Source organism: Micromonospora sp. NBC_01412, assembly GCF_045040215.1.
Taxonomy (GTDB): Bacteria; Actinomycetota; Actinomycetes; order Mycobacteriales; family Micromonosporaceae; genus Micromonospora; species Micromonospora rubida.
Genome location: NZ_CP109528.1, coordinates 1,666,165 through 1,778,367, shown reverse-complemented (window position 1 = coordinate 1,778,367; position 112,203 = coordinate 1,666,165). Strand labels below are relative to the sequence as shown.

At 72.4% G+C, this 112,203-nt stretch carries 110 protein-coding genes, 1 tRNA gene and 4 pseudogenes (2 of these 115 cut by a window edge); 62 read left to right on the top strand and 53 right to left on the bottom strand.

Annotation, left to right across the window (positions count from 1 at the left end):
- The 3 genes from OG617_RS07895 to OG617_RS07885 all read right to left on the bottom strand — a co-directional run.
- Nucleotides 1–488 carry the 5' portion of a carbohydrate ABC transporter permease gene (locus OG617_RS07895; RefSeq protein ID WP_405100024.1) on the bottom strand. Its footprint begins 478 nt before the window's first position, so the window shows 488 of its 966 coding nt (coding positions 1–488); its start codon is at nt 486–488; its stop codon lies beyond the left edge, outside the window.
- A 1-nt stretch (nt 489) separates the two neighbouring features.
- Nucleotides 490–1,539: a carbohydrate ABC transporter permease gene (locus tag OG617_RS07890; RefSeq protein ID WP_396683165.1), complete on the bottom strand. Its 1,050-nt coding sequence runs from the start codon at nt 1,537–1,539 to the stop codon at nt 490–492.
- A gap of 70 nt (nt 1,540–1,609) precedes the next feature.
- Nucleotides 1,610–2,956, bottom strand: coding sequence for an ABC transporter substrate-binding protein (locus tag OG617_RS07885; RefSeq protein ID WP_405100022.1), 1,347 nt, complete (start codon nt 2,954–2,956; stop codon nt 1,610–1,612).
- A gap of 255 nt (nt 2,957–3,211) precedes the next feature.
- Between OG617_RS07885 and OG617_RS07880 the strand changes: the two genes are divergently transcribed.
- Entirely contained in the window at nt 3,212–3,985 is a 774-nt protein-coding gene (locus OG617_RS07880; protein ID WP_405100020.1) for a peptidoglycan DD-metalloendopeptidase family protein, read from the top strand.
- 64 nt (nt 3,986–4,049) lie between these two features.
- Here the strand turns inward: OG617_RS07880 and OG617_RS07875 are convergent, their stop codons facing one another.
- The 5 genes from OG617_RS07875 to OG617_RS07855 form a co-directional block, all read right to left on the bottom strand.
- Complete coding sequence (locus OG617_RS07875) at nt 4,050–4,541, bottom strand: TspO/MBR family protein (RefSeq protein ID WP_405100018.1); 492 nt, start codon at nt 4,539–4,541, stop codon at nt 4,050–4,052.
- A 170-nt stretch (nt 4,542–4,711) separates the two neighbouring features.
- Entirely contained in the window at nt 4,712–4,858 is a 147-nt protein-coding gene (locus tag OG617_RS07870) for a GPGG-motif small membrane protein (RefSeq protein ID WP_320067625.1), read from the bottom strand.
- Nucleotides 4,849–5,622 (bottom strand): metallophosphoesterase, encoded by a 774-nt coding sequence (locus OG617_RS07865; RefSeq protein ID WP_405100015.1) that lies wholly within the window; start codon nt 5,620–5,622, stop codon nt 4,849–4,851. Before OG617_RS07865 ends, OG617_RS07870 begins: the two co-directional genes overlap by 10 nt.
- 13 nt (nt 5,623–5,635) lie before the next feature.
- Complete coding sequence (locus tag OG617_RS07860) at nt 5,636–5,881, bottom strand: hypothetical protein (RefSeq protein WP_405103541.1); 246 nt, start codon at nt 5,879–5,881, stop codon at nt 5,636–5,638.
- Nucleotides 5,882–5,928: 47 nt separating this feature from the next.
- On the bottom strand, nt 5,929–6,570 hold the full coding sequence (locus tag OG617_RS07855) for a nucleotidyltransferase family protein (protein ID WP_405100013.1): 642 nt from the start codon (nt 6,568–6,570) through the stop codon (nt 5,929–5,931).
- A gap of 97 nt (nt 6,571–6,667) precedes the next feature.
- Here OG617_RS07855 and OG617_RS07850 point away from each other — a divergent pair, with 97 nt between their 5' ends.
- From OG617_RS07850 to OG617_RS07835, 4 genes are all read left to right on the top strand, one after another.
- Nucleotides 6,668–7,438 carry a dTMP kinase gene (locus OG617_RS07850; protein ID WP_405100011.1) on the top strand — a complete coding sequence of 257 codons (771 nt, stop codon included), beginning with the start codon at nt 6,668–6,670 and terminating at the stop codon, nt 7,436–7,438.
- A gap of 270 nt (nt 7,439–7,708) precedes the next feature.
- A complete protein-coding gene (locus OG617_RS07845; protein ID WP_405100009.1) occupies nt 7,709–8,623 on the top strand; it encodes a MurR/RpiR family transcriptional regulator in 915 nt (304 codons plus the stop codon).
- Entirely contained in the window at nt 8,620–9,573 is a 954-nt protein-coding gene (locus OG617_RS07840) for an N-acetylmuramic acid 6-phosphate etherase (RefSeq protein WP_405100007.1), read from the top strand. The genes OG617_RS07845 and OG617_RS07840 overlap by 4 nt, the downstream gene beginning before the upstream one ends.
- A 489-nt stretch (nt 9,574–10,062) precedes the next feature.
- Nucleotides 10,063–11,052, top strand: a complete 990-nt coding sequence (locus OG617_RS07835) for an RNA polymerase sigma factor RpoD/SigA (RefSeq protein ID WP_405103539.1) — start codon at nt 10,063–10,065, stop codon at nt 11,050–11,052.
- 74 nt (nt 11,053–11,126) lie between these two features.
- Here the strand turns inward: OG617_RS07835 and OG617_RS07830 are convergent, their stop codons facing one another.
- Nucleotides 11,127–12,116, bottom strand: coding sequence for an NlpC/P60 family protein (locus OG617_RS07830; RefSeq protein WP_405100004.1), 990 nt, complete (start codon nt 12,114–12,116; stop codon nt 11,127–11,129).
- Between the two features lie 536 nt (nt 12,117–12,652).
- On the opposite strand from OG617_RS07830, the gene OG617_RS07825 reads away from it, so the two are divergent.
- Nucleotides 12,653–13,138, top strand: coding sequence for a DUF6232 family protein (locus OG617_RS07825; RefSeq protein ID WP_405100002.1), 486 nt, complete (start codon nt 12,653–12,655; stop codon nt 13,136–13,138).
- Between the two features lie 113 nt (nt 13,139–13,251).
- On the opposite strand, the gene OG617_RS07820 is transcribed toward OG617_RS07825, so the two are convergent.
- A complete protein-coding gene (locus tag OG617_RS07820; protein WP_405100000.1) occupies nt 13,252–13,578 on the bottom strand; it encodes a DUF3817 domain-containing protein in 327 nt (108 codons plus the stop codon).
- A 50-nt stretch (nt 13,579–13,628) separates the two neighbouring features.
- Complete coding sequence (locus OG617_RS07815; RefSeq protein ID WP_405099998.1) at nt 13,629–14,081, bottom strand: hypothetical protein; 453 nt, start codon at nt 14,079–14,081, stop codon at nt 13,629–13,631.
- Between the two features lie 120 nt (nt 14,082–14,201).
- On the opposite strand from OG617_RS07815, the gene OG617_RS07810 reads away from it, so the two are divergent.
- The 3 genes from OG617_RS07810 (at nt 14,202) to OG617_RS07800 (ending at nt 15,468) form a co-directional block, all read left to right on the top strand.
- A complete protein-coding gene (locus tag OG617_RS07810) occupies nt 14,202–14,528 on the top strand; it encodes a DUF6158 family protein (RefSeq protein WP_405099996.1) in 327 nt (108 codons plus the stop codon).
- A complete protein-coding gene (locus OG617_RS07805) occupies nt 14,528–14,863 on the top strand; it encodes a hypothetical protein (protein WP_405099994.1) in 336 nt (111 codons plus the stop codon). The genes OG617_RS07810 and OG617_RS07805 overlap by 1 nt, the downstream gene beginning before the upstream one ends.
- Before the next feature lie 65 nt (nt 14,864–14,928).
- Nucleotides 14,929–15,468 (top strand): DUF1360 domain-containing protein, encoded by a 540-nt coding sequence (locus OG617_RS07800; protein WP_396683137.1) that lies wholly within the window; start codon nt 14,929–14,931, stop codon nt 15,466–15,468.
- A gap of 131 nt (nt 15,469–15,599) precedes the next feature.
- Here the strand turns inward: OG617_RS07800 and OG617_RS07795 are convergent, their stop codons facing one another.
- The 3 genes from OG617_RS07795 to OG617_RS07785 all read right to left on the bottom strand — a co-directional run bounded on the left by OG617_RS07795 (nt 15,600) and on the right by OG617_RS07785 (nt 17,538).
- Nucleotides 15,600–15,800 (bottom strand): hypothetical protein, encoded by a 201-nt coding sequence (locus OG617_RS07795; protein ID WP_405099992.1) that lies wholly within the window; start codon nt 15,798–15,800, stop codon nt 15,600–15,602.
- A gap of 110 nt (nt 15,801–15,910) precedes the next feature.
- Nucleotides 15,911–16,159, bottom strand: coding sequence for a hypothetical protein (locus OG617_RS07790; RefSeq protein WP_405103537.1), 249 nt, complete (start codon nt 16,157–16,159; stop codon nt 15,911–15,913).
- A 284-nt stretch (nt 16,160–16,443) separates the two neighbouring features.
- Nucleotides 16,444–17,538 carry a 3-deoxy-7-phosphoheptulonate synthase gene (locus tag OG617_RS07785; protein WP_405099990.1) on the bottom strand — a complete coding sequence of 365 codons (1,095 nt, stop codon included), beginning with the start codon at nt 17,536–17,538 and terminating at the stop codon, nt 16,444–16,446.
- A gap of 408 nt (nt 17,539–17,946) precedes the next feature.
- On the opposite strand from OG617_RS07785, the gene OG617_RS07780 reads away from it, so the two are divergent.
- The 9 genes from OG617_RS07780 to OG617_RS07740 all read left to right on the top strand — a co-directional run bounded on the left by OG617_RS07780 (nt 17,947) and on the right by OG617_RS07740 (nt 26,905).
- On the top strand, nt 17,947–18,162 hold the full coding sequence (locus tag OG617_RS07780) for a hypothetical protein (protein WP_405099988.1): 216 nt from the start codon (nt 17,947–17,949) through the stop codon (nt 18,160–18,162).
- 180 nt (nt 18,163–18,342) lie between these two features.
- The gene (locus OG617_RS07775) at nt 18,343–19,635 is read left to right on the top strand and encodes a M16 family metallopeptidase (RefSeq protein ID WP_405099986.1); all 1,293 of its coding nucleotides are present in this window, start codon (nt 18,343–18,345) and stop codon (nt 19,633–19,635) included.
- Between the two features lie 85 nt (nt 19,636–19,720).
- Nucleotides 19,721–21,067 carry a M16 family metallopeptidase gene (locus OG617_RS07770; RefSeq protein ID WP_405099984.1) on the top strand — a complete coding sequence of 449 codons (1,347 nt, stop codon included), beginning with the start codon at nt 19,721–19,723 and terminating at the stop codon, nt 21,065–21,067.
- 371 nt (nt 21,068–21,438) lie between these two features.
- Complete coding sequence (locus OG617_RS07765; RefSeq protein ID WP_405099982.1) at nt 21,439–22,464, top strand: aspartate-semialdehyde dehydrogenase; 1,026 nt, start codon at nt 21,439–21,441, stop codon at nt 22,462–22,464.
- Between the two features lie 97 nt (nt 22,465–22,561).
- On the top strand, nt 22,562–23,002 hold the full coding sequence (locus OG617_RS07760) for a PPOX class F420-dependent oxidoreductase (protein ID WP_396683123.1): 441 nt from the start codon (nt 22,562–22,564) through the stop codon (nt 23,000–23,002).
- Between the two features lie 81 nt (nt 23,003–23,083).
- Nucleotides 23,084–23,785 carry a TMEM175 family protein gene (locus OG617_RS07755; protein WP_405099980.1) on the top strand — a complete coding sequence of 234 codons (702 nt, stop codon included), beginning with the start codon at nt 23,084–23,086 and terminating at the stop codon, nt 23,783–23,785.
- Between the two features lie 101 nt (nt 23,786–23,886).
- Complete coding sequence (locus OG617_RS07750; protein ID WP_350884607.1) at nt 23,887–24,303, top strand: CBS domain-containing protein; 417 nt, start codon at nt 23,887–23,889, stop codon at nt 24,301–24,303.
- A 173-nt stretch (nt 24,304–24,476) separates the two neighbouring features.
- Complete coding sequence (locus OG617_RS07745; RefSeq protein WP_405099977.1) at nt 24,477–24,848, top strand: SCP2 sterol-binding domain-containing protein; 372 nt, start codon at nt 24,477–24,479, stop codon at nt 24,846–24,848.
- Nucleotides 24,848–26,905, top strand: a complete 2,058-nt coding sequence (locus tag OG617_RS07740) for a glycogen debranching N-terminal domain-containing protein (RefSeq protein WP_405099975.1) — start codon at nt 24,848–24,850, stop codon at nt 26,903–26,905. The genes OG617_RS07745 and OG617_RS07740 overlap by 1 nt, the downstream gene beginning before the upstream one ends.
- 107 nt (nt 26,906–27,012) lie before the next feature.
- On the opposite strand, the gene OG617_RS07735 is transcribed toward OG617_RS07740, so the two are convergent.
- Nucleotides 27,013–27,693 carry an alpha/beta hydrolase fold domain-containing protein gene (locus OG617_RS07735; RefSeq protein ID WP_405099973.1) on the bottom strand — a complete coding sequence of 227 codons (681 nt, stop codon included), beginning with the start codon at nt 27,691–27,693 and terminating at the stop codon, nt 27,013–27,015.
- Between the two features lie 191 nt (nt 27,694–27,884).
- Here OG617_RS07735 and OG617_RS07730 point away from each other — a divergent pair, with 191 nt between their 5' ends.
- The 3 genes from OG617_RS07730 to OG617_RS07720 all read left to right on the top strand — a co-directional run bounded on the left by OG617_RS07730 (nt 27,885) and on the right by OG617_RS07720 (nt 30,302).
- The gene (locus OG617_RS07730; protein ID WP_405099971.1) at nt 27,885–28,634 is read left to right on the top strand and encodes a lysophospholipid acyltransferase family protein; all 750 of its coding nucleotides are present in this window, start codon (nt 27,885–27,887) and stop codon (nt 28,632–28,634) included.
- A 91-nt stretch (nt 28,635–28,725) separates the two neighbouring features.
- Nucleotides 28,726–29,358, top strand: coding sequence for an isochorismatase family protein (locus tag OG617_RS07725; protein ID WP_405099969.1), 633 nt, complete (start codon nt 28,726–28,728; stop codon nt 29,356–29,358).
- Nucleotides 29,359–29,363: 5 nt separating this feature from the next.
- Nucleotides 29,364–30,302, top strand: coding sequence for a GlxA family transcriptional regulator (locus OG617_RS07720; protein ID WP_405099967.1), 939 nt, complete (start codon nt 29,364–29,366; stop codon nt 30,300–30,302).
- Nucleotides 30,303–30,312: 10 nt separating this feature from the next.
- Here OG617_RS07720 and OG617_RS07715 read toward each other — a convergent pair whose 3' ends face one another.
- Together OG617_RS07715 and OG617_RS07710 are read right to left on the bottom strand one after the other, a co-directional pair.
- Nucleotides 30,313–30,684: a hypothetical protein gene (locus OG617_RS07715; RefSeq protein WP_405099965.1), complete on the bottom strand. Its 372-nt coding sequence runs from the start codon at nt 30,682–30,684 to the stop codon at nt 30,313–30,315.
- Between the two features lie 67 nt (nt 30,685–30,751).
- A complete protein-coding gene (locus OG617_RS07710) occupies nt 30,752–31,084 on the bottom strand; it encodes a hypothetical protein (protein ID WP_405099963.1) in 333 nt (110 codons plus the stop codon).
- 312 nt (nt 31,085–31,396) lie between these two features.
- On the opposite strand from OG617_RS07710, the gene OG617_RS07705 reads away from it, so the two are divergent.
- Nucleotides 31,397–31,951, top strand: a complete 555-nt coding sequence (locus OG617_RS07705) for a GNAT family N-acetyltransferase (protein WP_405099961.1) — start codon at nt 31,397–31,399, stop codon at nt 31,949–31,951.
- A 24-nt stretch (nt 31,952–31,975) separates the two neighbouring features.
- Nucleotides 31,976–32,890: an MBL fold metallo-hydrolase gene (locus OG617_RS07700; RefSeq protein WP_405099959.1), complete on the top strand. Its 915-nt coding sequence runs from the start codon at nt 31,976–31,978 to the stop codon at nt 32,888–32,890.
- Here the strand turns inward: OG617_RS07700 and OG617_RS07695 are convergent.
- Complete coding sequence (locus tag OG617_RS07695) at nt 32,773–34,161, bottom strand: alpha/beta fold hydrolase (protein ID WP_405103535.1); 1,389 nt, start codon at nt 34,159–34,161, stop codon at nt 32,773–32,775. The genes OG617_RS07700 and OG617_RS07695 overlap by 118 nt on opposite strands.
- A gap of 342 nt (nt 34,162–34,503) precedes the next feature.
- On the opposite strand from OG617_RS07695, the gene OG617_RS07690 reads away from it, so the two are divergent.
- Both OG617_RS07690 and OG617_RS07685 read left to right on the top strand, forming a co-directional pair.
- Nucleotides 34,504–34,866 carry a hypothetical protein gene (locus OG617_RS07690; protein WP_405099957.1) on the top strand — a complete coding sequence of 121 codons (363 nt, stop codon included), beginning with the start codon at nt 34,504–34,506 and terminating at the stop codon, nt 34,864–34,866.
- A gap of 402 nt (nt 34,867–35,268) precedes the next feature.
- Nucleotides 35,269–36,063 (top strand): annotated as a pseudogene (locus OG617_RS07685) (transposase); the annotation flags it as partial.
- Between the two features lie 159 nt (nt 36,064–36,222).
- Here the strand turns inward: OG617_RS07685 and OG617_RS07680 are convergent.
- The 14 genes and pseudogenes from OG617_RS07680 to OG617_RS07615 form a co-directional block, all read right to left on the bottom strand.
- Nucleotides 36,223–37,080: a hypothetical protein gene (locus tag OG617_RS07680; RefSeq protein ID WP_405099955.1), complete on the bottom strand. Its 858-nt coding sequence runs from the start codon at nt 37,078–37,080 to the stop codon at nt 36,223–36,225.
- 388 nt (nt 37,081–37,468) lie between these two features.
- Nucleotides 37,469–38,709: pseudogene (locus OG617_RS07675) on the bottom strand (IS701 family transposase).
- Nucleotides 38,710–40,003: 1,294 nt separating this feature from the next.
- Nucleotides 40,004–40,516, bottom strand: a complete 513-nt coding sequence (locus OG617_RS07670; RefSeq protein WP_405099953.1) for a hypothetical protein — start codon at nt 40,514–40,516, stop codon at nt 40,004–40,006.
- A 146-nt stretch (nt 40,517–40,662) separates the two neighbouring features.
- Nucleotides 40,663–41,331 (bottom strand): hypothetical protein, encoded by a 669-nt coding sequence (locus OG617_RS07665; RefSeq protein ID WP_405099951.1) that lies wholly within the window; start codon nt 41,329–41,331, stop codon nt 40,663–40,665.
- Nucleotides 41,332–42,183: 852 nt separating this feature from the next.
- Nucleotides 42,184–42,432, bottom strand: coding sequence for a hypothetical protein (locus tag OG617_RS07660; protein ID WP_405099949.1), 249 nt, complete (start codon nt 42,430–42,432; stop codon nt 42,184–42,186).
- A 58-nt stretch (nt 42,433–42,490) separates the two neighbouring features.
- Nucleotides 42,491–42,760: a hypothetical protein gene (locus OG617_RS07655; protein WP_405099947.1), complete on the bottom strand. Its 270-nt coding sequence runs from the start codon at nt 42,758–42,760 to the stop codon at nt 42,491–42,493.
- A gap of 52 nt (nt 42,761–42,812) precedes the next feature.
- Entirely contained in the window at nt 42,813–43,577 is a 765-nt protein-coding gene (locus OG617_RS07650; protein ID WP_405099945.1) for a leucine-rich repeat domain-containing protein, read from the bottom strand.
- A 227-nt stretch (nt 43,578–43,804) separates the two neighbouring features.
- A pseudogene (locus OG617_RS07645) lies at nt 43,805–44,466 on the bottom strand (transposase).
- 526 nt (nt 44,467–44,992) lie between these two features.
- On the bottom strand, nt 44,993–45,736 hold the full coding sequence (locus OG617_RS07640; protein WP_405099943.1) for a hypothetical protein: 744 nt from the start codon (nt 45,734–45,736) through the stop codon (nt 44,993–44,995).
- Between the two features lie 93 nt (nt 45,737–45,829).
- Nucleotides 45,830–46,018 carry a hypothetical protein gene (locus OG617_RS07635; RefSeq protein ID WP_405099941.1) on the bottom strand — a complete coding sequence of 63 codons (189 nt, stop codon included), beginning with the start codon at nt 46,016–46,018 and terminating at the stop codon, nt 45,830–45,832.
- Between the two features lie 257 nt (nt 46,019–46,275).
- Nucleotides 46,276–47,853 (bottom strand): tyrosine-type recombinase/integrase, encoded by a 1,578-nt coding sequence (locus OG617_RS07630; protein WP_405099939.1) that lies wholly within the window; start codon nt 47,851–47,853, stop codon nt 46,276–46,278.
- Nucleotides 47,854–47,921: 68 nt separating this feature from the next.
- Nucleotides 47,922–47,994: transfer RNA gene (locus tag OG617_RS07625), tRNA-Arg, on the bottom strand.
- 125 nt (nt 47,995–48,119) lie between these two features.
- Nucleotides 48,120–49,175, bottom strand: coding sequence for an alpha/beta hydrolase (locus OG617_RS07620; protein ID WP_405099937.1), 1,056 nt, complete (start codon nt 49,173–49,175; stop codon nt 48,120–48,122).
- 96 nt (nt 49,176–49,271) lie between these two features.
- Nucleotides 49,272–49,703, bottom strand: coding sequence for an HPF/RaiA family ribosome-associated protein (locus OG617_RS07615; RefSeq protein WP_396683097.1), 432 nt, complete (start codon nt 49,701–49,703; stop codon nt 49,272–49,274).
- Nucleotides 49,704–50,124: 421 nt separating this feature from the next.
- On the opposite strand from OG617_RS07615, the gene ssb reads away from it, so the two are divergent.
- From ssb to OG617_RS07590, 5 genes are all read left to right on the top strand, one after another.
- Nucleotides 50,125–50,955, top strand: coding sequence for a single-stranded DNA-binding protein (ssb, locus tag OG617_RS07610; protein ID WP_405099935.1), 831 nt, complete (start codon nt 50,125–50,127; stop codon nt 50,953–50,955).
- Nucleotides 50,956–51,278: 323 nt separating this feature from the next.
- On the top strand, nt 51,279–51,425 hold the full coding sequence (locus OG617_RS07605) for a VOC family protein (RefSeq protein WP_405099933.1): 147 nt from the start codon (nt 51,279–51,281) through the stop codon (nt 51,423–51,425).
- A gap of 441 nt (nt 51,426–51,866) precedes the next feature.
- A complete protein-coding gene (locus tag OG617_RS07600; protein WP_405099931.1) occupies nt 51,867–52,886 on the top strand; it encodes a cobalamin biosynthesis protein in 1,020 nt (339 codons plus the stop codon).
- A complete protein-coding gene (locus OG617_RS07595) occupies nt 52,883–54,427 on the top strand; it encodes a cobyric acid synthase (RefSeq protein ID WP_405099929.1) in 1,545 nt (514 codons plus the stop codon). The genes OG617_RS07600 and OG617_RS07595 overlap by 4 nt, the downstream gene beginning before the upstream one ends.
- Before the next feature lie 122 nt (nt 54,428–54,549).
- A complete protein-coding gene (locus tag OG617_RS07590) occupies nt 54,550–55,611 on the top strand; it encodes a hypothetical protein (protein WP_405099927.1) in 1,062 nt (353 codons plus the stop codon).
- Nucleotides 55,612–55,635: 24 nt separating this feature from the next.
- On the opposite strand, the gene OG617_RS07585 is transcribed toward OG617_RS07590, so the two are convergent.
- Nucleotides 55,636–56,037, bottom strand: coding sequence for a rhodanese-like domain-containing protein (locus tag OG617_RS07585; RefSeq protein ID WP_396683252.1), 402 nt, complete (start codon nt 56,035–56,037; stop codon nt 55,636–55,638).
- On the opposite strand from OG617_RS07585, the pseudogene OG617_RS07580 reads away from it, so the two are divergent.
- The 4 genes and pseudogenes from OG617_RS07580 (at nt 55,972) to OG617_RS07565 (ending at nt 60,205) form a co-directional block, all read left to right on the top strand.
- Nucleotides 55,972–56,917: pseudogene (locus tag OG617_RS07580) on the top strand (hypothetical protein). The gene OG617_RS07585 and the pseudogene OG617_RS07580 overlap by 66 nt on opposite strands.
- Complete coding sequence (locus tag OG617_RS07575; RefSeq protein WP_405103533.1) at nt 56,859–58,211, top strand: dipeptidase; 1,353 nt, start codon at nt 56,859–56,861, stop codon at nt 58,209–58,211. Before OG617_RS07580 ends, OG617_RS07575 begins: the two are co-directional and overlap by 59 nt.
- A 77-nt stretch (nt 58,212–58,288) precedes the next feature.
- Entirely contained in the window at nt 58,289–58,495 is a 207-nt protein-coding gene (locus OG617_RS07570) for a hypothetical protein (protein WP_396683083.1), read from the top strand.
- Nucleotides 58,496–58,624: 129 nt separating this feature from the next.
- Complete coding sequence (locus OG617_RS07565) at nt 58,625–60,205, top strand: ATP-dependent DNA ligase (RefSeq protein WP_405099924.1); 1,581 nt, start codon at nt 58,625–58,627, stop codon at nt 60,203–60,205.
- A 66-nt stretch (nt 60,206–60,271) separates the two neighbouring features.
- Here OG617_RS07565 and OG617_RS07560 read toward each other — a convergent pair whose 3' ends face one another.
- The 3 genes from OG617_RS07560 to OG617_RS07550 all read right to left on the bottom strand — a co-directional run bounded on the left by OG617_RS07560 (nt 60,272) and on the right by OG617_RS07550 (nt 64,602).
- Nucleotides 60,272–61,192 carry a hypothetical protein gene (locus OG617_RS07560; protein ID WP_405099922.1) on the bottom strand — a complete coding sequence of 307 codons (921 nt, stop codon included), beginning with the start codon at nt 61,190–61,192 and terminating at the stop codon, nt 60,272–60,274.
- Nucleotides 61,193–61,399: 207 nt separating this feature from the next.
- Nucleotides 61,400–62,245 carry an SURF1 family protein gene (locus OG617_RS07555; RefSeq protein ID WP_405099920.1) on the bottom strand — a complete coding sequence of 282 codons (846 nt, stop codon included), beginning with the start codon at nt 62,243–62,245 and terminating at the stop codon, nt 61,400–61,402.
- 224 nt (nt 62,246–62,469) lie between these two features.
- The gene (locus OG617_RS07550; protein ID WP_405099918.1) at nt 62,470–64,602 is read right to left on the bottom strand and encodes a transglycosylase domain-containing protein; all 2,133 of its coding nucleotides are present in this window, start codon (nt 64,600–64,602) and stop codon (nt 62,470–62,472) included.
- Between the two features lie 133 nt (nt 64,603–64,735).
- Between OG617_RS07550 and cobC the strand changes: the two genes are divergently transcribed.
- The 3 genes from cobC to cobA are packed head-to-tail and all read left to right on the top strand — an operon-like array spanning nt 64,736 to nt 68,186.
- Nucleotides 64,736–65,818 carry an Rv2231c family pyridoxal phosphate-dependent protein CobC gene (gene cobC, locus OG617_RS07545; protein WP_405099916.1) on the top strand — a complete coding sequence of 361 codons (1,083 nt, stop codon included), beginning with the start codon at nt 64,736–64,738 and terminating at the stop codon, nt 65,816–65,818.
- A complete protein-coding gene (cobT, locus tag OG617_RS07540; protein ID WP_405103531.1) occupies nt 65,818–66,924 on the top strand; it encodes a nicotinate-nucleotide--dimethylbenzimidazole phosphoribosyltransferase in 1,107 nt (368 codons plus the stop codon). The genes cobC and cobT overlap by 1 nt, the downstream gene beginning before the upstream one ends.
- A complete protein-coding gene (cobA, locus tag OG617_RS07535) occupies nt 66,921–68,186 on the top strand; it encodes a uroporphyrinogen-III C-methyltransferase (protein WP_405099914.1) in 1,266 nt (421 codons plus the stop codon). The genes cobT and cobA overlap by 4 nt, the downstream gene beginning before the upstream one ends.
- Nucleotides 68,187–68,278: 92 nt before the next feature.
- Here the strand turns inward: cobA and OG617_RS07530 are convergent, their stop codons facing one another.
- From OG617_RS07530 to OG617_RS07510, 5 genes are all read right to left on the bottom strand, one after another.
- Entirely contained in the window at nt 68,279–68,833 is a 555-nt protein-coding gene (locus OG617_RS07530; RefSeq protein WP_405099912.1) for a M23 family metallopeptidase, read from the bottom strand.
- A 199-nt stretch (nt 68,834–69,032) separates the two neighbouring features.
- On the bottom strand, nt 69,033–71,639 hold the full coding sequence (gene otsB / locus OG617_RS07525) for a trehalose-phosphatase (protein ID WP_405099910.1): 2,607 nt from the start codon (nt 71,637–71,639) through the stop codon (nt 69,033–69,035).
- Nucleotides 71,636–73,036 carry a trehalose-6-phosphate synthase gene (locus tag OG617_RS07520; RefSeq protein ID WP_405099908.1) on the bottom strand — a complete coding sequence of 467 codons (1,401 nt, stop codon included), beginning with the start codon at nt 73,034–73,036 and terminating at the stop codon, nt 71,636–71,638. The genes otsB and OG617_RS07520 overlap by 4 nt, the downstream gene beginning before the upstream one ends.
- A 141-nt stretch (nt 73,037–73,177) precedes the next feature.
- Nucleotides 73,178–73,564, bottom strand: coding sequence for a hypothetical protein (locus OG617_RS07515; protein ID WP_405099906.1), 387 nt, complete (start codon nt 73,562–73,564; stop codon nt 73,178–73,180).
- On the bottom strand, nt 73,561–73,854 hold the full coding sequence (locus tag OG617_RS07510) for a hypothetical protein (RefSeq protein WP_405099904.1): 294 nt from the start codon (nt 73,852–73,854) through the stop codon (nt 73,561–73,563). Before OG617_RS07510 ends, OG617_RS07515 begins: the two co-directional genes overlap by 4 nt.
- 21 nt (nt 73,855–73,875) lie before the next feature.
- Between OG617_RS07510 and ettA the strand changes: the two genes are divergently transcribed.
- The 4 genes from ettA (at nt 73,876) to OG617_RS07490 (ending at nt 77,594) form a co-directional block, all read left to right on the top strand.
- On the top strand, nt 73,876–75,552 hold the full coding sequence (ettA, locus tag OG617_RS07505; protein WP_396683246.1) for an energy-dependent translational throttle protein EttA: 1,677 nt from the start codon (nt 73,876–73,878) through the stop codon (nt 75,550–75,552).
- Nucleotides 75,545–76,003 carry an acyl-CoA thioesterase gene (locus tag OG617_RS07500; RefSeq protein WP_396683065.1) on the top strand — a complete coding sequence of 153 codons (459 nt, stop codon included), beginning with the start codon at nt 75,545–75,547 and terminating at the stop codon, nt 76,001–76,003. The genes ettA and OG617_RS07500 overlap by 8 nt, the downstream gene beginning before the upstream one ends.
- On the top strand, nt 76,000–76,878 hold the full coding sequence (locus OG617_RS07495; protein WP_405099902.1) for a hypothetical protein: 879 nt from the start codon (nt 76,000–76,002) through the stop codon (nt 76,876–76,878). Before OG617_RS07500 ends, OG617_RS07495 begins: the two co-directional genes overlap by 4 nt.
- Nucleotides 76,879–77,009: 131 nt before the next feature.
- The gene (locus tag OG617_RS07490; protein ID WP_405099900.1) at nt 77,010–77,594 is read left to right on the top strand and encodes a YbjN domain-containing protein; all 585 of its coding nucleotides are present in this window, start codon (nt 77,010–77,012) and stop codon (nt 77,592–77,594) included.
- A gap of 243 nt (nt 77,595–77,837) precedes the next feature.
- Here the strand turns inward: OG617_RS07490 and OG617_RS07485 are convergent, their stop codons facing one another.
- From OG617_RS07485 to OG617_RS07470, 4 genes are all read right to left on the bottom strand, one after another.
- Nucleotides 77,838–78,260 carry a globin gene (locus tag OG617_RS07485; RefSeq protein ID WP_396683060.1) on the bottom strand — a complete coding sequence of 141 codons (423 nt, stop codon included), beginning with the start codon at nt 78,258–78,260 and terminating at the stop codon, nt 77,838–77,840.
- Between the two features lie 80 nt (nt 78,261–78,340).
- Nucleotides 78,341–79,711, bottom strand: a complete 1,371-nt coding sequence (locus tag OG617_RS07480; protein WP_405099897.1) for an MFS transporter — start codon at nt 79,709–79,711, stop codon at nt 78,341–78,343.
- Between the two features lie 258 nt (nt 79,712–79,969).
- A complete protein-coding gene (locus tag OG617_RS07475) occupies nt 79,970–81,019 on the bottom strand; it encodes a mechanosensitive ion channel family protein (protein WP_405103529.1) in 1,050 nt (349 codons plus the stop codon).
- A 172-nt stretch (nt 81,020–81,191) separates the two neighbouring features.
- The gene (locus tag OG617_RS07470; RefSeq protein ID WP_268926233.1) at nt 81,192–81,323 is read right to left on the bottom strand and encodes a hypothetical protein; all 132 of its coding nucleotides are present in this window, start codon (nt 81,321–81,323) and stop codon (nt 81,192–81,194) included.
- Here OG617_RS07470 and OG617_RS07465 point away from each other — a divergent pair.
- Entirely contained in the window at nt 81,313–81,855 is a 543-nt protein-coding gene (locus OG617_RS07465) for an HNH endonuclease (protein WP_405099895.1), read from the top strand. The two genes, OG617_RS07470 and OG617_RS07465, sit on opposite strands and share 11 nt — an antisense overlap.
- Nucleotides 81,856–81,903: 48 nt before the next feature.
- On the opposite strand, the gene OG617_RS07460 is transcribed toward OG617_RS07465, so the two are convergent.
- The 3 genes from OG617_RS07460 to OG617_RS07450 form a co-directional block, all read right to left on the bottom strand.
- Nucleotides 81,904–82,743, bottom strand: a complete 840-nt coding sequence (locus OG617_RS07460; protein ID WP_405099893.1) for a class F sortase — start codon at nt 82,741–82,743, stop codon at nt 81,904–81,906.
- A gap of 11 nt (nt 82,744–82,754) precedes the next feature.
- Entirely contained in the window at nt 82,755–83,279 is a 525-nt protein-coding gene (locus OG617_RS07455) for a hypothetical protein (RefSeq protein WP_405099891.1), read from the bottom strand.
- 143 nt (nt 83,280–83,422) lie between these two features.
- On the bottom strand, nt 83,423–83,875 hold the full coding sequence (locus OG617_RS07450; RefSeq protein ID WP_405099889.1) for an Lrp/AsnC family transcriptional regulator: 453 nt from the start codon (nt 83,873–83,875) through the stop codon (nt 83,423–83,425).
- A gap of 146 nt (nt 83,876–84,021) precedes the next feature.
- Here OG617_RS07450 and OG617_RS07445 point away from each other — a divergent pair, with 146 nt between their 5' ends.
- The 13 genes from OG617_RS07445 to OG617_RS07385 all read left to right on the top strand — a co-directional run bounded on the left by OG617_RS07445 (nt 84,022) and on the right by OG617_RS07385 (nt 95,799).
- On the top strand, nt 84,022–84,924 hold the full coding sequence (locus OG617_RS07445; protein WP_405099887.1) for a tryptophan 2,3-dioxygenase: 903 nt from the start codon (nt 84,022–84,024) through the stop codon (nt 84,922–84,924).
- A 14-nt stretch (nt 84,925–84,938) separates the two neighbouring features.
- A complete protein-coding gene (gene kynU, locus OG617_RS07440) occupies nt 84,939–86,240 on the top strand; it encodes a kynureninase (RefSeq protein WP_405099885.1) in 1,302 nt (433 codons plus the stop codon).
- Nucleotides 86,237–87,574, top strand: coding sequence for an FAD-dependent oxidoreductase (locus OG617_RS07435; RefSeq protein WP_405099883.1), 1,338 nt, complete (start codon nt 86,237–86,239; stop codon nt 87,572–87,574). Before kynU ends, OG617_RS07435 begins: the two co-directional genes overlap by 4 nt.
- A 23-nt stretch (nt 87,575–87,597) precedes the next feature.
- Nucleotides 87,598–89,079, top strand: coding sequence for a 2-hydroxymuconic semialdehyde dehydrogenase (locus OG617_RS07430; RefSeq protein ID WP_405103527.1), 1,482 nt, complete (start codon nt 87,598–87,600; stop codon nt 89,077–89,079).
- Between the two features lie 55 nt (nt 89,080–89,134).
- Entirely contained in the window at nt 89,135–89,929 is a 795-nt protein-coding gene (locus OG617_RS07425; protein WP_405099881.1) for a 2-keto-4-pentenoate hydratase, read from the top strand.
- Nucleotides 89,926–90,906, top strand: coding sequence for an acetaldehyde dehydrogenase (acetylating) (locus OG617_RS07420; RefSeq protein WP_405099879.1), 981 nt, complete (start codon nt 89,926–89,928; stop codon nt 90,904–90,906). Before OG617_RS07425 ends, OG617_RS07420 begins: the two co-directional genes overlap by 4 nt.
- Nucleotides 90,903–91,976 carry a 4-hydroxy-2-oxovalerate aldolase gene (gene dmpG / locus OG617_RS07415; protein WP_396685431.1) on the top strand — a complete coding sequence of 358 codons (1,074 nt, stop codon included), beginning with the start codon at nt 90,903–90,905 and terminating at the stop codon, nt 91,974–91,976. Before OG617_RS07420 ends, dmpG begins: the two co-directional genes overlap by 4 nt.
- Nucleotides 91,973–92,746 carry a 2-keto-4-pentenoate hydratase gene (locus tag OG617_RS07410; RefSeq protein ID WP_405099876.1) on the top strand — a complete coding sequence of 258 codons (774 nt, stop codon included), beginning with the start codon at nt 91,973–91,975 and terminating at the stop codon, nt 92,744–92,746. The genes dmpG and OG617_RS07410 overlap by 4 nt, the downstream gene beginning before the upstream one ends.
- Nucleotides 92,747–92,804: 58 nt before the next feature.
- Entirely contained in the window at nt 92,805–93,233 is a 429-nt protein-coding gene (locus tag OG617_RS07405; RefSeq protein ID WP_405099874.1) for a RidA family protein, read from the top strand.
- Nucleotides 93,230–93,754, top strand: coding sequence for a 3-hydroxyanthranilate 3,4-dioxygenase (locus tag OG617_RS07400; protein ID WP_405099872.1), 525 nt, complete (start codon nt 93,230–93,232; stop codon nt 93,752–93,754). The genes OG617_RS07405 and OG617_RS07400 overlap by 4 nt, the downstream gene beginning before the upstream one ends.
- Entirely contained in the window at nt 93,724–94,779 is a 1,056-nt protein-coding gene (locus tag OG617_RS07395) for an amidohydrolase family protein (RefSeq protein ID WP_405099870.1), read from the top strand. Before OG617_RS07400 ends, OG617_RS07395 begins: the two co-directional genes overlap by 31 nt.
- Nucleotides 94,780–95,120: 341 nt before the next feature.
- Nucleotides 95,121–95,405: a hypothetical protein gene (locus OG617_RS07390; RefSeq protein WP_350886269.1), complete on the top strand. Its 285-nt coding sequence runs from the start codon at nt 95,121–95,123 to the stop codon at nt 95,403–95,405.
- Nucleotides 95,392–95,799 (top strand): DUF5130 family protein, encoded by a 408-nt coding sequence (locus tag OG617_RS07385; protein ID WP_405099867.1) that lies wholly within the window; start codon nt 95,392–95,394, stop codon nt 95,797–95,799. The genes OG617_RS07390 and OG617_RS07385 overlap by 14 nt, the downstream gene beginning before the upstream one ends.
- Before the next feature lie 130 nt (nt 95,800–95,929).
- Here OG617_RS07385 and pepN read toward each other — a convergent pair whose 3' ends face one another.
- Nucleotides 95,930–98,482: an aminopeptidase N gene (gene pepN, locus OG617_RS07380; protein WP_405099865.1), complete on the bottom strand. Its 2,553-nt coding sequence runs from the start codon at nt 98,480–98,482 to the stop codon at nt 95,930–95,932.
- Nucleotides 98,483–98,703: 221 nt separating this feature from the next.
- Here pepN and OG617_RS07375 point away from each other — a divergent pair, with 221 nt between their 5' ends.
- The 4 genes from OG617_RS07375 to OG617_RS07360 all read left to right on the top strand — a co-directional run bounded on the left by OG617_RS07375 (nt 98,704) and on the right by OG617_RS07360 (nt 101,586).
- Nucleotides 98,704–99,330: a DsbA family protein gene (locus OG617_RS07375; RefSeq protein WP_405099863.1), complete on the top strand. Its 627-nt coding sequence runs from the start codon at nt 98,704–98,706 to the stop codon at nt 99,328–99,330.
- Nucleotides 99,331–99,472: 142 nt separating this feature from the next.
- Complete coding sequence (locus OG617_RS07370) at nt 99,473–99,769, top strand: hypothetical protein (protein WP_405099861.1); 297 nt, start codon at nt 99,473–99,475, stop codon at nt 99,767–99,769.
- Nucleotides 99,770–99,780: 11 nt separating this feature from the next.
- Nucleotides 99,781–100,980, top strand: coding sequence for a DUF1015 family protein (locus tag OG617_RS07365; protein WP_405099859.1), 1,200 nt, complete (start codon nt 99,781–99,783; stop codon nt 100,978–100,980).
- 138 nt (nt 100,981–101,118) lie between these two features.
- A complete protein-coding gene (locus OG617_RS07360) occupies nt 101,119–101,586 on the top strand; it encodes a ribose-5-phosphate isomerase (protein WP_405099857.1) in 468 nt (155 codons plus the stop codon).
- Nucleotides 101,587–101,607: 21 nt separating this feature from the next.
- On the opposite strand, the gene OG617_RS07355 is transcribed toward OG617_RS07360, so the two are convergent.
- Nucleotides 101,608–101,928: a hypothetical protein gene (locus tag OG617_RS07355; protein WP_405099855.1), complete on the bottom strand. Its 321-nt coding sequence runs from the start codon at nt 101,926–101,928 to the stop codon at nt 101,608–101,610.
- 77 nt (nt 101,929–102,005) lie between these two features.
- Nucleotides 102,006–103,238, bottom strand: coding sequence for a GNAT family N-acetyltransferase (locus OG617_RS07350; protein WP_405099853.1), 1,233 nt, complete (start codon nt 103,236–103,238; stop codon nt 102,006–102,008).
- A gap of 109 nt (nt 103,239–103,347) precedes the next feature.
- Here OG617_RS07350 and OG617_RS07345 point away from each other — a divergent pair, with 109 nt between their 5' ends.
- Both OG617_RS07345 and OG617_RS07340 read left to right on the top strand, forming a co-directional pair.
- Nucleotides 103,348–103,905 carry a hypothetical protein gene (locus tag OG617_RS07345; RefSeq protein WP_405099851.1) on the top strand — a complete coding sequence of 186 codons (558 nt, stop codon included), beginning with the start codon at nt 103,348–103,350 and terminating at the stop codon, nt 103,903–103,905.
- 289 nt (nt 103,906–104,194) lie between these two features.
- Complete coding sequence (locus tag OG617_RS07340; protein WP_405099849.1) at nt 104,195–106,075, top strand: propionyl-CoA synthetase; 1,881 nt, start codon at nt 104,195–104,197, stop codon at nt 106,073–106,075.
- A gap of 74 nt (nt 106,076–106,149) precedes the next feature.
- On the opposite strand, the gene OG617_RS07335 is transcribed toward OG617_RS07340, so the two are convergent.
- The gene (locus OG617_RS07335; RefSeq protein WP_405099847.1) at nt 106,150–108,933 is read right to left on the bottom strand and encodes an Hsp70 family protein; all 2,784 of its coding nucleotides are present in this window, start codon (nt 108,931–108,933) and stop codon (nt 106,150–106,152) included.
- Nucleotides 108,934–109,294: 361 nt separating this feature from the next.
- Entirely contained in the window at nt 109,295–109,798 is a 504-nt protein-coding gene (locus OG617_RS07330) for a Pycsar system effector family protein (protein WP_405099845.1), read from the bottom strand.
- Nucleotides 109,799–110,136: 338 nt separating this feature from the next.
- Here OG617_RS07330 and OG617_RS07325 point away from each other — a divergent pair, with 338 nt between their 5' ends.
- On the top strand, nt 110,137–112,203 hold the 5' end (the start) of the coding sequence (locus tag OG617_RS07325; RefSeq protein ID WP_405099843.1) for a hypothetical protein. It continues 2,496 nt past the right edge of the window; the window shows 2,067 of its 4,563 coding nt (coding positions 1–2,067); the start codon lies at nt 110,137–110,139; the stop codon falls past the right edge of the window.

Below are 112,203 nucleotides of genomic sequence, written 5' to 3'. Positions count from 1 at the left end.
ACACCGGTGGAGAAGAACTTCAGCAGCGGCACGATGGCCATCTGCAGCGGGACGATCTGCAACGCGAAGATCGCGATGTACATCCAGTCCCGGCCCTTGAAGTTGATCCACGCCAGTGCGTACGCGGCCAGGGACGCGAACGCGAGCGGGAACAACACCGACGGGATGGTGATCGCCAGCGAGTTGATGAAGTAGCTGGCGAGCTGTCCCGACGAGGACGAGCTGCCGAACAGCACGTCCTGGTAGTTCTCCAGGGTGAACTGCGGGTCGGTGAAGAACGTCCACCAGCCGTTGGACTTGATCTGGTCCTCGGGCCGGACGGAGGAGACGAGCAGGCCGAAGGTCGGGATCGTCCAGACCACCGCGATAACGACCGAGATCACCGTCGCGGTGCGGCTGTTCAGCCGCTTGCGGACCCGTCCGGAGGCCGTGGTGGGTTTTCCGGTGGCCTGGGCCCCGGCGGGAAGCGTGGGCGTCGTGGTGGTCATCTCAGCCCTCCCGCTGTTGACGCAGGTTGCGGATCTGGTAGATCACGAGCGGGATCACCAGGACGAAGAGGAAGACCGCCAGCGCCGAACCCTGCCCGTTCTGGCCGTATCGGAACGACTGGTTGTACATCTCGTTCGCGATGACGCTGGTGTCGTAGTTGCCGTTGGTCGCGGTCCGGACGATGTCGAAGACCTTGAGCGTGGCGATCGACAGCGTCACCACCACGACGATCATCGCCGGCCGGATGCTCGGCATGGTGATCTGCCAGAACATCTGCCACGGGCTGACCCCGTCCAGGCGGGCGGCCTCGACGATGTCGCCCGGGATGGCCTTGATCGCGGCGGAGAGCACCACCATGGCGAAGCCGGCCTGGATCCAGACCATGATGACGATCAGCAGCAGGGTGTTCAGCGGGGAATCGAGCAGCCATTGCTTCGGCTCGCCGCCGAGGCTCACCACGATCTGGTTGAGCAGACCGATCTGCTCCTGCCCCTCGCCGCGGAAGGCGTAGACGAACTTCCAGATGATCGCGGCGCCGACGAACGAGATCGCCATCGGCATGAAGATCAGCGACTTGGCCACCGACTCGAACCGGGCCTTGTCCACCATGATGGCGTAGAGCAGCCCGAACGCGGTGGCCACCAGCGGCACCAGCAGCACCCAGACGAGCGTGTTGATCAGCACCCGGACGATCGAGTCCTCGGAGAACATCCAGGTGTAGTTGCGCAGACCGACCCAGTTGTCGCTGCTGCCGTCCATGAACGACAGCAGCGTGGTGCGGATGGCCGGGACGACCAGGCCGATGAGGAGCAGCAGCACCGCAGGCAGCAGGAAGAAGAACGCGAACATGCCCTCGCGCTGCTTCGGGCGGCGGGGCAGCGTTGCCCCGCTCGCCGAGGCGGCGACCAGCTGTGCCTCGCGGCGTCGGGCGAACCAGGACGGCACGGCGTCGAGGAGCAGCAGCAGACCCCCGACGACCGCGACGAACGCGATCAGCCCGTACATCAGCATGAGGAGCTTCGGCTGCTCTTCGGCGAAGTCGAACTCCATCAACCCTCCTTCGGGGTTTCGACGCGGCCGGTGGGCCGGCCCTCTTCAACGGGCCGGCCCACCGCCGGGATCACTTCGGCCAGCTGCTTTCGATGCCCTTGAGCACCGTGGCGGTGTCCTTGCCGTTGATCCAGTCGACCATGCCCTTCCAGAAGGTCCCGGCGCCGACGGCGGCCGGCATCAGGTCCGAGCCGTCGAAGCGGAAGACGGTCTTCTGGTCCTGGAGGATCTGGACGGAGAGCTTGTCGACCGGGTTCGGCACGTTGGCCAGGTCGAGCTTGTTGTTCGCCGACACCCAGTCGCCGATCTTGGCGCGGCTGTTGGCGTACTCGCCGGAGGCCAGGTAGGTCTGCACCGCCTGGACCTCGGGGCGGTCGGCGAAGGCCGTGACGAACTCGCCGCCGCCGAGGACCGGCTTGCCCTTGGCGGGGTCGATCGCCGGGAAGTAGAACGCGAAGACGTCGCCGTCCTCGGCCACCTTGGTGCCCTTCGCCCACTGGTTGGCGTAGAAGGACGCCTGCCGGTGCAGGGCGCACTTGCCGGTGGCGATCGGGGTGCCCGCCTCCTGGAAGGAGGTGGTGGCGATGCTCTTCACGCCGCCGAAGCCGCCGTTGACGTACTTCTCGTTCTTGAGGATGGTGCCGGCCTTGTCGAGGGCCTCGGCGACCTTCGGGTCGTTGAACGGGATGCCGTGGGTGGTCCACTGGTCGTAGACCTCGGGGGTCTGCGTCCGCAGCATCATGTCTTCGATCCAGTCGGTGGCCGGCCAGCCGGTGGCGTCACCGGACTCGATGCCCGCGCACCACGGCTTGGTGCCGCTCGCCGCGATCTTGTCGCTGAGGGCCGTCAGCTCGTCCCACGTGTTGGGGACGGTCCAGCCCTTGTCCTTGAACGTCTTCGGCGAGTACCACACGAAGGACTTGACGTTCGAGCCGAGCGGGGCGCCGTAGAACTGGCTGTTCACGGTGCTGTACTTCAGCCAGTCAGCCGAGTAGTTCTGCTCGGCCATCGCCTTGGTGTCGGCGCCGGCCGGCTTGAGCTTGCCGGAGTCGACGAACCGCTTGATCAGGCCGGGCTGCGGGATGAAGGCCAGGTCGGGCGCGTTGCCGCCGTCGACCCGGATACCGAGCTGGGCCTCGAACTCGCCGCTGCCCTCGTGGTCGATCTCGATGCCGGTGCAGTCCTCGAACTGCTTCCAGGACTGGGCGAGGCGGTCGGCCTCGATGTCCCGGATCGACGAGTAGATCGTGACCTTCTTGCCGTCCTGACCCTGGTACTTCTCGTATGCCGCGCACTCCGCGGAGCCCGCGTTCTCGCTCTTCTTGTCGTTGCCGGTGCCGCAGGCAGTGACGCTGAGCGCCAGCCCCAGTACGCCGGCGACCGCGAGTGCCTGGCGTGGTCTGGCAGAGACCGCCATGCCGTTCTCCTTCCTTGCCGGCGCGGTCGTGCTCGACGCAGCGCCGGTCCGATGGGCGTCAACATATGCAAGCGCTTGCATTGGGGTGAGTCCAGTCCCGGCCGGACACGGACGAGTAACAATCCCGAAACCCGCTCACCCCTAGTGGGCGCGCTCCCACGCATAGGGGTCGTGGCTGCCGCGGGCTTTCGGAGAGTGGAGGTTTCTGTCACGCTGAGGCAGTCAATCGAAGCTTATGAACATCGGAGGTTCTGGATGCGTAAGCGGTGGTTCAGCCTCACGGCGGTCGGCCTGTTGGTGGCGGCGACCCTGGTGCCGGCGGCCCCGGCCATGGCCGCCCCGTCCTTCAAGGTGCCGTTCCCCTGCGGCCAGTCCTGGTCCGGCCAGACCCGGACCGGCCACAGCCCGGCCAACGCGGTCGACTTCAACCGCACCGACGACCTGGGCGATCAGGTGGTGGCCAGCGCCCCCGGCACCGTCGACCGGGTGACCGACCTCGGCGGCACCAGCTACGGCAAGTACGTCCGGATCGACCACGGCGGCGGGTACGCCACCTACTACGCCCACCTCAACGGCTTCAACGTGTCGGTCGGGCAGAGCGTCGGCTACGGCAAGGTGATCGGCTGGGTGGGCAGCACCGGGAATTCCACCGGGCCGCACCTGCACTACGAGCAGCGGCTCAACGGCAACGACATCCAGGTCAGGTTCAACGGCACGCTGGCGCTGTACTGGGGCACGAAGACCTACACCAGCAACAACAACTGCTCCTCGGGTGCCGGCTCCGGCACGGTGAACACCGCGGGCACCCCGCTGACGGTCCGCTCCGGCCCGGGCACCGGATACGGCTCGGTCGGAACCGTCGCCGACGGGACGAAGGTGACGATCCAGTGCCAGACCAGCGGCACCACGGTCACCGGCACGTACGGCACCAGCTCGATCTGGGACCGGATCGGCAGCGGCCGGTACATCGCCGACGCCTACGTCTACACGGGCTACGACGGCTACATCCCCAACGTCCCGCGCTGCTGAGGCGCGAGTCCGGGTGGCGACAGGGGCCCCTACCGACGCGAGGCGTCGGTAGGGGCCCCTACTCTCAGTTCAGCTGCCAGACCGACCAGTTCAGGGCAGCGGCGAAGGTGACCCAGGCCCAGTACGGCAGCAGCAGCGCCGCCGCCGGGCGGGAGAGTTTCGCGAAGAGCGCCACGGTCACCCCGATGGCCAGCCACATCAGCACGATCTCGGCGAAGGCGAGGCCGTACCGGCCGGCGCCGAAGAACAGCGGGGTCCAGATCGCGTTCAGCACGAGCTGGGCGGTCCAGGCCCACAGCGCCGGGCCGAAGCCGACCCGCCGCCAGACCACCCACCCCGCGATGGCGATCAGCGCGTACAGGAGGGTCCAGACCGGGGCGAACAGCCAGGACGGGGGCGCCCAGTCCGGCTGGTTCAGGTTCGCGTACTCCTCGGAGGTGCCCCGCACGCCGAGCCCGCCGACGGCGGCGGCCACCGTCACCGCCGCGCCGAAGCCGAGCAGCGCCCACCACCTCCGCGCCCCGGTCGACCGCCGGACGCTGTCCGAACCTGTCATGTCGAGGAGGTGCCCGGCGATCCGGGCAGACAAACCCCGCCCGCGCCGGCGCACCCGGCCCACGGACGGCACAACGCCGGGGTCGTCCTGGCCGGTGCTCCTGTCTGGGAGGACGGAGCTCCGGTCACGACGACCCCGGCGGGTCGGTGGTGGATACGCGAAACCAGGCGTCAATTACTGAAGATACTGACGCCACCCGGGCCGACCAACAGCCCAACCACGATGAGGACGACGCCCCACAGGATCTGCCGGCGGAAGAGCGCCAGAATGCCGGCGACCACGAGAACGACTGCGAGAATCCAGAGAATCAGCTCCATGGCTGCTGAATACCCGAGTGCCCGATCCGGGAAACCTCGCCGGCGTCGAGATGATCTCCGAGGTGGAAGATGCTGTACGCCTGCTTGATCACCGGGTGGGCGACGTTGCGGACCCGGACCCCGCCCGGGGTGGTGCCCCGCTCGCTGCCGGCGTGCGCGTGCCCGTGCAGCGCCAGCGCGGTCGGCGCCGAGTCGATGGCCTGCCCGAGCTGGTACGAGCCGAGGAACGGGTAGATCTCCAGCGGCTCGCCGGCCAGGGTGTCCGGCACGGGGGAGTAGTGGGTGAGCGCGACCAGCAGGTCGCAGTCCAGCCCCCGCAGCGCCACGCCCAGCGCCTCCGCGCTCTCCTTCGTGGTCCGGACGAACGACTTCATCTCCGGCTCGCCGAAGTCGCTGGCGCACCGGCCGGCGAAGCCGCCGCCGAAGCCCTTCACCCCGGCCACGCCGAGTCGCCCGCCGGCGAACTCCAGCACGATCCCCTCGCCCTCCAGCACCCGGATGCCCGCGTCCTGGAGCACCTTGACCACCTGCGGCACCCGGTCGTGCTGGTGGTCGTGGTTGCCGAGCACCGTCACCACCGGCACCCCCAGCCCGCCGAACTCCTCGGCCACGCAGCGCGCCTCGGCCTCGGTGCCGTGCCGGGTCAGGTCACCTGCGAGCAGCAGCACGTCGGCGCAGTCGGGCAGCTCGTTGAGGGCCGGTCGGAACCGGCCCACCACGTCCTGGTCCACGTGCACATCGCCCACGGCGGCGATCCGGATCACCTTTCGACCTCCCTCACGGCAACTGCTCGACTTCCGTGGGCGCCTGCGCGCGGATCACCCCGATGTCGCTGATGACCGGTACGTCCGGGAAACGTTCGGCCACCCGGCGCAGGATCTCCTCCCGCCGGTGCGGGCTCTCCACCTCGCCGTAGAGCACCAGGCCCCGCTCCCGGCGGACCACGGTGATTCCCTGCTCGGCGACGGCCGGGTCCTCGGCGAGCAGCCGCTGGATCTCGGCCTCCACGTACTCGTCGGGCATCCCGGCGGCGACGGCGGGCGTCCCGGCGGCGTGGTCGCGGTGCGCGCTCACACGATCTCCTTCTCCTCGGTGGCGCCGAACTGCGACACCACGTCCAGCCGGTCGAGCAGCACCAGGAACGCCTCGGCGTACGGCGAGTGCTGCGTCTCCTTCCGTACCCGTTCCCAGTCGATCTGTTCCCGCAGCGACCGGGCCAGCGGCAGCGCCCGGGCGAAGTCGCAGTAGTGCTGGGAGAAGCTGAGCAGCTTGTGCACCATGAGCTGGCTCGCCGAGAGCACCGGCATGTGGATCGCGTCCACCGGCCGGACGATCGTGTCGGCGAAGGTCTCCTCGGTCACCGGGGTCTCGATCGGCCGATGGATCAGGTCCACCATCCGGCCGCCGTCGTAGACCTTCACCAGCCAGTCCTCGGGCGGGCGCTCGGCGGTGAAGCCCGCCTCGACCAGGGCCTCCAGGGCCCGGTCGACGTCCTGCCCCCGGATCAGGAAGTCGACGTCGTGGTCGCTGGAGTGCCCGCCGTGGGCGTACACCGCGAAGCTGCCGCCGAGGGCGAACGGGATTTCGGACTGTTTGAGCACGGCGGCGACCTTTTTGAGCGTGTGCACCAGGGTCTCGTCCCCGCGCTCGGCCATCTGGCTCTCCCGTCGGTCGTGAGGTGGACAGGCGGATTCGAATTGCGTACCCGGCACAGAGGTCGCCCACACCTGAGCCCGGCCGGCGGGGTGGCAATGGGGTGCGGACGGGACAAATCACCGAGGTGGGCGCGGGTCGGATAGGCTGGGGAGGGTGGCCAGATCTCTGTGGGAGCGGCGCGGCAAGGCCCGACTGCGCGCCGTCGCCCTGATCGGCATCGACGGCTCGGGCAAGACCACTCAGGCCCACCACCTCGCCGAGGCGCTCACCGCCGCAGGGCGACCGGCGACATACCACCGCAACGCCGGCGGGCGTCGCTGGCTCGGCCGCCTCGCCCAACGGCTCGGCCGCCCGGACGCCGAGCGGCTGGTCGGCCGGCGCGGCCTGCTCGCCGTCGAGTCCCTGCTGCGCTGGCTCGCCATCGCGGCGGCGCTGCTGAGCTGCGTGGTCACCGGCCGCACGGCCGTGATGGACCGCTACTCCGCCTGCCAGTACGCCAGCATCCGGGCACACGGCGGGCAGCGCTGGGAGCGGCTGGCCCGCGCCGGGTACTGGATGTTCCCGCTGCCGCAGGTCACCTTCCTGCTCGCCGTCGACCCGGCCGAGGCGTACCGGCGGATCGAGCGGCGCGGTACCGACCACGAGACCATGAGCTGGCTGACCGCCGCCGACACCGCGTACCGGACGCTGCCCGAGTTCCCGACCTTCGTGGTGGTCGATGCCGGTCGCCCGCCGGAGGAGGTGTCCCGGCAGATCCGGGACCACCTGGCCGCCTGGCTGCCGGCCGAGCGGCCGGCAGCGGCTGGGCAGCCTGCGGTCGGTGACCCCGTGCCGGCCGGTGAGCCGGCTCCGGGCGGCCCGGTCCGGGGCGACACGGCAGACCGGGGCGCGGGGCGCCGGCTGGCGGCTCAGGCCCGCCCGTAGGCCGGAACGCTCGCACCGGGCCGCCGCCTCGACCGCTCGCGCCGCCTCCCCCGGACCGGAGGGGCCGGCGATCCGGGCCCGGCAGGCCGGGCCGTCCGGCCGGCGGGACGGTGGCCGCCTACCGGCACGGAGGCCGGACCCGCCGGGGGAATCGCCGGAAGCTGCGGAAATGACAGTGTTCGGCGCAACACTGATGAACGTCCAGAGTACTTTTTCCCGATACGCGGGGTGATGGTTGACGCTTACGCCTCATGAAAGTAAGTTTCATCCGTGGCGAAGAGTCCGAAGATTTCTGCGAGTCACGAGCCGGGTGGACTGATCGTCCACATCAGCGGCCTGCTCCCCTCGCTGTCGCCCGCCGAGCAGCGGGTGGCGCGGCTGGTGGTCGCCGACCCGGCGGACGCGGCCCGGCGCACCATCACCGACCTCGCCACCACCGCCGAGACATCCGAGGCGACCGTGATCCGGTTCTGCCGCTCGGTCGGCATGAACGGCTACCCGCAGCTGCGCATCCGGCTCGCCGCCGAGGCGGCCCGCCGGATCGAGCCCCCGGACGCCCGGGTGGTCGGCGGCGACATCCCGCCCGGTGCCGACCTGGCCCAGATCATCGCGACCATCGCGTTCAACGACGCGCGGGCCGTCGAGGAGACGGCCGAGCAACTCGACCCGGCCGTCTGCGAGCAGGTCGTCGAGGCGATCGTGGGCGCCGGCCGGATCGAGGTGTACGGCGCGGGCGCCAGCGGCTTCGTCGCCTCCGACTTTCAGCAGAAGCTGCACCGCATCGGCCGGACGGCGTTCTACTTCCCCGACGTGCACACCGCGCTCACCTCGGCGGCCCTGCTCGGCAAGGGCGACATCGCGGTGGGCATCTCGCACACCGGCACCACCGCCGACGTGATCGAGGTGCTGGAGCAGGCCCGGTCCAGGGGCGCGGCCACGGCCGCGCTGACCAACTTCCCCCGCTCGCCGATCACCGACGTCGCCGACTTCGTGCTCACCACGGCGGCCCGGGAGACCACCTACCGCTCCGGCGCGATGGCCAGCCGGCTGGCCCAGCTCACCGTGGTCGACTGCCTCTTCGTCGGCGTGGCCGCCCGCAACCGGACGCGGGCCCGCAAGGCGCTGGAGGTCACCGCCGAGGCGGTGCAGACCCATCGGGTCGGCTCCACCCGGAGGCGGGGATGACCGCCGGCCGGGTCGAGCCCGACGGGGTGGCCGCGGTCCCGGCCCGCCCGGTGGTCCGGGTGGGCGCGCCGACCGAGCGGCGTAACCCGCTCAGCGTCGACCTCGACCTGATGTCCACCCGGGACGTGCTCACCGTGATCAACGAGGCGGACCGCCGGGTGCCGGCCGCCGTCGCGGCGGTCCTCGACGAGATCGCCACCACCGTCGACCTCGCGGTCGCCGCGCTGCGCGGCGGGCACCGGGTGCACTACTTCGGCGCCGGCACCTCCGGCCGGCTCGGGGTGCTCGACGCCGCCGAGTTGGCTCCCACCTTCAACTCGCCCCGGCACTGGTTCTGCTCCCACCTCGCCGGCGGCCCCGACGCGATGTGGCGGGCCGTCGAGGACGCCGAGGACGACCACGGGGGCGGAGCGGCCGCGGCGGCGGACTGCGTCGGCGCCGGCGACCTGGTCGTCGGCCTGGCCGCCAGCGGGCGCACCCCGTACGTTCTCGGGGCGCTCGCCGCGTCCGGGGCGCAGGGGGCCTCGACCGTGCTGCTCTGCGCCAACCCGGAGGCGGAGGCCGCCTCGGCGGTCGACGTCTTCATCGGCGTGGACACCGGCCCCGAGGTGGTGACCGGGTCGACCCGGATGAAGGCGGGCACCGCGCAGAAGTTGGTGCTCAACACCTTCTCCACCGCCGTGATGGTGCGGCTGGGTCGGGTCTACTCGAATCTGATGATCGACATGGTGGCCACCAACGCCAAGCTGCGGGGCCGGATGATCTCGATCCTGGTGGAGGCCACCGGCTGCGCCGAGGAGGTCTGCCGGCTGGCCCTGCACGAGGCCGACGGTGACCTGAAGACCGCCCTCGTGTCGCTGGTCTCCGGGGCCGAGGTGTCCGCCGCCCGGGCCGCCCTGGACCGCTCCGCCCACCAGGTCCGCGGCGCCATCGCCCTGCTCGCCACCTGAGCGGCGGTTCCGTCACCGGGATGCCGCGTCGAGGTCCGTCACCGGGATGCCGCGTCGAGGACGCGCCCGGTGACAATGGTCACGACCCCGGCCGGAGTGGGACTTCGCACATGCCCCGGATTGTTCAACCGGGGTGAGGGTATTCCGTGTCCGTGAATGAACCGACCGATCCGTCGGCGCGTATCTGGCGGTGACCAGGATCGCAGCGCTCCGGTGACGCGGATCGCTGTGCGCCCGGGGCCGGCAGTGATGCCATGCCTGGGGGCGGCGGTGTCCGCCGATCCGCCGGCCTGTCCGTGGCGCCAACGGCGAGTCGCCCGACGGGTGCTGACAGCAAACGTGGACCGGGCTCTCAGCTACTACTCAGGCATTCGTGACACTTTCGACTCACGACATGGAATCCCAGGCCCGTCTTAACTGTTGTGCAGGTGTCAGGTCAGCACCGGTGGGCACAGCGGAAGTCACGGGGGAGGGCTGATGGACGTGGGGATGGCAAGGAACCGGGCAACCGGCGCGAGCGAGGGGACCGTGGACAACGTGGACAAGAACATCGGCATGCGAACCGACGAGGTGGCCGAGGAGCGCGACCTGGTCGGAGTCTACCTTCACGAGATCTCCCGGACGCCACTGCTGGACGCCGCCACGGAGGTCGACCTCTCCAAGGCGATCGAGGCCGGCCTCTACGCCGAGCACCTGCTCGACGAGGACCGCGTTCCCGCCGGTGTCGACCGGGACGACCTGGAGCGCGTGGTCGCCGAGGGGGAGCGGGCGAAGGACCTCTTCATCCGCGCCAACCTGCGACTGGTCGTCTCCATCGCCCGCCGCTACGTGCGTTCGGGCATGCCCATGCTCGACCTGATCCAGGAGGGCAACACCGGCGTGGTCCGGGCGGTCGAGAAGTTCGACTACGAGCGGGGCTTCAAGTTCTCCACCTATGCGACCTGGTGGATTCGCCAGGCGATCAGCCGGGCCATCGCCCAGCAGGAGCGCACGGTGCGGCTGCCGGTGCACCTGGTCGAGGACGTCAACCGGATGCGGAACGTGGTCCGGCAGCTCACCCGCGAGCTGGGCGGCGACCCGGAGCCGGAGCAGATCGCGGTGTCCCTCGGCGTGACCGTCGCGCGGGTCAACGAGCTGGTCCGCTGGTCGCAGGACACTGTGTCGCTGGACACCCCGATCGGCGACGACGGCGACACCAAACTCGGCGACCTGGTCGCCGACAGCGACGCCCCGTCGCCGGAGGACATCGTCCTCACCGGGCTGGAGCGGCAGCGCATCGAGGGTCTGCTCAACCACCTCGACGACCGGTCGGCCGGCATCATGCGGGCCCGCTACGGCCTGGAGGACGGGCGGGAGCACTCGCTGACCGAGGTCGCCTCGCGGTTCTCCCTCTCCCGGGAGCGGATCCGGCAGCTGGAGATCCAGGCCCTTGGCCGGCTGCGCGAACTCGCCCGGGCGGAGGGGTTGCAGGCCGCCTGACCTGGTAACAATGACGGCGAACGGCCGGCGTCCGACAGGGGGACGCCGGCCGTTCGCCGTTCGTGTCGGGGCCGTCAGCGGACCCGGCCGTACCCGTAGGGCTTCATCAGGTCGACGTCCCGCTTCTCCACGTTGCGCCCGAAGGTCGGCGCGTGGATCACCTGGCCCCCGCCGACGTAGAGGGACACGTGCCCGAGGCTGTTGTAGAAGACCAGGTCGCCCGGGCGCAGCTCGCTGCGGCTGATGTGGCTGACCACGCCCCACTGCATCTTCGTGTTGTGCGGCAGCGACTTGCCGGCCGCCCGCCAGGCGGCGGAGGTGAGGCCGGAGCAGTCGTACCCGTTCGGGCCGTCGGCGGCCCAGACGTAGGGCTTGCCGAGGGCGCCGTACGCGTACCGGACCGCGGTGCCCGCCCGGCCGGAGACGGCGGGCGCCTGCTCGGCGGAACTCTCGCCCGACTTCGACTTCGCCCTCGGCGCCGGTGGCTCGGTGGCCCGTCCGTACGCCTGACGACGCATCTCGTACAGCTCGGCCAGGTCCTTCTCGATCTTCTTCTTGCCGGCGGCGAGCTGCTTGGCCTGCGCGGCCTGCTTCGCCAGCGTCGCGTCGAGCCGGGCCTTCTGGTCGAGCAGCTTGCGCTGGCTCTCGGTGAAGCCGGAGATCCGCTGCTGGCGCTGCCGGGTGAGCTGGTCGAGGGTGTCCAGCCGGTCCAGCAGGTTGCTCGGGCCGCCCGCGCTCAGCAGCGCGTTGGCGGTGTCCAGCCGGCCCGTCTTGTACGCGGTGACGGCGATCTCGCCGACGTCCGCCCGGCTCTGCGCGGTCTGCGCCTCCAGCGGCCCGATCCGGGCCGTCAGCTTCGCCGCAGCGGCCTTGTTCGCCTTGATGTCCTCGGTGAGCTTGTTGTAGGACTCGACGACCCGTTCCAGCTCGGTCGAGGACTTCTCGATTCGCTGGGTCAGCTCGGCGGGCGACGGCTCGGCCTGAGCCGCCGACGCCGGGGCGATCAGCACGGCCGCAAGGCCGGCCGCCACCAGTGCGCGCAGCGAATTCCTGAGGGACGACAAGAGCGGAGGGCTCCTCTCCCACCAGTCGCCGGGCGTCGCGGACGCCACGGCGACGCCGGCCCGGGGCTGTCCGGGTGGACGGCCGTCGACCGGTCCGACCCGCACAACCTAACCCGGGACGGAAGTTACCCGCAGGTGAAGCAGGGGCGAAAGTGGCGAAACGGCCGGATGTGTCGCGAGATACAATCACGTTCGGTAGTGGAAGGGGAGGCTTTCCGGCACTACCGGCGGGGCCTGATGTGCCGAACGGGCGATCCATGGCTTTCGTCGTTCTGGGCGGATGCCGCCGGACGGGACGACTAATAGCCGGACAAGCCCGAATTGGTGGCCTCTTGCCGGCGCGGAGGGGGCCGCGGGCCCGCGCCCGGGTCCGGAGAATCGGGGCCTGGGCTGGCGCGATGCCCACAGAATGGAGCGGAGTCGGGAATCCCGTCAGGCGTCGACCGGCGCCGCGGGGACCGCTCCCGGCCCCTCAGCCGTGGGAGACAGCCGTGATCCGAGATGGCTCCGCTACCCGCCCGCGCCGGTCACCGAGGGTGACCTCCGCGCCCCCTGCCCTGCTCTACGCCCAGCCCGGGATCGTCGTCACGACGGACCGGTTCACCGTCGGCCACAGCAGCTTCGCGATCGCCGACCTGACCCACCTGCACACCGCCCGGGGCCCACACGACCGGCTCGCCGTCCGGGCGGTGGCGGTGACCGCCGTCATGATCGCCGGGGTGGGGCTGCTGCTCGGCTTCACCGGCGGCCTGCAACGGCTGACCGCCGGGGCGTACCTGGCCCTCGGGGCGGTGGCCCTGCTGCCCGTGCTGCTCGCGGCGGCCGGCGCCCGCTGGCGCCCGCCGCCGTACGAGCTGTGGGGCTGGCACCGGGGCGTCGAGGTGCTGCTGTTCAGCAGCGACGACCAGCGGCAGTTCGGGCAGGTCAGCCGCGCCGTGCACCGGGCCCGCGAGGGCATTCGGTACGGCGGCTGGGGCGCCGCGCCGGCCACCGCGGAGGAGTTCTGGCGCCCGGTCCGTTGACCTGGCCGGGTCAGCGGACCGCGACCTGGCCTGGCCTGGCCGGGTCAACGGACCGCGACCTGACCTGACCTGGCCTGGCCGGGTCAACGGACCGCGACCTGGCCGGGGCAGCGTCAGCCGGCGATCGGCTCCGGGGTGCGGGCGCGCTCGGGGGCCAGCCAGTGGCTCACCCGCCGCTCGGCGTAGAAGGACACGAAGGGCACCGTGCCGGCGAGCATCACCAGCAGCATCCGCTTCAGCGGCCAGTCCGCCCGGCGGGACAGGTCGAACGTCGCCGCCAGGTAAAGCATGTACAGCCAGCCGTGCGCGGTCCCGACGACCGCGACCACCGTCTTCTCGTCGAACCCGTACTTCAGCGGCATGCCGATCAGGACCAGCACGGCCAGCGCCACGCCCACGATCCAGGCGATCACGCGGTACCGGGTAAGGGCTCCGCCCACCTTCGTCCGTCCTTCCGAACCGGCCTCGGCCGGGTAGTCGCGAACCGGCGTCAGCCGGGAAAGTCACCGGGCCGGGCGCCCGGATTGGCGTTCAACCATGCCAGGTAGCGGTTGTACGCGGCCAGGTCGGCGTCCTCCGGGCCGCCGGCCGGCACCGCCGGCACCCGGGCGACCCGCACGGGTCGGCGTACCCCCGTCGGGATGCCGGACGACAGGGCCGCGCCGGCCGTGACGTCGCCGCCCGCCCGCTCCTCGCCGCCCGCCTCCCCGCCGCCCGCCGACGGCCCGTCGGCGGCGGAGCGCAGGGTGTGCCACAGCTCACGCCACCAGACGAAGACGACGAACGCGGCGAAGACCGGCCACTCGATGGCGTAACCCCAGCTGATGGAGTTGCCCTCGGCGGCCCGGGTGACCTGCCACCAGCCCAGCCCGAGAAAGCTGACGACCAGCACGACCATGGCCACGTGGCGGGCGATCCACGCCGGTGTCCAGAGCCGCTTCATGGGTTCGAGGGTACCGGGAGTCGGGACGCTCTCCGACGCGGCGTCGTAGTTCGGGGGTTTGGTGGTGGCCGGTGTGGGCATCCGTCTAGACGCCAGCCCAGACGAGACGAGGGGGCGACGATGACCGAATCAGTGCGGCAGACCGGCGGCCCGATGGAAGCCAGCCCGGAGCAGCGAATGCCCGAGTGGGACGGCGACCACGTCCACGACATGTCCACCGACGACGGGGCCGTCGACGACGAACTGGGGATCGACCCCACCGAACTCGCCGACGAGGACCTGATCCGAGAGATACACAGCCTGCACCGCACCCGGCTCGACACGCTGCGGCACGCGGCGGACTCGGCGCTCGCGAACCACCTGCGTCGCACGGCGGAACTGGAGACCGAGTATCTCGCCCGGCATCCGGGACGCGAGGTCGACCCGGCCCGGCTGCGGGACGAGTGATGGCGGCGCACGCGGAGCGCGGGATGTCCGCGCCACCCGAGGTGGTGTTCAACACGGCGACCGACCCGGACCGGGCCGCCGCGTGGCTGCCCCAGCCGCTGCGGTCCGACGGCCGCAGCCGCCCCGACGTCAGCGCCGGGCAGATGCGGGCCCGGTGGGCCAGCGCCTCCGCCCCCGGCTGGTCGGCCGAGATCCGGGTGGAGCCTGGGGACGCCGGGGGCGCCCAGGTCCAGCTCGACCTGACCGGTGCGTCCGGCCAGGCGGACCCGGGACTGGCCGAGGAGACCCTGGCCAACCTCGCCCGCGAGGTGGCCGAAAACCTGACCGCCGGTTGAGCCGGCCGCCGGACCCGCTGCCGGCGGACCGAGCGCCGCACGTGCCAGAGAACGAGGAGACCGGGTTGAGCGACAGCAGCCTGAATCAGAAGGTGGCGCGGCTGCGCCAGGCGTACGCGCCGCACGAGCACCGCCCACTCGGTGGCTACCTGGTGGCGATGGGCACCTACGCCGGGGTGACCGCGACGCTCGCCGCACTGGTCAGGGCGACCGGCCGGCCGGTGCCGGAGCGGCCCAGCCCGTCGGATGTGGTGCTGCTCTCCATCGCGACCCACAAGCTCAGCCGGCTGCTGTCCAAGGACGCGGTGACCAGCCCGCTGCGCGCCCCGTTCACCCGGTACGACCGTCCGAGCGGCTCCGGCGAGGTGATGGAGCAGGTCCGGGACTCGGGCAGCCCCACCCGGCACGCCATCGGGGAGCTGTTGAGCTGCCCGTTCTGCCTGGCGGTCTGGGTGGCCACCGGGCTCACCGGCGGCCTGGTGCTGGCCCCCCGGCTGACCCGGCTGGTGGCCACCGCGCTGACCGCGGTGGCGGCCTCCGACTTCCTCCAGATGGGCTACGCCGTCGCCCAGCAGGCCGCCGAGGGCGGTCACGACAAGGACTGACACGGTACGGGGAGAGGCCCGAGGCCGCCCCCCGTCCCCGTACGGCATCAGCGCGCTGCATGTCGCCCGGTCCGGGCAGCGCTGCATCCCGCCCGGTCCGGGGTCAGCGCTGCATGCCGTCCCGTCCGGGGTCAACGCTGCATGCCAGACCAGCCGTGCGGCGACTCCGTCTCGCGCTCCTCATCGTCCTCGTCGCCGGTGATGATGTCGGGGTCGACGGCGGTGAGGTCGTGCTCGTTGGCGAAGTCCGGTTCGGCTGGGGTGTCCGGGCCCTCCGGCGGCTGGCCGAGCGCCGGGACGTGCTCCTCCCGCTGCTCCTCGCGATCGGTCATCTCGCTGTCCTCTCCGTGGTCGGGGCGGGGTCGGTGCCGCGGTTCGGCCCGGGTGCCGGCGTCGTGCCGCCGCGCGGCCTGGCCTGCTCGCGCCGCCCGAACCCGAGGCGTTAGACGGCCGACCCGCCCAGCAGGTCGGCCGCCTCGTCCACCGCGTACTCGCCCTGGGGCAGCGCGGCTATCCGGGTGAGCAGCGCCGCAGGAAGCTCGGCGGCGACCGCCCGGCGGTAGATGTCCGCCTGGCTGATCCGCTCCTGGCCGAGGTAGATCTCGTCGAGCAGCTCGTCGAGCGGCCCGGTGTCCGGCTCCTCGGCGGTGTCCTCGTCCTCGTCCGGGTCGGTGTCGGTGTCGGCGAGCAGATCGGTGTCGGCGGCCAGCTCGGCGTCGTCCACGGCTGCGTCCGTCACAGGTGCGTCGTCGGTCACGCCGGTCGGCTACCCAAGCCAGAAACGGTCAAACGTCACCCACCCCACCCCACCCCCCACCCCCGTATGCGGTGATCAAGAGCTTTGCGTCAGGAATCGCGCTGGACCTGACACAAAGCTCTTGATCACCGGGGCGGGGCGGGGCGGGGTGGGGCGGGGCGGGGCGGGGGTGCGGGTGGGGGTGGGGTGGGCCGGGTGGGTGGGGGTGGGGGTGGGGGTTAGGCCGGGAGGGGTTGGGGGGACGTGGTGGTGCGGCGGGTGCGGACGGCGGTGGCCAGGGTGTCGAGGACCTCCTGGGTGGTGTCCCAGCCGAGGCAGGCGTCGGTGACGGAGCGGCCGTACTCCAGCTCGCGGGTGGGGTCGAGGTCCTGCCGGCCGGGGAGCAGGAAGCTCTCCAGCATGATGCCGACGATGCCTCGCTGGCCGGCGGCGAGCTGGTCCGCGACGTCGGCGGCGACCAGCGGTTGGCGGCGGTGGTCCTTGCCGCTGTTGGCGTGGCTCGCGTCGACCACCACCCGCTCCGGCAGGCCGGCCGCCCGGAGCAGGTCCAGCGCCCCGGCCACCGAGGCGGCGTCGTAGTTCGGGCCGTCGTTGCCGCCCCGCAGCACCAGGTGGCCGTCGGCGTTGCCCCGGGTGTGCATGATCGCCGGGGTGCCGGAGACGTCGATGCCGGGGAAGACGTGCGGGACGCCGGCAGCCCGGATGGCGTCCACGGCGGTGCCGACGCTGCCGTCGGGGCGGTTCTTCATGCCGATCGGCATGGACAGGCCGGAGGCGAGCTGCCGGTGCACCTGGCTCTCCACCGTGCGGGCGCCGATCGCACCCCAGGCCACCGTGTCGGCGATGTACTGCGGGGTGATCGGGTCGAGGAATTCGCAGCCCACCGGCAGGCCCAGCCGCAACACGTCCAGCAGCAGCGCGCGGGCGGTGCGCAGGCCGGTGTTCACGTCGCCCGAGCCGTCCAGCCCGGGGTCGTTGATGAGGCCCTTCCAGCCGACCGTCGAGCGCGGCTTCTCGAAGTACACGCGCATCACGATCAGCAGGTCGTCGGCGAGGCGGTCGGCGGCGGTCCGCAGTTTCGCCGCGTAGTCCAGCGCGGCGGCCGGGTCGTGCACCGAGCACGGGCCGACCACCACCAGCAGCCGGTCGTCGGCGCGGTCGAGCACCCGGCCGACCGCGCGCCGGCCGTCGAGCACGGCCTCGGTGAGCGTCGCGTCCAGGGGCAGGTGGTGGTGCAGCAGGGCAGGGGTGGTCAACGGCACGACGCGATCGATCCGTTGGTCGATGACGCGATGGTTGTCCGGGGTGCTCACGGTGGGGTTCCTTCCGCCGACCGTGCCCCGGGGCCGGCGCCCGAGGTCGAGCCGGCTGCTCGTACGCAAAAGGGCAGGAACCAATGTTCCTGCCCGGCCGGCTCGAAGAGAAGTGACGTCAGATCATGGTGAAGTCACCGGCTCCTCCAGCCGGCTGCCTAAACCATCGATACGAACGCGTCACGGCACCCAGGTTACCCGACGCGGTGGGAAAGGCTCATCCGGCCGTCGGTGAAGCCGAGCCTGACGTTCGTCATCATCGATTGACCCGTCGATGGCTGCGCCAGCGCACCACGCCGTATCCGGGAGATTCGAACAGGCCGTCGTGCGCTGCTGCGCGCCACCGTCGCGGCACTTCGCCGTGCGCGGCCCGTTCCGGTGAGCCGCGCACGGGGTACAGAGGCCGGCATGACGAATGCTCACAGCGACCAGGTCCGGATCGAGTCCCGGGCCCACCTGCTGCCCGAGGAGGCCGCCGCCGGCAGCGACGACCCGCGGGCCCAGGCCGCCGCCATTCTCGCCGAGTCGGACCTGCGGGAGGCGGACCAGAACGCCGCCCCCGACACGGTGCCGGAGCAGCGCACCTCGGAGGAGACGGTGCCCCCGATCGAACCCCCCGACTGAGTCGACCCGGCGCGGCGGCCGTCCGCGCCTCCGGCGTACGCCGGCGCGAGGCGCGGGCGGCGGCCAGGGGCGGGTGGCGGCTGGGGCGCGGGCGGCCGCCGGGGGCGGGTGGCGGGCGCGTCGCCGCGCCGACCACGGTCGCGTCACCTTTCCGCCTCCCCGATCGGATAGCGTCGGACCATGCCCGACAGCGGTTACCCCTGGCCGATCGAAACGACCCGACTGGACAACGGCCTGCGCGTGGTGGTGAGCGAGGACCGCGCCGCCCCCGCAGTCGCCGTGAACCTCTGGTACGACGTGGGATCCCGGCACGAGCCGGACGGGCAGACCGGTTTCGCCCACCTCTTCGAGCACCTGATGTTCGAGGGCTCGGTGAACGTGGCGAAGACCGAGCACATGAAGCTCGTCCAGGGCGCCGGCGGCTCCCTGAACGCCACCACCAACCCGGACCGGACGAACTACTTCGAGACCGTCCCGGCCGAGCATCTGGAGCTGGCGCTCTGGCTGGAGGCCGACCGGATGGGCGGCCTGGTCCCGGCGCTGACCCAGGAGACGCTGGACAACCAGCGGGACGTGGTCAAGAACGAGCGCCGCCAGCGCTACGAGAACGTGCCGTACGGCGACGCGTGGCTGCGGCTGCTGCCGCTGCTCTACCCGCCGGGGCACCCGTACCACCACGCGACGATCGGGTCGATGGCCGACCTGAACGCCGCCGCCCTGGCCACCTTCCAGGACTTCCACCGCACCTACTACGCGCCGAACAACGCGGTGCTGACCGTGGTCGGCGACGCCACCGCGGCCGAGGTCTTCGCGCTGGCCGACAAGTACTTCGGCGCCCTCCCGGCCCGGGAGTCGATCCCGGCCGCGCCGGACGGCCGGCATGTACCGGCCGGTGGCGGGCCGGTGGCGGAGACCGTCACGGCCGCGGTGCCCGCGCCCCGCGTCTTCGTCGCGCACCGCACCCACGCCTTCGGCACCCCCGGGTACGACGTGCTCACCGTCCTCGCCACCGTGCTGGGCAGCGGCCGGGGCAGCCGGCTCTACCAGCGCCTCGCCGACGGCGAGCGGATCGCCCAGCCCGACCTGGTCGGCTCCTACGGGGTGGACCTCGCGCACGCCCCCGCCCCGCTGATCGCCACCGCCACCGCCCGCCCCGGGGTGAGCGGCGAGCGGCTGGCCGCCGGGGTGGCCGAGGTGGTCGACGAGCTGGCCACCGTGCCGGTCACCGCCGTCGAGCTGGACCGGGCCAAGGCGCTGCTGAGCACCGGGTGGTGGCGGCAGATGTCCACGGTCGACGGACGCGCCGACACCCTCGGCCGGTACACCACCCAGTTCGGCGATCCGGCCGTCGCCGCCGAGCGGCTGCCCGCCTGGCTCGCGGTGACCGCCGATCAGATCGCCGAGCTCGCCGCCGAGGTGCTGCGCGCCGAGGACCGGGTGACCCTGACCTACCTGCCCGAGGAGAGCGCGTGAGCGCGACGATCGAGCGGCGCCGCCCGGTGGGCCGCCGCGATCCGCTGCCCGCCGGCCCCGCAGTCGTGAACGGAAGGAAGCCCCGATGAGCCTGATCGCCGATCGTCCCGGGCCGGGGCTGGCCCGGCCGTACCGGTTCCCGCAGGTGGTGCGCCGCTCGGTGGCCGGCGGCCAGGTCGTCGCCGCGCACCTGCCCGGGCAGAACCTGGCGGTGGCGCTGCTGCTGCTCGACGCCGGAGCCGGGCGGGAGCCGGCTGGCCGGGAGGGGCTCGGCGCGGTGCTGGCCAAGGCCCTGGAGGAGGGCACCGCGCAGCGGGATGCCGCCGCGTACGCGCTGGCCGTGGAGGGGCTCGGCACCGAGCTGGTGACCGGGCTGGACTGGGACTCGTTCCAGGTCAGCGTCCAGGTTCCGGCGGACCGGCTGACCGCCGCCGTGGAGCTGCTCGCCGAGGCCGTCCGGACGCCCCGGCTGGACCCGGACGACGTGCGGCGGGTCCGCGACGACGAGGCCACCGCGCTGCGGATGGACTGGGCGAACCCGGGCCCCCGGGCCGATGCGGCGCTGCGGGCCGACCTGTTCGGCGCGGAGAACCGGTGGGGCCGCCCGATGTACGGCGACCCGGACTCGGTGGCCGGCCTGGACCCCGAGGACATCACCGTCTTCCACTCCGAGTGGTTCCTCCGCCCCGGCACCCTGATCGTCGTCGGCGACCTGGAGCGCCTCGACCTGGACGCGCTCGGCGCGGCGGCGTTCGCCGGCACCGGCGGCGGCCCGGTCTCCCAGGGCGGCCCGATCGACGTGTCGCTGCGCGCCGGGCGGCGGATCATCCTGGTCGACCGGCCCGGGTCGGTGCAGTCCACGCTGCGGCTGGGCCACCCGTCGCCGCACCGGGCACACCCCGACCACGTGCCGTCGCTGCTGGCCGGCACGGTGCTCGGCGGGGCGTTCACCTCCCGGCTCAACCACCTGATCCGCGAGGTGCGCGGCTACACGTACGGCATCCGGGGCGAGTTCGCCTCGTCCCGCCGGTTCGGCCGGTTCGCGGTCAGCTCGGGCGTGCAGACGGCGGTGACCGCGCCGGCGCTGGTGGAGGCGGTCGGCGAGATCAGCCGTACCCAGGCCGGCGGGGTCACCGAGGACGAGCTGGCGGTGGCCCGGTCCTGGCGGGCCGGGCAGCTCTCGGTCGAGCTGCAGAGCCCTCGGGCGATCGCGTCGGCGCTGACCACCCTGGTCGTGCACGACCTGCCGGACGACTACCACGCCCGGCTGCGTGAGTCGCTGCTCGCCGCCGACGTCGAGCAGGTCTCGGCCGCCGCCGCGGGCTACCTGCACCCGGAGTCGCTCACCCTGGTGGTGGAGGGCGACGCCGCGCTGATCCGCGACGATCTCGCCGCCACCAACCTCGGCGAGATCGTCGACGCCCCCGGCTGACCGGCCCTCGGCTGACCGGCCGCCGGCTGACCCGGCCACGGCGGCCCGCCCCGCCGGCCCGCCCCGCCGGTCCGACCCATGGCGGTCCGACCACGGCGGCCCGCCGACCGGCCCGCGCGGCGAAGGGAGATGTGATTCCCGTCGCGCGGGCCGTGGCGGCTGCCGGGGCGGCGGCGCCGGGCGTACGGCGGCCGGGCGCGGATGTTGCGGCCCGGCGGCGGGGTCGCCTGCGATCTTCCGGGCGGCGCCCCGCGCCGGAGTCGTCATTGCGGTCCGGTGCTGGTCGAGGTGGGCGGGGTCACCGCCCGGACGGGTCCGGGCCGTGGGAAAGCGTTCCCGGCCGGGGCGTCGACCTGGGTAGCCTCGCGGGCATGAGGATCGGCATTGTGGGGGCCACCGGCCAGGTCGGTGGCGTGATGCGGCAGGTGCTGGCGGAGCGCGAGTTCCCGGCGGAGCAGGTGCGGTTGTTCGCCTCCGCCCGGTCGGCGGGGCGCGCCCTGCCGTGGCGGGGCGGCGAGGTGACCGTCGAGGACGCGGCCACCGCCGACTACTCGGGGCTGGACATCGTGCTCTTCTCCGCCGGAAAGGGCACGGCGAAGGAGCTGGCCCCCCGGGTCGCCGAGACCGGCGCGGTCGTGATCGACAACTCGTCGGCGTTCCGGACGGACCCGGACGTGCCGCTGGTGGTCGCCGAGGTCAACCCGCAGGCCGCCGCGAACCGCCCGAAGGGCATCATCGCCAACCCGAACTGCACCACGATGGCCGCGATGCCGGTGCTGCGCCCGCTGCACGCCGAGGCGGAGCTGGTCGGCCTGGTCGTCTCGACGTACCAGGCGGTCTCCGGCGCGGGCCTGGCCGGCGTGACCGAGCTGGACGAGCAGGTCCGCAAGGTGGCCGAGCAGGCCGCGGCGCTGGCCTTCGACGGAACGGCCGTGGAGTTCCCGGCCCCCCGGGTCTTCGCCCGGCCCATCGCGTTCAACGTGCTCCCACTCGCCGGCTCGATCGTCGACGACGGCTCCGAGGAGACCGACGAGGAGCAGAAGCTGCGCGACGAGAGCCGCAAGATCCTGGAGATCCCCGGGCTGAGGGTCTCCGGCACCTGCGTCCGGGTTCCGGTCTTCACCGGCCACTCGCTCCAGATCAACGCCCGGTTCGCCCGGCCGATCACCCCGCAGCGGGCCCGCGAGCTGCTCGACGGCGCGCCCGGGGTGGCCCTGGTCGACGTGCCGACCCCGCTGCTGGCCGCCGGCCAGGACCCGACGTATGTGGGTCGCATCCGCGCCGACGAGACGGCGGAGCACGGCCTCGCCCTGTTCTGCTCGAACGACAACCTGCGAAAGGGCGCCGCGCTGAACGCGGTGCAGCTCGCCGAGTTGGTCGCCGCCGAGGGCCGCTGACCCCGGTCCCGCCGGCCGGGCCGTCGCGTCGGCCGGCCGGCGGGCCGCGCGTCGGGTTGGATGGACCCAGGTACGACGACTCGACCTGGAGGCTGCCGTGGCGGACGAGAAGACCCGGAGCGCCCTCACCGGGCTCATCGCGGGCCGGTGGATGGGTGTGCTGGCGACCATCAAGCGGGACGGACGCCCGCAGTTGTCGAACGTGGTCTACTCCTTCGACCGGGAGGCCGGGCTGATCCGGGTCTCGGTCACCGACGGGCGGGCCAAGACCGCCAACCTGCGCCGGGATCCCCGGGCCAGCTTCCACGTCAGCAGCGACGACGGCTGGGCGTACGCGGTGGCCGAGGCGCGGGCCGAGCTGACCCCGGTGGCGCGTCGGCCGGACGACGCGACGGTGGAGGAACTGGCCGGGCTCTACCGGGCCGTGCAGGGCGAGCACCCCGACTGGGACGACTTCCGCGCCGCGATGGTCGCCGAGGGGCGGCTGGTGCTGCGCCTGCACGTCGAGCGGGTCTACGGCGTGCCGCCGCGCGGCTGAGGCCCGCGACAGCGGGTATCCGCGGCTCCTGCCACACGTTCCGGCCACCCGGCCGGGCACGGGGACGGGGACGGGGAGCCGATGGACAGCGACCGGGACCGGCCGGGGACCGCGGACGACGAGGCCGGTGACCTGCGCTCGGACACCAGCCGGGCGATCGGGTTCAGCGACGCCGTGTTCGCGATCATCATCACGATCCTGGTGCTCGACCTGCGTACCCCTGAGGTGCCGCCGGGTGGGCTGCTGCGCAGCCTGCTCGACGAGTGGCCCGTCTACCTGGCGTACGTCACGTCCTACCTGTACGTCGCGGTGAACTGGCTGAACCACAAGGGGACCTTCCACCGGGTCCGGTGCACCGACCGCGGGCTGCACTGGGTCAACCTCGGGGTGCTCTTCAGCGTCGCCCTGCTGCCGTTCGCCACGGCGGTGCTCTCCGGCGCGGTCCAGCACGGCGACCGGTCCGACGAGCGGGTCGCGGTGGCGCTGTACGGGCTGGTGGGGGTGGTGCTCTCGGTGGCCTGGCTCGCCCTTTACCACCACCTGAGCCGGCACCGGGACCTGCTCGTGCCGCGCGTCTCGCCCCGGTTCTTCGCCGTCGAGCGCCTGCGCGCCGTGCTCGGCGTCGTGTCGTACGCCGTCGCCGGCCTGGTCGGCTGGCTGGTGTCGGTGCCGGTGGCGCTCGTGGTCTTCCTGCTGCTGCCGCTGTTCTACGGCCTGTCCAGCAACGGCTTCTACGACCTGCGCCGGTGGGCCCGGCGGCACCGGCCGGGTGCCCGACCCTGACGGCCGGCCCCGTTGGGCGCCCGGTCACCGGTAGCCCGGTCCGCGTTACCCCTCGGGGCGGGCGGGTAGACCGCGGGTGCCGACACCGAGAGGGGAGCACCATGACAACGGTCGGAGAGTTCATGACGACCCGGTTGGTGACGATGGACGGCAACGAGACGCTCACCGCCGCGGCGCGGGAGATGCGCGACAGCGCCATCGGCGACGTGGTGGTGACCAACGGCACCGATGTGGCCGGCATCGTCACGGACCGGGACATCACGGTCCGGGGCGTCGCCGAGCAGTTGGACCCGACCTCGACCCGGCTCAACCAGATCACCAGCCGGGACGTGATCACGGTGAGTCAGTACGACGACACGGTGGCCGCCGCCGACCTGATGCGCACCTACGCCGTACGCCGGCTGCCGGTGATCGACGACGGGCGGCTGGTCGGCCTGATCTCGATGGGCGACCTCGCGGTCGAGCGCGAGCCGCAGTCGGTGCTGGCGGACATCAGCGCCGACGAACCCAACAACTGACCGTCCGCCGCGGCACGCCGGCCCCCACGCGGGGGCCGGCGTCGTGTCGTGCGCCCGCGCTCGCCGGCCTGCCTGCGCTCGCCCGCGTCACCCGATCCGGGCGAGGTTGACCCAGCACCGGAGGGGGACCCTCCTGCGACGTCGAACGCGGATCGACGGGAGGAGAGGGCCCGATGCTGGACGCGACCACCAGGTTCTTCGAGAACCTGGACCGGCGGGGTTACGAGCCCCTGCTGACCAAGATTTCCGGCACCCTGCGTTTCGACCTGAACGAGGGGCCGCAGACCAGGCACTGGCTGCTGGCGATCGACCGGGGGCGGCTCCGGGTGAGCCAGGAGGACCGGGAGGCCGACACGGTCGTCAGGACCACCCCGGAACTGCTCGAGGATCTCGCCGCCGGCCGGGAGAACGGCATTGCGGCGCTGTTCCGCGGTGACATGACGGTGACCGGTGACATCCGGCTGGTGGTGCAGGTGGATCGGCTCTTCCCCGCCCCCCCGGGCAGCCGGGAGCCGCGTCGGCTCTTCCATCGGGAGGTGTACTGATGGCGCAGGCCAACACGGTCCGGATCCTAGACGGCAGCACCTTCGTGGTGTCGGAGGACACCGGCGACATCGAGGCGACGCCCTCCGAGCCGACCGGGCTGTTCTCCCTCGACACCCGGTTCCTGTCCCGCTGGGTGCTGACGGTCAACGGCGAGCGGCTGAACGCCCTCTCCTACGACGACCTCCAGTACTACGAGGCGCGGTTCTTCCTGGTGCCGGGAATGGCGACGCACTACGTCGACGCCAAGTTGTCGATCATCCGCGAGCGGACAATCGGCGGCAGCTTCCACGAGCAGGTGACCATCCTCAACCACGACGAGAAGGCCGTCGACCTGGAGATCAGGATGGACGCCGGCGCCGACTTCGCCGACCTGTTCCAGGTCAAGGACGAGATCCTGAACAAGAAGGGCGAGACCTACGCGGAGGCCGAGGCGGACCGGCTGCGGCTGGGCTACCGGCGGGGCAACTTCCGGCGGGAGACGTTGATCTCCTCGTCGCAGACCGCCCGGTACGACCGCAACGGCTTCACGTACAGCGTCCACCTGGAGCCGAACACGCAGTGGAGCACGGACATCGACGTGCACACGGTCGTGCTCGGGCCAACCAGCCAGGTGCGGATGGAGATGCGGGTGCCCAGCCACGGGCGGCCGACCCCCCAGCGCGGCCTGGAGGAGTGGATCGCCGCCGCGCCAAAGGTGAACTCCGAGTGCGAGCACCTGGCCCATACGTACCGGCGGAGCCTGGTCGACCTGGCGGCGCTGCGCTTCTCGCCGCTGTCGCTCAGCGGGCAGACGCTGCCTGCGGCCGGCCTGCCCTGGTTCATGACCATGTTCGGCCGGGACAGCATCCTGACCTGCCTACAGGTCATGCCGTTCGTCCCGGGGTTGTCCCGGACCACGCTGTGCCTCCTCGCGTCGTTGCAGGGCACCCGGTTCGACGACTTCCGGGACGAGGACCCGGGGCGGATCCTGCACGAGCTGCGCTACGGCGAGACGGCCGCGTTCGAGGAGCAGCCACACTCGCCGTACTACGGCTCGGTGGACGCGACGCCGCTGTTCCTGGTGCTGCTCGACGAGTACGAGCGGTGGACCGGGGACGTCGCGCTGGTCAGGGAGTTGGAGCAGGAGGCCCGGGCCGCGCTGAGGTGGATCGACAACTACGCCGACCTGGTCGGCAACGGCTACATCTGGTACGAGCGGCGCAACACCGACACCGGCCTGGAGAACCAGTGCTGGAAGGACTCCTGGGACTCCATCTCGTACCGTGACGGCACGCTGCCGCCGTTTCCCCGGGCCACCTGCGAGGTGCAGGGGTACGCGTACGACGCGAAGGTCCGGGCCGCCCGGCTGGCGCGCGAGTTCTGGGGCGACCCGGCGTTCGCCGATCAGTTGGAGCGGGAGGCGGCGCAGCTCAAGGAGCGCTTCAACCGCGACTGGTGGGTGGAGGACGGGCAGTACTTCGCCCTCGCCCTGGACCCGGACGGTCGGCCGGCGGACGTGCTCAGCTCGAACATCGGCCACCTGCTGTGGAGCGGCATCGTCGACCAGGACCGGGCCGAGAAGCTCGCCGAGCACCTGGTCGGGCCGCGGCTGTTCTCCGGCTGGGGCGTGCGGACGCTGGCCGAGGGGGAGGCCCGGTACAACCCGATCGGCTACCACAACGGCACGATCTGGCCGTTCGACAACTCGTTCATCGCCTGGGGGCTGCGCCGGTACGGCTTCGCGGAGGAGGCCGCGACCATCGCCGACGGCATCCTCGCCGCCGCCAGATACTTCGACGGGCGGCTGCCGGAGGCGTTCGGCGGGTACCAGCGGGAGTTGACCAAGTTCCCCGTCGAGTACCCGACGGCGTGCAGCCCGCAGGCCTGGTCGACCGGCGCCCCGATGCTGCTGCTGCGCACCATGCTGGGCATCGAGCCGCACGGGGGACACCTGGCGGTCGAGCCGCGCCTGCCGATCGGCATGGGGCGGATCGAGGTGCTGGACATCCCGGGCCGCTGGGGCCGGGTAGACGCCTTCGCCCGCGGCCGACTGGACCTGCACCAACTATCCGGCTGACCACCCACCCACCCACCGCCACCCAGAGAACCCTCCCGCGTCACCCGCCTGCGGAACCTGTGGCGCAAATACACGGAATTAGTGCCCTTGGACGACGCCCGAGGGCACTAGTTCCGTGTATTTGCGGGTGCGGGAGGGGCGGTGGGTGGGGGGAGGACGGTGTCGAGGAAGGTTGCTGTCGTGGCGTGGATGTCGGGGCGGTCCAGGGCCAGGGAGTGGCCGCCGTGGGTGAGCCAGGCGTGCACCGGGTGCCCGCCGGCCAGCAGCGCGGCGGCCAGGCCGACCGACTGGCTCACCGGCACGGCCGGGTCGGCCGTCCCCTGCACCAGCAGCACCGGGACCCCGTTGCCGACGTGGGTGGCAACGGTGACGTCCAGGGTGGCCGGGTCGCCCGGTGCGGGCCGGCGCCCGAGCAGCTCGGCCCACGGGTCGTCGCCGCCGCGCAGCCGCCGCCAGTCCGTGGCCAGCGGGTCCACCGGCGGCCAGTACGCCAGCGCGCCGGCCACGTCGTCGGGCCGGTCCACGCCGCGCAGGGCGAGGTGCAGGGCCAGCATCGCGCCGGCCGAGTCGCCCCCGACCAGCAGCGGCAGGCCGCCCGCCCGGTCCCGGGCCGCCCGCGCCGCCGCCCGTACGTCGTCGAGCTGGGCCGGCCAGCGCGCCTCGGCGACGAACCGGTAGGTGGCCGGGAGCACCCGCAGCCCGTGCCCGGTCAGGGCCGCGCCGTCCTCGCTCGACCGGGCCCGCCAACCGCCGCCGTGGATCCAGAGCAGCACCCCGCGTTCCGTCATGCCGCCATCGTGCGGTCCCCGCGCCCCGGGGCGCCAGAGCCCTCGGCCGAGGGCAGAACTGCTCGGCATCACCGTCTCCTCGCCGACGCGCCTGACCCGCCCCGACCGGTCCGACAGCGGCCGGCCGTCCGGCGTGGGACGCGGCGTGCGGCCCTGCCATACTCCGGCCCCCAGCAGGGTAAAGTCGCCGGATGCCGGAACTCGTGTACCCGCCCGTGATCACCGCCGCCAAGACGATGTTCCGGGTCCTCGACCTGCGCCTGACCGTGGAGGGCAAGCAGCACGTGCCGCGCACCGGCGGCGCGGTCATGGCCAGCAACCACGTGAGCTACCTCGACTTCATCTTCTGCGGGTTCGGGGCGCACGAGTCCCGTCGGCTGGTCCGGTTCATGGCCAAGCACGAGGTGTTCGCGCACAAGATCTCCGGCCCGCTGATGCGCGGCATGAAGCACATCCCGGTGAACCGGCGGGCCGGCTCCGCCTCCTACAACGCGGCGGTGGACGCGCTGCGCCGCGGCGAGATCGTGGGCCTCTTCCCGGAGGCCACGATCAGCCGGTCGTTCACGGTGAAGGACCTCAAGAACGGGGCGGCCCGGATGGCGCAGGAGGCCGGCGTGCCGCTGCTGCCGGTCGCGCTCTGGGGCACCCAGCGCCTCTGGACGAAGGGTCGGCCGCGCACCCTCACCCGCCGGCACACCCCGATCACCATCCTGGTCGGCGAGCCGATCGACCCGGCCGCGTATCCCGACGTGAACGCGATGAGCGCCGAGCTGAAGATCCGGCTGAGCGCCCTGGTCGACCGGGCCCAGCGCGAGTACCCGGACAAGCCCTCCGGCCCCGACGACGCCTGGTGGCAGCCGGCGCACCTCGGCGGCACCGCGCCGACCCTGGAGGAGGCCGCCGCGCTGGACCGGCCCGGCCGGCGTACCCCCGCCGCCTGAGAACGGCCGGCTGGCTGGCTGGCCGGATCGTTCCGCAGCCGGGCGCGATGGTGTCTGCCGCCGCGCCGGCCGCCCGGCGAGGATTCCCCGCATGACGAGATCCGCACTGCTCATCGTCGACGTCCAGGAGTCCTTCCGGCAGCGCCCGATCTGGGCGCACGCGTCCCGGCCCGACATCGTCGGCCGGGTCGCCCGGCTGGTCGACGCCGCCCGGGCCCGGGGTGACATGGTCGTCTGGGTCCTGCACGCCGAGCCCGGCACCGGCACCGTCTTCGACCCGGAGCGCGGCCACGTCCGGCTGATCGACGGCCTCAGCCCGGCGGCGGGGGAGCCGACGCTGGTCAAGACCGCGCACAACGCCTTCACCACCACCAACCTCCAGCGGTTGCTCACCGTCGCCGGGGTCACCGACCTGACCGTCTGCGGGATCCGCACCGAGCAGTGCGTCGAGACGACCACCCGGCTCGGCTTCGACCTCGGCTACCGGATGACCTTCGTGACCGATGCGACGGTCACCTTCCCCACCCCGCACCGGGACCTGCCGGCGGATGCCACCCTGGCGGAGATCCTCGCCGACCCGCGCACCCTCCCGGCCGAGGAGATGACCGCCCGGACCGAGTACGCCCTGGCCGGCCGGTTCGCCACGATCCGCACCGTCGCCGAGCTGACGGCCGACGAGGCGGGGCGGCCGACCGGGACCGTCCCGGTCGACGCCAGGGGCTGACGCCGGTGGCCCGGGTCGTCTTCCTGCTGGTGCCGCAGCTGCACCTGCTGGACCTGGCCGGCCCGGCCCAGGTCTTCTCCACCGCAGCCGACCTCGGGTACGACTACCGGCTGCACTACGTCGCGCAGCGGCCCGAGGTGCCGACCGTGCAGGGCGTACCGCTGCGGGCCGAGGTCGGATGGCCGGAGCTGGACCGGGACGACCTGCTGGTCGTACCCGGGTGGCGGACCCGTGCCCACGGCCCGCAGGGGCCGGTCGACCCGGCGGGGCTGCGTTGGCTGGCCGGCCACCACGCGGCCGGTGGCACCGTCGCCAGCGTCTGCGCCGGCGCGTACGCCCTCGGCCGGGCCGGCCTGCTCGACGGCCGGCGCTGCACCACCCACCACGACGTGCAGGACGACCTGGCCCGCCGCTTCCCGGCGGCCCGGGTGGTCCGCGACGTGCTCTACGTGGTGGACGACCGGGTGGTCACCTCCGCCGGCATCGCCAGCGGCATCGACGTGGCGCTGCACCTGGTGGCCACCCGGCACGGCCCGTCCGTCGCCGCCCGGATCGCCCGCTCCCTGGAGGTGTACGCCCGGCGCAACGGCGACGAGCAGCAGGCCAGCGCCATGATGCGGCACCGGGCGCACCTGTCCGACGCCGTGCACCGGGCGCAGGACCTGATCGACGCCTGGTACCCGGACCGGCTGCCGCTGGCCGACCTGGCCGCCGCCGGGGGCGTCGCCGGGCGCACCCTGACCCGACTGTTCCGACAGGCCACCGGGCTGACCCCGCTCGGCTACCAGCAGCTGCTGCGGGTGGAACGCGCCGAGCACCTGATCGGCCACGGCACCACCGTCGAGGCCGCGGCCCACGCGGTCGGTTTCGGCGACGCCCGGATGCTTCGCCGCCTGCGCGCCCGCAGCCGCGTCGACCCTCCGGAGTCCACCGGCGGCCGTTGAACCCGGCGCGTCACGCTACGGCGACCGCCAGCAGATGCCCGCTCGAACCGAGCACGGACGGGTCCGACTCGACCACCCGGGCGCAGTCGAGCGCATCGGTGAACAGCCGCTCGGTGGGCTGGACGCCGAGCGCGTCCAGCAGCGGCCACAGCGGTCCCTCGATCCCGTACAGCCGGGGTGCCGGCAGGCCGGCGGCGGTGAACTCGGCGACGCCGATGTCGAGCACCGTCGCCGGCGCGTCCGGCAGCACCCGGGCCAGCAGTTCCTTGGTACGCGCGAACTCCAGCCGACCCTGTGGGGTGCGGTGCAGCCGGTCCGCCTCGGCGAACACGTCCGTGTAGTAGCGCAGGATGTCCGGTTCGGCGGGGCGATGCTCGGGCATCCGTCGATTGTGTTCGTTGCGGTTTGCGCCGTCACCCGGGTTTCGGGCGGGGCGGTTTCGTGTCCGGTCAGTCGGGGCGGTCGGCGACCTGCGCCGCGTGGTGCGCCACCGTCGCGCCGAAGATGCCGTCCAGCCGGCCGCACACACGGCACACCAGGTCCCGGCCCACCGGCCCGCCGCAGCCGCCGCACCCGCCGGCGTCTTCCGGGTCGGTCCACCGGCCCAGCGCCTCGGTCAGCGCCCGGGCGGCCCGGTCGGTCAACCGGAAGGAGGCGTGCAGCCGCCCCACCCGCACGTCGACCGCCACGACGGGCTCGGCGGCGGGATCGTCGTAGGGTGTGATCCGGGCCAGGAACTGTTCCATCGCCTCGATCAGGTCGGCCGGCGGCTGCGTCGTCACCCGGCCACCGTAGCGTCACACTCGGGCCCGGCGGCCAGTCGGCTCGAACGGCCGTCTCCGTCCTCGCGGCGGGAAGCCCGGTGGGTGTGCGGGGCGTCCGTGCTGAGGCAGCCCTTCACCAGGTGCATTGCGCAGCAGGCCGGGAACGTGGGCCGGCGGTGCGGCCGAGGGGCGGGGACGTGGGGGAGTGGCGCGCAGCGCGCCCGGCGACCTATGTCCCACGACCCTTTCGGTCATCGATCATGAGCGGGCGTCCACGTCGACCCCGATTAATGCGTCGAGACGGCGTGGGGCGGTCGGTAGGGTGCCGCCATGTCGTCCCTACGCCTGGAAAAAGTCACCCCGCGCAACGTCGAGGCCGCGTGCGAGCTCTCGGTACGACCGGACCAGGGGCACCTCGTCGAGCCGGTCGCCCGGTCGCTGGCCGAGGCGTACGCGTGGGGCGAGGTCGCCTGGCCCCGTCTCGTCCACGACGGCGACGAACTGGTCGGCTTCCTGATGGGCTTCTTCCACATCCCGTGGCGGGAGGACACCCCGACCGACCTGCGGTCCGGGCTGTGGCGGCTGAATATCGCCGCCGAGCGGCAGGGGCGCGGGTACGGGCGCTTCGCCGTCCTGTCCGTGGCCGAGGAGGCGCGGCGGCGTGGGGAGACCCGGATCTACACCACCTGGGAGCCGGGCGACGACGGGCCGGAGGGGTTCTACCTGCGGCTCGGGTTCCGGGTGAACGGGGAGCGCAGCGGCGGAGAGACCGTGGGCGAGCTGGACCTGGGCGCCGCACCTCATCTCGCCGGGAGAATGCCTGCGAGAGCGCGGTGTTCGGCCCCTGTCATCCACTCCACGCTCGAAGGCCAGGCGGGATCGTAGCCGGAGTTCTGGCACCCTGTACGGATGCGGCAGGTCACCGTGCTCGGCAGTTCTGGTGCCTTTCCCGAGCCTGGCCGTGCCTGTAGCGGCTTCGCCGTGGACTGGGACGGCTACCGCTTGGTGCTCGACCTTGGCTACGCCACGCTGCCGCGACTGCTCAGGCACTGGCCGGATGGTGCAGTGGACGCTGTCGTCATCACCCATGAGCACCCCGATCACTGCGTCGACCTGCACGGACTGTTCCGGATGCGGTTCTACGGCGACTTCGGTGGGCCACGGCTGCCGTTGTACTGCCCGCCAGGTGTGCTCGACCGGCTCAGCGGCCTGGAGCCGGACGTCGACCTGCACGCGGTCTTCGATATGCATCCGCTGCCCGGCAACTACCGGGTGGGGCCGTTCGACCTGACCGGACTGTCACTCCCGCACTACGTGCCCAACGCCGGCATCCGCATACAGGCCGACGGGATAGCCCTGGCCTACTCCGGAGACACCGGCCCGACCCCCGCGCTGGCCGAACTCGGCCGCGACGCCGGCCTGTTCATCGTCGAAGCCACCGACCGCGAGGGCGAGACCGACCGGCCCACCCGCAATCTGATGACCTCCACCGAGGCCGGTCACTGGGCTCGCCGCGCGGGCGCCCGCGCGACTGATGCTCACCCACTTCTGGCCAGGCAACGACCGGACAGTCGCAGTGGCTGCCGCGCAGCTGGAGTTCGAGGGTGTCGTGCTGGCGGCCGAAGAAGACCTCACCGTCACACTCGGGGCACCAGATCGCTGAGGGTCGTGGCGGCCGAGTGGACCTCGGCCGCCACGACTGCTTCCTATGCGGCGGGGCAGCGGGCGCCAGCCTCGGGGAGGACGAGATCGACCAGATACCTGTCGACCGCGCCGATGGTGCACGCGGTTCGCTGGTACGAACCGTGCCCCCAACCCTCGTAGGTGAGCAGCCGGCCGCGCTCCCCGAGCTGTTCCGCGACGTTCGCGGCCCACTCGTATCCGGTGCGCGGATCGTGCAACGCGTTGAGCAGCAGCAGCCGTGCGTTGCCAGTCACGCGGAGCTCGTGCGGGGGGTTGCGCACCGGCATCGGCCAGCCGAGACATGTTTGTACGGCAATCAGCCCGGCGCCGTACCGCACGTCCGGCGCGGCGACCGCAGCCAGGCGCACGAGTGCGGCGTACTCGTCGTAGTCACGCACGGGCACGGGCCAATCCGCGCAGAAGACGGCGGTGGCCACCGGAAGACTTCTCGGCGCCGGTGCGACACCGTCGTTCAGACCCTTGATCACCTGCGCGAAGTCCGTCCATTTCGGCACGTTGAGCATGCCGAGCGGGAGCGCGGCGATGTCGAACGCGGTGCTCGGCGCGTACTCACCCCCGTCGGCGCGGGCGAGCACGCCGGCCCAGATCGCCCGCACATCGGTTCCGTGCAAGACGCAGTCGGTCGAGCGGTCACACCACGCCACGAACTCGTCGAACGAGTCCTGCAACGTCGCCGCCTGCGACCGGACGAAAGACGGCACGTCGAGGCTGTGGTCGAACACGCCTTCCAGGACGACTGCCCGGACGCGGTGCGGAAACCGCTCCGCGTACTGCGCGCCGAGCAGCGTGCCGTATGAGCTGCCATGGAAGGTCAGCCGTGACTCGCCGAGTGCCCGCCTGAGCGCGTCGAGGTCGTAGACGGTGCTCAGCGTGTCGGCGTGGTCGAAGACCGGGCTCGTCGGGCGACAGTTCACCCACAGCGCCTGGTTGTAGGCGACCGTGGCGTCGAAGTCGGCCTGGCTGCCCAGCAGCAGCGGTGGCTTGGGCACGGTTGGGCTCGGGGAACAATGCGGCGCGGCACTTCGACCAACCCCCCGCGGGTCGAAACTGACGATGTCGAACTTGTCGAGAAGTTCTTCACTGAACCGGTCTCCCCGCCGGACCCGTTCCACGCCGGAATCGCCCGGCCCTCCTGGCCCGAACACCAGCGAACCCACCCGGTTCGCCTGGTCGAGGGCTGGACGACGCGCCACCACCAGGTCGAACGTGGCGCCACGCGGCCTGGACCAATTCACGGGCAGCCTCAGCGCCGCGCATTGCACCAACTCAGGATCCACCGGGACTCCCGGAACGTCGTCGGCACATTGCCCCCACGCCAATGTCGTTCTTCGATGGTCCGCCCCTGAGGCAGCCGGCGACGCGGCGGCGACGAGCGCCCCGGTCAGGATCACGGCGAGGCCAGCGGCAAGACTTCGGTACGTCACGGCAGCTCCCCAAGTGGTCGTAACAAATACGAAGCCTGCCCATCGTGGAGGTGTACCGCGCCGACAAGCTATCGGGGCGGACCCGGAGCTAGCCCCGATGTCCGTGACGGCTTGCATCAGGTGAACTACGGGAGGTTCGACGAATTCGGGCACCAGGCCTGATCGAGGTGCCCCGAATCGGGAAGCCACCCGCAGACAGTAGGCGCGGGAACACAAGGATGAGGGCGGTTGTGATGGGGGCCTGCGCCGGTCCGGCCGGCCATGCTGGTGACGCTAGTGGACGGGGTGAATGACGCCTACCATGAGCCGATGATCAAGCAGAATCAGCGACGGGTCCCCATGCAAGTCGTCGCTGTCGCCTTGGTGATCTTGCTCGTGGCAACCGCGATCCTGGTGGGGGCGATGTCGTCGAGTGGTCCATCCAGGGCCATTGGGTTGATAGTGGGGCTTCTTGTTCTGGCATTGGCTTACGGCGTGTGGCGTGGTAGCGGGCGGGCTCGGTTCTGGACGACCATCTTCTCGACCGCCGGCGTTGCGTATGCCGTCGTGCCGTTCGCTGGGGTCGATGCGTTAGGGCTGCTGCAGATCGTTGTTGCGTCATTCATCGTCGGCCTGTTGCTGGTGCCCACATCGTCCCGGCGGTGGTTTCATGACTTGCCGGTGAAGGAGTAGCCCGCCGCCATCAGTTGGGCGAGCGGTCCGCCCTCTGCGGTCAGCAGCGCCACGGCGCGGTGAGCGGTTCCTACCGAGACCGCCGCACTGGTCGCGGTAGCGGCGCAGACTCGCGTAGAACGACTCCAACGTCTCAAGATCGAGGCGATTGACCGGCAGCTTGCCGAGCGCTGTCCGTGCGTGCTTGTTCAGCCTGCTCACGTATCCCATGCGGGTAACCGGCTCGATGTCCGTCACCTCAAGCCACCGGTCGAGTAGTTGGTTCAAGATGGCGCGGGTACGCGGGCTGCGCTTCTCAGCGGAGTGATCCGCTGGGGAGCTTCATGATCTCGCCACGTTGCCGCTTGAAGCCTGCGACGTGGCCGGCAGCAGTTCGATAGCTCCACGAATAGCCACGGGAGCCGGGTGTTGCGCCGGCCCGCGCCACCCCGGCTGCCCGGCACCACCGGCCGCCCACGACGGCATGGCGGCGAGTTCATCTTCGATGACCCGGGCAGCTGGGGCGAGCCGGATGTTGCCACGACCACCGACACCCGCCTCTACGGCGCCGCGACCGCGCGGGCCTGGCACCGGCTGCACCCCAGGCTCACCCACCGCACCGCCTGGACCGCCCAGCACGGCCCGCTGCCGATCATCGAGGGCACCGTGATCCTGCTGCAGGTCGACCGGCTGCCATCAGGGGCTATCGCGAAACCGGTCTGGCTGTGGTGGTCGCAGGCGACCGCCACTGACGCCGAGGTTGACCTGCTCTGGCAGGTGTTCCTGCGCCGCTTCGACATCGAGCACACCTTCCGCATGCTCAAACAGACCCTCGGCTGGACCAGCCCGAAGCTGCGATACCCGCATGCCGCCGACCGCTGGACCTGGCTGGTGCTGGCCGCCTACACCCAGCTGCGCCTTGCCCGCACCGCCGCCGGCGAGCTCCGCCGGCCATGGGAACGCCCCGCACCACCCGAACGGCTCTCACCTGCCCGCGTCCGCCGCGCGTTTCGGCACCTACGCGCCAACGCCGGCTGCCCCGCCGCCGCACCGAAACCGAGCCGACCCGGCCCTGGACGACCGCCCGGACACCCCAACCGCCACCGAGCACCACGCCACGACGTCCACATCGTCACAGCCGCTACCAGGAACAAGCCGAACAGCAACACCAAGAAAACGAAGACCTCGAATAGCCCGAGGCTACGACGCACAGGTTAAAGATGAAGTTAACCGTCTCGTGGTGCGCGACCGCTTATCGCTGACGCCGCCGATCGATCTCGGCGAGGACTCGGTCTGCGTGCGGGCGAAACTGGGTCGTCAGCTCGTACCCGGAGATCCTGCCAGCGCTTCTCGGACATCCTTACCGGCACCGGGTGCTTAAGGCGCGGCCACCACGACCTCGGCGACGTTCCCGCTGTAGCAGGTGGTGGTGGCGGTGTTCGGGGCGGAAACCGTGTGGGCACCGTAGACGACGTAAGTTACGCCGGTCTGGAGGTTGCGGCACTGGATCTGCACCCGGTAGCTACCGGTGTCACACTGGACGCTGCCCCGACCGTAGTAGCGCTTAATGCCCTCGTGGACCCACTCCATCCATGGTGCGCAGCCGGTGACACCGGTGCCCGGCGGATCCTGCACGGCGTACACCTGCTCCGCGACGTTCCCGCTGTAGCACGTGGTGGTGGCGGTGCTCGGGGCGTTGACGACCTCGGTGCCGTAGACGACGTAGCCCACGCCAGTCTGAGCGTTGCGGCACTGGATCTTCACCCGGTAGCTACCGGTGTCACACTGGACCCTGCCCCGACCGTAGTAGTGGCTACTGCCCTCGTGGACCCACTCCATCCACGGTGCGCAGCCGGTGACACCGGTGCCCGGCGGATCCTGCACGGCGTACACCTGCTCCGCGACGTTCCCGCTGTAGCACGTGGTGGTGGCGGTGCTCGGGGCGTTGACGACCTCGGTGCCGTAGACGACGTAGCCCACGCCAGTCTGAGCGTTGCGGCACTGGATCTTTACCTTGTAGCGCCCGGTCGAGCAGGTCACCTTGCCGCGGCCCTGGTAGTAGCTGTTTCCCTCGACGACCCATTCGATCGAGGTGGTGCAACCGGTAGGTGCGGACAGTGTGGACCCGACAGCGAGGGCGGCAGGCTCCGCTGCCGGGGCCGCCTCGGCGGGAGCCGTCAGAGCAGACAGGCCGAGAAGGGCCGCAGCGAGCGTCGCGAGGGTACGCCTGAACATGACAGTCTCCTGATGGCCGTGGGGTCACAGCTTTCGTCGCGGAATAGCCATGCTAGAGAAACTATCGATGCCCGTCGAGATTCTGGACCGGGTTGACGCGGATCAGGGCCGAGGTGCGCGCACGAACGCCACGGCCAAAACTCCGATAAGAGGGTGGCTGCCCTTCCCCTCGTACCCTGGAGGCCAGAGCTTGAGGGATAGAGGTTCAGCGGCTGGTGAGACGCGTCGATCTTCCGCCGGTTCGCCTCCACGACCTGCGCCACGGAGCAGCCTGTCAACGCTCCGGCAACTTTGACCCCGTGGGAGTCCGGGAAAATTGACCCCTCGCGGGTGGTCAGTCGCGGCGGGCGCGGTTCTCTTTGGCTAGTACTCCAGCCGGGGATTGTGATCACGGCTCGGTGAGGGCTTGCCGGGCGTAGTGGCTGGTCATGGCTCGTGCTTGGTGACGGCGTCGGCGTACGGACCAGAGCAGCGGGTCGCAGCGGCCGCGGGCGGGTTCGATGATCAGGACGTTGAACAGGTGGCGTAGTTCGTTGACGGTCAGCGGGATCAGTCCGGGCGGGTCGGGGCGGCTGCGGTGTGTGGTTGCGGCGGCGAGGAAGGCTGGGTGAGGATCGTCAGGGTGGTCCAGCGGTGCCAGGACGTCCAGCGGCGGTGTTGGTGCTGGTCCAGGCCGAGTCCGGTCTTCGCGGCTTGGAACGACTCTTCGATCTTCCAGCGGCGTCCGGCCACCAGGACGAGGGTGCGTAGCGGGACGGTCCCGGGTGCCCAGCAGCGGTAGAAGGCCAGCTCACCAGTGCGGCGGTTGCGGCGGATCAGCAGCCAGTGGTGCCCGCCGTGGGCGTCGGCGGCGTGCGGCAGGGCGGTGAGGGACCAGTCGTAGTAGCGGTGGCCCTTCGCGCCTCGACCCGCGGACATCCGCTGCCAGGCGGTGGCAGGAAGACCGGCGGCGAGGGCGTCGACCCGGTAGACGCCGAGGCCGGTGATCACCTGATGAGAGCAGGACACGGCCAGGACGTAGCCCAGTCGCAGCTGACGTAGCCGGGCTGCCAGGCGCGGATCATTGCCGTAGGCCTCGTCGCCGGCCGCCCATCGACACGGCAGCCCGGCGGTGACCGCTGCGGCGATCATCCGAGACGCCAGCTGCGGCTTGGTCGCGAACCGCACCTGCTCAGGGATGCCGGCCTCAGCGCGGCGCTCGGGGTCGTCGCACCAGGATTTCGGTAGGTAGAGGGCCGCGTCGAGCATCGCGTGACCGGCTGTCGTGGCGTAGACCAGATGCACGGCGAGCTGGCAGTTCTCGATCTTCCCGGCGGTGCCCGAATACTGCCGCTGCACGCCGACGGTGTGCCGGCCCTTCTTCAGATCGCCCGTCTCGTCGATGATCAGCACCGCCGCTACCTCGCCGAGGTGGTGGCCGATGAACTCGCGGACATCGGCCCGGACCTCGGCGTCGTCCAACTTCACCCGGGTCAGTAGGTCCTGCATCCCGTCCGGACCCGTGTCACCGGCATGCTCCGCGATCGTCCAGCAGTTCTTCCGCGGCAACGGCGCCAACAAGCCCCGAACAAAGTCACGCACCCGACGGCGCGGCTCCGGCCTGCGAAAACGTTGCCCGACCGTCAGCATCAGGTCGTCGAACAACACCCGCCACCGCTGGGCGTCTACCCTGTATCCGGCAGCCACCGCTGCATCATGGTCAGTCCACACAACCGCCCATGATCGACGGTGGCTGCCCTCGTTCCAGCACCGCATCGAACCCCAGCTCAGCCAAGGTCGGCTTCAAGAAGTACAAGCGCCACGGGGCAACGCGCAGGTCATCGCGGACGACCACCCTGCCCAATATCATCCGGACTGCTGCAAGCCTCAGGCACCGGGTCACCGAAGACCGCTGCGAGTAGCCCGGATGAGCGAAGCCGGCCTCCCCCTGGAAGCCGGCTTTCAGGCACGGCGGTCGGCCGTCAACCTCCTCGACGGACGCACTCGTCGGCCAGCTTGTCGACGAAGGGGCGCGCAAGCTGAAGCCACTGATCCCTCGGGATGCCGTCCAGATCGGCGATCGACTCGGCTAACTCGTCAATGTCGTCGTATGAGGCACGGAGGTGCGGTTCCCACCAGACCGTACTCTGGTGCCATTCGACCCTCGCCCACTTACGCCGCGGGCTGTCTCGAAGGATTCTTTGGACATCGCAGCGGGCGAGGCTGGCCTTGACGTGTGGGAAGGCCTTGGCCGCTAGAGGAAAGTTGCGCCAAGCGTGCCGGAAGCTCTGGTCTAGCGCCTGAGTGTTTGTGGTAATGGCGGTGACACCAAGGTCGAGGCAGCCGACGGCGAGGCCGTCGCCTACAAGGTGAGCTGGTCAGCGTCGGTGAATTTGCGGAGCATGGCGATGATTATCCCGTGGTGGCGCCAGGCCTAAGCGATGTCTCGCAGCGCGGTGACAGCCCGGACTGTCAGTGAGCCATTCCGCGTAACGGCGAGTGACGCTGGGTAACCGGTCGACGCTATTCCGATTTCGGAATAACGTCGAAAGGCGCCCGCCGGGTTCGGAGGGAGGCTGCGCGGAAAAGGCCCAATCCGAGCAAGACACGAACGGGACCTCGCCGCGCAGCCCACCCTGTACAGACCGACCAACCCTGCACCGATGGCGCCTGATCAAACCCCGACCTCACCTCGGCCCGCAACCACGGCCTGACTGTCCTGGACACATCACCCGCACCCAGACCGACCACCTCTGGCCAATACCCAAGCCGGTCGCAGCGCAGCCGCCGCCCCCAACCCCCGATGGACACCTTGAACTTCTCCCTGTCGGCGGCGCCGAAGTTCAGTTGACCACCCCGCCGCCGGGACCGGTGTATGTGACTCCGGTGCCGTCAATGTACAGAAACACGTCGGGCCATGCCTTGGACTCGATGATGACTGGCGTTAGTGACCTGGTAATCCCGGGTTTCTATTTCTATCTGCCGGCGGCTGTGGCGTTCGTGGGCCGTCTCCCGGACTGGGGACTCGGCGGGCTCTGTATTCGCGGGCCGCAGCGATGAGTTCCCGGAAGAACACGGATGGTGGTGTGATCTTGCCCTCATTTCCGATTGGGGAGGGCGCTAGCGGTATGAGCAGGTCGGTGTGGGGTGAGTGCAGCCACAGGGCCATCTGGTAGAGCTCCGGGATCCGCAGGAGTCGTAGGTCGAACCCGGCTGCTTCGAGCTGTGGCAGGGCCCGCGCCGCTTTGATCGCGGTGGCGGTGGCTCCCACGGATGAGCTTCTGTAGAAACTTGGCGGGAAGGTACGTTCCGGCGTCTCAGAGACTTCGGCGCCGGCGATCACGTTGCCGCCGGACTCCAGCAGGAAGCGCCAGCCTACCGGCTGCGCCCGCTCCAGACCACCATCGGCCTCGATATCGTCGGGTCCCAGGACGAACACCTGGTGCGGGGTGGACACCTCCACGTCCTCTGGGGCGACCTCACCCAGCAGCTTCGGGCCACCCCCGCCAGCCCTAGCGACATGGCCGAGCTTGGAGCGTGTTTCCTCCCGGATCCGACCCGGCGGCTCAGGCATATTCAACGGCATTGCGAACCTCTCTTAGGCTAGTTTCTCCGAGTTTTGTAAGTCCGGTTCCATGTGCCGTTTAAGCCGCCTGGATACCCTCCGAAAAGCGTATCCCATTCGATCCAGAGAATGGGAGTGTCTTCCAAGCCATCATGCAGCCCTCCCGTGTCCTCCCAGGGGTCATGCACGAATACGTGTACCAGTTCGTTGTTGTCTGCGCGGTAGCTATACCCCCAGATGTTGACGATGTGGCCGCTGAGCCCACCGCGCCAGCCTATGTTCATGACGATCGGGCGTCCGGCGTCTATCTCCGCCTTAACCTCCTCCTTCGTTAACGCCCTGAACCTTCTGAGCTCACCCCCGGTAATACTGTTGGTGTCACGGGAGAACTTGTTAGGGTCTTCACCTGCGGGAACTGGAACATCGTGCCCGGCCACTTGCAGCGCCGCCTCGTCCGGCCAGTGGCCGTTGTTGCACTCCCAGGGGCCGCCACCAGGCGCGCAACAGTTGTACGTCGGCTGATCAGGGTGTTGTGCGTGCCATGCAGCAAAGATCCGATCCATCACCGGGGTGGCCAGCTGACACTGGGTAAGACGGTGTGCGGCGGCGTAGTAGTTTGCAACGCTTACCGTCGTCGCGTTCCAGCACCAGTTGGTTTTCTCCTGGAACTGAATCCAAGACGAATACGGGCCGATGAACTTGACCATCACGTTCGTGTCTAGTTGTGTCATACGTCGTCCCTTCGCTGCGTGCGCCGTCGCCGGGGTTTCGGGATTCTGACGGTAGTGCCCAGACTTGAGGGTCGTCAATACGTTACAAGCAGTAGTCAGCCCGCACAGACAAATCACCGAGCCATTGCCCTAGATCCGATCCAATGTCAAGGGCCAAGTAAAAGTTCGGTCACAGTTTCCGTGAAAGGGCCCCGTAGGTCCACGGCCCTGCGCTGCGGTGCGATCCGCTGAGCTGTCCAAATGACCGTCTGATGTAGCAGCGAAGGCGGATACGTACTGATCCGTTCATGGAATTCATGACAGAACCGTAAAAGTCGCCGCTGGTGGCCAACGAATGTCCCCGCCCCTGACCACGTTAGGTCATGATCGACTTCTTGTGGCTCGGGTGCGAGCCTCCTGCATGCCGGAACTGAGCCATTCCGCGTAAACGGTTGACTACTGGGCATGGTCAGGTGGTGGGGGCGTGGTCGATATGGAGGATGACGAGCGCTGCGGCGACGATCTTTCCGATCCACCATGGATCGCCCGGACGCTGTTGTGGGCCTTGTTCAACTGCTGCTGCGCGAGGGTGAGCCGACCGCCCCTGGATCTCTTGAACGCCACGGTGATCGTGTCGGACTCGCCTTCGTAGCCCAGATCGCCCAGAGCGCGCAGGTCATCGGCCGCATTGGCGAGGGCGGGCAGGATCCCGGTGTGGGCGCGTACGGGCGGTCGTGTCGTGCTCACGCCCTAGGTGCCGACACCCGATGGCGCCGACGACGCCAACACCAAGCCCGAACCTGCCACTACCGACGACGCGGCTACCCCTGACCAACTGCCGTTGCAGTACTAAGCGGACGCTGCCCCTGGTTGCGCGACCCAGCCGGCGATGAGCGCAAGTCCGGAGTGGCGGTGCCTGGCCACGAACGCGAATGGCCGGTCCAGCAGCAGCCGCACCTGCAGTGAGCGCTTCGACGGTGGCGCGCCGGTGTACTGGATCCCTATCGCGGTCGCCACGACCGCCTCGAACCCTTCCGCGGTGAACGACGCGGTCAGGTCTTGTGCTGCCGCGCCGACGCCCAACGGGAGGTCACTCATGCCTGGTCGTAGAGCACCCCGACGGCGCCGGCCGGCCGGCTGTCTCGCCAGCGGGCTTTCAAATCCAGAGCCGGGCGGGCGCGGCCCGCAGGCCGGGCGTCGATCGCAGCAGCCCGACCAGTGCCGCCGCTGTGGACGCAGCGTCGTCGGTTGACACCCCCGTCGCCGCCGTCAACTCGTCGCGGCCCGGACCGTCGGCGGCCGGGGCCAGATAGGCAAGCAGTGGCCACACCCCGGCCCCGGACACCGCAGCCGAGGCTTCGGAGCCGAGCGTGTCCACCCACCGACGCGTCAGTGCGTTCGCGCCCGCCACCGCTTTGTCGATCACGGTGACACCGTACGCCTTTAGGGCAACGCCCGGCGCTGCCCGCCTCGCTGCTTCAGTCCGCCTCGCTGACCGTGACGCCACGCGCTCGCAGCTGCGCGATCTGGTGCTCGGGCAGTACGGCGAGCGGGGTGATTTTCAGCTCGCGCAGGTTGCGCAGCGCCTCTACGCCTGCCAGCGATCGGATGCGGAACTCGTCGGACTCGCCGTCCCACTGCTGCCACACCATGTGCGCCGTGAGGTGCCCACCCCCGAGCCAGCTGAGGGATTCGACGGTGTCGAGCGCCGCCTGGGGTATCACGACCGTCATCAGCCGGGCCAGGTTGCCTTCGTCGAACTCGAATTCGTCGAAGAAGTACGTCGGCGGCAGCTCGACCGAGCCCTTCAATCTATCGAGCACTGCCAGTTTCAGGATCGGATCACTGAATGGTGCCGCCGCCTTGACCGGGTCTGGCAGGAAGTTGTCCACCTGGACTCCGCGCGCGGCCAGCGCCGCGAGCACCTCGTGGCCCGCTGGGTGCAGCACGGCCGCACAGCCGATGTGCACCCGCTTGAGCTGATCGCAGGCCAGCAGCGGGGTCAGGTCCGCGTCCGGCGGCACACCGACCCACAGCAGCTCCAGCGCAGGCAGCGCGGTGAGCGGTCCGAGATCACTGACCTCGGATTCGCACAGGTTCAGGGTGCGCAGGCCAGGAAAGCCCTCGATGCCGGTCAGCGACCGGATCGTGCCGTCGGCGCCGTCCGGCAGCGCGTCCCACAGATCCGCCTCGTCGGTCCAGGACGCCTGATCTGCGTCCGCCAAGACTTCCAACGCGAGCACCTCGGCATACCGGGCTTTGAGCTCCTCGACCGGACGTTCGCGGATCTCGGCGACCGCGTCGTGAGATAGTCGGCCTCAAGCAGGGCCAAGCGCAGGCAGGGATCCACGCAGGCAACCTACCTGACCGTTTGGGCTGTATCCCGCCGGAGGCGCGTGCCTGCGCTCTGAGCCTCTAAGGATGCACCTTAGAGGACGTCTGATTCACGTATTTTGCCGGTTATGTGGGTTTAGCTGTGTCGCCAGGTTGGGGTGGTTTCGGCGGTGAGGCGTTTGGCGAGGTTGTCGATCATGGCGATGGTGATCATGCTGGCGGAGTTGTCGGGTCGGGCTTCGTAGTCGCAGACGAGTCGGCGGTGGTGTATGAGCCAGCCGAGGGTGCGTTCGACGACCCATCGGCGTTTGACCACGCTGAAGCCCTTGACCTGTGGGTCCTTGGTGACGATTTCGACGTCGACGCCGAGTTGGGCGCCGTGTTCGATGACGCGGTTTTTGAATCCGGCGTCGACCCAGGTCTTGGTCAGGGTGGGGTAGGTGGTGGTGGCCTGGTCGAGCAGGTCCATGCCGATGGTGTTGTCGCTGGCGCTGGCTGCGGTGACGGCGACGGCGAGGAGTAGGCCGAGGGTGTCGGTGATGATGCCGCGTTTGCGGCCGACGATCTTCTTTCCGGCGTCGGTGCCCTGTGTGGACAGTGGGACGTTGGTGGAGGTTTTCACGCTCTGGTGCGGTTGACGTACAGGATGGCGTTGAGGATCTCGCGTAGGTCGTGGGTGGGGGCGCGGCCGCTGACGCTGGCGTCGGTGCGGGCCTGTCGCCAGGCGGTCAGGCGGGGTGCGATCAGGGCCCACCGGGCGTCGGACAGGTCGGATGGATAGGCTCGTCGTTCGGTCATGGTGCAGGCGTACGGCGTGCGGGTGTCGGCTCGACGGACGTCATGTGCGTCGATGTCGGGGTGAAAGTGAACCAGACACGATCGCGGGGTGAAATGCTCTGATTCCGGTCAGGGTTGAACCGCGAGTAATAGCTTCATTCCGGATCAGAGTGGGCATCTTGGACTACCGGAGTCGAGATGTGAATCGGCCGCTACTGCCGAAGGTGAAACAAACGTCCAGTAAGAAGGGGTCGGAGGTGCCCCGGTTGAACGTGGTGACCTCCCAGCCAGCGTCGATGGCGGCCGTGACGATCGCGTGGCCTACGAACCAGGTTCCGCCGAGCACTAGCAAATGCATAGGTCCATCATGCCGAGCGGGGGTGATAGCCGGTCGGGCGGAGGGCGGCGGCACCCAGTTGCCGAGTTGGTATGTGATCTAGTCAAGGCGGCCCGCAAGCGGGCCGCCGGCCGGCCACGCTTGGGAGTCACAGGATCGGAAGACCTCGGGGCTCCGCCCCGAACCCCGGCCCTCCTCAGAAATCAGCTTTTAGCTCGTCCCTGCGTTTTCGCCTTCTTCTGGCGTCGCTGCCTCTTCGGAATCACCTACCGGACCCTCCGCGTGCAATGAAAGCACGTCGCCCAAGAGCAGGTAAGTTCCGGTGATGTAGCGGGACGCCTCAAACTTCGTGACTTCCGCGTGGACGCCCTTGTTTCCCGCGTCGGTGAATGCCGCGAGCCTTCGACCCAGGAATTCCAGATCGGAGACAATTACATCTCGCTGCGTCTCTCCAACTGTGGGGCGGGATAGAATCCAGTCTGCAAGTCGATTGATGTATTTCTCATCCGTCATTTCCCGCTTGCCGACGGGCGGACCGGGGGGCCGCAATGCATCCGCTACAGCCTTGATCAAGCGCCGGCATGCTGCCGCCGCGTTGGCCCATTGTTCGGGGTTGTCAGAAGCGGCATTTTCAAAGGCCGCCGAGAGTGCCTTCACTGCACCGGGCACCACCCGGGAGATGTCTCCGTCTACTTGTGATCTGACGATGGCGAAGGCAGATTCAACGGCAGCTCCGAACCGAAGCTCATAGTGTCTTGCCAGTACCCACTGATGTATGGCCCCTGAGACCCGATCGTGTACGCCCTTTAACTTTGCGACGTAGCTCCGTACGCCGGAACGCTCCGCCGTACTCCCGCGAGGAACCGCTAAATACTGGTTTGGATTCGCCGAAGAGATGCTCACTGGTCGGTCAGCGGCGGCAGATATCTGCGCCATGCCCGCCTCGATATCCATCGCCAGAGCACCCAGCGTTGTGGTCGTTGCGGTTTCTTTCCCGTCTTCGTCCTTTGTGACACGCCCGGATTTCTTGGCGGCGCTCCAACTTGATTAATCGAGCGAGCTCCCGGCAGGGTAGCCGGCTACCTCGTAGCCTAGCCACTCCATGGCATCGAAGTCATCGAGGATGCGTGCAAGACGGGATGCCTTCCGTGCGATCTGCAGCGCGTCCGTCTTGCCAAGCTCAATGTCCGCCAGCAGTTCGTCGGCGAGAGTGAGTGCCTGATCACGTCGATTCACGCGCACGAGGATAGCCGGTGGAGGCAGTCAAAGCCGCCCCAAGGAGGCCCGGGCCGAGTTGAAGTGGATCGCCGATCAGCCGGAGAGCCCAGAGACCACAGGGGATGGTTGGTCGGGCGAGTCCGCATCTAGTCCCCAAGAGGTCGGCGGACAGCAGGGGAGTGGTGTGAGATGTCGAGAAGTGTTTCCGCTGCTAGACCGCCATGTGCCCAGGTCGACGGCTCGTCTATCTTGATCTCGTAATGCGTGTGTCGGGGTCACCGTTGAGCAGACCGGGGTGGGATGGGCCGAATGTGTGCGGCACCCTGAGCCAGGTTGCCGCCAGGGCTATCTGGGGAGTTCTCATCGCGAGGGTATGCGACGGTCGCCCGGCGACCCCGGACAACGTCTATCAAGCCCTCTGCGGTCAGCAGAGCCACGGCCCGATGAGCGGTTCCGACCGAGACGCCGTGCGCCGCAGCGAGTTCGGCAACCGCCGGGAGTTGGTCGCCCGGCCGCAGCCGCCCGGCCGCGATCTGCTCGCGCAGCTCGGCGGCGATCCTCTGATACGGACTGCTTGCCCCCGTGCGCTGCGTCGGCGTGACCGGCCGCGGTGGCATCCGAGCCGCCAGCGTCCCGGCCGCACGCTGGTCCGATTCCGACAGCCAGGCTGCATAGACCCTGAGCGTCGTTGTCCCGCCACCGCCGTGACCGAGCCGGCCGGCGACGGTCCGCACGTCGACACCCGCGTTGATCAGCTCATTTGCCGAGTAGTGGCGCAGGGCGTGAATGTGGCTGGTGATGCCGAGCCGGGTAGCGAGCCGGCCGTACCGCTGGGTGATGGTGTCGGGCCGGTAGCCACGGCTGTTGTCCGGCTCGGGGGAGAAGACATAGTCAGTGGGCTCAGGGTCGGCGTCGAGCTGGCCCAGGCGGTCGAGGTACCGGCCGTGCAGTTCGCGCAGCACTTCGATCGTCTCCGCGTCGAGCGCTACCCGCCGCTGCTGGTGCGTCTTGGTGTCCTTCTCGCGCAGCGTGCCGTCTGCGTCCAGGTAGGAACTGTGTCGCAGCGTCAGTACGCCGGCGGCCAGGTCGAGATGGTGCCAGCGCAGCGCGCACAGCTCGCTGCGGCGGGCGCCGGTGGTCATGGCGAGCCAGACCAGCGAGCCCCAGTCCGGGTCGCGCCACGCCTCGTTGATGATGCGCGCGGCATCGGCCGGGTTCGGCGGCTGCGGGTCGGGATGCGGCGGCGCGGGCGGCTCGGCCTGCCCGGCCGGGTTGACGGCGATCCAGCGCCACCGGACGGCACGGCTGAGGGCACCACTGAGAATCCAGTGAATCTGCCGCACTGACGACGCGCTGAGCGGCTTGCAGACGTGCGGCCGGCACTTCGCCGTGCAGGTGTGCTCACCTGCCACCCGGTGCTTCACAAACGCCTTGCCGCCGCACCAGTCCCGACAGCGACGCAGGCTCGCGTAGAACGACTCCAACGTCTCAGCGTCGAGTCGACCGACCGGCAGTTTGCCGAGCACCGGCCGGACGTGCTTGTTTAGCTTGTTCACGTACCCCATGCGGGTGGTGGCCTCGATGTCGGCCACCTCAAGCCGCCGGTCTAGGAGTTGGTCGAGTGTGGCGCGGGTGCGCGGGTTGCGCCGCTCGTCCACCTGGGCCAGTAACCGGGTGCGCGCCTTCTCCGCATCCTTGGCGGCGGTGCGGCCGGCGGGGATGACCTCGGTCAGGTAGTGCCGCTTGCCACTGATCGGATCTTCGCCCGCGTAGACCTTCACTCTCAGTGAGCCGCTGGGCAGGGTTGCGATCTCGCCGCGTTGCCGCTTCCGACGTCCGTTCGAGGTTGCCACGCGGCAAAGCTAGCTCGTTCGCACCACGCGCCGCACCACGCGGCTTCATCGGCTGAGAGAAAGTGCTGTGCGCCCGGCAGGATTCGAACCTGCGGCCTTGGGATTAGAAGTCCCCTGCTCTATCCGCTGAGCTACGGGCGCGCGTCGTGGGTGTCGCGCCAAGAGGGTACCGCCGCACCTGCCGGGGCGAGTGCGACGGGGCGGCCGTCGGCGCCCGCCCAGCGTCGCATGATCCGCCCGCGTCGGGCACCCCAGTTTGGCCCCGGTCAGCTCGGCGCGGTCGTCTCCGCGCCCTGCTCGGCCACGCCCGGTCGTTGCTCGGCCGGCTCACGGCTGGCGGGCACCGAGGGCGTCGGGGGCACCGAGGGGGTCGGGCCGGCGCCGAGGAACGCCTCCGCCCACCGACCCACCTCGGCGAAGACCTTCTCGCGTACGGCGGGGCCGGAAAGGGTCAGGTCGTGCATGCCGCCGTCGAAGCGGGCCAGGGTCACGTGCCGGCCGAGGCGGGGCGCCCAGCGGACCATGTGCTCCACGTCCAGGACGGCGTCGGCGAGTGCCGCCGAGTCGTGCCACTTCGTGCCCCGGAAGCTGCGGGTGGAGCAGGCAAGCAGCACCGGCACCTGGATGTCGAGGCCGGCGCGGAGCTGCCGCTGGCCGGCGCGGATCGCAGCCAGCCAGCCGGCCCGGACCGGGAACCCGGCGAGCGGCTTCCACGCCAGGTCGTACGTCCACTCGCCGCGTCGCTCGGTGTGCAGGCTCTCGCCGTACACGTTGCCGACGCCGGCGGGGATGATGCGGCGCGGCGCCCGGCGGGCCAGGCGGGAGGCGGCGGCCGCGAGGGGTCTGCGCACCAGCCAGGGGGCGTTGATGTCGAAGAAGGGGCTGTTGAGGACGAGCCCGTCGACGATGCCGGAGTCGCGGCGGGCGTGCGCCCAGAGCGAGATGATCAGGCCGCCGGTGGAGTGGCCCATGGTGAGCAGGGTGTCGTGGCCGTCGTCCTCACAGATGATCTTCGCGGCGGCGTCCAGCTCGGGGAAGTAGTCGCCGAGGTCGCGGCAGAAGTTCGGGGTCTGGTGCGGCAGCAGGCTGCGGCCGTACTTGCGCAGGTCGAGGGCGTAGAAGTCCCAGCCCCGCTCGGCGAAGAAGTCGGCCACGTGGGTCTGGAAGAAGTAGTCGACGTAGCCGTGCACGTACAGCACGGCCCGGCCGGTGGGGCGGTCAGCCCGTCGGCGGACCAGGGTCGCGACGACCGGTCCCTCGTCGTCGGTGCCCAGGTCGATCGTCTGCCGCTCGTACGGCGGCCCCAGCACGTCCGGTTCCACGACCGCGACGGTACGCCGGGAACCTACCCGGCGGTAGCCCCGAAGCGGGAGGATGGGGCATATCCCACCCTCCCGCCGGTCCTGCTCAGGTCCTGATCAGGCCGTCTCGGCGGCGACCCGGGGCGCGTCGACGTCAACGTCGAGGTCGACCTCTCCCGCGCCTGCCCCAGCCTGGCCGGTGTCGCGCAGGTGCTTGTTGTGCCGGGGCTCCTGCTTGGTCTTGGCGTCGTTGAGCCGGCGACGCAGGTCGTCCCGCACGTCGTTGAGCGCGGCGTGCAGGTCCTCCTCCGACGAGGTGGTGACGATCTTCTGCCGGCCGGCGATCCAGCACTCCAGGGTGACCTTCTGCCCCCGGGCTTCCCGATCCTTCACCGACACCTCCAGCTCGGTGGCGTCGGCGTGGAAGCCGGCCAGCCGGGCGTCGAGGGTGGCGAACTGGGTGGCGATCCAGTTCCGGTCGCCCTGGGAGAACCCGGCACCGACGCGCAGGCACTCGGACACGGTCGCGGGGTTCGCCACGGCGCTCATCGGCGGGCCTCGCCCTCGGTACGGACGGAACCGGTCGTACGGAGTCGGCAGAGAGTCATCTTCCGTGGCCCTTCTGATCGGACGGCATGCCGCCTACTGTCAGCCGGCGCGCCGTCGGTGGTGCTCGCTTGATCAAAGCTGTACCCAGCCACAGGCCGTCCGGAAACACCCCGGCTCCGACTGTCCTGTGCCGGGCACCCCGTCCCCGGCGTCCGCGCCGACAGTCGGCGACCGGCCGCCGGCCGAGGCGTTGACTCCACCGGGGGACATAGCACATCGGGACCTTGATCAGGTCGTCGTCCACAGGCCGCTCCGTTGTCCACAGGTGGCGACCGATCGATGGCGACGAAGGGCCGGGACGGCCAGGCTCGGCGGTGAGTCGACTCGCCATGGCAAGTCCCGGTTCTCCCCTGGAGGGACGATGTTTGACACCCACGTAACGATCGTCGGAAACGTCTTGACCGCCCCCGAGTGGCGGCGCACCACCCAGAGCAACACGTTGGTGGCCAATTTCAAGGTCGCCTCCACCGCACGCCGGCTCGATCGGGACAGCGGCCGGTGGGTCGACGGCAACAGCCTTCGGGTACGCGTCAACTGCTGGCGCAAGCTGGCCGAGGGGGTCGCCTCCTCGGTGATGGTCGGCGACCCGGTCGTGGTGGCCGGCCGTCTCTACACCCGGGACTGGACCGACGAGGCCGGCAACCACCGCACCCTCTACGAGATGGAGGCGGTCGCGGTCGGGCACGACCTGGCCCGGGGGCGGGGGCGGTTCCTGCGCAACCGGCCGAGCATGGCCACCAGCATCGTCGAGGACGCCGAGGCCGAGACCCGGGTGCACGGGGAGCCGACCGAGCGGGTCCCGCGGGGGCAGGCGCCCGCCTCGCCGGCCGACCGTCCCTTCGACGAGGACTTCGAGCCGGGCGGCTTCGACCAGGCCCGGGGCTCGTTCGACGCCCCACACGTCGGGCGGGACCTGGCCGGTGGCCCCGGCTTCGAGGACCTGGCGGGGGACCCCTTCGACGACCGGGCCGACCCCGCCGACGACGACGAGCTGACGGAGTTGGGCGGGGACGACCTGTCCCCGTTGCCTGACGGCGAGGCGCCCTCCGGCGATGTCGCCCGGGCCGGTGAGGTCGGCCTGTCGGCCCAGGGCGGCCACGACGACCCGGAACCGTCCGGCGGGGAGCCGGACGGGGTGACACCCGACCGCCGGGGCCGGCGGGGCCGTGGACGGGTCCCGGTGTCCGCCTGACGATCGGCCGAGGCGCTCGACGGGCCGGCACGGGGCAGCCCGTCGAGCGTCGTCCGCCCCGATCCGCCGCCGCGGAGAGGACCGCCCCGGTGCCGGTTCTCCCACGGGGGAAGGAGACGGCACCGGGGCGGGCGGCGGCGGCTACCCGCGCGCCCGTGCCCAGGACAGGAAGCGGTCGGTGAGGTTGCCCGGGGGCGAGTCGGGGCTGAGCCGGGTCAGGTGCTCGGCCGCCTCCGGGCCCTGGCCTGGACGTCGGGGCACTGGTCGCTCGGCGTCCTGTCGCCCCGGGTGGCAGTGATCTCTGTTTCTCCTGGCCCGGGACGGTGGACGAGATTCTCGACCATCTCCAGCGGCACGGCGTCACCGTGGAGGCGGGGCCGGTCGACCGCGACGGCGGGCGCGGCCACGGCAGAAGTGTCTACTTCCGTGATCCCGACGGATCTCTGCTGGAGTTGATCAGTTACCGGTGACGGCCGGCGGTGGGCGCCGCATGGCGTAAGTCCCGTCACAGTGGTTCGAGAATGCCCTTTTCACCGCTGGTGCAGGTATTCGGCGCAGTCCGCCCCTTCTCGGCTCTTGGCCGATTGGTCCTTCGCATGCCCTTTGGAGTTGATGTCGTAAACGACTCGCCCGGGGCGATGTCGCAGACGACTTCAGCTCCAAAGAGCATGCGAAGGGGGTCCCGCCTCTGGGTGGTCGGCCCGGCTTTGGGTGGTCGGTCGAGCTCAGCGGCCGTCGCGGGGGTCGAAAACGGCGAGCGCGCCGGCGTCGCTGTACCGGGAACGCAGGTACTCGTCGGCCCTACGCGGCGGCGGGCCTGTTCGCTGAGCCGAGTCGTTGGAGGTGGGGTGGGCAACGAGTCATGGGGGTTTCCAGGGGCGGCTAGGCTGGCCGGCCGGAGGTGGTGGCGAGTGCGGCAGTCGGTCGCCGTGGCTAACGCGGCAGGTCTGGTGGCGGGGTATGCCCTGGACTCTCTCCTCGGTGACCCCCGGCGGTGGCATCCCGTGGCCGGCTTCGGCCGGGCGGCCGGGGCGCTGGAACAGCGCGTGTACCGGCCGGACCGTACCGCCGGTGTGGTGTTCACCGCGCTCGCCGTCGGCGTGCCGGTGCTGGTCGGCGCGGCGGCGACGGTGGCCACCCGGCACCGGCCGGTCGGCCGGGCGGTGCTGATGGCTGCCGCCACCTGGACCGTGCTCGGCGGGCGCACCCTGCGCCACGAGTCGAAGGTGATGGGCCGGGCGCTGCGCGGCGGGGACCTGCCGAAGGCCCGCCGCCGCCTGGGGCACCTGTGCGGGCGGGACCCGTCGACGCTCGACGAGCCGGAGCTGGCCCGCGCCACCGTCGAGTCGGTCGCCGAGAACACCTCCGACGCGGTGGTGGCGCCGCTGCTGTGGGGGGCGGTCGCCGGCCTGCCCGGCCTGCTCGGCTACCGCGCGGCCAACACGCTCGACGCGATGGTCGGCCACCGGTCGCCCCGGTACGCCCGGTTCGGCACCCCGGCGGCTCGCCTCGACGACGTGCTCAATCTCGCCCCGGCCCGGCTGACCGGGCTGCTCACGATCGCGGTCGCCCCGACCGCGCACGGCGACCGGGGCCGCGCGTGGCGGGTCTGGCTGCGGGACCGCAACGACCATCCCAGCCCGAACGCCGGGCAGTGTGAGGCGGCGATGGCCGGGGCGCTCGGCGTACGGCTCGGCGGGCGCAACATCTACTTCGGGCGGTCGGAGGTGCGGCCGTACCTGGGCGACGGGCCCCGCCCGGAGGCGCGGCACCTGAAGCGGGCCGCGCGGATCTCCGGCGCGGTCGGGCTGGCCGCGCTCGGCGTGGCCGCCGCGTACCCGGTGACCGTGGGTCGGCTGGCCGGCGCGGTGGCGAGGACGGGCTGGCGGGGCCTCGCCACCCGGGCGCGCGGGACCGGGCACGGGTGGTGAGCGGGGGGCTGCTGGTCGCGGGGACCACCTCCGACGCGGGCAAGAGCGTGCTCACCGCCGGGATCTGCCGGTGGCTGCACCGGCGTGGGGTGAGGGTCGCGCCGTTCAAGGCGCAGAACATGTCCAACAACTCGGCGGTGGTGGTCGGCCCGGACGGCCGGGGCGGCGAGATCGGGCGGGCCCAGGCGATGCAGGCGGCGGCCTGCGGGATCGCCCCCGACCTGCGGTTCAACCCGGTGCTGCTCAAGCCGGGCAGCGACCGGTCCAGCCAGGTGGTGCTGCTCGGCGAGGCCGTCGACACGGTCACCGCCGGCAACTACCACGCCCTGCGGCCCCGGCTCGCCGAGGCGGCGTTCGCCGCGCTCGCCGAGCTGCGCGAGGCGTACGACGTGGTGGTCTGTGAGGGGGCCGGCAGCCCGGCGGAGATCAACCTGCGGGCCGGTGACTACGTGAACATGGGGTTGGCCCGGCACGCCGGCCTGCCCACGATCGTGGTGGGCGACATCGACCGGGGCGGGGTGTTCGCCTCGATGTTCGGCACCGTGGCCCTGCTCGACCCGGCCGACCAGGCGCTGATCGCCGGCTTCGTGATCAACAAGTTCCGGGGCGACCTCGGGCTGCTCCAGCCGGGGCTGGACATGCTGCACCGGGTCACCGGCCGTCCCACGTACGGGGTGCTGCCCTGGCACCTCGACCTGTGGCTCGACGCCGAGGACTCCCTCGCGTACGGCCGGGTGCTCGGCCGGCCGGCGGCCCCGCACGGCGCCGACTGGCTGGACGTGGCGGTCGTCCGGCTGCCCCGGATCAGCAACGCCACCGACGTCGAGGCGCTGGCCACCGAGCCCGGCGTCCGGGTCCGGCTGACCGTGGAGCCCGCCGAGTTGGCCGCCGCCGACGTGGTCGTGCTCCCCGGCTCCAAGTCCACAGTGGCCGACCTCGCCTGGCTGAGGGAGACCGGGCTGGCCGACGCCGTGCTCGTCCACGCGGCGGCCGGCAAGCCGGTGCTCGGCATCTGCGGCGGCTTCCAGATGCTCGGCCGCGCCGTGCACGACCCGGTGGAGAGCCGCGCCGGCAGCGTCCCCGGGCTGGGCCTGCTGCCCGTCGAGGTCACCTTCGAGGAGCGCAAGACCGTCCGGCAATCAGCCGGCACCGCCGCTGCCGACCCCGGGGTCCCGGTCCGGGGGTACGAGATCCACCACGGGTACGTCTCGTCGGCCGACCCGACGCTGCCGCCCCTGCTGACGTACGACGATGGCACCGGCGAGGGGGCGGTGCTCGGCGCGGTGTGCGGCACCCACTGGCACGGGGCCTTCGAGTCCGACGCGTTCCGCCGCCGGTTCCTCACCGAGGCGGCCCGGCTCGCCGGCCGCACGGGCTTCCTGGTCGCCCCGGACACCGCGTTCGCCGCCGCCCGCGAGCGCTCCCTGAACCTGCTCGGTGACCTGGTCGAGGAGCACCTGGACACCGACGCCCTGTGGCGACTGATCGAGTCCGGCCCGCCCGCCGGACTCCCGTTCATCCCACCCGGCGCGCCCGGCTGACCGACCGCCCTTCGACAGTGACGTGTCGCACATTTCCGGACAGTCGCAGGCCGGCCACCCCGAGTCGATCACGGGCTTGGCGGAGGGCCGTGACGGGCGAGCGCGCTCGCTAGGCTGCGCCGATGATCTTCAACCGCAGGGGCAAGCTGGCGGACCGGATCGCTGCCGTCGAGGCGGCCGTACGCGGGCGCGACGGCACCGCCATGACCAGGGCCGTGCCGAGGGTCTGGCAGGTGGCGCCGCAGGCGTCCGTCGTGGAACTGGACGCGGTCCTGCCCCGGTGCGTGGCGCTGCTGCCGCAGCTCGGCGCCGGGGCCGGGGGCCAGTTCTCCGTCCTCTGCGGGGCGCTGGTCGAGCTGGGCGCCCGCCCCGACCCGCTGGTCGTCCCGGTGGCCGACGGGTTCGCCGCCGCCCTCACCGGCGCGCACCGGTTCCGGTCCGGCTGGCAGCGGGTACGCGGCGACGACGCGCTGCCCGACCCCGAGGACCCCGGCACCATGGACGCGGCGATCGGGGTGCTGACCGAGGCGTACGGCGACGAGCAGGCCGCCCTCGACGCGGTCCAGGGCTGGTACGCGGCCGGCACCTGGGCCATGCCCGCGATCACCCTGTTGCAGCAGTCCGCCGCCGCGCGGGCCACATTCCCGCACCGGGAGCGGCTGCTCGCGGTCGGGGCGGAGCTGGCCGGCGAGCGGCCCGACCTGGAGTGCGTCCTCGGGCTGCTGCGGGTGCTCGACGGCGAGCGGCTGCTCGTGCTGCACCGGGCGACGGGCCAGGGCTGGCGGGTAACCATCGACGGCGTCGCCGACAACTTCCAGCTGCACACCCTGCTGGCGGGGGCGCTCGCCGGGCCGGCCGAGCGGGGGCTGATCGAGGGACTGACCGTCGACCCGTCCTGGGTCGAGGTGGCCACCGATGCCCCCGAGGACCGGTTCAGCGGCACGGTCGTCGGCAGTTTCAACCTGGTCGACGGGCACGGCAAGTGGATCTGGAACGAGGGCGCCCCGGCGGACATCCCGCTCTTCGAGGACACCCGCGTCGTGGTCCTGGACCCGCCGCCGTACCAGCGGAGCTGGAACAACATCCGGCGGTTCCCCCTGATGTCCGCGGCGCTGACCGTGGAGGAGACGCTCGCTCCGGCCGAGGCCGCCGACTGGCTGGCCCGGGTCGCCGAACCCGCCTGACCGCAGCGTCGGACGACGGGCGGGTCAGTAACGGATGTCGGCGGGGCGGTCGGACATCGGCAGCCCCGCCTCCCGCCACGCCTGCACCCCGCCGACCATGTCGGTGGCGCGGTGCAGGCCGAGCGTCCGCAGGCTGGCCACGGCCAGGCTGGAGCTGTAGCCCTGCCGGCACACCAGCACGATCTCCCGGTCGTACCCGGTGGCCTCGGGGATGCGCCAGTCGCTGGCCGGGTCCAGCCGCCACTCCAGCACCGTCCGGTCGATGACGACCGCGCCGGGCAGCTCGCCCTGTTCCCGGCGCTGCGGCTCGGTTCGGGTGTCGACGAGCAGCGCGCCGAGGCGTACCGTCTCGACGGTCTCGTGCGGGGTCAGCCGGCGGACCCCGGAGCGGGCCTGTTCCAGCAGGGCGTCGACGCCCGGGCTCATCACGTTGTGGCGCACGGCACGATCATGCCCGCCGCCCGGGTGGTCCGTGCGGTGAAACGGCCTCGGTTCGACCGGACGACGTACCCGCCGTGGGCGGGGCGCCCCGGACCGCTAGCGTCGGGTCCGTGGTGGTGCCGGTCGTCGAGACGTACGCCGAACTGGGCCGGCGGGTGCTGGCCGGGCCGGCGCGGTTGGGGCGTACCCGACTGGTGGCGGTCGACGGGCCCAGCGGCGCGGGGAAGAGCGTCTTCGCCGCGCGCCTCGCGGATGCCCTCGCCGCGCTGCCCGGCGGCGGGCGACCGCCGGTGGTGCACACCGACGACCTTCTCGACGGCTGGGACGACCAGCTCACCTTCTGGCCCCGGCTGGAATCGCGGGTGCTCGCGCCGCTGCGCGCCGGCCGGCCGGGCGGGTACCAGCGGTACAGCTGGGTGCGCCGGTCCTTCCTGCCCCGCGAGGTGCCGGTGCCGCCCGTTCCCGTGGTGCTCGTCGAGGGGGTCAGCTCGGCGCGGGCCGTGGTCCGGCCCGAGCTGACCCTGGCGGTCCTGGTCGCCGCGCCCGCCGAGCGGCGGCTGACCCGGGCGGTGGCCCGGGACGGGCCGGGAATCCTGCCGGAGCTGCGCCGCTGGCACGCCGGCGAGCGGGCGCACTTCGCCGCCGACGCGACGGCCGACGCGGTGGACCTCGTGGTCGACGGCGACCCGGCGGTGCCGCACGATCCCGACCGGGAGTACGTCCGCCTCCGGGAGTAGGTCCGCCTCTGGGGGAACGGCGGGTGAAGGTAAGGCCGGCATACCATGCCGGTCATGACCTTACCGATCATGTCCGACGCCGAGGTGCGGGCCGCCGTCGAGCGGGAACTGCCCGGCGTCCGCGCTGACCTGGAACGACTCGTCCGCATCCCCGGCATCGCCTTCGAGGGCTTCGACCACTCGCACGTGGAACGCTCGGCCGAGGCCGTGGCGGAGCTGCTGCGCGGCTGCGACCTCGACGTGCGGATCGTGCGCTCGGGCGGGCAGCCGGCGGTGATCGGGACGAGGGCCGCCCCGCCCGGTGCGCCGACCGTGCTGCTCTACGCCCACCACGACGTGCAGCCGGTCGGCGACCTGTCGCTGTGGGAGTCCGACCCGTTCGAGCCGGTCGAGCGCGACGGCCGTCTGTACGGGCGGGGCGCCGCCGACGACAAGGCGGGAATCATGGCGCACGTCGCGGCGCTGCGCGCGTTCGGGGACCGGCTCCCGGTCGGCGTGGTGCTGTTCATCGAGGGCGAGGAGGAGTACGGCTCGGACTCGCTGGAGCGGCTGCTCGCCGAGCACCGCGACGAGCTCGCCTCGGACGTGATCGTGATCGCCGACTCCGGCAACTGGGACATCGGCGTGCCGGCGCTGACCACCTCGCTGCGCGGCATCGTCAACTGCTTCGTCGAGGTCCGCACCCTGGACCACGCTGTGCACAGCGGCATGTTCGGCGGCCCGGTGCCGGACGCGCTGACCGCGCTGGCCCGACTGCTGGCCACCCTGCACGACGACGCCGGAGACGTGGCCGTGGCCGGGCTGGTCGCCCGGGAGGGCGCCTCCGTCGACTACCCGGAGGACCGGTTCCGGGTCGAGGCCGGGCTGGCCGAGGGGGTGTCGTTCATCGGCACCGGCCGGATCACCGACCGGCTGTGGACCAAGCCGGCGCTCGCGGTGCTGGGCATCGACGCCCCGGCCACCGGCGAGGCCCCGAACGCCCTGGTCCCGGCGGCCAAGGCCAAGCTGAGCGTACGGCTGGCGCCGGGCGACGACCCGAAGCGGGCGTACGCGGCGCTCCAGGAGCACCTCGCCAAGCACACGCCGTGGGGCGCCCGGCTGACAGTGACGATCGAGCACGACGGCGACCCGTGCGTCATCGACGCGTCCGGGCCGATGTTCGACGCGGCGCGGGACGCCTTCCGTACCGCCTGGGACGGCACCGATCCCGTGGACATCGGCATCGGCGGCTCGATCCCGTTCATCGCCACCTTCCAGGAGATGTTCCCGCAGGCCGCGATCCTGGTGACCGGCGTCGAGGACCCGCACGCCCGGGCACACGGGCCGAACGAGAGCCTGCACCTCGGCGAGTTCGCCCGGGTCTGCGGGGCCGAGGCGTTGCTGCTGGCCAAGGTGGCCGCCACCGGCACGAACCGGAGTTAGGTGACGAAACGGTAACGCCCTGGTTCCGGCGGACGTTCTCGGCGTGTCGGGAGTTGGGCTGTTATAGCCTTTCGAACATGAGTACGAACGAGGTGATGGGCCGGCTTGAGGCCGCCGTCAGCGCTCTGGGGGACGTCGACGTCTCCGCGTGGCCCGAGGACACGCTCAAGGAACGGATCGGTGATCTCTCCACCGCCCTGGTCGCGCTCGACGCGGTGCTCTCCCGGGTCGCCGACGAGGTGCGCGCCCGCGGCCTGCGCATCGAGGAGCCCGTTCCGGCCTGATCGGTCGTCGCCGGGCCGGTCTGGGGGGAGCGGTCCGGCGTAGGGGGCGGCTGGGCGGCCGGAAGCGGCAACTTCCGGCGTCCGCCGCGTATCCCCAGCGGTGTCGGGGGTGGCTGGCAGGATGGGAGCGTGCGGTTCCTGGACCTGGCGGCCACCTCCGCCGCCGTGGGCGCCACCAGCGGCCGGCGGGCCAAGGTGGAGCTGCTCGTCGCCGCCCTGAAGTCCCTCGACCCGGCCGAGGTTCCGGCGGGGGCCGGCTGGCTCGCCGGCGAGCTGCGGCAACGCCAGACCGGCGTCGGCTGGGCCGGCCTGCGCGACCTGCCGCCGCCTGCCGCCGAGCCGACCCTGACCGTCCTCGCGGTCGACGCCGCGGTCGACGAGATCGCGGCGGTGCGCGGCCCCGGCTCCCAGGCCCGTCGCCGGGCGTTGCTCGACGCCCTCTTCGCCGCGGCCACCGCCGACGAGCAGCGCATGCTGCGCGGGCTGTTCAGCGGCGAGCTGCGCCAGGGTGCCCAGGCCGGGCTGCTCGCCGACGCGGTCGCCCGGGCCGCCGACGTGCCGCTCGGCGCCGTCCGCCGGGCCCTGCTGCTCGCCGGTGACCTGCGCGCGGTCGCGGTGGCCGCCCTGCGCGGCGGTGCCGTGGCGCTGGCCGACTTCGGGCTCCAGGTCGGCCGCCCGCTCGCCCCGATGCTGGCGCAGAGCGCCCCCTCGGTCGACGAGGCGCTGGCCGCGACCGGCGTCCCCGCCGTGGTCGACGTGAAGCTCGACGGCATCCGCATCCAGGTGCACCGCGCCGGCTCCGACATCGCCGTCTTCACCCGCAGCCTGGACGAGATCACCGCCCGGGTGCCTGAGGTGGTCGCCGCCGTCCGGGCGTTGCCCGCCCGGGAGTTGGTGCTCGACGGCGAGGCGATCGGGTTGGACGCCACCGGCCGGCCGCTGCCGTTCCAGCAGACGTCCAGCCGGGCCGCCCGCCGCACCACGCCGACCAGCGCCGGCCCCGTCCCGGTCGCACCGGCGGTCCTCGCCGCCGCCGGGACCACCGGCGAGGCGGTGCTGACGCCGTACTTCTTCGACCTGCTGCACCTCGACGGGGAGGACCTGGTCGACCGGCCCGGCCGGGAGCGGTGGGCGGCGCTGGCCGGGGCCGTCGACCCGACGCTGCTGGTCGGGCGGGTGGAGGTCGACGGCCCGGAGCCGGCCGGGGCTGCCTTCGCCGCCGCCGTGGACGCCGGCCAGGAGGGGGTGGTGGTCAAGTCCCTCGACGCCCCCTACGACGCCGGGCGGCGCGGCGCGGCCTGGGTGAAGGTGAAACCCCGGCACACCCTCGACCTGGTGGTGCTCGCGGTGGAGTGGGGCAGCGGCCGGCGCAGCGGGTGGCTGTCGAACCTGCACCTCGGCGCGCGGGACCCGGGCAGCGGCGAGTTCGTCATGCTCGGCAAGACGTTCAAGGGGCTCACCGACGAGGTGCTGCGCTGGCAGACCGAGCGGTTCCTCGCCCTCGCCGTCGAGCGGGGCGACTGGGTGGTCCGGGTCCGCCCCGAGCAGGTCGTGGAGATCGCCTTCGACGGCGTACAGGCCAGCTCCCGCTACCCGGGCGGGGTGGCGCTGCGCTTCGCCCGCGTGGTCCGCTACCGCAGCGACAAGACCGCCGCCGAGGCGGACACGATCGACTCGGTCCGGGCCATCCACGCCGGTCGCCGCCCCTGACCGGCCCCGGGACCGCCCCGGCGGCGGGGCGCTGGCGGGATGGCCCCGGGGCCGGCGGCGTCGGGGTCAGTGCATCGACAGGGACCGGGCGTAGTTGACCTGGTTGTTGACGTGCATGACCTGACTCTGGTCGGTGACAGGGATGCGGGCCACGTACTGCCGGTGCCCGCTGGTGACCGTGACCTGCACGGTGCCGTGGTGCCGGGTCTCCTTGATCAGCAGGAAGAGCAGGCTGAAGATGGTGAGGCAGAAGAACCCGAGGATGGCGCAGACGATCGCCCAGGGGGCGATCTTCTCCTCCTTCTGCCAGTAGTCGGCCACGTGCCACTGCGCCCCGGCCAGGGGCAGCACGCCGGCGGGCGTACGGATCTCCGGCGGCGTGACCATGATCTCGCCGATCTGCACCGCCACGGCGGACGGCGTCACGTACTGAGGGCCGCCGCCCGGGGCCACGGTCGGCGGTGCCATCAGGGGCGGGTGCGGCCCGAGCCGACCGGCGTCCGGCGGTGCCGAGTACTGGTCCGGCGGCGCGGAGTACGGGCCCGGAAGCGCCGAGTACTGAACCGGCGGCGCGGAGTACTGAACCGGCGGCGCGGAATACGGGTCCGGCGGTGTGGAGTACGGGGTGGGTGGAGCGGAGTACGGGTCCGGCGGTGTGGAGTACGGGGTGGGTGGAGCGGAGTACTGGTCCGGCGGCGCGGAGTGCTGAGCGGGCGGCGGCGCCGAGTACTGGGCTGCCGGGACCTGGTCGCCCGGCGGGACGGGGAACGGTCGAGTGGCGGGCAGCGCGGCGGGCGGGGGAACTGGCGGGGGAGCGGCGAACGGGTCGGCCGTGGCCGGGAACCCTGCCGGCGGGGTCGAGTACGTCGTCGACCGGGGCGGGACCGCCCAGGGATCGGCCGACGGGTGCGTCGCCGTCATCGGCTCCGGCGGGTGGGCCGGGGGCGGCGGCTCCGGGTGCGGCGGGGGCGTGGGATCAGGGGTCACCGTGACCCCCCACGGGAGTTGATCACCCGCGGACACTACAACGTTCCGCCGGGTCGCGGTCCCGCCGACCGTCCGGTGGCTGGCCAGCCGATCGTCCGGTGGCTGGTCGGACACCACTCCGAACCGTCGACATCGCGTCGTCCCGCGCTCGCGAGCGGGCGATGTCGACGACACCGAGTCGATCAGGGCGGCCCGCGCCGCAGGGGGTCAGGCCGGGGTGGTGGGCGTGACCGTGGTCGGCGTGACCGGCGTGGGCTCGGCGGCTCGGTCGATCGACTTGCGCGGCTCGTCCAGCCCGGCCATCCGGCGGGCCTCCCGCCGGGCCACCCAGCCGTAGCCGAAGAGCGTCATGGCGGCGAACAGCCACCACTGCACCACGTACCCGAAGTTCTGCCAGTTGTTGGTGTGCCCGATCGGCACCGCCTGGAACAGCGGGTCGGTGGCCGGCGTCTGCTCGTCCAGCAGGACGTACGCGCCGTGCACCGGGTACGGCAGCTCGTCGGCCAGCCGGGAGACGGCGATCCGGCGGGTCTCCAGCCGGCCCGCGCGCCGGTCGACGGCCCCGCCGCCGCTTTCGGTCGGGTGCACCCGACCCACCACGGTCACCTCGCCCTGCGGCACGGGCGGAAGCTGCGGCTGGGCCATGGCCCCGCCGGGTGCCGGCGGCACCCAGCCCTGGTCGACGAGCACGGCCGTGCCGTCGGCGAGGAGTAGCGGGGTGACCACCTCGAAGCCGACCCGGTTGTCGACTGTCCGGCCGCGCACCAGGACGACGTTCGCGGTGTCGTACCGGCCGGTCGCGGTGACCCGGGTCCAGGTGGCCTCGTCGGCGGGGGCCGGGCCGGCGGTGCCGGCGCCCCCGCTCGGTGCGGGCACGGCGTCCCGCAGCGGCACCGGGGCCATCCGCTCGCCGACGTCGATCCGCTCGTTGATCGCCGTCCGGCCCCGGTACCGGTCCAGCTGCCAGTTGCCGAGCAGCACCATCACGGCCGCAGCGACCAGGGTCAGTGCGAGGATGCCCAGCCAGCGTGGCGTCAGAAGGAACCGGTACACGTGTCGAGGCTACCCGTATGACAGCCACCACAGCCCCGCGGCAGCCCACCCCGCCCCCGGGACGGCCGACCACACCCACCTGCTCACCCACCCGAGTCCGGTGATCAAGAGGTTTACGTCATGGATCCGGGCAGATCCCGACGCAAACCTCTTGATCACCGAGCCGAGCCGAGCCGAGCCGAGCCGGGGCGGGGTGGGGCGGGGGGCTGGGGGTGGGGTGGGGGTTAGCCGGCTATTGCGTCGGAGGGTGGGGTGAACTGGCGGGTGGGTTGGCCCTTGAGGGCGTCGCGGAGGGTCTGGGCCACCGCGTTGACCGGGATCTGGGACTGGCCGTCGCCCACCGCGTTGAACGGGTTGTCCGGGTCGGCGATGAAGCTCGCCGCCGCCAGTTCCGGGGTGTATCCGACGAACCAGGCCGACCGGGTGCTGTCCGTGGTGCCCGTCTTGCCGGCCACCGGCCGGCCCACGGTGCCCCGCACGCTGTCCGCCGTCGACCAGCCCCCGCAGCCGCCCTTCGCCGGGGTGTCCCCGGTCGGGCAGCGGGCGGCGTCGGTGGCGGCCCGGGCGGCGTCCGCGTTGACCACCTGCCGGCAGCGCGGCTTGGCGACCTCCCGCGTGATCCCGCCGACCGTGGTGTACGTCGTCGGGTTGCCGTCCCGGTTGCTGATCGACTGCACCGGCATCGACTCGCAGTACCGGCCGTCCGCGGCGATCGCGGCGTAGGCGTTCGACATCTCCAACGGCGTGGCGTCGGAGACGCCCAGGGTGAACGCGCCCCACTTCTTCGCCTTGCCGGGCGACGCCTGCTCCCGGTCGACGTCGGTGCGCCAGCGCAGCCCGAGCTGCTCGGCGAGCCGGACCGCCGCGTCCGCCCCGACCTTCTCCTCCAGTTGGACGAAGTATGTGTTCACCGACTTGCCGAAGCCGGACCACATGGTCTGCCGGCCGGTCATCGCGCCGCTGGCGTTGGACGGCGCCCAGCCGTCGTAGATCGCCGACTGGTACTTGTACGGCGAGTCGTACGCGGTGGACAGCGGCATGCCCGCGTTGAGCGCGGCCAGCATCGGGAACATCTTGAACGTCGACCCGGCCTGGTATCCGGGCAGGTCGCCGCCGCCGAGCAGCGGGGCCACCGTGTTCGGGTAATTCGCCTTCACCTTCGGGCCGGCCTCCGGGTTCGAGCTGAGCCCGTTCTCGCTGACGTCCAGCGAGTAGTTCCGGTTCACCGCCATCGCCTTCACCCGCCCGGTCCCTGGTTCGGCGAGCACGATGCCGTTGGCGAACGGGCTGCCGGTGCTGTCCTTGGCCCCGACGTTGTTCTCGGCCGCCTCCTGCATCTTCGGGTCGATGCTGAGCACGATCCGGTAGCCGCCCCGGCGCAGCTTGTCCATCCGTTCCAGCCGGTTCTCGCCGAACGCCGGCTGAGCGCTCCACCAGTTCTTCAGGTAGTCGCAGGCGAAGCCCCAGCTGTTGTACTTCTCGGGCAGCGAGGCGCAGTCGTTCGGCGGGTCGGTCAGCCGTAGCCGGATCGGCTCGGCCTTCGCCGCCGTCGCGGCGTCCGACGAGAGGTAGCCGAGCTGGGTCATCCGGTCGAGCACGTAGTTGCGCCGCCCGGTGGCGTCCTTCTGGTCGGAGGTGACCGGGTCGTACTCCGACGGGGACTTGACCAGTCCGGCGAGGGTGGCCGCCTCGGCCTGGGTGAGGGTGGCCGGCGTTTTGGAGAAGAAGATCTGCGCGGCGGCGTAGACGCCGTACGCCCGGTGGCCGAAGTACGCGGAGTTCAGGTAGCGCTCCAGGATCTGCTCCTTGCTCAGCTCCTTCTCCACGTCCAGGGCCATCCGCATCTCCTTGACCTTGCGCAGGCTGGTCTGCTGGGTGGCCTCCTGGACCTCCTTCGGGGTCCGGGCGCTGTCGCGCAGGGCCATCCGGACGAACTGCATGGTCAGGGTCGACGCGCCCTGGGACACCCCGCCGGAGCGGGAGTTGGCCACGAAGGCCCGGGCGACGCCCTTCGGGTCGACGCCGTGGTGCTGGTAGAAGCGGCTGTCCTCGGCGGCCACGATGGCCTGCTGGATGTTCGGGGACATGTCCGACAGCTTCGTGTAGCGCCGGTACTCCTCGTAGAACATCGTCAGCACGGTCCTGCCGTCGGGCGCGTACAGATAGGAGGTCTCGGCGGGCAGCGCGTCGCGCAGGATGTTCGTCTTCTGCTCCACGGCGTGCGCGGTGGCCTTGGCGCCGAGCCCGGTGACGGCGGCCAGCGGGTAGAGGGCTCCGGCGATCACGATGCCCGCGATCAGCCCGGCACGCAGGAGAGGGACGAGACGGCCAGCGCCAGCGAGGGGTCGGTTGCTCACAGGGTCAAGCTATGACATTTCCGATTCGGAAATGAGAAGAATTCATAAACGGGAAGGCGGGTTGGCGGGTGGTGACGCTGCCCACCCCGGGATGCGCTGTCCCGCACGGCGGCTTCCCGGCAGGATCGCGGACATGCGTGCTCAGTCGGCTTCGACGACCCCCACCCGGGATGAGCCGGACCTCGGCCACCACGGGGACGCCGAGGTCGGCGACGGCCTGGTCGACCTCGCGGTCAACGTGCGGCGGGCCCCGATGCCGGACTGGCTGGCCGAACCGATCACCGCCGCGCTGGGCGACCTGGCCGCGTACCCGGACAACCGGGCGGCGCGGGCGGCCGTCGCCGGCCGGCACGGGCGTCCCCCGGAGGAGGTCCTGCTCACCGCCGGGGCCGCCGAGGGGTTCGTGCTGCTCGCCAGGGCCCTGATCGGGGTGCGCCGGCCGGTGGTCGTGCACCCCCAGTTCACCGAGCCGGAGGCCGCGCTGCGGGCCGCCGGGCACGACGTCGAGCGGGTGCTGCTCGACCCGGCCGAGGACTTCCGGTTCGACCCCGCCCGGGTGCCGGCCGACGCCGACCTCGTCATGATCGGCAACCCGACCAACCCCACCAGCGTGCTGCACCCGGCCGCCGACCTCGCCGCGCTGGCCCGCCCCGGCCGCGTCCTCGTCGTCGACGAGGCGTTCGCCGACACCACCGCCGCGCCCGGCGTGCCGGGGGAGCCGGAGTCCCTGGCCGCCCGCCGGGACCTGCCCGGCCTGGTCGTGGTGCGCAGCCTCACCAAGACCTGGGGGCTCGCCGGGCTGCGGATCGGCTACCTGCTCGGCGACGCCGCCCTGCTGGCCCGGCTGGCCGCGGCGCAGCCGCTCTGGGCGGTCTCCACCCCGGCGCTCGCCGCCGCCACCGCCTGCGCGTCCCCGGTCGCCGTCGCGGCCGAGCGCGCGATCGCCGCCGGGCTGGCCGCCGACCGCGACCACCTGGCCGCCCGCCTGTCGGCCCTGCCGGGGGTACGCGTCGCGGGCCGCCCGGCCAGCGCGTTCGTGCTGGTCCATCTGCCCGGCGCGGCCGAGGTGCGGCAGCGCCTGCGCGAGCGCGGCTGGGCGGTACGCCGGGGCGACACCTTCCCCGGCCTCGGCCCCGACTGGCTGCGGGTGGCCGTGCGCGACCGGGACACCACCGACACGTTCACCGCGATACTGGCGGAAATCCTGGAGGCATGATGCTCGAGTCCACGATCGCGGCGATTCGGCCGCTCGACGAGCCGGCGATGGTCGCCGCCGGGGAGCTGCACGGCCGGCTGACCAAGCCGGCCGGCTCGCTCGGCGCCCTGGAGGAGCTCTCCGTCCGGCTGGCCGGCCTGGCCGCCGCCTGCCCCCCGCCGCTGCCCGAGCCGGCCGCCGTGGCGATCTTCGCCGGCGACCACGGCGTGCACGCCCAGGGGGTGACCCCCTGGCCGCAGGAGGTCACCGCGCAGATGATCAACAACTTCCTGGCCGGTGGGGCGGTGGTCAACGCGTTCGCCCGGCAGGCCGGCGCCTCGGTCACCGTGGTCGACGTCGGCGTCGCCACCCCGCTGCCGCCCGCCCCGCCCGCCTCGCAGGCCGGCGCCGCGACCCCCGGCGGCGGGGCGAACTCCGCCGCGCCCCGCCTCGTGTCGGCGAACGTGCGGCGCGGCACCCGGGACCTCGCCGTCACCGCCGCCCTCACCCGCGACGAGGCCCGCGCCGCCGTGGAGACCGGCATCCGGATCGCCCGCGAGCTGATCGACGCCGGGGCGGGCATCCTGCTCACCGGGGACATGGGCATCGGCAACACCACCCCGGCCGCGGCGCTGGTCGCCGTGTTCACCGGCGTCGACCCGGCCGAGGCGACCGGCCGGGGCACCGGGGTGGACGACCCGACGTACGCCCGGAAGATCGGCGTCGTCCGGGCGGCGCTGGCCCGGCACACCCCCGACCCGGCCGACCCGCTCGGCGTGCTCGCCGCCGTCGGTGGTCTGGAGCACGCCGCCCTGGCCGGGCTGATCCTCGGTGCCGCCGCCCGCCGGGTGCCGGTGCTGCTCGACGGGCTGATCGCGGTCAGCGCCGCGCTCGCCGCCGCCGCGTTCGCCCCGGACGCGGTGGGCGCGATGGTCGCCGGGCACCGGTCGGCCGAGCCGGGCGCCCCGGCCGCGCTGCACCACCTCGGGCTCGATCCACTGATCGACCTCGGGCTGCGCCTCGGCGAGGGCACCGGCGCGCTGCTCGCCCTGCCGGTGGTCGCCGGCGCGGTCCGGGTGCTGCACGAGGTGGCCACCTTCGACTCGGCCGGGGTGGCCGAGAAGTGAGCAACCCGTACCCGCTCGGGCTGCGGCTGGCCGGCCTGCGGGTGGTCGTGGTGGGCGGGGGCACGGTGGCCACCCGGCGGGTGCCGGCACTGCTCGACGCGGGCGCGGACGTCCTGCTGGTCTCGCCGGAGCTGACCCCGGCCCTGCGCGCCCACGTCGACGCCGGCCGGCTGCGCTGGGAGCCGCGCCGCTTCGCCCCCGGCGACCTGGACGGCGCCTGGCTGGTTCAGACCGCTGTCGACGACCCGGCCGCCGCGGCGGCGGTCAGCGACGCCGCCGCCGAGCGCCGGATCTTCTGCGTCCGCGCCGACGACCGGGTCGCCGCCACCGCCTGGACCCCCGCCGTCACCCGGCACGGCCCGGTCACCGTCGCCGTCCTCGGCGGCGGCGACCCCCGCCGGGCCATGTCGGTCCGCGACGCCGTCCGCGCCCTGCTGAGCGCCGGCCAGTACCCCGGGGCGACGCCCCCGGCGGCGCAGGGGGCCCCTGTCGGTGGCCCTCGGCGGAGCGGGGCGGTCGAGGGGGGCGGGCCGACCGCCGGACGGGTGGCGCTCGTCGGGGCCGGGCCGGGCGACCCGGAGCTGATCACCGTGAAGGGGTGGCGGCTGCTGACCGAGGCCGACGTGGTGGTCACCGACCGGCTGGTGCCCGGGCTGCTGCTGGACGAGCTGCGCCCCGACGTCGAGCTGGTGGACGCCTCGAAGATCCCGTACGGGCCGTCCCGGGCCCAGGAGGAGATCAACCGGATCCTCGTCGACCGGGCGCTGGCCGGCGCGTTCGTGGTCCGGCTCAAGGGCGGCGACCCGTACGTCTTCGGTCGGGGTGGCGAGGAGCTGCTGGCCTGCGCGGCGGCCGGGGTGCCGGTGACTGTGGTCCCCGGGGTGACCAGCTCGGTCGCCGCCCCCGCGGCGGCCGGCATCCCGGTCACCCACCGGGCGGTGGCGCACGAGTTCACCGTGGTCTCCGGGCACCTCGCGCCCGACTCTCCGGCCTCCCTGGTGCGCTGGGAGGCCCTCGCCGGGCTGCGCGGCACGCTGGTGATCCTGATGGGGCTGAAGAACCTGGCCGCGATCACCGAGGCCCTGATCGCCCACGGCCGCCCCGCCGGAACCCCGGCCGCCGTCGTCCAGGAGGGAACCACCGGCGGCCAGCGGAGCCTCCGGTCGACCCTCGGCGCGGTGGCCGCAGATGTGCTCGCGGCGGGCCTCCGCCCGCCGGCCGTGGTGGTCGTCGGCGACGTGGTGGGCACGCTCGACGGCTGAGCCGGCCGGAGCGGGCGGGAACGATCGACGGCCGGAGCGGGCGGTGCCGCTTCGGCCGTCGATCGTCGGCGGGCCGGGCCTGCCAGCGGTTGTCAGGCGCGGTTGTTGACGCTCACCGGCCAGGAGCCGGTGGGCGGCGACCAGCCCTGGAGCGTGGCGGGGATGCCCACCCGGGTGTTGCAGTTGATGACCTGGAAGTGCAGGTGCGCCCCGGAGGCGTTCCCGGTGGCACCCGACGAGCCGATGATCCGGCCCTGCGGGACCCAGTCACCGGTGTTGTAGATCGCCTGGTTCAGGTGGATGTAGTGGGTGCACTGGCCGTTCGAGTGCCGGATCATCACCTCGATGCCGTTCCCCGGGTACACCGACCAGTCCGAGATGAGGACGGTGCCGGCCTGCGCGGCGGAGACCTCGTACCACGCCGGGAGCCCGAAGTCCCAGGCGTACTCGTTGTAGGGGCCGACGTGCGAGTAGGTGCCCTCCGGCCCCTGAGTGACCCGGTAGGACTCACCCGCCGGGTAGGGCAACTCGTAGTAGTAGTTCGCGGCCGAGGCGGGAGTGGGTCCGACGACCACGACCCCGGCCACGACCAGCACCGCGCTCAGCGCCGCGCCTACCCCACGCAGGGCCTTCGTCACTCTGTTCACTACGGCATCTCCGTCCTGGCAACCCGATAGAAATCCGGCCTCGTCGATGCCGATGCCGCCGCCGCAGCTAAACAGGACGACAGGTGGGTGTCAATGAGTCGCGGGGTACTACTGGGGTGGGGACAGTGGTAGGGGTACCGCCGCCGCACACGCGAAGGCGGCCGGAGACGGGTGGTCTCCGGCCGCCTTCGCGGTCAGGTCACTGCTTGAGCATGTTGTCCAGCAGCAGGGCACAGCGGATCAGGCCGAGGTGGCTGTACGCCTGCGGGTGGTTGCCCAGCCCACGCTCGGCCAGCGGGTCGTACTGCTCGGGGAGCAGCCCCGTCGGGCCCGCCGTGTCGATCATCTGGGTGAACAGCTCCTCCGCGTCGGTGCGCCGACCGGTGCGCAGGTACGCCTCGATCAGCCACGCCGTGCAGATGTGGAAGCCGCCCTCGCGCCCGGGCAGGCCGTCGTCCCAGTGGTACCGGTAGACGACCGGGCCGCTGCGCAGGTCCGCCTCGATCCGGAGCACGGTGGACAGGAAGCGCGGGTCGTCGCCGGGGAGCAGCCCGGAGAGGCCGATCCACAGGGACGAGGCGTCCATGTCCTCGTTGCCGTACGCGACGCTGTACGCCTCCACGTCGGGATGCCAGCCGTGCTCCAGCACGTTGGCGCCGATCCGGTCGCGCAGCTCCACCCACTCTGCCCGGTCCTCGCCGCCGTGCTGGCGCACCACGTGCAGCGCCCGGTCGACGGTCATCCAGCACATCACCTTGGAGAAGATGTGGTGCCGCGGGGGGAGGCGGGCCTCCCAGATGCCGTGGTCGGGCTCGTGCCAGCGGCGGCGGACCGCCTCGACCATGTTCTCCAGCACCCGCCACTCGTCCTCGCGGACCGAGCCCCGGGCGTCGGCGACGGCGGCGATCAGGTCGGCGATCGGGCCGAACACGTCGAGCTGGAGTTGGTGGTTGGCCAGGTTGCCGACCCGCACCGGCCGGGAGCCGGCGTACCCGGGCAGGGTGTCGATGACCGCCTCGGCGCCCAGCTCGTACCCGTCGACCGTGTAGAGCGGGTGCAGCCGCTCGGGGTGACCGCCGGTGCGCTCGATGCAGCCGTCCACCCAGCGCAGCAGCGCCTCGGCCTCCTCGATGGAGCCGAGGTCGACCAGGGCCCGCGCGGTCATCGCCGCGTCGCGGAGCCAGCAGTACCGGTAGTCCCAGTTCCGGACGCCGCCCAGCTCCTCCGGCAGCGAGGTGGTCGCCGCGGCGAGGATCGAGCCGGTCGCCTCGTGGCAGAGCCCGCGCAGGGTCAGCGCGCTGCGGGCGACCAGGTCCCGGGCGGTGGCGGGCAGCCGCAGCGAGGCCACCCAGTCCTTCCACGGCTGCTCGGCCGTGGCCTGCCGCTCGTGGACCGGCAGCCGGTGGTGCTCCAGGCTGTGCGTGGCGAAGCGCAGCTCCAGCACGACCTGCCCGCCGGCGGCGGAGAGGTCCACGACGGCCTTGGCCGTCTCGTACCCGCCGTCGTTGCTGACCTGCCACTCGACCCCGGGGGAGTAGAGCGCGACCGGCTCGTTGGAGCCGAGCACCAGCAGGCCGTCGCCGACCGGCTGGAGCTGGGTGGCCACCTGGCCGAACTCGGGCCGGGGGGCGAACTCCACCCGGACCCGCCCGGAGCCGGTGAGCACCCGGACCAGGGTCGAGTCGCCGGTGACGACCGCCGGGCCGTCCGGGGTGGTCTCCCTGGCCGGCTTGTCCAGCCAGTCGGTGACCGTGAGGCCCGACCAGCGGGTCTCCACGGTCATCGTGCCGGAGCGGTAGCGCTGGCCGAGCGGGATGCCGCCGCGCTCGGGGGCGACGCTGAAGTGCCCGGCGGGGCTGCCGCCGACCAGGTCGGCGAAGATCGCCGCCGAGTCCGGCTTGGGGTGGCAGAGCCAGGTGACCTTGGCCTCGGGGGTGAGCAGCGCGACGGTACGCCCGTTGGCGAGCATCGAGTGCCGCTCGATCGGCACGGCCCGCTCGCCGAAGAGCCAGTGCCGCCGGGTCTCCAGCAGCAGACCGAGCGCGCGGGCGGCCTCGATCGGCTCGGCGACCCGGTAGTCGGCCTTCGTGTCCCCGATACCGATCTTGATGCCCATGTCGGGGCCGTGCAGGTTGCCGAAGGCGTTCTCGTCGGTGACGTCGTCGCCGATGAACAGCACCGCGCTGGCCGAGAGCTGGGTGCGGAGCTGGTCGACGGCGGTGCCCTTGTGGGTCGCCACCACCGACAGCTCGATGACCTCCTTGCCCTGGGTGACGGTGACGCCGTCCCAGGTGGCGGGGCCCTTGCGGACGGCCTCGACGGCGGCGGCGGCCACCTGCGGGTCGAGCCCGCGGGTGTGCACCGCGACGCTGGCCGGCTTGCGCTCGAGCCGGACCCCCGGGTGGGCGTTGGCGATCTCACGCAGCGCGTCGCGCAGCCGGGTGCGCACGGCGATCAGCTCGGGGGAGAGCCGCTCGACGAAGCCGATGTCGAACTCGGAGCCGTGGCTGCCGACGAGGTGCACCTCGCTGGGCAGCCGGGACAGCGCGGCCAGGTCGCGCAGCGCCCGGCCGGAGACCACCGCGACGGTGGTCTGCGGCAGCGCGGCGAGCGCCCGGACGGCGGCGACGGACTCGGGCAGCGGCACTGCCTTGCTCGGGTCCTCCACGATCGGCGCGAGGGTGCCGTCGTAGTCGCAGGCGACGAGGAGCTGGGGGACCCGGGCTATCCGGCCGATTGCGGCCCTAAGCTCCGGATCCAGCACTCCCGCGGCCGAGGCCGCCCCGTCGTGGACGGACGTGTTCACGCAACCTCCGAATCAGGCACACCGAGCTCGGTGAGGAACGACTTCGCCCAGTGCCCCACGTCGTGGGTGCGCAGGTGACGCTGCATGACACGCATCCGTCGGCGGGCCTCGGGCTTCTCCACATGCACGGCCTTGAGCAACGCGTCCTTGACCGCGTCGGGGTCGTGCGGGTTACACAAAAACGCCTGGCGCAGCTCGGTGGCGGCGCCGGCGAACTCACTGAGCACGAGCGCGCCGCCCTGGTCGGCGCGCGATGCGACGTACTCCTTAGCCACCAGATTCATTCCGTCTCGAAGGGGGGTCACCATCATCACGTCGGCGGCCACGTACATGGCCGCCAGTTCACTGCGACTGTACGACTGGTGCAGGTAATGGACCGCAGGCACGCCGACCCTGCCAAATTCGCCATTAATTCGGCCAACTTCACGCTCGACCTTGACTCGCAGCGCCTGGTAGTGCTCCACCCGTTCGCGGCTCGGGGTGGCGACCTGCACCATAACCGCGTCCGGAACTGTCAACTTTCCGTCAGCAAGAAGTTCGCGGAAGGCTTTGAGCCGAAGCTCGATGCCCTTCGTGTAATCTAGACGGTCAACTCCCAGGATGATCGTCTTGGGGTTGCCCAACTCCTCGCGGATCTGCTTGGCCCGGGCCTGGATCGCCGAGTCCTCGGCCAGCCGCTCCATCTCCCTGGTGTCGATGGAGATGGGGAAGGCGCCCGCCTTCACCTGCCGGCCGTCGACCTGGATCATCTGCCCCTCGTAGCGCAGCCCGAGCAGGTGCCGGGCCAGCCGGACGAAGTTCTGCGCGGCCAGCCGCTGCTGGAAGCCGACCAGGTCCGCCCCGAGCAGCCCGCGCAGGATTTCGGCGCGGAACGGCATCTGCATGAACAGCTCGATCGGCGGGAACGGGATGTGCAGGAAGAAGCCGATCCGCAGGTCGGGGCGCAGCTCGCGGAGCATCGCCGGCACCAGCTGGAGCTGGTAGTCCTGCACCCAGACCGTCGCGCCCTCGGCCGCGACCTCCGCCGCGGCCTCCGCGAACCGCGCGTTGACCAGTCGGTACGCCTCGCGCCAGCGGCGCTTGTACGCCGGGGTCTCCACCGCGTCGTGGTAGAGCGGCCAGATCGTCGCGTTCGACTGACCCTCGTAGTAGCGCTCCAGCTCGTCCGCGCTCAGCGGCACAGGGTGCAGCCGGATCCCCTCCAGGTCGAACGGCTCGGGGGCGGCGCCAGTGCCGCCGGCCCAGCCCACCCACGTGCCCTGGTGCTCCGCGAGGACAGGGTGCAGCGCGGTGACCAGACCGCCGGGGCTGCGGCGCCACTGCCGTCCCTCCGGGGTGTTCACCTCGTCGACCGGTAGTCGGTTCGCTACTACGACAAAGGAACTACGGACGGTCACGTTCGGCCACCTCCGGGTGCTGACGGGTCCACCGCGATGAGCGTACTGAGCGTAGCTGCGGCGTCTGGTGCCCCGTGCCGGAGTTACCTACCCGTCCCACGACCGCCGAACCGTGAAGGTGATCACGCAGGTCAGGACCGGTCAGAGGTCGATGATCGGCCACTCCTTGGGCAGCACCTCGCCCAGGGCCTCCCGCCGGTCCGTCATGATCGGCGTCGTCGCGCGGGCGGCCTCCATCGCCGCCTGTGCCAGGTCCATGCTCCCCAGGGTGCGCGACCATCCCCCGAGGGTCGCGCACATGTCGTGCTCGACCGACGTGACGACCACCTGTTCGAGGGCGCCGACAATGTCCAGGAGCGGCCATCCGTCGCTGGTCACCTGGCGGTACGCCGCGGCCAGGCAGAGAGCGGGGACGATCACGACCTGGAGTTTGTCCGCGACCTTGGCGATCTGCTCGCCGACTGCCTCGGCGCCCTCGGAGTACGCGAGCAGGCAGGACGTGTCGAGGACCAGGCCCGCGTCGGTCATGAGGCCATCCGTCCACGCGAAGCCTCGCCCAGCAGCGCGGCTGCCTTGGCCCGCAGCTCAGGCGTGATCTTCGCCTGCGCCTCGTCGAGCTTCTGGCCGGCCTCGGCGAGACCGGCCGTTCCGGCCAATGCGGCTCGCCGGCGTACTGCTGGGGCGGGGTGATGTGGGCGGAGCGGGTCGTACCTGTCAGGATTGAGGATGGCCTGCGTTGTGGCCGGCCCCCGGCCGGCGGCGGCGAGCGGCACCCGGAGCCGCGCCGCGCCCGCACCCCGCAAGCTTCCAGATCGCAACCTATGGAGGTAGCCCGCACCGTGGCCCAGTACATCTACGTCCTGGAGAAGGCACGCAAGGCGCACGGCGACAAGGTCGTGCTCGACAACGTGACGTTGAGCTTCCTGCCGGGGGCCAAGATCGGTGTGCTCGGCCCGAACGGCGCCGGTAAGTCCAGCCTCCTCAAGATCATGGCAGGGCTGGACAAGCCGAGCAACGGCGAGGCCCGGCTGATGCCCGGCTACACCGTCGGCATGCTCGCCCAGGAGCCCCCGCTCAACGACGCCAAGACCGTACTCGGCAACGTCGAGGAGGCGGTCGCGGAGACCAAGGCCAAGCTGGACCGGTTCAACTCCATCGCCGAGCAGATGGCGACGGATTACTCCGACGAGCTGATGGAGGAGATGGGCAAGCTCCAGGAGGAGCTGGACCACCTCGACGCGTGGGACATCGACTCCAAGCTCGAACTGGCCATGGACGCGCTGCGCTGCCCGCCGCCGGACGCCGACGTGACCCAGCTCTCCGGTGGTGAGCGTCGCCGGGTCGCGCTCTGCAAGCTGCTGCTGGAGGCGCCGGACCTGCTGCTGCTCGACGAGCCCACCAACCACCTGGACGCGGAGAGCGTCTCCTGGCTGGAGCAGCACCTGGCCAAGTACGCCGGCACCGTCATGGCGATCACCCACGACCGGTACTTCCTGGACAAGGTGGCCGGCTGGATCCTGGAGCTGGACCGCGGCCGGGCCATCGGCTACGAGGGCAACTACTCCACCTACCTGGAGAAGAAGGCCGCCCGGCTCGCCATCGAGGGGCGCCGCGACGCCAAGATGAAGAAGCGCCTCACCGAGGAGCTCGAGTGGGTCCGCTCCAACGCCAAGGCGCGGCAGACCAAGTCCAAGGCCCGCCTGGAGCGGTACGACGAGATGGCCACTGAGGCGGAGAAGACCCGCAAGCTCGACTTCGAGGAGATCCAGATCCCGCCGGGCCCGCGCCTGGGCAGCACGGTGATCGAGGCGCAGCACCTGAGCAAGGGCTTCGGCGACCGGCTGTTGATCGACGACCTGTCGTTCTCGCTGCCGCGCAACGGCATCGTCGGCATCATCGGCCCCAACGGCGTCGGCAAGACCACGCTGTTCAAGACCATCGTCGGGCTGGAGCAGCCGACCGACGGCGAGGTCCGGGTGGGCCCCACCGTCACGCTGTCGTACGTCGACCAGAACCGCCAGGGCCTCGACGGCGACAAGAGCGTCTGGGAGGTCGTCTCCGACGGCCTGGACTACCTCATGGTGGGCAAGGTCGAGATGCCGTCGCGGGCGTACATCGCCGCGTTCGGTTTCAAGGGGCCGGACCAGCAGAAGCCGACCAAGGTGCTCTCCGGCGGCGAGCGCAACCGGCTCAACCTGGCGCTGACGCTGAAGATCGGCGGCAACGTCATCCTGCTCGACGAGCCGACCAACGACCTGGACGTGGAGACCCTGTCCAGCCTGGAGAACGCGCTGCTGGAGTTCCCCGGCTGCGCCGTGGTCATCTCCCACGACCGGATGTTCCTCGACCGGGTCGCCACGCACATCCTGGCCTGGGAGGGCGACGACCAGAACCCGGCGAAGTGGTTCTGGTTCGAGGGCAACTTCGAGGCGTACGAGAAGAACAAGATCGATCGGCTCGGCGCCGACGCGGCCCGCCCGCACCGGGTGACCTACCGCAAGCTCACCCGTGACTGACCGGTTCGTCTACCACTGCACGCTGCGCTGGTCCGACCTGGACGCGTACGGGCACATCAACAACTCGCGCTTCCTCACCCTGTACGAGGAGGCGCGGGTGGCGTTGATGTTCGCCGGCGGCCGGGCGTGGGGGGTGGGCTCGTTCGCCGACGGGGTGGTCATCCGGCGGCACGAGGTCGACTACCTGCGCCCGGTCGACTACGCGCTGGGCCGGGCCACCGCGGAGGCCGCCCCCACCGTGCGGATCGAGCTGTGGATCGAGGAGATCCGGGCCTCCCGGTTCACCGTCGGCTACGAGCTGTACGACGGCGACGTGCTGGCCAGCACCGCCCGCTCGGTGCTGGTTCCGTTCGACCTGGTCGCCAAGCGGCCCCGGCGGATCACCGAGGAGGAGCGGGCCTTCCTGCTCGCGTACGCCCCGGGCGTCGGCGCGGCCGGGGCCCGGGCGTGAGCGGCGCCCTGGCCCGCCCGCAGGGGCCCGACCGGGCCGACGGCGGGCACGGGCTGGTCGGGGTGGCCGACGCGGGCGCGTTCCTGGCCCGGCTGGTCCGGCTCGACCCGGCGGCGCTGGTCCGGCTGCGCCCGGCCGGCCCGGCGGCCCCGCCGCAGGCCGTCCCCCCGCCCCCGTCCGGCCTGCCGGCTGCGTCGCCCTCCGCCCTGCCTCCCGCGTCGCCTTCCGGCCCGGTGGCCGGGGCGGCGTCGGTCGGCCGGACGGTCCTCTGGGCCCGGCTGCCATGGGGTGTGCTGGCCGCCCGGACGGTGGCCGGGGCCGGTTGCGGCGACGTCACGGTCGCCGCCCGGGAACTGCTGGCCGCACTTGCGGGCGGCGAGGACGCCCTGCCGGCCCGGCGGGACGCGCAGTGGCGCTGGCCGCTGCCGCCCTCGACGAGCCGGCCGGTCGAGGTGCTGCCGGCCGGGGAGCTGTGGCGGATCGCCGAGGCGGCGGCGGGGACGCTGCGCGAGGCCGCGGCCCACGGTGTGGGCGGCCGGGCGGTGGGGCAGCGGGTGCTGCGGGACGCCCTGCTCGACCACGTCGCCGTGGTGGTCACCCCGGACGACCCGCCCGGCCCGCCGGTCGAGATCGCCCAGCGGCTGGTCCAGGGACTGGTGCGGATGGGCTTCCTGGGCCGCCCCGGTCCCGGTGTCGACACCCCAGTGCCGCCCGTCGGGACCCCCCTACCCTTTACCGGTGGGACCGCCAGCGGCGACGTTCAGGTGCGAGTGGCTGGGCAATGGGTCAGTCTGGTGGGACCATACGGAGCCGTGTGGTCGCAGAAGGTTGCTGATCTTGCCGTCACGCCGCTCGGGGCTCATCCGAAAGTATGACCCCTGTTCATTCTTCTGGATCGGTGCTGCCGTTGGGGGGATGCTTCAACCCGGCTGTCCGGGTACCGTCCATCCTCGGATCCAACGCACCGTAGGCGACTGGATCCGCTGGGGAGTGAGGTGCGCGAGCGATGCCGTGGTGGTCATGGCGCCCCGGTCCCGCCGGTGACGGCGAACCGGAAACTCGAAGCGGGATCACAGTGGACAGCACCGTCCGGGTCGGACCACCGGCCCCACGTCAACCGGGCGACGACTGCCCGGCCGCCGACCGTTCCGTGATCACGGACATGTCGGCAACCATCGCACAGGTCACCCTCCGCCGGGTCTGCGACGCGCTCGACCTGCTGGACGTGCGCTACCTGGCCGACGGTGACGGCAACCTGCTGGCCATGTGGGAGCGGCACGCGGTGCTGGTCACCCTGGAGGGCCCGGAGGACGAGATCCTGGTCATGCGGGCCCGTCCACACGCGACGGTCCCGCCCGACTGGGTCGACCGGGCCTACCGGGTGGTCAACGAGTGGAACCACACCCGCCGGTTCTGCAAGGCCTACATCGGCGACCCCACCGAGCGGGGTCAACTGCCGATCTACGCGGAGCTCCAGGTGCCCCTCGGCGCGGGGGCGCACGACGCGCTCCTGGTCGAGATGCTCGACTGTGGCGCCGCGGTGGCCACCACCTTTGTGGACTGGTTGCACGACGAGGGCGCGCTGCTCTGACCCGCCCGCCCGGGCCGCCGCGCGCGGCCGTGCGGCGCGTGGCGGGGCCGGGCGGTGTGCTGCCGGGCCGGGCGGTGTGCGGCGCGGCGCGGTGCCGTGCCGTGCCCTGCGGTGCCGGGCCGAATGCGGCGGACCGGGTGGCGTCGGACCGGGTGGCGTCGGACCGACCTGGGCGGCGTGTGCCGCCGGCCGGTGCGGTGCGGGGCTGGGTAGGAGGCCGGGCGGGGCCGTGGCCCCGGCCGGTCAGGCTGGGCCGGCCGCCGGGTCGTCCATCGCGTTCACCATGAAGTAGGCGGCCCGTTCCAGGTAGTCCCACAGCGCGGTGGCGATCTCCGGCGGCAGGTCCAGCCGGTCGACGGCCCGGCGCATGTGGTGCAGCCAGGCGTCCCGCTCGGCCGCGCCGATCCGGAACGGGGCGTGCCGCATCCGCAGCCGGGGGTGCCCCCGCTGGGTGGAGTAGGTGTTGGGGCCGCCCCAGTACTGGATCAGGAACAGCGTCAGCCGGTCCGCCGCGGGGCCGAGGTCCTCCTCCGGGTACATCGGCCGCAGCAGCGGATCCGTGGCGACGCCGGCGTAGAACTCGTCCACCAGCTTGCGGAAGGTGGGTTCGCCGCCGACCGCCTCGAAGAGGGTCACGGCACGCTCGGACTCACCTGCGGGATTCACCGTTCCATCCTGCCAGGTGCGCCCGTGGCCGGCGGGGGCGTACCGGCCGGGGCCGCTGCCGTCCTCGTCACACCGGCCCGTCAACCCACCGATTGGCTGCGTCGGCGGTGCTCGCCCGGCAGGTTGTCGAGCTGTCCGTCGCCCTCGCCCGCAGGCCGGGGCAGGGCCGGGCCGGACTCGTTCCTGGCGGCCTCGACCGCCGCGTCGATCGCGGCCCGGCTGGGCCAGCGCGCGGCGGTGAGCAGCATCAGCAGGACCCCGGCGGCGCTCCACACGCCCACCACCAGCGGGATCGAGAACCGCTCGGCGAGCAGACCGGTGATCAACACGGCGGCGCCCTGGATCACCTGAACGCCGGTGGCCATCACCCCGAACGCGCGGGCCCGGTAGCCGTTCGGCAGTGCCCGGACGAAGAGCCCGTTGGCGACCGGGAGCAGCCCGGCGACCGCGAAGCCGCAGAGGGCGGCGAGCAGGGCCACCGCCAGCGGCGGCGGGTCGAGCAGCGCCGGCACCAGGGCCAGCGGCGCGAGCACCGCCAGCGGCCGGATCAGGACCAGCCGGCGGGCCGGGGCGACCGCCCGGCCGACCAGCAGCCCGCCCAGGATGAAGCCGATCGGGTTGGCGGCCATGATGGCGGCCTGGGACGCACCGGTGTCCAGGCCGCCGCCGGCGCCCTCCCGGGCCCAGGCCGCGGCCAGCCCCTCGGGCACGATCGAGAAGAGCATGGAGCTGAACACCAGCAGGGCGACCGCCCGCAGCACCGGGGTGCCGAAGACGATCCGGAAGCCCTCGGCGGTCTCCCGCAGCAGGTGGCTGCGGTGTTCCGCCCTCATCGCCGGTGCCCGGTCCCCGACGCCGAAGCGGACCAGGGTCGCCGAGAGGGCGAAGGTGCCCGCGTTGATCAGCAGTGCGGCGGTCGGGTTGACCGCGGCGATGGCCGCGCCGATCAGATAGCCGATGACCTGGGCGGCCTGGCCGGTGCTGCTGTTCAACGACAGCCCGACCACCAGCCGGTCGCCGGTCAGGATGAGTGGCATCAGCGCGGACCGGGCGGCCTGGCTCGGCGGGTTGGCCAGGGTGGTCGCGAAGAGCAGGCAGAGGATCAGCCACGGCGGATTCCCCGGGATGGCGACCAGCACCATCAGGGCCATCCGGATCACGTCGCAGGCCACCATCACCGACCGGTAGCGGTGCCGTTCCGCCAGCGTGGCCAGCAGCGGGCCGCCGATCAGCCAGGGCAGGAAGCTGACCGCGAACGCGGCGGCCGAGTAGGCCACGGACTCTGTCTCGCGGTAGACCAGCACGGTGACCGCGGCCTTCGCGATGAAGTCGCCGATCCAGGAGAGCGCGCTCGCGGCGAAGACCGCCCTGTACTCCCGTTGGGCGAACACCTCGCGGAAGGTGGCTGGCCCTTCCTGGGAGGGTCGCTCGTCGGACACCGTGGCCTCCATCGTCCCCACGGTGGGCCACTCGTGATGGCCTGCCCGGGAAACCGTCGTCAGATCTACGGATCAGCGAGACGTGATCACGCTCCGGCAGATGGCGTGCGTACCGGATTCTGCCCGATCGTCTGAGAGCTGACTAGGGCGAACGGTTTGATCGTCGCATCTCCGACTGAACGAACGGACGATACCCGAGGGGCCACGCGGTCCGCGACCCCTCAGATCCACGGTCAGGCAAAGCCGCAGGTCATCGACGTTCATCGCGGTTCAGGTGGGCCCGCTCTGGCCGGTTGCCCCGCCCTCGACGGTGCGCGGCGGGTAACCCGGATAGAGGCGGGCGGCGGCGATCTTGGCCGTTATGCCGGAGTTCTCCAGCGCCTCGGCGAGCCGCCGGCGCAGCTCCCGGCCGACCGCGAACTGCCCGTCGGCGGTGGTCTTGACGACGGTACGGATCACGGCGCCGTCCATGGTCATCTGCTCGACGCCCAGCACGTCGGGGGCCTCCACGATCTCCGGGGCGAGGTCGGGGTCCATCGCCACCGAGGCCGCGGCGGTCCGCAGCACCGCCGTCGCCTCCTCGGTGCCGGCGAATCCGATCGGCAGGTCGACCACGACCAGCGCCCAGCCCTGGCTCTTGTTGCCCACCCGGATGATCTCGCCGTTGCGGATGTACCAGAGCACGCCCCGGCCGTCCCGGACCGTGGTGACCCGCAGCCCCACTGACTCCACCATGCCGGTCGCCTCGCCGAGGTCGACCGTGTCGCCGACGCCGTACTGGTCCTCCACCAGCATGAACAGGCCGGCGATCAGGTCCTTGACCAGGCTCTGCGCGCCGAAGCCGAGCGCCACGCCGGCGATGCCCGCGCTGGCCAGCAGCGGCGCCAGGTCGAAGCTGAACTCGCGCAGGATCATCAGCACCGCTATGCCGAAGACGAACGCGGTGACCGTGCTGCTCAGCACCGACCCGATGGCCTCCGCCCGCTGCCGGCGGCGCTCGGGGACGAACTCGCCGGGCTCGTGCGCGGCGGTCGGCACCCGCTCCCGCAGCGGGCGCAGCATGGTCGGCACCCCGTCGGCGGTGGTGCGGACCAGCCGCTTGATCATCCGGTGCAGCGCCCAGCGGGCGATCAACGCGAACGTGAGGATCACCAGCACCCGCAGCGGCTTCAGCAGGATCCAGTAGCTGCCCTCGGCGAACCACGACGACCCGGTCGTCTTGTACACCCACTCGCAGGAGGTGCTGCCCTGGCAGCTGGCGCTCGGGGTGACGTCCGGGGAGGGGCTCGGGGCCACCACGGACAGGGCGGTGATCATCATCAGGCTGGCGGCGCTCACCCTGCCTTCGTACCCCACGGCCACCGGGCACCGGCCGGCGGACCCACCATCCGGTCTGCCGTCCCCGACGGACCGTGCGGAACCGGTCATCCTGACATGGCCCGAAAGAGCTTCACGAGGGACCCCGGATTAGTACGTGCAATCCTGGGCCTTATCAGGGACGATTGGCGCAACGGACGTCGGTGATCCTGCCGGCGTCGGGCGTGGTGCCGCCGTGCGCGGGCGTGCCCGGCGCGGCCAGCGGTGGGAGCGGCTGGACCGGGAGGGTGAGCTCGATGCCTGACATACGACCCACGGTGGGCTCCGGCGCGCTGGTTCTCAACGCCACCTACGAGCCGCTGTGTGTCGTGTCGGTGCGTCGCGCCGCGATCCTTGTCCTCTCCGCCAAGGCAGTCTGCGTTGCCGACGGCGAGGGCATGCTGCACAGCGCCCGCAACGCGCTCCCGGTGCCCTCGGTGGTCCGGCTCACCCGGTTCGTCCGGGTTCCCTACCGCGCCCACGTCGGGCTCTCCCGGCGGGCGATCTTCGCCCGGGACGGCTGGCGGTGCGGATACTGCCGGGGCCCGGCGGAGACCATCGACCACGTGTTCCCCCGCAGCCGGGGCGGCCGGCACGCCTGGGAGAACGTGGTGGCCGCGTGCGCCCGGTGCAACCACACCAAGGGCGACAAGACCCCGGCGGAGCTCGGCTGGCGACTGCACTCGTCGCCCGCCGTCCCGATGGGGACGGCCTGGCGGGTGCTCGGCCACCGCACCCCCGACCCGCGCTGGGCCGACTGGCTCGACCTGCGCGAGCCCGAGACCGAGGCGGCGGCCTGAGCGGCGCCGAAGCGGCGGCCTGAGCGGCGCCGGGGCGTGCCGGGGGCCTCACTCGTGGCGGGCCTTCACCAGGGACGCGTAGACCACCACGTTGTCGGCGTACCCGGTCTCCCCGCCGACCCACCGGCCGCCGCAGGTGATCAGGCGCAGCCTCGGCCGGGTGAAGTCGCCGTAGACCTCGCCCACCGGCAGTTGGTCCTTGTCGTAGCGGTGCACCGAGTCGACCTCGAACACCGCCACCGAGCGGTCCGCCCGGCGGATCTCGACCCGGTCGCCGGAGCGCAGCTCCTTCAGCCCGTGGAAGACCGCCGGCCCGGTCCGGGTGTCGACGTGGCCGACGATCACCGCCGGGCCGTACTGGCCGGGGGTCGGCCCCTGGTCGTACCAGCCGGCCTCCTGGGCGCGGGCGGCGTCGGGCACTCCGATGCTGCCGTCCGCCGCGATGCCGACGTCGTGCACCGGGGCGTCCAGGTCGATCGGGTCGCTGCTGATGGCGACCGGCCGGCTGGCCGGCAGCACCGGGAACTTCTTCGGTGGGGGCCGCAGCCCGGCGATGAACCGGTCCGGCAGCACGCTGTGCCCGGTCACCCGCTCGACGCCGAGCATGGCCACGATCAGCACCATCAGGGCGGCGATGACCAGCACCGGGACGCCGGGGCCCCGGCGGGCCAGCCGCCACCGGCCCGCGCCCGGCCCGCCCCGGCCCGGGGCGACGACCACCGGGCGGGCGGCCGGGTCGACCGTGGCGACGCTGGCCGAGAAGGCCTGCCCGGTGACCCGGGCGACCCGGCGGCACCCCCGGGCCACCAGCCGGGCCGTCGCCCGGAACCGGCCGGCGCCGCGGCGCGGGTCCCGGGCCGGGTTGGCACGCGTACGTCGGCGGGCCATGGCGGACCTCGTCAGGAACGCGTCCCGGTACGCCGACCCGCGCCGAACGCCCCGAACCCGGCCGCCACGGCCGCCGCCGCGAGGCCGCCCACGAGCAGCAGCGAGCCGGTGCCCCGGTCGTCGCCGGCCGTGCCGCCGGCACCGGTGTTGGGCCCCTTGCTCGGCTGGGCCATGTTCAGCACGGTGAGCGTGGTGGTCGCGGTGCCGCCGTTCTTGCAGCGCAGCTCGACGGAGTACTCGCCGGGCTGCTTGTTCTCCGGGATGGTGACCGCCCCGGTCAGGAAGCCGTTGTCGGGCCGGAGCACGACCCGCCCGAAGGCGTCGGACCGCACGTCCGCCTGCTGTTTGTTGTCGTTGTCGCAGCTCGCCCGGATGTTGACCCGGGTGCCGGCCTGCGCGCTGTTCGGCGTGACCTCGACGAAGGTGTTCTCCCCGGCCCGGGCTGGCGCGACCGTGGCCAGGACGAACGCCCCGACCAGGCCGAACACGGTCAGCACGGCCGACAGGACGCGACGTGACACGGTGAGCCCTCGCATGATTCCCCCCTCCCGGTGCCGGGCACCGGAATCCTCCCCCGGGTAGTCCGCCCTGCATTTCCCCCTGGCGTCGGGGCAAACCCGCAGGTCGGCGGCGCGGCGGGCCGGGGGCGCCGACAGGGGACGGCCCGGTGCGCGGGGCGTCAGGCGGGCGGCCCGCCCTCCAGCGGGGTGACGGGGTGCCAGTCGAGGGGGGTGGACAGGACCATGGTGCTCGACGGCTGGCCGTACGGGGCGAGCCGGTCGATCACCCGCTCGAACTCGCCGATCGACCCGGTCGCGACCTTGAGCATGCTGCACGCGTCGCCGGTGATCCGGTGGATCTCCAGGATCTCCGGCCAGTGCGGCACCTCCGGGTCGTGCATGATGCACCGGGACCCGTAGCAGGACATCCGGATCAGGGCGACCACGGAGCGGCCGGCCCGGGCCAGGTCGACGTGGGCGCGGTAGCCGGTGATCACCCCCGACTCCTCCAGCCGGCGGACCCGTTCGGCCACCGCCGGCGGTGACAGGTGCACCCGGCGGGACAGCTCGCTGAACGACAACCGGGCGTCGGCCTGGAGTTCGCGCAGCAGCGCCCAGTCCATGTGGTCCACGCCTGACCTTCCTTCCCGAAACCCCACAGGGGCATTCGCCTTTGTCGCCGTAGGCCCGAGGCCGATGGTGCCGTCGATTCGGCATTCCATTCGGCCCTTCCACCAGGGCACCATGACGCTACCCGGCTGATGGATGGAGACGACAGGTGGAGCAGACGGACCTGCGGGCCCCCGCGCCGGCCGCGGCGGTCCGTCCGGCGACCCCGCAGCAGCGGGCGGCCCGGGCCGCCCGCAACGGCGGCGAACCCACGCTGGAGTTCGCCGAGCGGGTGCCCTACGACGCGTACGTGCACGCCAGCACCCTGCACGGGTTGCAGCAGCCGCTCAGCGACGACCCGGGCGAGATGTCCTTCCTGGTGGTCAGCCAGATCATGGAGCTGTACTTCGGGCTGACCTGCCACGAGCTGCGCGAGGCGCAGCGCTGCCTGCGCGCCGACCGGGTCGGGGACGCGCTGGCCCCGCTGCGCCGCGCGGCCCTGCACCTGGAGGGGCTCAACGCGGCCTGGAAGGGGCTGCGCTGGATGACCCCGGCGGACTTCAACCGGTTCCGCAACCTGCTCGGCGAGGGCTCCGGCTTCCAGTCGGCGATGTACCGGCACCTGGAGTTCCTCCTCGGCCTGCGCGACCCGGCCCTGATCCGGCCGTTCCGTCGGCAGCCCGAGGTGTACGACGAACTGCGCGCCGTGCTGGCCGTCCCGAGCCTGTGGGACGACGTGGTGGCCCTGCTGGCCCGGCGCGGCTCCGACGTGCCCGCCGAGGTGCTGGGGCGGGACGTGGCCGAGGAGCACCGGCCGCACCAGGCCGTGGAGGCCGCCTGGGTGGACGTGTACGCCGACGGCGGCCCGGACAACCACCTGTGGCTGCTCGGCGAGGCGCTGGCCGAGGTGGCCGAGCAGTTCGGCGACTGGCGGTGGAACCACGTCAAGGCGGTGCAGCGGACCATGGGCGCCAAGGTCGGCAGCGGCGGCTCGGCCGGCCTCGCCTGGTTGCAGCGCAGCATGGCCCGGGTGGTCTTCCCGGAGCTGTGGTCGGCCCGGACGGCAATGTGAGCGAGGAGCACGACATGGACATCCCGGAGCGGGACGCGACGCGCCCCTCGGAGCAGGAGGCGCACCGCCTCGACCAGGCAGATCCCGGGCACCGGCACCTGTTCCACGTGCCGCCGGCCGACGGCGGGCGCTACCCGCAGGCCGCGTACCTGGCCGGCAACTCCCTCGGCCTGCAACCCCTGGCCACCCGGGCCGAACTGCTCGCCGACCTGGACGCGTGGGGCCGGCTCGGCGTCGAGGGGCACCTGGAGGCGGACCGGCCCTGGCTGCCGTACCACGAGCTGTTGACCGGGCCGGTCGCGCGACTGGTCGGCGCCCGGCCCGCGGAGGCCGTGGTGATGAACTCCCTCACGGTCAACCTGCACCTGCTGATGGTCGGCTTCTACCGGCCGGCGGGGAAGCGCACCCGGATCGTCATCGAGGACGGCGCCTTCCCCTCGGACAGCTACGCGGTGCGCAGCCAGGCCCGCCTCCACGGCCTCGACCCCGACGCCACCGTGGTCCGGCTGCGCCCGCGCGACGGCGAGGACAACCTCCGCGCCGCCGACGTGCTGGACTTCCTGGCCGCCGAGGGCGACACCGTCGCGCTGGTGCTGCTCGGCGGGGTCAACTACCTCACCGGCGAGCTGATGGACATCCCCGCGATCACCGCCGCCGGCCGGGCCGCCGGGGCGGTGGTCGGCTGGGACCTGGCGCACGCGGCCGGGAACGTGCCGCTGGCGCTGCACGACTGGGACGTCGACTTCGCCGCCTGGTGCTCCTACAAGTACCTCAACTCGGGCCCGGGCGCGCTGGCCGGCGTCTTCGTCCACGAGCGCCACCTCGGCCGGGCCGACCTGATCCGCCTCGAGGGCTGGTGGAGCACCGAGGCGGCCACCCGGTTCGAGATGACCCCGGTGTCCCGGCCGCCGGCCACCGCGGAGGCGTGGCAGGTCTCCAACCCGCCGATCTTCGCGATGGGCCCGGTGCGGACCTCGCTGGAGTTGTTCGACTCGGTCGGCATGCCGGCGCTGCGGGAACGCAGCGTGCGGCTCACCGGATACCTGGAGCGGTTGCTCGACGAGGTCACCGCCGGCCGGCCGCTACGGGTGGTCACCCCGCGCGAGCCGGAGCGCCGGGGCTGCCAGCTCTCGGTGCGCATCGGCGGGGGCAGCGCGGGCGAGCTGACCAAGCGGCTGCGGCACGAGCACGGCGTGATCGCCGACGCCCGGGAGCCGGACGTCGTCCGGTTCGCCCCGGTGCCGCTGTACTCGACGTACCACGACTGCTGGCGGGTCGCCGACGCGCTGGCCGCGACGGTGGAGGGGCAAACGTGACCGCGGAACGGGACGAGATCGCCGTCGTCGGGGCCGGGCTCGCCGGCTGCCTGCTGGCCTGCTTCCTGGCCCGGCGCGGGTACCGGGTGGCGCTCTACGAGCGGCGGCCCGACCCGCGCACGGGGAGGGCCGAGCGGGGCCGCTCGATCAACCTGGCGCTGTCCGAGCGCGGGCTCGACGCGCTGCGCCGGATCGGCCTGGACGATCAGGTCATGGCGGACGCGCTGCCGATGCGCGGCCGGATGATCCACCCGGTCGCGGGCGAGCCGCAGTTCCAGTCGTACAGCGCCGCCGGGGACCTGGCGATCAACTCGATCAGCCGGGGCGCGCTGAACAACGCACTGCTCACCGCCGCCACCGCGCTGCCCGGGGTGCGGGTCGCGTTCGACCACCGGCTCGTCGGGCTCGACCCGATCGCCGGGGAGATGACCTTCGAGACGGCGCAGGGCAAGGTCACGGCCGCCGCGCCGGTCGTCCTCGGCGCCGACGGGGCCGGCTCCGCGGTGCGCGGGCAACTCCTCGCGTACGGGGTGCTGAGCGAGAGCCTCGACTTCCTCGACTACGGCTACAAGGAGCTGACCATCCCGGCGGTCGGCGGCGAGTTCGCCCTCGACCCGGCGGCGCTGCACATCTGGCCGCGTGGCACCTCGATGATGATCGCCCTGCCCAACCCGGACCGCTCCTTCACCTGCACGCTGTTCTGGCCCACCCACGGCACCGCGAGCTTCGCCTCGCTGAGCAGCCCGGCGGCGATCGAACGGCACTTCGCCACCCACTACCCGGACCTGGTCCCGCTCGCGCCCAACCTGGTCGACGACTACCAGCACAACCCGGTCGGGGTGCTCGGCACGGTCCGCTGCGCCCCGTGGCAGGCGAACGGGAGGGTCGGCCTGATCGGCGACGCCGCGCACGCCATCGTGCCGTTCTACGGCCAGGGCGCGAACTGCGCCTTCGAGGACGTGGTGGTGCTCGACCGCTGCCTCGACGAGTGCGACGACGACTGGGCGGCGGCGCTGCCGCTGTTCCAGGCGCGGCGGCAGGACGACGCGGAGGCGATCGCCCGGATGGCGCTGGCCAACTTCGTGGAGATGCGCGACAAGGTGGCCTCCCCGGTGTTCCAGGCCCGGCGCGAGCTGGACCACGCGCTGGAGCGGGCCCTGCCCGGCCGGTACGTCTCGCAGTACGAGCTGGTCTCCTTCTCCACCACCCCGTACGCGCAGGTGCGGCGGCGGGTCCGCCGCCAGCAGGCGGTGCTCGGGGCGGTGGCCGCCACGGCGGCGACGCTGCTGGTCGGCGCGGTCGGCGCGGCACTGGCCCGGGGGCGGCGGCGATGAGCGTGAGCTGGGATCCCGGCCTGATGGCCGGGCGGGCGACCCGGGAGCCGGGGCTGCTGCGCCACTTCGTCGGCGGCGAGTTCGTCGACGCCGGGCAGCGGTTCACCAAGCGCAGCCCGGTGACCGGGGAGCCGGTGTTCGAGGTCGTGGAGGCGGGCCGTTCGACGGTGGACGACGCGGTGGCCGCCGCGCGGGCGGCGTTGCGCGGGCCGTGGGGCCGGATGGGCGAACGGGAGCGCGCCGAGGTGCTGCGCCGGGTCGCCGACGAGTTGGAGCGCCGCTTCGACGACCTGGTCACCGCCGAGGTGGCCGACACGGGCAAGTCCGTCTCGCAGGCCCGGACCCTGGACGTCCCGCGCGGGGCGGCGAACTTCCGGGCGTTCGCGGAGATCGTGGCGACCGCGCCGACGGAGTCGTTCACCACGGTCACCCCGTCCGGTGGGCGGGCGTTGAACTACGCCGTCCGCAAGCCGGTGGGGGTGGTCGCGGTCGTGGTGCCGTGGAACCTGCCGCTGCTGCTGCTGACGTGGAAGGTCGCCCCGGCGCTGGCGTGCGGCAACGCGGTGGTGGTGAAGCCGAGCGAGGAGACGCCGGCGTCGGCGACGGTGCTGGCCGAGGTGATGGCCGCCGCCGGGGTGCCGGACGGGGTGTTCAACCTGGTGCACGGGTTCGGCCCGGGCTCGGCGGGGGAGTTCCTGACCCGGCATCCGGGGGTGGACGCGATCACGTTCACCGGTGAGTCGTCGACCGGCGGGGCGATCATGCGGGCCGCGGCGGACGGGGTGAAGGCGGTCTCGTTCGAGCTGGGTGGGAAGAACGCGGGCCTGGTCTTCGCCGACGCCGACCTGGACGCGGCGGTCGCGGGCTCGGTCCGGTCGAGTTTCACCAACGGCGGCCAGGTGTGCCTGTGCACGGAGCGGATCTACGTGCAGCGGCCGGTCTTCGACGAGTTCGTCGAGCGGTTGGCGAAGGCGGCCGACGGCCTGGCGTACGGGTGGCCGGCGGACGAGGCGACGGTGAACATGCCGTTGATCTCGCAGCAGCACCGCAGGAAGGTGCTCGGCTACCACGACCTGGCCCGCGCCGAGGGCGCGCAGGTGCTCGCCGGGGGCGGCCGGCCCACGTTCGGCGACGCCCGCGACGGTGGCGCGTACGTGCGGCCCACCGTGCTCACCGGGCTCGGCCCGGATGCCCGGACCAACCGGGAGGAGATCTTCGGCCCGGTGGTGCACGTCGCCCCGTTCGACGTCGAGGAGGAGGCGTACGCGCTGGCCAACGGCACCGAGTACGGCCTCGCCGCGACGGTGTGGACCCGCGACGTGGGCCGGGCGCACCGGTCGGGGGCGCGGCTGGACGCCGGGATCGTCTGGGTCAACACGTGGTTCCTGCGGGACCTGCGTACCCCGTTCGGCGGGGTGAAGGCGTCCGGCATCGGTCGGGAGGGCGGCGTGCACTCCCTGGGCTTCTATTCCGAACTGACCAACGTCTGCGTGGACCTCTCTTGACCGGCCCGGCGGGCAGAATGCACGGCGTCGTGAGCGAACGCACCGAGGAGCGGGCATGAGTGTCGACATCGAGGCGGCCAACCGTGAGCTGGCCGAGGCCCGCAGCAGCGGGAAGCCCTGCCCGCCACTGCGGGGCCGGCTGCTGCCGGAGGGGGACGTCGAGTCCGCGTACCGGGTGCAGCAGCTCCAGACGCGGGCCTGGCAGGGGCGGGGCGAGCGCCGGGTGGGCGCGAAGATCGGGCTGACCTCCCGGGCGGCCCAGGAGAGCCTCGGCGTCCACCAGCCGGACTTCGGGCTGCTGACCGACGCGATGGCCGTCGGGGACGGCGTCGAGGTGCCGTTCGGCCGGCTGCTCCAGCCGAAGGTGGAGGCGGAGATCGCCTTCGTGCTCGGCCGGGACCTGACCGACGAGCGGGTCACCGTCGTCGACCTGATCCGCGCGGTCGACCACGTGCTGCCGGCGATCGAGATCGTCGACTCCCGGATCGCCGGCTGGGACATCTCCATCGTGGACACGGTCGCCGACAACGCCTCCAGCGGCATGTTCGTGCTCGGCACCACGCCCCGCCGGCTCGCCGACGTGGACCTGCGGCTGTGCGGGATGGTCCTCGAACACGCGGGGGAGCCGGTCTCGGTCGGCGCCGGGGCGGCCAGCATGGGCAACCCGCTGAACGCCCTGGAGTGGCTCGTCGGCACGCTCGTGCGCGCCGGGGACCCGCTGCGGGCGGGGGACCTGGTGCTCTCCGGGTCGCTCGGCCCGGTGGTGCCGGCGACGCCCGGCGCGGCGTACGAGGCGCGGATCTCCGGGCTCGGCTCGGTCCGTACCAGTTTCGGGAGGGAACCCTCATGAGTACCGGAGTGGCGGTGCTCGGGTCGGGCAACATCGGCACCGACCTGATGATCAAGGTGCTGCGGCGCAGCGGTGGTCCCGACGGGTCGCGACCGCGGGACTCCGCTTCGCCGCGTTCTGCGGGGAGCCTGCGGATGGTGGCGATGGCCGGCATCGACCCGGACTCCGACGGGCTGGCCCGGGCCCGCCGACTCGGCGTGGCCACCACGGCCGAGGGCGTCGACGGGCTCGTCGCGCTGCCCGAGTTCGCGGACGTGGAGTTGGTCTTCGACGCGACGTCGGCCGGCGCGCACCGGCGGCACGACGAGGTGCTCCGCGCCCTCGGCCGGACCGTGATCGACCTGACCCCGGCGGCGATCGGCCCGTACGTGGTGCCGCCGGTCAACCTGGACGAGCACCTGCACGAGCCCAACGTGAACATGGTGACCTGCGGTGGGCAGGCGACCGTGCCGATCGTGGCCGCCGTCGGCCGGGTCACGCCGGTGGCGTACGGGGAGATCGTCGCCTCGATCGCCTCGAAGTCGGCCGGTCCGGGGACCCGGGCGAACATCGACGAGTTCACCGAGACGACCGCGCGGGCGATCGAGGTGGTCGGTGGCGCGGGGCGCGGTAAGGCGATCATCGTGCTGAATCCGGCCGACCCGCCGCTGATGATGCGGGACACCGTCTACTGCCTGTGCCCCGACGCCGACGCGGACCGGGCCGCGATCGCCGGATCGGTGGCCGAGATGGTGGCGACCGTGCAGGAGTACGTTCCCGGGTACCGGCTCAAGCAGGACGTGCAGTTCGACCCGGTCGACGCGTACGTGCCGGCTCTCGGGCGGCACCTCACCGGGTTGCAGGTGTCGGTGTTCCTGGAGGTGTCCGGGGCCGGGCACCACCTGCCCGCGTACGCCGGGAACCTGGACATCATGACGTCGGCCGCGCTGCGCACCGCCGAGCGGCTGGTCGCCCTGCGGAAGGCGGTGACCGCATGACCGACCTGTACGTGCAGGACGTGACGTTGCGCGACGGGATGCACGCCGTCGCCCACCGGTACACCGTCGACCAGGTGCGCGCGATCGCGGCGGCGCTGGACGCGGCCGGGGTGGCGGCGATCGAGGTGGCGCACGGCGACGGGTTGGCCGGGTCCAGCGTCAACTACGGCCACGGCGCGGCCAGCGACGCCGACTGGATCTCCGCCGCGGCCGAGGTGCTGACCACCGCGCGGCTGACCACCCTGCTGCTGCCGGGGATCGGCACCATCGCCGACCTGAGGGCGGCGAGGGCGCTCGGGGTGACCAGCGTCCGGATCGCCACCCACTGCACCGAGGCGGACATCTCCGCCCAGCACATCTCCTGGGCGCGGGAGAACGACATGGACGTGTCCGGCTTCCTGATGATGTCGCACATGACCGACCCGGCCGGGTTGGCCGCGCAGGCCGCGCTCATGGAGTCGTACGGGGCGCACTGCGTCTACGTCACCGACTCGGGTGGCCGGCTGTTGATGTCGGACGTGGCGCAGCGGGTCGACGCGTACCGGCAGGTGCTGTCGGCGGAGACCCAGATCGGTATCCACGCCCACCACAACCTGTCGCTCGGGGTGGCCAACAGCGTGGTCGCCGTCGAGCACGGCCGGGTCGCCGGCGGCGTTCCGGCCGGGCCGGACGCCCCGCACGGGCGCACGGTGCGGGTGGACGCGTCGCTGGCCGGGATGGGCGCGGGGGCCGGCAACGCCCCGTTGGAGGTGTTCGTCGCGGTCGCCGAGCTGCACGGCTGGAAGCACGGCTGTGACGTGTTCGCGCTGATGGACGCCGCCGACGACCTGGTCCGGCCGATGCAGGACAGGCCGGTACGGGTGGACCGGGAGACGTTGTCCCTCGGCTACGCCGGGGTGTACTCCAGCTTCCTGCGGCACGCCGAGCGCGCCTCGGCGAAGTACGGGGTGGATGTGCGGTCGATCCTGGTGGAGCTGGGGCGACGGCGGATGGTCGGTGGTCAGGAGGACATGATCGTGGACGTGGCGTTGGACCTCGCTGGTCGGCGTGGGCAGGAGGAGGTCGCGTGATCGGGGTGGACACCGCCGGCGTCGCCGGCAGGCTGGGGGCGGCGGCCGACACGGCCACCGCGATCCCGCAGCTCGCCGCCGAGATCGGCCTGGACGCCGACGGCGCGTACGCGGTGCAGACCGCGCTGGTGCAGCGCCGGCTGGACCGGGGCGAGCGCCTCGTCGGGCTGAAGATGGGGCTGACCAGCCGGGCGAAGATGGCCCAGGTCGGCGTCGACGAGGTGATCTGGGGGCGGCTCACCGACGTGATGCGGGTCCCCGACGGCGGCACGGTCGACCCGGCCACCTTCATCCACCCCCGGGTCGAACCGGAGGTGGCGTTCCTGCTGGACCGGCTGCCCGAGCCGGGCGAGCCGGTCGGGGCGTTCGCCGACGCGGTGCGCGCGGTCGCCCCGGCGATCGAGCTGATCGACTCCCGGTACGCCAACTTCACCTTCTCCCTGCCCGACGTCATCGCCGACAACGCCTCCGCCGCCGCGTTCACCATCGGAGCCTGGTCGCCGGTGCCGGACGGGCTGGACAACCTCGGCGTGCTCCTCGAGATCGACGGGCGCGTCGCCCAGGTCGGCTCGACCGCCGCGATCCTCGGCGACCCCCGCCGAACCCTGGACGAAGGGCTCTGCCTCGCCGGGCGGCACGGGGTGCGACTGCGGTCGGGCTGGGTCTTCCTGGCCGGGGCCGCCACCGCCGCCGTGCCCCTGCGCCCCGGCGCCCACGTCCGCGCCGTCGTGGAGAAGCTCGGCGCCGTGTCGCTGCGGGCGTCGTCGTGAGCGCGCCGCCCGCCGTGGCGGGGGTCGCGGTCGTCGGGTCGCCGCCGGGTGGCCGGTCGTGAGCGGCGAGGCGCGCGTGGTCGCCGGCAAGGCCGTGCCGCGCGGGGCGTTTCCGCACGTCAAGGTCGCCGGCGGGTTCGTCTTCGTCTCCGGTACGTCGTCCCGGCGGCCGGACAACACCTTCGCGGGCGTGTCGGTGGACGAGTTCGGCACGACCGACCTCGACGTCCGGGTGCAGACCCGGGCGGTGATCGGGAACGTCCGGGACGTGCTGCGTTCGGTCGGCGCGGACCTGCCCGATCTCGTGCAGGTGACGTCGTACCTGGTCAACATGAACGACTTCGGTGGCTACAACGAGGTGTGGGCGGAGTTCTTCGACGCCACGGGGCCGACCCGGACGACCGTGGCCGTGCACCAGCTTCCGCACCCGCACCTGCTCATCGAGATGCAAGCCGTGGCACTTCTTCCGTCGGGAGGTCAGTCGTGAGTGAGATCGCCGAGCCGTTCAGCTTCCCCGGGTGGGTCGCCGAGAACCAGCACCTGCTGAAGCCGCCGGTGGGCAACCGGGAGATGTTCCCCGGCGGGGACGACTTCATCGTGATGGTGGTGGGCGGGCCGAACCAGCGCACCGACTTCCACGTCGACCCGTACGAGGAGTTCTTCTACCAGGTCAAGGGCAACATGCACGTCAACCTGATGACCCCGCAGGGGCCGCGTACGGTGCACGTGCGTGAGGGCCAGATGTGGATGCTGCCGCGCGACACCCCGCACTCGCCGCAGCGCCCCGAGGTCGGCTCGATCGGCGTGGTGGTCGAGCGGGTCCGCGAGGAGGGCACGCTGGAGAAGTTCCAGTGGTACTGCCCGGAATGCGGGCACAAGGTGCACGAGGTGGAGTTGCAGGTCCGCGACATCGCCGCCGACCTGCCCCCGGTGTTCGGCGCGTTCTACGCCGACGAGGCCGCCCGCACCTGCGGCGAATGCGGCGTGCTGCACCCGGGCAAGGGCTGATGGGGGCGCCCGCCGGGCGGCCCGGCGTGGTCGACGTGCACACGCACGTCGTACCGAAGGGGTGGCCGGACCTCGGCGCGGCGTGCGGCGGGTCCGGCTGGCCCTGGCTGCGGGTCGACTCCGAGCGGGCCGCCATGATCATGGTGGGGGAGACGGAGTTCCGGCCGGTCGGCGCGGAGTGCTGGGACGCGCCGACCCGGCTGGCCGACATGGCCGCCGACGGGATTGACGTTCAGGTGGTGTCCCCGACCCCGGTCTTCTTCAGCTACGACCGTCCCGCCGACCAGGCGGTGAAGGTGGCCCGGATCTTCAACGACCTCACCCTGGAGGTCACCGCGGCCGGCGGCGACCGGCTGGTGCCGTTCTGCCAGGTGCCGTTGCAGGACCCGGACGCGGCCTGCGCCGAACTGGACCGCTGCCTCGCGGCCGGGCACGTCGGGGTGGAGATCGGCAACCACGTCGGCGACCGGGACCTCGACGACGAGGGGGTGGTCACCTTCCTCCAGCACTGTGCCGAGGTCGGCGCGCCGGTGTTCGTGCACCCGTGGGACATGCCGGGCGGGCCCCGGCTGGACCGGTGGATGGCCCGCTGGCTGACCGGGATGCCCGCCGAGACGCACCTGTCGGTGCTGGCGCTGATCCTCGGCGGCGTGTTCGACCGGGTGCCGGAGTCGCTGCGGCTCTGCTTCGCGCACGGCGGCGGGAGCTTCCCGTTCTGGCTGGGCCGCGCCGACAACGCCTGGCACCGCCGGGGCGATCTGGTCCGGGGCGCGTCCGCCGCGCCGCCCAGCGCGTACGTCGACCGGTTCTGCGTGGACTCGGTGGTGTTCGAACCGGCGGCGCTGCGGCTGCTGGTGGACACCATGGGCGAGGATCGGGTGCTGGTCGGCAGCGACTACCCGTACCCGCTGGGGGAGCGCCCGGCCGGGCGGGTGGTCCGCACGGCCGACTTCCTCACCGCCGCCCAGCGCGACAAGCTGCTCTCCGCCAACGCCCTGCGCTTCCTCGGCAGGTCGCACATATAAATCGTCGTGCACTACGACCGCGACTTCGATCTGATCTGGGACGTGGGCGGCCCGCGATGCGAATGGGTCGCGCCGGCCGGCACCCTGAGCTGACCGCAGCCCGCAGCCCGTCGTGTCTGCCGTGTCTGCCGTGTCAGCCGTGCGGCCGGTGGCCGGAGCGGGCAGGATGGGCGGGGTGCGGTGGCGGGTGGGATCGCCACCCCGCAGTCTGGCGGGCCGTCGACTCCGCTAACGTGAACAGGAGCGGAGTCGGGCGGTCGGTGTCCATGATCGTCCACCCGACCCGGATTCCTGGTCTCTCTTTCCGCCTGGGGGCGTTGGGATTGTCTGTTACCGAGACGTTGCTGATCTTCGTCGGCATCCCGGCGGCCGTGGTGCTGGTGATCGCCGCGCTGGCATTCGCCGGCGGCCCGGGCAAGGGCGCCGCCGCCAAGCGCTACCGGCCGGGCCGGCCCTTCGACTTCACTCCGGTCTGGTTCCTGGGCCGCCCGGAGCAGCTGGCCGACTCGGCCGGCACCGTGCTGGCCGCGGGTGCGCAGGCACCGGCGCTGACCAGCCACAAGCTTGAGAAGGCCGGCATCGAGGCGCCGGCCGGGGGAACCGGAGGCGCAAGTGACCGTTGGTGAGATCCAGGCCGGCACGGAAACACCGCCCGAGGTGCTCGACGGGCCGTTCTCGACCCGTCAGCTGCTGCACATCGACGAGGCGCTCCGCCTGGCCGACCAGGGGACCGGGCTGGTCTTCTCGGTCTACGTCGGCGGCCTCGACGAGCCGATCCGCGAGCATGCCCAGCGGCTGCACCGGCAGCTCGCCGATCCCGACCGGTCGATCCTGATCGCGGTGTCGCCGAACCAGCGCAAGCTGGAGGTCGTCACCGGCCGGCACGCCCGCAAGCGCATCCCCGACACGTACGCCAAGCTGGCCGCGCTCTCCATGGTGGCGGCCTTCGGCGGCGGCGACCTGGCCGGCGGCATCATCAACGGCCTCGACCAGCTCGCCAGCCACGCCGGCAAGGGCTGAGACGCAGCCAGGGGCTGGCGCCACTCGCACGTCGGCTGTGCCGTCACGTCCACCTTCGTCTGCACGATAAACGGCCCGGGGCCGGCGGGGCTGTTCGCCCACGCCGGCCCCGGGCCGTTTAACACTCGCCTCAGGCGCTGCGGGCGTCCCTGGCGCGGGCCCTCAGCGCGCGGACGACGGCGTCGCGGCCCTCGGCGACCAACCGGCGCAGCGACGCCGGCTGGTCGCCGGCGGTGGCCAGCCACGCGTCGGTGGCCGCGACGGTCTCCTCGGAGACCTGCTGGTCCGGGTACGCCAGCTGGACGAACTCCTGCGCCGGCTCGCTGTCCCGTTGCGCCCAGACCTGGTCCACCACGGCGAAGTACTTCTCCCGGTACGGGGCGACCAGCTCCGTCTGCACGGACGGGGCGAAGCCCTGCAACAGCGCCCGGTTGCGCCAGTTCGGCAGCGCGTCGGGGCCGGTGAGCTGGGCCCAGACGGCGGCCTTGTTCTGCTCCGTCGGCACCAGCGCGTGCGCGTGCGCGGCCTCCCGCTCGCCGCTGGCGGTGCGGTCGCCGGCCAGCTCGGCCTCGATCTCCTCGGTGCCGGCGGCCCCGTTGGCCACCAGCTGCTGGAGGACCGTCCAGCGCAGCTCGGTGTCGACGGCCAGCCCGGCCGGCACGTCGTTGCCGGCCAGCCAGCCCCGCAGCGTCGCCAGGCCCTCGTCGGAGCGGGTCGCCGAGGTGACGGCGCGGGCCCAGGCGAGCTGGAATCCGCTGCCCGGCTCGGCGGCGGCCAGCGCGGCCTTCGCCGTCCGGTGCAGCTCGGCCCAGCCGGTCGGCGTCCAGGCCGGGTCGGCGTAGTAGACCAGCGCGGTGGTCGCCTGCCGGAGGGTGGCGGTGACCAGGTTGATGTCGGTCTCCGCAGGCAGCCCGGCCAGCACCAGCGCCACGTAGTCGCGGGCCGACAGCTCGGCGTCGCGGACCATGTCCCACGCGGCCATCCAGCACAGGGCGCGCGACAGCGACGACTCGAAGCCGGCGATGTGCTGCACCACCGTGGCCATCGACCGCTCGTCCAGCCGCAGCTTCGCGTACGTCAGGTCGTCGTCGTTGAGCAGCAGCACGTCCGCCGCTCGCACGCCGTGCAGGTCGGTCAGCTCGGTCCGCTCGCCGGTCACGTCGACCTCGATCCGGTCCCGGCGGACCAGCCGGCCGTCGGTCAGGTCGTACAGGCCCACGCCGATGCGGTGGGTGCGTAGCGTCGGGTACCCGGCCGGCGCCTCCTGCCGTACCACCACCCGCTGGTAGCCGCCGTCGGCGTCGATCGTCACCTCGGGACGCAGGGTGTTGACCTGGGCGGTCTCCAGCCACTGCGCGGCGAACTTGCGCAGCTCCCGGCCGGAGGCCGCCTCAAGCTCCGACAGCAGGTCGTCGAAGGTGGCGTTGCCCCAGGCGTGCTTGCCGAAGTACGCCCGCAGCCCGGCCAGGAACGGCTCCTCGCCGACGTACGCGACGAGCTGCTTGAGCACGCTCGCGCCCTTGGCGTACGTGATGCCGTCGAAGTTGACCTCGACCGCCTCCAGGTCCGGCATCTCGCAGTAGACCGGGTGGGTGGAGGAGAGCTGGTCCTGCCGGTAGCCCCAGTTCTTCCGGATGGACAGGAAGGTCGTCCAGGCGTCGGTGAACCGGGTGGCGTTGGCGTTGCACCAGTGGCTGGCCCACTCGGCGAACGACTCGTTCAGCCACAGGTCGTTCCACCAGCGCATGGTGACCAGGTCGCCGAACCACATGTGGGCCAGCTCGTGCAGGATCGTGTTGGCCCGCTGCTCGTACTCGAAGTCGGTGACCTGGGAGCGGAAGAGGTAGTGCCCCTCGGCGTGCGTGACGCAGCCGAAGTTCTCCATCGCCCCGGCGTTGAAGTCCGGCACCCAGAGCTGGTCGTACTTCGGCAGCGGGTAGCGCACGCCGAACTGCTGGTGGAAGAAGTCGAAGCCCTGCTTGGTGACGAGGAACAGGTCGTCCGAGTCGAGGTACTGCGCCATCGAGGCCCGGCAGTAGACCCCCAGGTCGATGCCGTCGTGGCTGTCCCGCACCTCGTGGTACGGGCCGGCACAGAGCGCCGTGATGTAGGTGCTCATCCGGGCCGACGGGACGAAGTGGACGGTCTTGAGGCTCTCGCCGGCCGGCGCCTCGCGCTCGACCGGCATGTTGGACACCACCCGCCAGTGCTCCGGAACGGTGGCGTGCCAGGTGTAGACGCTCTTCAGGTCGGGCTGGTCGAAACAGGTGAAGACCTTTTGGGCGTCCGCCGTCTCGAACTGGCTGTAGAGGTAGGTCTCCCCGTCGACCGGGTCGACCGTGCGGTGCAGCCCCTGCCCGCTGTTCGAGTACGCGAAGTCGGCGTCGACCACGAGGGTGTTCTCCTCGGCCAGCCCGGTCAGCGTCAGACCGCTGTCCGCCGACCAGCCGGAGAGGTCGACCGAAACGCCGTTGAGCGTCGCCGAGCGCACCGACTCGGCGGCCGCCTCGATGAAGGTGGACGTGCCCGGTTCGGCGCAGCGGAACCGGACCTCGGTCACCGACCGGAAGGTCCGGGCGTCGGCGGCCTGGACGGCGGTCGACAGGTCCAGACTGATGTCGTACCCGGTGACCTCGAGCAGGCGGGCCCGCTCGGTGGCCTCGACCTGGGTCAGGTTGCGCACTCCCGGCACTGTTCGTCTCCATCCCGCTCTCGCCGTGCGCCGTTGCGGCGCCAGCCCACCGTCCGCTCGTGACGGTCGGTGGATCCGAGTCTTCCATGGCGGGACATCTCTCGGTGGCCGAGGCCACGCTCTCATTCCGGCGCCGGTCGATGCCGAGTAGGGTGAGGAACGGGGGACGAGGCGCCGACCCCCGGCGCTCCCGTCGCGAAGGGAACCGCACAGTGACCGACCGTTCCGCCGTTGACATGTGGTTCGACCCGCTCTGCCCGTGGGCGTGGATCACCTCCCGCTGGGTGCTGGAGGTGGAGCAGGTCCGCGACGTGGATGTCCGCTTCCATGTGATGAGCCTCGCGGTGCTCAACGAGGGGCGTGAGCTGCCCGAGCGGCACCAGGAACTGATGCGGACCGCCTGGGGTCCCGTGCGGGTCTGCGTAGCGGCCGGGCAGAAGCACGGCCAGGACGCCGTCCGCGCGCTGTACACCGCGCTGGGCACCCGGATCCACCTCGGCAAGGAGGAGGACCGGGGCCCGAAGCTGTTCGCGGCGGCGCTCGCCGACGCCGGGCTGGACCCGGCGCTGGCCGACGCCGCCGACAGCACCGCGTACGACGAGGCCCTGCGGGCCAGCCACGAGGCCGGCATGCGGCCGGTCGGCACCGACGTGGGCACCCCGGTCATCCACGCCCCGGGCCCGGACGGCACACCGGTGGCCTTCTTCGGCCCCGTGGTCACCCCGAGCCCGAAGGGGGAGGCCGCCGGCCGGCTCTGGGACGGTGTGCTGCTGGTCGCCGGCACGCCGGGCTTCTTCGAACTGAAGCGCTCCCGCCAGGCCCACCCCAGCTTCGACTGAGGCTGGGGAAGAGCCCCACGGCACGCCTCCGCCGGGCGGGCGGCGCGCCGTGGGGGCGTCACCGGGCGGCGCGGGGGTCGTTCCACCGGATGTCCCGCCAACGGCCCGCAGGGCCGTGCCCGGCAGCTCGTGGAGGCATCCGATGGGTAAGCACCGCCGTACGTTTGACGACGCGCCGTCGCAGGCGGCGACCGGGGACCCCGGTGCGACGTACTGGTCCGTGGCGGACGCCGGCTGGCCGGCGGTCCGGCCGTCGCTGCCAGCCGAGATGGTCGACCTGCTGGCCCCGCCGATCGTGGTCGGCGTCGCCCGGGTGGCGGCCACCTCCCGGCTGACCCCGCCCGCCGGCGTGCCGGGCCGGCCCGGCACGCCGGCCACCTCCTTTCAACTGGTGGACGGGGTGCGGGGCCCGCTGCGGGGCGTAACCGGCCGGCGGTAGCGTCAGCGGACATGACGGTCGTGCATCCGATCGCCCGGGCCTGGATCACCACCGGCGGCACCGGCGCGCAGAACTACGACGAGTTCGCCGACGACGCGGAGATCACCGCGATCATCGAATCGAACCCGCACAGTGCCCTCGGCATCGAGATGCCGCACCGGGCCCCGGAGACCCTGGGGAGGTCCTTCCTCGACGCGCTTCCCGACGCGGTGGCCCGCCTCGCCGAGGCCAAGGCCGACGGCAGCTACACCCCGGCCGAGCAGGTGGTGGTCCTCTACCGGATCAGCGCGCCGGGGGAGGAGACCGCGTACGGGCTGTTCGCCATGGTCGACACCGACCAGATCTCCACCAGCGCCGACGAGCCGGGCCTGGTCATCCGCAACGAGGACGTCTTCATCGCGAAGGTCCGCGAGCGGGTCGCCCTCGCCGAGGCGCTCGGGCACCTGCTCTCGCCCGTACTGCTGCTCCAGACCGGCCGGGGCGACGAGCTGCACGCCGCGCTCGCGGCAGCGACCGAGTCGGCCGGGGCGCCCGCCGCGACCGACACCGACCAGTCCGGGCGGACGCACGCCGTGTGGCTGCTCGGTCCCGGCCCCGAGCAGGACGCGCTGGCCGCCCTGGCCGGCGGCGGCGAGCTGGTGGTCGCCGACGGCAACCACCGCAGCCTCGCCGCCCAGACCGGCGGCCTGCCCCGCTTCCTGGCCGTGGTGACCACCCCCGCGTCGGTCGCGATCCAGCCGTACAACCGGCTGGTCAGCGAGCTGACCGTCACCCCGGCGGAGCTGGTCGACCGGCTCCGCGCCGCGGGCGCCGAGGTCACCGGGATCGACGGTCCGGTCGAGGTCCCGACGGCCGGCGGCACCGTCGCGCTCCGGCTGGCCGACCAGGGGTACGCGGTGCGCCTGCCGCACGTCGACGGCGGCCGGCTGGAGAACCTCGACCACGCGCTGGTGGAGCGGGTGCTGATGCGCGACGCGCTGGGCCTCGACCCGGGCGACAAGCGGATCACCTACGTCGGCGGGGACTATCCGGCGAGCTGGCTGACCGGCGAGGTCGAGGCGGGCCGGGCCGAGCTGGCGGTGCTGATCGCCCCGGTGACCGTGGACGACTTCGTCGCGGTCAACCTGGCCCGGGAGAAGATGCCGCGCAAGAGCACCTGGTTCACCCCGAAGGCCCGCGGCGGCCTGGTGGTGGCCGAACTGTCCCGCTGAGCCCGCTGAGCCCGCTGAGCCCGCTGAGCCCGCGACACGCCGGCCGGCGACCCGCGTGACCAGCCCTTCTGTGACGAAGCCGGCTCCGCGCCGCCGCCCGTGCGGCGGCGCGGACGACGGCCTGACAGACTGCGCGGTATGCGCGTCTATCTGGGATCCGACCACGCCGGTTTCGAGCTGAAGGTGCACCTGGCCGGCCACCTCGCCAAGCAGGGGTACGAGCTGGTCGACGTCGGCCCGCACGTCTTCGACCCGGACGACGACTACCCGGCGTTCTGCCTGCACACCGGCACCCGGGTAGTCGCCGACCCCGGCAGCCTCGGCGTGGTCATCGGCGGCTCGGGCAACGGCGAGCAGATCGCCGCCAACAAGGTCGCGGGCGTCCGGGCGGCGCTGGCCTGGAACATCGACACCGCCCAGCTCGGCCGGGAGCACAACGACGCCAACGTGGTGGCCGTCGGCGCCCGCCAGCACACCCTGGACGAGGCCACCGCCATCGTCGAGGCGTTCCTCACCACCTCGTTCTCCGGCAACCCCCGGCACGCCCGCCGGATCGACCAGGTCGCCGCGTACGAGCAGAGCCGGGAACTGCCCGAGCTGCCCTGACCCGTCGGCGCCCCGGTCGGGTCAGCGACCGGGGCGGGGCAGGTCCTCGCGGGGCACCCAGTTGCGCCGGACGACGACCACCCGGGCCTCCGCCTCGGCCAGGTCCGCCTCGGTCGGGCGGGCCGCGTCCCGGGCCCGCAGCGCCGCCAGGGGCCCCACCTGGGAGGCGCCGGGCCCGACCAGGCTTCGCAGGCCCCGCTCGCCGTCGCGCTCCTCACCGGCCGGGCCGCCCCGGCGGCGGGGCGGCTCGCCCACGTCCTGCACCCCGGCCGTGGGCGCCGTGGGGGCCTCGGCGTCGGAGTGGTGCCTCAGCCGCCGTCTCCGTCGATCCACGTCACCCATCAGCCGACCGTACCGCCCGCGCCGCCGCCGCGCCCGCCCCACGTGGGGGCCGGCCGGCGGGGCGGGGGCGGGGGCGGTCAGAAGATGCCCATCCCCGCCGGGGCCCGGTGCCAGGCGAACGCGGGCCCGGCGGCGGCCAGCGCGCCGGGGCGCCGCTCGTGGACCCGCCCGGCGTCGGCCAGCGTCGTCAGCCCGGCCCCGCCCAGGTACAGCTCGCCGAGCGCCCGCACGTCGCACGCGAGGTCGGCCGGCCGGTCGGTGGGCCCGCACCGGGCGTCGTCCGGCCCGCCGGTCAGCCGCCAGCGCCCCGAGTTCTCCGGCAGCAACTCGTCGGTGACCTCGACGACGACGTCCACCTTGGCGGCGTACCGGCGGGCGGCCAGCGCGGCCGGCACGTCCACCACCCGCACCCAGAGCGCGTCGGAGAGCCGGGCCACCAGGCGGCGCGGCTCGTCGACCAGGCGCAGCAGCGGGTCGTCCACCGGCCCCCGGTAGGAGAGCCGGCGGGTCAGGTCGAGCGAGAGCAGCAGCCGCCACAGCGCCAGCCGGGCCGCCGGGTCCGTGGCCACCATCTCTTCGACGATCGTCACGCCGCGCGGGCCGGCCGCGTCGGAGTCCCGGCGCGAGCGCCACAGCGCGTACCCGTCGACCTCACCGCCCGGGCCCTCGTGCAGCATCACCCGGCGCTCTGTCGCGCCCGAGCGCTCGTCGGCCGGGTCGGCAAGCACGTACCGCCACCACCGGTCGTCCCGGTCGGACCAGCCGGGACGGTCGGCGCGCAGCCGGTCGTACAGCCGGGCCAGGTCGGCCTGCCGTGCCACCGGCCGGTCCAGGCGTAGCCGGCCCTCGGCGGCGGCCGGGGCGGGCAGCCGCAGTTCGGTGGTGGCGCACTCGACGGAGAGTTCCTGGGCGGCGAGGCCGTAGCCGAACCGGGGGTAGATCCGGCCCTCGCTGGCCCAGAGCACGGCCACCGGCTCCCGGCCGGCGTCCCGGATGTCGCGCAACTGCCGGCGCACGAGCCGGGTGAGCAGGCCGCGACGGCGGTGGGTCGGCAGCACCCCGACCATGGTCACGTGGGCCGCCGGCAGCGTGGCGCCCGGGACGGTCAGTTCCCGGGTGAACGCCGAGACGTGCGCCACGAGATCCGCGCCGTCCCGGATGAGTAGGCTCCGGTGCGGCTCCCAGATGCCCCGTTCGGCCTCGCGGGTCTCCTCGCCGAGGCTGGTGTGAAACGTGATCTCGATCATCCGGGCCAGGTCGTCGAAGTCGTCGGGCCGGCCGACCCGGATCTGCGGTGAAGGGTTCGTCATCGCCCGTGTCTACCCGACGCCACACGGGGCGGACGACCGATTTGCCGGCTCGTTACCCTCGAAGGTGGGGCCGGTCGGTGCCGGCACCGACGTCAGGGGAGGACACGAGATGGCAGACCAGACACAGCCGTGGGCGGAGCGGACCGTCGAGGTGTCGCCGCAACCGGGTGTCGGGGTGCCGCCGCAGCGCGACGCCTTCCGCCGGGGGGTGGCCTCCGTGGGGCAGCCGCGCCCTCCACGTACGGAACCGTTCCCCACGGTCGACCAGGGCGGGCACGACGGGCACGACGGGCTCTGGTCCGGCGACGTGCCGGCGCCGCGCCGCCCGTTGAGCTGGCACCTGGCCCAGTTGCGGCTCGGCGGCGAGTGGAGCGCCGCAGGTGCCCTGTTCGCCTTCGTCTGCTGGGGCATCTGGGCCATCTCCGGGCGGGGCGACCTCGGCGCACCGCTGCTCACCTTCGTGCTGAGCCTGCTGGTGGCGGCCGGCCTGTTCGGGCTGTCCCGGCTGCTCGGCCGGGTGATCTGGGAGCGGCAGCTCGGGCGGATCCGGCGCAGCGCGCGGGGCGCCCACATCGTGACGGCGGTCTTCCTGGTGGGCCTGGGGGTCGCCTACCTCCAGCAGACCGAGTGGGTGGTCTCCGCCTGGAACTGGGTCACCGGCAACTGACCCCCGGTCGGGCCGGGGCCGCACCGGTGTGGTGGTCCTGCGCCCGGGCGGGTCGGCGCGGAGCCGCCCGCCCGGGCATCGGAGTCGCGGTCCGCCGCGACGCCGGCCGTTCCTCACCAGGCGGCGCTGCTTACCCGCCCCACGGGGCTTCATCCGTGGCGGGCGCCGGCAGCTGACAACCGTGGGGTCGGCCGTCCGGTCCGCCGTTCGGCGATCCGGCAGGTGCGTCCGGCGCATCGGAGCGGGCCGGCCATCGTGCCGGCCGGGCGGCACGCCCCACCATGGCGGGATGGGTGCGTATCAAGCAGCGTACGAGCGGAGCATCGCCGACCCGACCGCCTTCTGGCGGGACGCGGCGGCGGACATCGACTGGCACCGGCCGCCGGAGCGGATCCTCGACGACGGCCGGGCCCCGCTGTACCGCTGGTTCCCCGACGGGGAGCTGAACACCTGCCACAACGCCCTGGACCGGCACGTGGCGGCGGGACGCGGCGACCAGCCCGCGCTGATCCACGACAGCCCGGTCACCGGCACGACCCGCACGTACACGTACGCCGAGCTGTGCGACGCGACCGCCCGGTTCGCCGGGGCCCTGCGCCGGTTGGGGGTCGGCCGGGGCGACCGGGTGCTGCTCTACCTGGCGATGGTCCCCGAGGCGGTGATCGCCATGCTGGCCTGCGCCCGGATCGGCGCCGTGCACTCCGTGGTGTTCGGCGGCTTCGCCGCCCACGAGCTGGCGGTCCGCGTCGACGATGCCCGGCCGAAGGTGGTGGTGGCCACCTCGTGCGGGATCGAGGTGGACCGGATCGTGCCCTACCACCCGATCCTCGACGCGGCGCTGGCGGAGGCCGAGCACGCCCCCGAGGCCTGCGTCATCGTGCAGCGCCCCCAGCACCCCGCGCCGCTCACCCCCGGCCGGGACCTGACCTGGGACGAAGCCCTCGACGGCGCCGAGCCGGCCGACTGCGTCCCGGTCGCCGCCACCGACCCGCTCTACGTCCTCTACACGTCCGGCACGACGGGCCGCCCGAAGGGCGTGGTCCGGGACAACGGCGGCCACGCGGTCGCGCTGCGCTGGTCGATGACCAACGTCTTCGGCATCGGGCCCGGCGACGTGTTCTGGGCCGCCTCCGACGTCGGCTGGGTGGTCGGCCACTCCTACATCGTGTACGGCCCGCTGCTCACCGGGGCGACGACGGTGCTCTACGAGGGCAAGCCGGTCGGCACCCCGGACGCGGGCGCGTTCTGGCGGGTCGTGTCGCAGCACCGGGTCGCCGCCCTGTTCACCGCCCCCACCGCGATCCGGGCGATCCGGCGGCAGGACCCGGACGGCACCCGGATCGGCCGGTACGACCTGTCCAGCCTCCGGACGCTGTTCCTGGCCGGCGAGCGCCTAGACCCCGACACCTTCGCCTGGGCCGGTGCGCGGCTGAGGGTGCCCGTGGTGGACAACTGGTGGCAGACCGAGACCGGGTGGCCGGTGGCGGCGAACCCGCGCGGGCTGGAGCCGCTGCCGATCAAGGCAGGCTCGCCGTCGGTGCCCGTCCCCGGGTACGACGTGCGGGTGGTGGACCCGCGGGGCGTGGAGGTGCCGGCGGGCGTCGACGGCTCGATCGTGATCAGGCTGCCGCTGCCCCCGGGCTGCCTGCCCACCCTCTGGGGCGACGACGAGCGCTACGTCCGGTCATACCTGAGCACCTTCCCCGGCCACTACCTGACCGGCGACGGCGGCCGGTTCGACGACGACGGCTACCTGTACGTGATGGGCCGCACCGACGACGTGATCAACGTGGCCGGGCACCGGCTTTCCACCGGGGCGATGGAGGAGGTGCTGGCCGGCCACCCGGCGGTGGCCGAGTGCGCCGTCATCGGCGTGGCGGACCAGCTCAAGGGCCAGGTGCCCAGCGGGTACGTGGTGCTCAAGGCCGGCGTCGAGGCGGACCCGGACGTCCTCGCCGCCGAGCTGGTCACCCGGGTGCGGGAGCGGATCGGCCCGGTCGCCGCGTTCCGTCGGGTCACCGTCGTGCCGGCCCTGCCGAAGACCCGCTCCGGCAAGATCCTGCGCCGGACGATGCGGGGCCTGGTGGAGGGGCGCGACGAGCCGGTACCGGCCACCATCGACGACCCGGCCACGCTCGGCTTCTTCCGCAACCTGGCCGCCGCCGACTGACGCCCGCCCCGCCGGGAACGTGTGCCCGGCCGAGGCTCAGGCTCAGGCTCAGGCGGGGGCGGGGCGGGGGCGGGTCAGGGCGCGGGGGCGAAACGGTACAGCACGAAGTCCTTGTCCGCGCCGCAGAGCAGCACGCTGGTGTCCCACGAGCAGGACGCGCTGCGGATGTCCTTGGCCTCGCCCAGCTCGGTCGGGTCGGCGACGCCGACTGGCATCGCGGCGACGCTGCGGTCCCCCTCGCTGGCGCTCAGCGGGTCGGCGAAGATCAGGACGTTACCGGCGTTCAGCCGGACCGCCGTCCCGTCGCGGTCCCGCAGCACCGCCTTGCCCTTTGGGTCGAAGATGGTCGACGTCGACTCGGGGTACTGCCGTCGGACGATCAGGTGCTCGCCCACGGGCACCAGTTCCTTCGCCCCCGGCGTCGCCCACTGTCGCGTCCCGGCGCCCTCGGTGGCCGCCACCACCTCGGAGCGGTCCGCGTCGCCGGACGGCGTCTCCAGCAGGCACGCCCGGTGCTCGCCGCAGGCCACCAGCGCCTCCGCCCGCCGCCCCTCGTCCGAGCTGTGCAGGATCGTCGGCTCGGTGACCCGAGTCAGGTCGTACCCGAGCAGCCGGTACCGGCCGGCGCCGCTGTCGTCGACCACGTACAGCCGGTCCTCGTGGGCGACCACGAGGTCGTCCCAGTCGGCGACGCCCGTCCAGTTCCGCAGCAAGGTCCCGCTGTCCAGGTCGATCAGCCGGACCGAGCGGTCCGCGCCGATCTGCACGAGCCGGTCGACCTTCCCGTGCCACGGGTCGCGAGGAGTGCCGTCGGCGTACGCCGGGCCGCCGGCCCCCTCATCGGTGCCCACCGGCAGCACGGTGCTGCGGGTGTTGCCCGACTCGTCGCGCGTGTTGGGCTTGTTCCAGGCCTCCGTGCCGTTGCCCATCCGCAGGCCGACGAGCTTCTGCCCGGCCCGGTCGACCAGCACCGCCACGTCGGTGCCGAAGATCACCCGATCCTCGTCCCGGATCGTTCTGGCCCACCGCTGTTCCCCGGACGCGGCGTCGCGCACCACCAGCTCGCCGGGCGTCTCGGCGCCGATCGGGTCGGAGAAGGCCGCCACCGCGCCGGGCACGGCGCGGATCCCCTCCCACCGCTGCGACACCTGCGTCGTCTGCCTGCGCCACCGCTCCCTGCCGGTCTCCGCGTCGACCGCCACGATCTCCAGCCGGTCGTCCGGCAGCGGGTATGCCGCGTAGCCGGTGTCGCCGAGCAGCGCGGTGAAAATCTCCGCCGGCCGGTCCGTCCCGGCGGTGACGCGCTTGACCTCGGTCAGGTTCTTCTGGAACTCCAGCCCCGGGTAGCGGTCCCGGGTGTACCACAGGGCGACGCCGCCGGCCACCCCGGCGAGGGCGAGCACCGCCGCGACCGTGATCCACAGCACCCGCCGCCGGGGGGCGGCCGGCGGTGCCGGCGTACCGGAGACGGGCACGCCCCACGCGGCGTCCGGCGCCCAATGCGTCCCGGGCCGCCCGGCGGGCGCGGTCGGTGGCAGCCCCGGCCCGGCGACTGCGGTCGGCGGTAGCCCTGGCCCGGCGGCTGCGGTCGGTGGCAGCCCCGGCCCGCCGTCGACCCAGGTGGGTGGCAGGCCGCCGGCTCCGGCCGCCGCAGGCGCGGCCGCCGGTACGCCCCCGGCGCCACCCGCCGGCGCGGCCGGCGCCGCCTGTCGTGGCGGGCGGGGGGTCGGCAGGTCCGTCAGCGCGCCCTCGGCCACCGGCAGTTCCGGCTGCTCCAGCACGGTCGGCGCGACGCCCAACTCGGCGTGCAGCATCCGGGCCACCAGCGGCATCCGGGTCGGGCCGCCCACCAGGAACAGGCCGGCGAGCCGATCGGGGGTGAGGCCGGCGGCGGCGATCACCCGCCGGGTCTCGGCCACGGCCCGGGCCACCAGCGGGGTGGCCACCCGCTCCAGGTCCTCCCGGGTGAGCTGGACGACCTCCTGCGACCCCGGCACGACCACCGGCGCGACCGGGGCCCGGGACAGCATCTCCCGCGCCTCGCGGACGCCCTCCCGGAGCCGGTGCAGGTCCCGCCGCTGCCCGGCGTCGGCCGGCTGGGTCAGCGCGGCCCACCGCGCCGGGTCGGTCGCGGACACCAGCTCGCCGAGCCGGCTCGTCAGGGCGGCGTCCAGGTCGAGCCCGCCGAGGTCGGGCACGCCCCCGGTGGCGGTCACGGCGAAGCCGGAGTCGCCCCACGGGTCGGCGCCCTCGTTGCGCAGCACCGCCACGTCCAGGGTGCCGCCGCCCAGGTCGAACACGGCGATGGAGCCGCCGACCGGCACCGGCCGGCGCAGCACCTGGGCGTAGTAGCGGGCGGCGGCGACGGGCTCGCGCAGCAGCCGGGTGCCGAGCGGGGTGGGGCCGGAGAGGGTGTGCTCGGCCGCCTGCGGCCAGCCCGCCCGCAGCAGAGCTTCGGCGAGGACCTGCCGCCGGGCGTCGTCCCAGGACGCCGGGCAGGTCAGCACCGCCGGGGGAAGGAAGCCGACTGTGGCGACCGCGGTCTGGCCCACCGCGTGCAGGATCGCGGCCAGCAGGTCGGCTGGGGCGTACTCGCGGTCGCCGAGCGGCACGGAGGGGGAGTCGATCAGGCGTTTCGGGTTCGGCTCGTAGCGGCCCGGGTCGGCCTGCGCCAGCCGCTGCGCGTCCCGGCCGACGTGCAGGCGCCCGTCGGTGTCGGCGTACACGCCGGAGGGGATGACCGGCTGCCCGTCGACGAGCAGCGGCCGGGTCCGCCCGTCCGGCCAGCGGAGCACGGCCACGGTGTTGGACGTGCCGAGGTCGACGCCGAGGGCGAAGCCCTCGTGCTGGGCTGCCATCTGCCGTTACCTCCGCCGGGGACGAGGGGATGTCCGGCTACGCATCGTACGCAGCCCGGACTCCGGGGCGGTGAGGTGCCGACGGAGGTGGCGGGTGGACGCCGCCCGGATCCGCCCGCGTCGTTCCACCGACCCGGGAAGGTCCCTCTTGACGGGGAAGCAGCACCATCGTCTCCAGGGCGGCCCGCTCCACCGACTTCAGCGCGTCGGCGCTGTATTTCTCGTAGGTGGCCGGCCGGCCGTACCCGACGAGCATCTTTGGCACGGCACGGACGAGTCCCTGGCCGCCGGAGCCCAAATCGTCAGTGGTCCGAACGACTCGGCCGAAACGGGACTGACCTCAGGCTTCGGAGCACGGCGATCAGCCGCCCAGGGCCCCCAGAACGCCCGCGCAGACGATTACCAGAATGGCTCCGGCGGTGAAGCGGATCCCCCAGTTGAGGTGCCGGTACTTGCGTCGCGCGACCAGGCTGTTCGCCCACACCAGGCTGGCCACCTGCCGGCGCAACGCCTCCTTGTCGGTGATCAGCGCGGTGAACTCCTCGACGAACGACGACTCACTCGCCTCGAACTCCGTGGCGACGTGGTGGAAGTACAGCAGCGACCGCTGCTGGTCGGTCACCACGGACCGGGGCGCGACGGCGATGACGTTGAATGCGAGGCTGCCGGCGAGGAGCCCGGTTGCGACCAGCAGCAGAGCTGTGACGAACGGTTGGCGGTCGAAAAGGCCCGGCGTCTGCACGCGTAGCGTGATCAGCCCGATCAACGCGCCGTTGAGGGTCAGGATCAGGCTTGCTTTCGTGTCGGCATGCCGGAGCCAATCATTGGCGTGCTGCAGTACCATCCACGGATCCTCTTGCTCCACGCCGTCAGGCTAATCGAGAACGGCCGGCGGCCGGTAGGTCGTCTGAATCACCTGTCTCATTGGCTACGAATGGTTGACGCGCCTCGGCGTCGACGGTCGACAGCAATCCGGACGTCGATCGCCGGTGCCGGGTTCCCGGCACACCCCACACCAGGGTCTCGGCCTGCTCGGTGGCGCGGGGGCCAGCTCGACGAGCCGGGGAGGTGGCTTCCCGCGCCGGCCGGAAGAGCCTCGGGTGTCGGCCATTACTGTCGGCTTTGCGCTTGACACTGCTGCCGTGGTCCGGGCTAGCTGATAGGCAGATCATGTGCCCGGCCAACGTTCGACTGTGGAGTGTGATGGACGCTGACTTTGTCCAGTCGGTCGCGCGGGTCGGCGACCACGTCGAGGTCCGTCTCATCACCGGTGACCCGTTCGTCGGTCAGCTCGTGGAGCTGACGCTCAACCGGCTCGTACTCCAGGAGCCGGACGGCGGGCGGAGCGTCCTGGCCCTCGCGGGCATCCTCGGGCTGCGAACCCTGGTGGATACGCCCCCGGCCGAGCCCACCCCGGCGGCACCGCCGGCCGGGCCCGTCCCGCCGGCGCAGCCGGTCGAGCCCACCCCGGCGGCACCGCCGGCGGTGCCGGCTGCCGAGCCCATCCCGGCGGCGGTGCCGGCTGCCGAGCCCACTCCGGCGGCGGTGCCGGTGGCCCTGCCGGCGCCCGCCCCGCGACCGACACCGGCCGCAGGTGACCCCGTCCCGCAGGCCGCCGTCGAGCAACCCCCGATGCAGGCGATGCCCGCGGCCGGGGACGGCCGGCCCGCCGCGCCGGTCGAGGCGGCCGCCGCCTCCACCGCGGTCACCTCGGACCTGGCCCTGCGCGCCGTGGCCTCGATGCCGGTGGACGTGTCCTTCGACATCGACGTTCCGCGGGACCAGTACAGCGGTCTGCACGCCGAGTACCAGCGGTACCGCAACGCGGCGAACATCAACGAGCTGGCACCCAAGTTCGGCCGGCTGGGCCAGATCGCGACGGGCCTGCGCCGGATCCTCACCGCGGACCCGGTCAACGGCGACCTGTACCACCTGATCGGGGTCATCGAGCTGCTCAATGCCGCCCCGGCGACCGCCCAGCAGTACTTCGCCACCGCGGCGGACCTCACCGCCGACCCGGACAGCTGGCGGCTGCTGGCCGTCGCCGCGGCGAAGAACGCGGACAGCGACGCCGTGGTGTACGCCCTGCTCCGGTACTTCCGCAACATCACCCCCATGATCGACTCGGCGGCCTGGCACGCGTTGTTGGGCGTGCTGGACGCGGCCGGCTCCCGGGCGCCCCTGGGCGACCTGCTCCTCGCCCCCAACCTGCCGCCCATCACCCGGCGGGCGGTGGAGGAGGCCCGTCCCGGCGACGTGACGCCGGAGCCCTGCGCCCGCCCCGAGGGGGCGCAGCCGCGTCCGATCCGGTTCCGAGCCGCAGGTTTCCCACCGGCCGCCCGGCCGGGTGTGCCGGGGCGCCCCGGCACACCCGGCCGGCTCCTGCCCACCCCACGCCGCGCCGTGGAGAAGCCGCCCGATCCAGCGCCCCGGGCCCCCGCCGCGCCCGCGCGGGCGGCCAGCGACCACTTCGCCCGCGCAGATCACCTGAACAAGAAGAAGCGCGACTTCGACGGGGCGAAGGCCGCGTACCGGGACGAGATCCGTTCGGGCGGGCCGAAGCGCGAGAGCGCGGTGAAGGACCTCGCCTGGCTGATCAAACGGCTCGACGGCGCGGAGGCCGCGCTGCGGATCCTGGAGGTCGAGTTCCCCGGGGTGGTGCCGCCCGGCGACTCCCTGGACAACATCCTGATCGATTTCTACATCGCCGCCGGAAGGTACCGCGACGCGCTGGAGGCGTTGCACCGCCAGCTCGCCTCCCGGGACCCGTCCAGTTCCAAGGGACGGCACCTGCTCCACCAGATCGCGTTCGTGAAGTTCTCCGCCGGGCAGGACTCGATCCCCGAGTGGAAGACACTGCTCGACGCCACCCCGGCGAACCCCGCCGTCCGGCGTGGCCTGGCCATGGCGTACGTGCAGCAGCAGACGTCGGCGAGCCTGGACGAGGCCGAGAACCTGATCCGCGACGACAGCACCGACCGGGCGGACGACATCCGCCGCCAGGTCGCCGCGATCCGCCAGGGTAACGAGCTGTCCCTCAGCACACCCAAGTTCATCGACCGCCTGTTCACCTCGGCCCTGGTGGCCTACGTGATGGATCGGTACTCCGAGCAGGCGGCCGGGATCAAGGACCAGCGCAAGCGGGAGAAAAAGCAGCCGATCTTCCGCGACGCGACGCGGCTCGCCGACAACGCCGGGCACTCGCGGGGGTACCAGCGGGAGAACAGCGCCGACGGCTACATCTCCGCCGCGGCCATCCTGCGGGAGTAC

Excerpts from the sequence above, each read along its gene's own strand:
- OG617_RS07890 (WP_396683165.1), bottom strand. The coding sequence starts at position 1,539 with ATGGAGTTCGACTTCGCCGAAGAGCAGCCGAAGCTCCTCATGCTGATG.
- OG617_RS07885 (WP_405100022.1), bottom strand. The coding sequence starts at position 2,956 with ATGGCGGTCTCTGCCAGACCACGCCAGGCACTCGCGGTCGCCGGCGTA.
- OG617_RS07880 (WP_405100020.1), top strand. The coding sequence starts at position 3,212 with ATGCGTAAGCGGTGGTTCAGCCTCACGGCGGTCGGCCTGTTGGTGGCG.
- OG617_RS07875 (WP_405100018.1), bottom strand. The coding sequence starts at position 4,541 with ATGACAGGTTCGGACAGCGTCCGGCGGTCGACCGGGGCGCGGAGGTGG.
- OG617_RS07870 (WP_320067625.1), bottom strand. The coding sequence starts at position 4,858 with ATGGAGCTGATTCTCTGGATTCTCGCAGTCGTTCTCGTGGTCGCCGGC.
- OG617_RS07860 (WP_405103541.1), bottom strand. The coding sequence starts at position 5,881 with ATGCCCGACGAGTACGTGGAGGCCGAGATCCAGCGGCTGCTCGCCGAG.
- OG617_RS07840 (WP_405100007.1), top strand. The coding sequence starts at position 8,620 with ATGACCGCCGGCCGGGTCGAGCCCGACGGGGTGGCCGCGGTCCCGGCC.
- OG617_RS07835 (WP_405103539.1), top strand. The coding sequence starts at position 10,063 with ATGGCAAGGAACCGGGCAACCGGCGCGAGCGAGGGGACCGTGGACAAC.
- OG617_RS07815 (WP_405099998.1), bottom strand. The coding sequence starts at position 14,081 with ATGAAGCGGCTCTGGACACCGGCGTGGATCGCCCGCCACGTGGCCATG.
- OG617_RS07810 (WP_405099996.1), top strand. The coding sequence starts at position 14,202 with ATGACCGAATCAGTGCGGCAGACCGGCGGCCCGATGGAAGCCAGCCCG.
- OG617_RS07805 (WP_405099994.1), top strand. The coding sequence starts at position 14,528 with ATGGCGGCGCACGCGGAGCGCGGGATGTCCGCGCCACCCGAGGTGGTG.
- OG617_RS07795 (WP_405099992.1), bottom strand. The coding sequence starts at position 15,800 with ATGACCGATCGCGAGGAGCAGCGGGAGGAGCACGTCCCGGCGCTCGGC.
- OG617_RS07780 (WP_405099988.1), top strand. The coding sequence starts at position 17,947 with ATGACGAATGCTCACAGCGACCAGGTCCGGATCGAGTCCCGGGCCCAC.
- OG617_RS07775 (WP_405099986.1), top strand. The coding sequence starts at position 18,343 with ATGCCCGACAGCGGTTACCCCTGGCCGATCGAAACGACCCGACTGGAC.
- OG617_RS07770 (WP_405099984.1), top strand. The coding sequence starts at position 19,721 with ATGAGCCTGATCGCCGATCGTCCCGGGCCGGGGCTGGCCCGGCCGTAC.
- OG617_RS07765 (WP_405099982.1), top strand. The coding sequence starts at position 21,439 with ATGAGGATCGGCATTGTGGGGGCCACCGGCCAGGTCGGTGGCGTGATG.
- OG617_RS07755 (WP_405099980.1), top strand. The coding sequence starts at position 23,084 with ATGGACAGCGACCGGGACCGGCCGGGGACCGCGGACGACGAGGCCGGT.
- OG617_RS07750 (WP_350884607.1), top strand. The coding sequence starts at position 23,887 with ATGACAACGGTCGGAGAGTTCATGACGACCCGGTTGGTGACGATGGAC.
- OG617_RS07745 (WP_405099977.1), top strand. The coding sequence starts at position 24,477 with ATGCTGGACGCGACCACCAGGTTCTTCGAGAACCTGGACCGGCGGGGT.
- OG617_RS07740 (WP_405099975.1), top strand. The coding sequence starts at position 24,848 with ATGGCGCAGGCCAACACGGTCCGGATCCTAGACGGCAGCACCTTCGTG.
- OG617_RS07735 (WP_405099973.1), bottom strand. The coding sequence starts at position 27,693 with ATGACGGAACGCGGGGTGCTGCTCTGGATCCACGGCGGCGGTTGGCGG.
- OG617_RS07730 (WP_405099971.1), top strand. The coding sequence starts at position 27,885 with ATGCCGGAACTCGTGTACCCGCCCGTGATCACCGCCGCCAAGACGATG.
- OG617_RS07725 (WP_405099969.1), top strand. The coding sequence starts at position 28,726 with ATGACGAGATCCGCACTGCTCATCGTCGACGTCCAGGAGTCCTTCCGG.
- OG617_RS07715 (WP_405099965.1), bottom strand. The coding sequence starts at position 30,684 with ATGCCCGAGCATCGCCCCGCCGAACCGGACATCCTGCGCTACTACACG.
- OG617_RS07705 (WP_405099961.1), top strand. The coding sequence starts at position 31,397 with ATGTCGTCCCTACGCCTGGAAAAAGTCACCCCGCGCAACGTCGAGGCC.
- OG617_RS07700 (WP_405099959.1), top strand. The coding sequence starts at position 31,976 with ATGCGGCAGGTCACCGTGCTCGGCAGTTCTGGTGCCTTTCCCGAGCCT.
- OG617_RS07690 (WP_405099957.1), top strand. The coding sequence starts at position 34,504 with ATGATCAAGCAGAATCAGCGACGGGTCCCCATGCAAGTCGTCGCTGTC.
- OG617_RS07680 (WP_405099955.1), bottom strand. The coding sequence starts at position 37,080 with ATGTTCAGGCGTACCCTCGCGACGCTCGCTGCGGCCCTTCTCGGCCTG.
- OG617_RS07665 (WP_405099951.1), bottom strand. The coding sequence starts at position 41,331 with ATGGTCAAGTTCATCGGCCCGTATTCGTCTTGGATTCAGTTCCAGGAG.
- OG617_RS07660 (WP_405099949.1), bottom strand. The coding sequence starts at position 42,432 with ATGAGTGACCTCCCGTTGGGCGTCGGCGCGGCAGCACAAGACCTGACC.
- OG617_RS07640 (WP_405099943.1), bottom strand. The coding sequence starts at position 45,736 with ATGGATATCGAGGCGGGCATGGCGCAGATATCTGCCGCCGCTGACCGA.
- OG617_RS07615 (WP_396683097.1), bottom strand. The coding sequence starts at position 49,703 with ATGAGCGCCGTGGCGAACCCCGCGACCGTGTCCGAGTGCCTGCGCGTC.
- ssb (WP_405099935.1), top strand. The coding sequence starts at position 50,125 with ATGTTTGACACCCACGTAACGATCGTCGGAAACGTCTTGACCGCCCCC.
- OG617_RS07590 (WP_405099927.1), top strand. The coding sequence starts at position 54,550 with ATGATCTTCAACCGCAGGGGCAAGCTGGCGGACCGGATCGCTGCCGTC.
- OG617_RS07585 (WP_396683252.1), bottom strand. The coding sequence starts at position 56,037 with ATGAGCCCGGGCGTCGACGCCCTGCTGGAACAGGCCCGCTCCGGGGTC.
- OG617_RS07575 (WP_405103533.1), top strand. The coding sequence starts at position 56,859 with ATGTCCGACGCCGAGGTGCGGGCCGCCGTCGAGCGGGAACTGCCCGGC.
- OG617_RS07570 (WP_396683083.1), top strand. The coding sequence starts at position 58,289 with ATGAGTACGAACGAGGTGATGGGCCGGCTTGAGGCCGCCGTCAGCGCT.
- cobC (WP_405099916.1), top strand. The coding sequence starts at position 64,736 with ATGCGTGCTCAGTCGGCTTCGACGACCCCCACCCGGGATGAGCCGGAC.
- cobT (WP_405103531.1), top strand. The coding sequence starts at position 65,818 with ATGCTCGAGTCCACGATCGCGGCGATTCGGCCGCTCGACGAGCCGGCG.
- OG617_RS07515 (WP_405099906.1), bottom strand. The coding sequence starts at position 73,564 with ATGACCGACGCGGGCCTGGTCCTCGACACGTCCTGCCTGCTCGCGTAC.
- OG617_RS07490 (WP_405099900.1), top strand. The coding sequence starts at position 77,010 with ATGCCGTGGTGGTCATGGCGCCCCGGTCCCGCCGGTGACGGCGAACCG.
- OG617_RS07480 (WP_405099897.1), bottom strand. The coding sequence starts at position 79,711 with ATGGAGGCCACGGTGTCCGACGAGCGACCCTCCCAGGAAGGGCCAGCC.
- OG617_RS07475 (WP_405103529.1), bottom strand. The coding sequence starts at position 81,019 with ATGATGATCACCGCCCTGTCCGTGGTGGCCCCGAGCCCCTCCCCGGAC.
- OG617_RS07465 (WP_405099895.1), top strand. The coding sequence starts at position 81,313 with ATGCCTGACATACGACCCACGGTGGGCTCCGGCGCGCTGGTTCTCAAC.
- OG617_RS07470 (WP_268926233.1), bottom strand. The coding sequence starts at position 81,323 with ATGTCAGGCATCGAGCTCACCCTCCCGGTCCAGCCGCTCCCACCGCTG.
- OG617_RS07460 (WP_405099893.1), bottom strand. The coding sequence starts at position 82,743 with ATGGCCCGCCGACGTACGCGTGCCAACCCGGCCCGGGACCCGCGCCGC.
- OG617_RS07455 (WP_405099891.1), bottom strand. The coding sequence starts at position 83,279 with ATGCGAGGGCTCACCGTGTCACGTCGCGTCCTGTCGGCCGTGCTGACC.
- kynU (WP_405099885.1), top strand. The coding sequence starts at position 84,939 with ATGGACATCCCGGAGCGGGACGCGACGCGCCCCTCGGAGCAGGAGGCG.
- OG617_RS07430 (WP_405103527.1), top strand. The coding sequence starts at position 87,598 with ATGGCCGGGCGGGCGACCCGGGAGCCGGGGCTGCTGCGCCACTTCGTC.
- OG617_RS07425 (WP_405099881.1), top strand. The coding sequence starts at position 89,135 with ATGAGTGTCGACATCGAGGCGGCCAACCGTGAGCTGGCCGAGGCCCGC.
- OG617_RS07420 (WP_405099879.1), top strand. The coding sequence starts at position 89,926 with ATGAGTACCGGAGTGGCGGTGCTCGGGTCGGGCAACATCGGCACCGAC.
- dmpG (WP_396685431.1), top strand. The coding sequence starts at position 90,903 with ATGACCGACCTGTACGTGCAGGACGTGACGTTGCGCGACGGGATGCAC.
- OG617_RS07395 (WP_405099870.1), top strand. The coding sequence starts at position 93,724 with ATGCGGCGTGCTGCACCCGGGCAAGGGCTGATGGGGGCGCCCGCCGGG.
- OG617_RS07370 (WP_405099861.1), top strand. The coding sequence starts at position 99,473 with ATGGGTAAGCACCGCCGTACGTTTGACGACGCGCCGTCGCAGGCGGCG.
- OG617_RS07365 (WP_405099859.1), top strand. The coding sequence starts at position 99,781 with ATGACGGTCGTGCATCCGATCGCCCGGGCCTGGATCACCACCGGCGGC.
- OG617_RS07360 (WP_405099857.1), top strand. The coding sequence starts at position 101,119 with ATGCGCGTCTATCTGGGATCCGACCACGCCGGTTTCGAGCTGAAGGTG.
- OG617_RS07355 (WP_405099855.1), bottom strand. The coding sequence starts at position 101,928 with ATGGGTGACGTGGATCGACGGAGACGGCGGCTGAGGCACCACTCCGAC.
- OG617_RS07350 (WP_405099853.1), bottom strand. The coding sequence starts at position 103,238 with ATGACGAACCCTTCACCGCAGATCCGGGTCGGCCGGCCCGACGACTTC.
- OG617_RS07345 (WP_405099851.1), top strand. The coding sequence starts at position 103,348 with ATGGCAGACCAGACACAGCCGTGGGCGGAGCGGACCGTCGAGGTGTCG.
- OG617_RS07340 (WP_405099849.1), top strand. The coding sequence starts at position 104,195 with ATGGGTGCGTATCAAGCAGCGTACGAGCGGAGCATCGCCGACCCGACC.
- OG617_RS07335 (WP_405099847.1), bottom strand. The coding sequence starts at position 108,933 with ATGGCAGCCCAGCACGAGGGCTTCGCCCTCGGCGTCGACCTCGGCACG.